Origin of the sequence: Actinacidiphila polyblastidii (assembly GCF_036353415.1) — a bacterium.
GTDB classification, from domain to species: Bacteria; Actinomycetota; Actinomycetes; order Streptomycetales; family Streptomycetaceae; genus Actinacidiphila; species Actinacidiphila polyblastidii.
This window is the reverse complement of the sequence record NZ_JAZEWV010000010.1, coordinates 57,193-170,488: the sequence shown is the minus strand read 5'-3', so window position 1 is coordinate 170,488 and position 113,296 is coordinate 57,193. Positions and strand designations below refer to the sequence as shown.

Annotated in this window: 102 protein-coding genes (2 of these 102 running past the window's edge); 45 read left to right on the top strand and 57 right to left on the bottom strand. The window is 73.5% G+C overall.

The annotated features are described in order from the left end of the window. On the bottom strand, positions 1-1,129 hold the 5' portion of the coding sequence (locus V2S66_RS15255; RefSeq protein ID WP_330795612.1) for an aromatic amino acid lyase. The gene continues 386 nt to the left of window position 1, outside the view; only the first 1,129 of its 1,515 coding nucleotides appear in the window; its start codon is at positions 1,127-1,129; its stop codon lies beyond the left edge, outside the window. 154 nt (positions 1,130-1,283) lie between these two features. Then, the gene (locus V2S66_RS15250; protein ID WP_413966401.1) at positions 1,284-2,252 is read right to left on the bottom strand and encodes an ABC transporter substrate-binding protein; all 969 of its coding nucleotides are present in this window, start codon (positions 2,250-2,252) and stop codon (positions 1,284-1,286) included. A 274-nt stretch (positions 2,253-2,526) separates the two neighbouring features. On the opposite strand from V2S66_RS15250, the gene V2S66_RS15245 reads away from it, so the two are divergent. From V2S66_RS15245 to V2S66_RS15230, 4 genes are read left to right on the top strand one after another with little or no spacing between them, the layout of a single operon-like run. Then, the gene (locus V2S66_RS15245; protein ID WP_330795607.1) at positions 2,527-5,112 is read left to right on the top strand and encodes a sensor histidine kinase; all 2,586 of its coding nucleotides are present in this window, start codon (positions 2,527-2,529) and stop codon (positions 5,110-5,112) included. Continuing rightward, on the top strand, positions 5,109-5,600 hold the full coding sequence (locus V2S66_RS15240; RefSeq protein ID WP_330795604.1) for a roadblock/LC7 domain-containing protein: 492 nt from the start codon (positions 5,109-5,111) through the stop codon (positions 5,598-5,600). The genes V2S66_RS15245 and V2S66_RS15240 overlap by 4 nt, the downstream gene beginning before the upstream one ends. Continuing rightward, the gene (locus V2S66_RS15235) at positions 5,597-6,007 is read left to right on the top strand and encodes a DUF742 domain-containing protein (RefSeq protein WP_330795602.1); all 411 of its coding nucleotides are present in this window, start codon (positions 5,597-5,599) and stop codon (positions 6,005-6,007) included. Before V2S66_RS15240 ends, V2S66_RS15235 begins: the two co-directional genes overlap by 4 nt. Before the next feature lie 50 nt (positions 6,008-6,057). Beyond that, complete coding sequence (locus V2S66_RS15230; RefSeq protein WP_330795770.1) at positions 6,058-6,585, top strand: GTP-binding protein; 528 nt, start codon at positions 6,058-6,060, stop codon at positions 6,583-6,585. A gap of 107 nt (positions 6,586-6,692) precedes the next feature. Here the strand turns inward: V2S66_RS15230 and V2S66_RS15225 are convergent, their stop codons facing one another. From V2S66_RS15225 to V2S66_RS15215, 3 genes are read right to left on the bottom strand one after another with little or no spacing between them, the layout of a single operon-like run. Beyond that, complete coding sequence (locus V2S66_RS15225) at positions 6,693-7,364, bottom strand: ABC transporter permease (RefSeq protein WP_330795600.1); 672 nt, start codon at positions 7,362-7,364, stop codon at positions 6,693-6,695. Next, positions 7,361-8,104, bottom strand: coding sequence for an ABC transporter permease (locus V2S66_RS15220; protein ID WP_330795598.1), 744 nt, complete (start codon positions 8,102-8,104; stop codon positions 7,361-7,363). The genes V2S66_RS15225 and V2S66_RS15220 overlap by 4 nt, the downstream gene beginning before the upstream one ends. Further along, the gene (locus tag V2S66_RS15215; RefSeq protein ID WP_330795596.1) at positions 8,101-9,264 is read right to left on the bottom strand and encodes an ABC transporter ATP-binding protein; all 1,164 of its coding nucleotides are present in this window, start codon (positions 9,262-9,264) and stop codon (positions 8,101-8,103) included. Before V2S66_RS15215 ends, V2S66_RS15220 begins: the two co-directional genes overlap by 4 nt. A 198-nt stretch (positions 9,265-9,462) precedes the next feature. On the opposite strand from V2S66_RS15215, the gene V2S66_RS15210 reads away from it, so the two are divergent. Next, positions 9,463-10,191: a type 1 glutamine amidotransferase gene (locus V2S66_RS15210; RefSeq protein WP_330795595.1), complete on the top strand. Its 729-nt coding sequence runs from the start codon at positions 9,463-9,465 to the stop codon at positions 10,189-10,191. 7 nt (positions 10,192-10,198) lie between these two features. Here V2S66_RS15210 and V2S66_RS15205 read toward each other — a convergent pair whose 3' ends face one another. From V2S66_RS15205 to V2S66_RS15195, 3 genes are all read right to left on the bottom strand, one after another. Beyond that, positions 10,199-10,846: an FMN-dependent NADH-azoreductase gene (locus V2S66_RS15205; protein WP_330795593.1), complete on the bottom strand. Its 648-nt coding sequence runs from the start codon at positions 10,844-10,846 to the stop codon at positions 10,199-10,201. 123 nt (positions 10,847-10,969) lie between these two features. Further along, positions 10,970-11,503 (bottom strand): MarR family winged helix-turn-helix transcriptional regulator, encoded by a 534-nt coding sequence (locus tag V2S66_RS15200; protein WP_330795591.1) that lies wholly within the window; start codon positions 11,501-11,503, stop codon positions 10,970-10,972. 41 nt (positions 11,504-11,544) lie between these two features. After that, positions 11,545-12,114 carry a PadR family transcriptional regulator gene (locus tag V2S66_RS15195; protein WP_330795590.1) on the bottom strand — a complete coding sequence of 190 codons (570 nt, stop codon included), beginning with the start codon at positions 12,112-12,114 and terminating at the stop codon, positions 11,545-11,547. Positions 12,115-12,361: 247 nt separating this feature from the next. On the opposite strand from V2S66_RS15195, the gene V2S66_RS15190 reads away from it, so the two are divergent. Beyond that, a complete protein-coding gene (locus V2S66_RS15190) occupies positions 12,362-13,474 on the top strand; it encodes a ricin-type beta-trefoil lectin domain protein (RefSeq protein ID WP_330795588.1) in 1,113 nt (370 codons plus the stop codon). Between the two features lie 231 nt (positions 13,475-13,705). Further along, positions 13,706-15,601, top strand: coding sequence for a M1 family aminopeptidase (locus tag V2S66_RS15185; protein WP_330795586.1), 1,896 nt, complete (start codon positions 13,706-13,708; stop codon positions 15,599-15,601). A 195-nt stretch (positions 15,602-15,796) separates the two neighbouring features. On the opposite strand, the gene V2S66_RS15180 is transcribed toward V2S66_RS15185, so the two are convergent. After that, on the bottom strand, positions 15,797-16,342 hold the full coding sequence (locus V2S66_RS15180; protein ID WP_330795584.1) for a hypothetical protein: 546 nt from the start codon (positions 16,340-16,342) through the stop codon (positions 15,797-15,799). Positions 16,343-16,545: 203 nt separating this feature from the next. Here V2S66_RS15180 and V2S66_RS15175 point away from each other — a divergent pair, with 203 nt between their 5' ends. Next, positions 16,546-17,001: a DUF6281 family protein gene (locus tag V2S66_RS15175; protein ID WP_330795582.1), complete on the top strand. Its 456-nt coding sequence runs from the start codon at positions 16,546-16,548 to the stop codon at positions 16,999-17,001. A 10-nt stretch (positions 17,002-17,011) separates the two neighbouring features. Here the strand turns inward: V2S66_RS15175 and V2S66_RS15170 are convergent, their stop codons facing one another. Further along, on the bottom strand, positions 17,012-18,160 hold the full coding sequence (locus V2S66_RS15170) for a Gfo/Idh/MocA family protein (protein WP_330795581.1): 1,149 nt from the start codon (positions 18,158-18,160) through the stop codon (positions 17,012-17,014). A gap of 289 nt (positions 18,161-18,449) precedes the next feature. Between V2S66_RS15170 and V2S66_RS15165 the strand changes: the two genes are divergently transcribed. Continuing rightward, complete coding sequence (locus V2S66_RS15165; RefSeq protein WP_330795579.1) at positions 18,450-19,457, top strand: helix-turn-helix transcriptional regulator; 1,008 nt, start codon at positions 18,450-18,452, stop codon at positions 19,455-19,457. A 143-nt stretch (positions 19,458-19,600) separates the two neighbouring features. After that, positions 19,601-19,954 (top strand): hypothetical protein, encoded by a 354-nt coding sequence (locus tag V2S66_RS15160; protein WP_330795577.1) that lies wholly within the window; start codon positions 19,601-19,603, stop codon positions 19,952-19,954. Between the two features lie 206 nt (positions 19,955-20,160). Here V2S66_RS15160 and V2S66_RS15155 read toward each other — a convergent pair whose 3' ends face one another. The 3 genes from V2S66_RS15155 to V2S66_RS15145 form a co-directional block, all read right to left on the bottom strand. Next, the gene (locus tag V2S66_RS15155; RefSeq protein WP_330795576.1) at positions 20,161-20,322 is read right to left on the bottom strand and encodes a hypothetical protein; all 162 of its coding nucleotides are present in this window, start codon (positions 20,320-20,322) and stop codon (positions 20,161-20,163) included. 487 nt (positions 20,323-20,809) lie between these two features. Then, positions 20,810-21,301, bottom strand: a complete 492-nt coding sequence (locus V2S66_RS15150) for a glutathione peroxidase (RefSeq protein WP_330795574.1) — start codon at positions 21,299-21,301, stop codon at positions 20,810-20,812. 68 nt (positions 21,302-21,369) lie between these two features. Continuing rightward, the gene (locus tag V2S66_RS15145) at positions 21,370-22,023 is read right to left on the bottom strand and encodes a pentapeptide repeat-containing protein (RefSeq protein WP_330795573.1); all 654 of its coding nucleotides are present in this window, start codon (positions 22,021-22,023) and stop codon (positions 21,370-21,372) included. Positions 22,024-22,187: 164 nt separating this feature from the next. On the opposite strand from V2S66_RS15145, the gene V2S66_RS15140 reads away from it, so the two are divergent. Both V2S66_RS15140 and V2S66_RS15135 read left to right on the top strand, forming a co-directional pair. Further along, positions 22,188-23,606 carry an FtsW/RodA/SpoVE family cell cycle protein gene (locus V2S66_RS15140; RefSeq protein ID WP_330795571.1) on the top strand — a complete coding sequence of 473 codons (1,419 nt, stop codon included), beginning with the start codon at positions 22,188-22,190 and terminating at the stop codon, positions 23,604-23,606. After that, positions 23,603-25,099 (top strand): penicillin-binding transpeptidase domain-containing protein, encoded by a 1,497-nt coding sequence (locus tag V2S66_RS15135; protein ID WP_330795569.1) that lies wholly within the window; start codon positions 23,603-23,605, stop codon positions 25,097-25,099. The genes V2S66_RS15140 and V2S66_RS15135 overlap by 4 nt, the downstream gene beginning before the upstream one ends. Here V2S66_RS15135 and V2S66_RS15130 read toward each other — a convergent pair. The 3 genes from V2S66_RS15130 to V2S66_RS15120 all read right to left on the bottom strand — a co-directional run bounded on the left by V2S66_RS15130 (position 25,077) and on the right by V2S66_RS15120 (position 28,506). After that, positions 25,077-25,922 carry a polysaccharide deacetylase family protein gene (locus V2S66_RS15130; RefSeq protein ID WP_330795567.1) on the bottom strand — a complete coding sequence of 282 codons (846 nt, stop codon included), beginning with the start codon at positions 25,920-25,922 and terminating at the stop codon, positions 25,077-25,079. The two genes, V2S66_RS15135 and V2S66_RS15130, sit on opposite strands and share 23 nt — an antisense overlap. A 253-nt stretch (positions 25,923-26,175) precedes the next feature. Then, positions 26,176-27,351 carry a CapA family protein gene (locus V2S66_RS15125; protein ID WP_330795565.1) on the bottom strand — a complete coding sequence of 392 codons (1,176 nt, stop codon included), beginning with the start codon at positions 27,349-27,351 and terminating at the stop codon, positions 26,176-26,178. Positions 27,352-27,393: 42 nt separating this feature from the next. After that, positions 27,394-28,506: a ferritin-like domain-containing protein gene (locus tag V2S66_RS15120; RefSeq protein WP_330795563.1), complete on the bottom strand. Its 1,113-nt coding sequence runs from the start codon at positions 28,504-28,506 to the stop codon at positions 27,394-27,396. Between the two features lie 94 nt (positions 28,507-28,600). Here V2S66_RS15120 and V2S66_RS15115 point away from each other — a divergent pair, with 94 nt between their 5' ends. After that, positions 28,601-29,494 carry an AurF N-oxygenase family protein gene (locus V2S66_RS15115; protein WP_330795562.1) on the top strand — a complete coding sequence of 298 codons (894 nt, stop codon included), beginning with the start codon at positions 28,601-28,603 and terminating at the stop codon, positions 29,492-29,494. Positions 29,495-29,533: 39 nt separating this feature from the next. Here V2S66_RS15115 and V2S66_RS15110 read toward each other — a convergent pair whose 3' ends face one another. Next, entirely contained in the window at positions 29,534-30,310 is a 777-nt protein-coding gene (locus V2S66_RS15110; RefSeq protein WP_330795560.1) for a TetR/AcrR family transcriptional regulator, read from the bottom strand. Positions 30,311-30,416: 106 nt separating this feature from the next. Between V2S66_RS15110 and V2S66_RS15105 the strand changes: the two genes are divergently transcribed. Together V2S66_RS15105 and V2S66_RS15100 are read left to right on the top strand one after the other, a co-directional pair. Continuing rightward, positions 30,417-30,668, top strand: a complete 252-nt coding sequence (locus V2S66_RS15105) for a hypothetical protein (protein WP_330795558.1) — start codon at positions 30,417-30,419, stop codon at positions 30,666-30,668. A gap of 113 nt (positions 30,669-30,781) precedes the next feature. Beyond that, positions 30,782-32,422 carry a chitinase gene (locus V2S66_RS15100; RefSeq protein WP_330795557.1) on the top strand — a complete coding sequence of 547 codons (1,641 nt, stop codon included), beginning with the start codon at positions 30,782-30,784 and terminating at the stop codon, positions 32,420-32,422. A 526-nt stretch (positions 32,423-32,948) separates the two neighbouring features. Here the strand turns inward: V2S66_RS15100 and V2S66_RS15095 are convergent. From V2S66_RS15095 to V2S66_RS15085, 3 genes are all read right to left on the bottom strand, one after another. After that, positions 32,949-33,680 carry a DUF7873 family protein gene (locus V2S66_RS15095; protein ID WP_330795555.1) on the bottom strand — a complete coding sequence of 244 codons (732 nt, stop codon included), beginning with the start codon at positions 33,678-33,680 and terminating at the stop codon, positions 32,949-32,951. A gap of 64 nt (positions 33,681-33,744) precedes the next feature. Next, positions 33,745-34,704, bottom strand: coding sequence for an RNA polymerase subunit sigma-70 (locus V2S66_RS15090; RefSeq protein ID WP_330795553.1), 960 nt, complete (start codon positions 34,702-34,704; stop codon positions 33,745-33,747). Between the two features lie 8 nt (positions 34,705-34,712). After that, a complete protein-coding gene (locus V2S66_RS15085; RefSeq protein ID WP_330795551.1) occupies positions 34,713-35,501 on the bottom strand; it encodes an SDR family NAD(P)-dependent oxidoreductase in 789 nt (262 codons plus the stop codon). A gap of 188 nt (positions 35,502-35,689) precedes the next feature. Here V2S66_RS15085 and V2S66_RS15080 point away from each other — a divergent pair, with 188 nt between their 5' ends. Beyond that, positions 35,690-36,886 carry a C40 family peptidase gene (locus tag V2S66_RS15080; RefSeq protein WP_330795549.1) on the top strand — a complete coding sequence of 399 codons (1,197 nt, stop codon included), beginning with the start codon at positions 35,690-35,692 and terminating at the stop codon, positions 36,884-36,886. A 78-nt stretch (positions 36,887-36,964) separates the two neighbouring features. Here V2S66_RS15080 and V2S66_RS15075 read toward each other — a convergent pair whose 3' ends face one another. The 4 genes from V2S66_RS15075 to V2S66_RS15060 are packed head-to-tail and all read right to left on the bottom strand — an operon-like array spanning position 36,965 to position 41,361. Next, on the bottom strand, positions 36,965-37,573 hold the full coding sequence (locus V2S66_RS15075; RefSeq protein WP_330795547.1) for a GTP-binding protein: 609 nt from the start codon (positions 37,571-37,573) through the stop codon (positions 36,965-36,967). Continuing rightward, entirely contained in the window at positions 37,554-37,994 is a 441-nt protein-coding gene (locus V2S66_RS15070) for a DUF742 domain-containing protein (RefSeq protein WP_330795546.1), read from the bottom strand. The genes V2S66_RS15075 and V2S66_RS15070 overlap by 20 nt, the downstream gene beginning before the upstream one ends. After that, positions 37,994-38,518, bottom strand: a complete 525-nt coding sequence (locus V2S66_RS15065) for a roadblock/LC7 domain-containing protein (protein ID WP_413966400.1) — start codon at positions 38,516-38,518, stop codon at positions 37,994-37,996. Before V2S66_RS15065 ends, V2S66_RS15070 begins: the two co-directional genes overlap by 1 nt. After that, positions 38,515-41,361: a sensor histidine kinase gene (locus V2S66_RS15060; protein WP_330795544.1), complete on the bottom strand. Its 2,847-nt coding sequence runs from the start codon at positions 41,359-41,361 to the stop codon at positions 38,515-38,517. The genes V2S66_RS15065 and V2S66_RS15060 overlap by 4 nt, the downstream gene beginning before the upstream one ends. A 310-nt stretch (positions 41,362-41,671) precedes the next feature. Between V2S66_RS15060 and V2S66_RS15055 the strand changes: the two genes are divergently transcribed. Beyond that, positions 41,672-42,448 (top strand): hypothetical protein, encoded by a 777-nt coding sequence (locus V2S66_RS15055; protein WP_330795542.1) that lies wholly within the window; start codon positions 41,672-41,674, stop codon positions 42,446-42,448. Positions 42,449-42,485: 37 nt separating this feature from the next. Here the strand turns inward: V2S66_RS15055 and V2S66_RS15050 are convergent, their stop codons facing one another. Continuing rightward, on the bottom strand, positions 42,486-42,977 hold the full coding sequence (locus V2S66_RS15050) for a MarR family winged helix-turn-helix transcriptional regulator (RefSeq protein WP_413966399.1): 492 nt from the start codon (positions 42,975-42,977) through the stop codon (positions 42,486-42,488). A gap of 211 nt (positions 42,978-43,188) precedes the next feature. On the opposite strand from V2S66_RS15050, the gene V2S66_RS15045 reads away from it, so the two are divergent. Then, positions 43,189-44,067, top strand: a complete 879-nt coding sequence (locus V2S66_RS15045) for a lysozyme (RefSeq protein WP_330795540.1) — start codon at positions 43,189-43,191, stop codon at positions 44,065-44,067. Between the two features lie 90 nt (positions 44,068-44,157). Here the strand turns inward: V2S66_RS15045 and lon are convergent, their stop codons facing one another. After that, positions 44,158-46,590 (bottom strand): endopeptidase La, encoded by a 2,433-nt coding sequence (gene lon, locus V2S66_RS15040; protein ID WP_330795539.1) that lies wholly within the window; start codon positions 46,588-46,590, stop codon positions 44,158-44,160. Positions 46,591-46,758: 168 nt separating this feature from the next. Here lon and V2S66_RS15035 point away from each other — a divergent pair, with 168 nt between their 5' ends. Further along, on the top strand, positions 46,759-47,553 hold the full coding sequence (locus V2S66_RS15035) for a GNAT family N-acetyltransferase (protein ID WP_330795765.1): 795 nt from the start codon (positions 46,759-46,761) through the stop codon (positions 47,551-47,553). 110 nt (positions 47,554-47,663) lie between these two features. On the opposite strand, the gene V2S66_RS15030 is transcribed toward V2S66_RS15035, so the two are convergent. Then, complete coding sequence (locus V2S66_RS15030) at positions 47,664-48,653, bottom strand: class I SAM-dependent methyltransferase (protein ID WP_330795537.1); 990 nt, start codon at positions 48,651-48,653, stop codon at positions 47,664-47,666. 163 nt (positions 48,654-48,816) lie between these two features. On the opposite strand from V2S66_RS15030, the gene V2S66_RS15025 reads away from it, so the two are divergent. The 4 genes from V2S66_RS15025 to V2S66_RS15010 all read left to right on the top strand — a co-directional run bounded on the left by V2S66_RS15025 (position 48,817) and on the right by V2S66_RS15010 (position 55,523). Beyond that, entirely contained in the window at positions 48,817-49,524 is a 708-nt protein-coding gene (locus V2S66_RS15025; RefSeq protein WP_330795535.1) for a spermidine synthase family protein, read from the top strand. 93 nt (positions 49,525-49,617) lie between these two features. Next, entirely contained in the window at positions 49,618-50,331 is a 714-nt protein-coding gene (locus V2S66_RS15020; protein WP_330795533.1) for a response regulator transcription factor, read from the top strand. Positions 50,332-50,400: 69 nt separating this feature from the next. Then, positions 50,401-51,474: a HAMP domain-containing sensor histidine kinase gene (locus V2S66_RS15015; RefSeq protein ID WP_330795531.1), complete on the top strand. Its 1,074-nt coding sequence runs from the start codon at positions 50,401-50,403 to the stop codon at positions 51,472-51,474. Between the two features lie 158 nt (positions 51,475-51,632). After that, entirely contained in the window at positions 51,633-55,523 is a 3,891-nt protein-coding gene (locus tag V2S66_RS15010) for a multifunctional oxoglutarate decarboxylase/oxoglutarate dehydrogenase thiamine pyrophosphate-binding subunit/dihydrolipoyllysine-residue succinyltransferase subunit (RefSeq protein WP_413966398.1), read from the top strand. A gap of 96 nt (positions 55,524-55,619) precedes the next feature. Here the strand turns inward: V2S66_RS15010 and fxsT are convergent, their stop codons facing one another. The 7 genes from fxsT to V2S66_RS14975 form a co-directional block, all read right to left on the bottom strand. After that, on the bottom strand, positions 55,620-58,652 hold the full coding sequence (gene fxsT, locus V2S66_RS15005; protein ID WP_330795530.1) for an FxSxx-COOH system tetratricopeptide repeat protein: 3,033 nt from the start codon (positions 58,650-58,652) through the stop codon (positions 55,620-55,622). Between the two features lie 177 nt (positions 58,653-58,829). Further along, complete coding sequence (locus V2S66_RS15000) at positions 58,830-60,374, bottom strand: aKG-HExxH-type peptide beta-hydroxylase (protein ID WP_330795528.1); 1,545 nt, start codon at positions 60,372-60,374, stop codon at positions 58,830-58,832. Next, positions 60,371-61,597, bottom strand: coding sequence for an FxsB family cyclophane-forming radical SAM/SPASM peptide maturase (locus tag V2S66_RS14995; protein ID WP_330795526.1), 1,227 nt, complete (start codon positions 61,595-61,597; stop codon positions 60,371-60,373). The genes V2S66_RS15000 and V2S66_RS14995 overlap by 4 nt, the downstream gene beginning before the upstream one ends. Positions 61,598-62,010: 413 nt before the next feature. Then, positions 62,011-62,220, bottom strand: a complete 210-nt coding sequence (gene fxsA, locus V2S66_RS14990; protein ID WP_330795525.1) for an FxSxx-COOH cyclophane-containing RiPP peptide — start codon at positions 62,218-62,220, stop codon at positions 62,011-62,013. Positions 62,221-62,250: 30 nt separating this feature from the next. Continuing rightward, positions 62,251-65,616, bottom strand: a complete 3,366-nt coding sequence (locus V2S66_RS14985; protein WP_330795523.1) for an SAV_2336 N-terminal domain-related protein — start codon at positions 65,614-65,616, stop codon at positions 62,251-62,253. A 7-nt stretch (positions 65,617-65,623) separates the two neighbouring features. Continuing rightward, entirely contained in the window at positions 65,624-66,565 is a 942-nt protein-coding gene (locus tag V2S66_RS14980; protein WP_413966403.1) for an AAA family ATPase, read from the bottom strand. Between the two features lie 117 nt (positions 66,566-66,682). After that, positions 66,683-68,857: a VMAP-C domain-containing protein gene (locus V2S66_RS14975; protein WP_330795521.1), complete on the bottom strand. Its 2,175-nt coding sequence runs from the start codon at positions 68,855-68,857 to the stop codon at positions 66,683-66,685. A gap of 248 nt (positions 68,858-69,105) precedes the next feature. Here V2S66_RS14975 and V2S66_RS14970 point away from each other — a divergent pair, with 248 nt between their 5' ends. From V2S66_RS14970 to V2S66_RS14960, 3 genes are all read left to right on the top strand, one after another. Further along, the gene (locus V2S66_RS14970; RefSeq protein WP_330795519.1) at positions 69,106-69,288 is read left to right on the top strand and encodes a DUF6104 family protein; all 183 of its coding nucleotides are present in this window, start codon (positions 69,106-69,108) and stop codon (positions 69,286-69,288) included. Positions 69,289-69,392: 104 nt separating this feature from the next. Next, on the top strand, positions 69,393-70,286 hold the full coding sequence (locus V2S66_RS14965) for a DUF4097 family beta strand repeat-containing protein (RefSeq protein ID WP_330795517.1): 894 nt from the start codon (positions 69,393-69,395) through the stop codon (positions 70,284-70,286). Position 70,287: 1 nt separating this feature from the next. Next, the gene (locus V2S66_RS14960; protein WP_330795515.1) at positions 70,288-71,307 is read left to right on the top strand and encodes a PadR family transcriptional regulator; all 1,020 of its coding nucleotides are present in this window, start codon (positions 70,288-70,290) and stop codon (positions 71,305-71,307) included. Positions 71,308-71,370: 63 nt separating this feature from the next. Here the strand turns inward: V2S66_RS14960 and V2S66_RS14955 are convergent, their stop codons facing one another. Together V2S66_RS14955 and sodN are read right to left on the bottom strand one after the other, a co-directional pair. Next, positions 71,371-72,333, bottom strand: coding sequence for a zinc-binding dehydrogenase (locus V2S66_RS14955; protein ID WP_330795513.1), 963 nt, complete (start codon positions 72,331-72,333; stop codon positions 71,371-71,373). A gap of 89 nt (positions 72,334-72,422) precedes the next feature. Next, on the bottom strand, positions 72,423-72,818 hold the full coding sequence (gene sodN, locus V2S66_RS14950) for a superoxide dismutase, Ni (RefSeq protein ID WP_329136320.1): 396 nt from the start codon (positions 72,816-72,818) through the stop codon (positions 72,423-72,425). A gap of 139 nt (positions 72,819-72,957) precedes the next feature. On the opposite strand from sodN, the gene sodX reads away from it, so the two are divergent. Continuing rightward, positions 72,958-73,395: a nickel-type superoxide dismutase maturation protease gene (gene sodX, locus V2S66_RS14945; RefSeq protein WP_330795509.1), complete on the top strand. Its 438-nt coding sequence runs from the start codon at positions 72,958-72,960 to the stop codon at positions 73,393-73,395. Here sodX and V2S66_RS14940 read toward each other — a convergent pair. Then, on the bottom strand, positions 73,290-73,928 hold the full coding sequence (locus V2S66_RS14940; protein ID WP_330795507.1) for a CGNR zinc finger domain-containing protein: 639 nt from the start codon (positions 73,926-73,928) through the stop codon (positions 73,290-73,292). The two genes, sodX and V2S66_RS14940, sit on opposite strands and share 106 nt — an antisense overlap. Positions 73,929-74,011: 83 nt before the next feature. Between V2S66_RS14940 and V2S66_RS14935 the strand changes: the two genes are divergently transcribed. Continuing rightward, a complete protein-coding gene (locus V2S66_RS14935) occupies positions 74,012-74,797 on the top strand; it encodes a class I SAM-dependent methyltransferase (RefSeq protein ID WP_330795505.1) in 786 nt (261 codons plus the stop codon). A 60-nt stretch (positions 74,798-74,857) separates the two neighbouring features. Here V2S66_RS14935 and V2S66_RS14930 read toward each other — a convergent pair whose 3' ends face one another. Genes V2S66_RS14930 through V2S66_RS14920 form a run of 3 tightly spaced genes read right to left on the bottom strand, consistent with a single transcriptional unit; the run spans position 74,858 to position 77,557 of the window. Further along, positions 74,858-75,625 (bottom strand): amino acid ABC transporter ATP-binding protein, encoded by a 768-nt coding sequence (locus tag V2S66_RS14930; protein ID WP_330795504.1) that lies wholly within the window; start codon positions 75,623-75,625, stop codon positions 74,858-74,860. A 3-nt stretch (positions 75,626-75,628) separates the two neighbouring features. After that, positions 75,629-76,567 (bottom strand): amino acid ABC transporter permease, encoded by a 939-nt coding sequence (locus tag V2S66_RS14925; RefSeq protein WP_330795501.1) that lies wholly within the window; start codon positions 76,565-76,567, stop codon positions 75,629-75,631. A 30-nt stretch (positions 76,568-76,597) separates the two neighbouring features. After that, the gene (locus V2S66_RS14920) at positions 76,598-77,557 is read right to left on the bottom strand and encodes an ABC transporter substrate-binding protein (protein ID WP_330795500.1); all 960 of its coding nucleotides are present in this window, start codon (positions 77,555-77,557) and stop codon (positions 76,598-76,600) included. A gap of 411 nt (positions 77,558-77,968) precedes the next feature. Here V2S66_RS14920 and V2S66_RS14915 point away from each other — a divergent pair, with 411 nt between their 5' ends. From V2S66_RS14915 to V2S66_RS14905, 3 genes are all read left to right on the top strand, one after another. Next, positions 77,969-79,255, top strand: a complete 1,287-nt coding sequence (locus V2S66_RS14915; RefSeq protein ID WP_330795498.1) for an NAD(P)-dependent malic enzyme — start codon at positions 77,969-77,971, stop codon at positions 79,253-79,255. Between the two features lie 175 nt (positions 79,256-79,430). Next, on the top strand, positions 79,431-79,862 hold the full coding sequence (locus V2S66_RS14910) for a YybH family protein (RefSeq protein WP_330795760.1): 432 nt from the start codon (positions 79,431-79,433) through the stop codon (positions 79,860-79,862). A gap of 160 nt (positions 79,863-80,022) precedes the next feature. Further along, entirely contained in the window at positions 80,023-82,047 is a 2,025-nt protein-coding gene (locus tag V2S66_RS14905) for an N-acetylmuramoyl-L-alanine amidase (RefSeq protein ID WP_330795497.1), read from the top strand. Positions 82,048-82,090: 43 nt separating this feature from the next. Here V2S66_RS14905 and V2S66_RS14900 read toward each other — a convergent pair whose 3' ends face one another. Continuing rightward, positions 82,091-83,008 (bottom strand): MurR/RpiR family transcriptional regulator, encoded by a 918-nt coding sequence (locus V2S66_RS14900; RefSeq protein WP_330795496.1) that lies wholly within the window; start codon positions 83,006-83,008, stop codon positions 82,091-82,093. A gap of 106 nt (positions 83,009-83,114) precedes the next feature. Here V2S66_RS14900 and V2S66_RS14895 point away from each other — a divergent pair, with 106 nt between their 5' ends. The 3 genes from V2S66_RS14895 (at position 83,115) to V2S66_RS14885 (ending at position 85,805) form a co-directional block, all read left to right on the top strand. After that, a complete protein-coding gene (locus V2S66_RS14895; RefSeq protein WP_330795495.1) occupies positions 83,115-84,059 on the top strand; it encodes a 1-aminocyclopropane-1-carboxylate deaminase/D-cysteine desulfhydrase in 945 nt (314 codons plus the stop codon). A 257-nt stretch (positions 84,060-84,316) separates the two neighbouring features. Next, positions 84,317-84,730 (top strand): ATP-binding protein, encoded by a 414-nt coding sequence (locus V2S66_RS14890; RefSeq protein ID WP_330795494.1) that lies wholly within the window; start codon positions 84,317-84,319, stop codon positions 84,728-84,730. A 187-nt stretch (positions 84,731-84,917) separates the two neighbouring features. After that, complete coding sequence (locus V2S66_RS14885) at positions 84,918-85,805, top strand: RNA polymerase sigma factor SigF (RefSeq protein WP_330795493.1); 888 nt, start codon at positions 84,918-84,920, stop codon at positions 85,803-85,805. Positions 85,806-85,826: 21 nt separating this feature from the next. Here the strand turns inward: V2S66_RS14885 and V2S66_RS14880 are convergent, their stop codons facing one another. After that, entirely contained in the window at positions 85,827-86,345 is a 519-nt protein-coding gene (locus V2S66_RS14880) for a hypothetical protein (RefSeq protein ID WP_330795492.1), read from the bottom strand. A 48-nt stretch (positions 86,346-86,393) separates the two neighbouring features. Between V2S66_RS14880 and V2S66_RS14875 the strand changes: the two genes are divergently transcribed. Beyond that, positions 86,394-87,362 carry a diacylglycerol/lipid kinase family protein gene (locus tag V2S66_RS14875; protein WP_330795491.1) on the top strand — a complete coding sequence of 323 codons (969 nt, stop codon included), beginning with the start codon at positions 86,394-86,396 and terminating at the stop codon, positions 87,360-87,362. A gap of 320 nt (positions 87,363-87,682) precedes the next feature. Further along, entirely contained in the window at positions 87,683-87,940 is a 258-nt protein-coding gene (locus tag V2S66_RS14870; RefSeq protein ID WP_037913060.1) for a WhiB family transcriptional regulator, read from the top strand. Positions 87,941-88,089: 149 nt separating this feature from the next. Here the strand turns inward: V2S66_RS14870 and V2S66_RS14865 are convergent, their stop codons facing one another. Both V2S66_RS14865 and V2S66_RS14860 read right to left on the bottom strand, forming a co-directional pair. After that, on the bottom strand, positions 88,090-89,538 hold the full coding sequence (locus V2S66_RS14865) for a sensor histidine kinase (RefSeq protein WP_330795758.1): 1,449 nt from the start codon (positions 89,536-89,538) through the stop codon (positions 88,090-88,092). Positions 89,539-89,849: 311 nt separating this feature from the next. Next, positions 89,850-90,926 (bottom strand): SIS domain-containing protein, encoded by a 1,077-nt coding sequence (locus V2S66_RS14860; RefSeq protein WP_330795476.1) that lies wholly within the window; start codon positions 90,924-90,926, stop codon positions 89,850-89,852. Between the two features lie 174 nt (positions 90,927-91,100). Between V2S66_RS14860 and nagB the strand changes: the two genes are divergently transcribed. Beyond that, entirely contained in the window at positions 91,101-91,886 is a 786-nt protein-coding gene (gene nagB, locus V2S66_RS14855; protein WP_330795474.1) for a glucosamine-6-phosphate deaminase, read from the top strand. Between the two features lie 140 nt (positions 91,887-92,026). Here the strand turns inward: nagB and mce are convergent, their stop codons facing one another. The 5 genes from mce to V2S66_RS14830 all read right to left on the bottom strand — a co-directional run bounded on the left by mce (position 92,027) and on the right by V2S66_RS14830 (position 97,406). Then, positions 92,027-92,515, bottom strand: coding sequence for a methylmalonyl-CoA epimerase (gene mce / locus V2S66_RS14850; RefSeq protein ID WP_330795473.1), 489 nt, complete (start codon positions 92,513-92,515; stop codon positions 92,027-92,029). 134 nt (positions 92,516-92,649) lie between these two features. Beyond that, entirely contained in the window at positions 92,650-94,161 is a 1,512-nt protein-coding gene (locus V2S66_RS14845; protein WP_330795471.1) for a glycoside hydrolase family 3 protein, read from the bottom strand. Then, positions 94,158-95,012, bottom strand: a complete 855-nt coding sequence (locus V2S66_RS14840; protein ID WP_330795469.1) for a carbohydrate ABC transporter permease — start codon at positions 95,010-95,012, stop codon at positions 94,158-94,160. The genes V2S66_RS14845 and V2S66_RS14840 overlap by 4 nt, the downstream gene beginning before the upstream one ends. Further along, on the bottom strand, positions 95,009-96,016 hold the full coding sequence (locus tag V2S66_RS14835; RefSeq protein WP_330795468.1) for a carbohydrate ABC transporter permease: 1,008 nt from the start codon (positions 96,014-96,016) through the stop codon (positions 95,009-95,011). The genes V2S66_RS14840 and V2S66_RS14835 overlap by 4 nt, the downstream gene beginning before the upstream one ends. A gap of 91 nt (positions 96,017-96,107) precedes the next feature. After that, positions 96,108-97,406 (bottom strand): extracellular solute-binding protein, encoded by a 1,299-nt coding sequence (locus tag V2S66_RS14830; protein ID WP_330795466.1) that lies wholly within the window; start codon positions 97,404-97,406, stop codon positions 96,108-96,110. 329 nt (positions 97,407-97,735) lie between these two features. Between V2S66_RS14830 and V2S66_RS14825 the strand changes: the two genes are divergently transcribed. From V2S66_RS14825 to mctP, 3 genes are all read left to right on the top strand, one after another. Continuing rightward, on the top strand, positions 97,736-98,503 hold the full coding sequence (locus V2S66_RS14825; RefSeq protein ID WP_330795755.1) for a GntR family transcriptional regulator: 768 nt from the start codon (positions 97,736-97,738) through the stop codon (positions 98,501-98,503). Positions 98,504-98,592: 89 nt separating this feature from the next. After that, complete coding sequence (locus tag V2S66_RS14820) at positions 98,593-98,871, top strand: DUF3311 domain-containing protein (RefSeq protein WP_330795464.1); 279 nt, start codon at positions 98,593-98,595, stop codon at positions 98,869-98,871. Next, entirely contained in the window at positions 98,868-100,520 is a 1,653-nt protein-coding gene (mctP, locus tag V2S66_RS14815) for a monocarboxylate uptake permease MctP (protein WP_330795462.1), read from the top strand. The genes V2S66_RS14820 and mctP overlap by 4 nt, the downstream gene beginning before the upstream one ends. Positions 100,521-100,791: 271 nt before the next feature. Here the strand turns inward: mctP and V2S66_RS14810 are convergent, their stop codons facing one another. Then, on the bottom strand, positions 100,792-101,784 hold the full coding sequence (locus V2S66_RS14810; protein WP_330795753.1) for a helix-turn-helix domain-containing protein: 993 nt from the start codon (positions 101,782-101,784) through the stop codon (positions 100,792-100,794). Positions 101,785-101,873: 89 nt separating this feature from the next. Between V2S66_RS14810 and V2S66_RS14805 the strand changes: the two genes are divergently transcribed. After that, positions 101,874-102,014 carry a hypothetical protein gene (locus V2S66_RS14805; RefSeq protein ID WP_330795460.1) on the top strand — a complete coding sequence of 47 codons (141 nt, stop codon included), beginning with the start codon at positions 101,874-101,876 and terminating at the stop codon, positions 102,012-102,014. 39 nt (positions 102,015-102,053) lie between these two features. Here the strand turns inward: V2S66_RS14805 and V2S66_RS14800 are convergent, their stop codons facing one another. After that, a complete protein-coding gene (locus V2S66_RS14800; protein WP_330795458.1) occupies positions 102,054-103,052 on the bottom strand; it encodes a LuxR C-terminal-related transcriptional regulator in 999 nt (332 codons plus the stop codon). 303 nt (positions 103,053-103,355) lie between these two features. Between V2S66_RS14800 and V2S66_RS14795 the strand changes: the two genes are divergently transcribed. From V2S66_RS14795 to V2S66_RS14780, 4 genes are all read left to right on the top strand, one after another. Further along, entirely contained in the window at positions 103,356-103,628 is a 273-nt protein-coding gene (locus V2S66_RS14795; protein WP_330795457.1) for a hypothetical protein, read from the top strand. Positions 103,629-103,635: 7 nt separating this feature from the next. After that, entirely contained in the window at positions 103,636-103,959 is a 324-nt protein-coding gene (locus tag V2S66_RS14790) for a hypothetical protein (protein ID WP_330795455.1), read from the top strand. Between the two features lie 606 nt (positions 103,960-104,565). Continuing rightward, positions 104,566-106,968 (top strand): ribonucleoside-diphosphate reductase subunit alpha, encoded by a 2,403-nt coding sequence (locus tag V2S66_RS14785; RefSeq protein WP_330795453.1) that lies wholly within the window; start codon positions 104,566-104,568, stop codon positions 106,966-106,968. Positions 106,969-106,994: 26 nt separating this feature from the next. Beyond that, positions 106,995-108,026 carry a ribonucleotide-diphosphate reductase subunit beta gene (locus V2S66_RS14780; protein ID WP_330795451.1) on the top strand — a complete coding sequence of 344 codons (1,032 nt, stop codon included), beginning with the start codon at positions 106,995-106,997 and terminating at the stop codon, positions 108,024-108,026. A gap of 28 nt (positions 108,027-108,054) precedes the next feature. Here the strand turns inward: V2S66_RS14780 and def are convergent, their stop codons facing one another. The 6 genes from def to V2S66_RS14750 all read right to left on the bottom strand — a co-directional run. Next, positions 108,055-108,678, bottom strand: a complete 624-nt coding sequence (def, locus tag V2S66_RS14775) for a peptide deformylase (protein WP_330795449.1) — start codon at positions 108,676-108,678, stop codon at positions 108,055-108,057. A gap of 116 nt (positions 108,679-108,794) precedes the next feature. Continuing rightward, complete coding sequence (locus V2S66_RS14770) at positions 108,795-109,805, bottom strand: tetratricopeptide repeat protein (protein ID WP_330795447.1); 1,011 nt, start codon at positions 109,803-109,805, stop codon at positions 108,795-108,797. A gap of 106 nt (positions 109,806-109,911) precedes the next feature. Further along, positions 109,912-111,216 (bottom strand): HD domain-containing phosphohydrolase, encoded by a 1,305-nt coding sequence (locus V2S66_RS14765; protein ID WP_330795445.1) that lies wholly within the window; start codon positions 111,214-111,216, stop codon positions 109,912-109,914. After that, positions 111,213-112,652, bottom strand: a complete 1,440-nt coding sequence (locus V2S66_RS14760; protein WP_413966397.1) for an HD-GYP domain-containing protein — start codon at positions 112,650-112,652, stop codon at positions 111,213-111,215. Before V2S66_RS14760 ends, V2S66_RS14765 begins: the two co-directional genes overlap by 4 nt. Before the next feature lie 172 nt (positions 112,653-112,824). Then, positions 112,825-113,133: a mycothiol system anti-sigma-R factor gene (rsrA, locus tag V2S66_RS14755; protein ID WP_330795444.1), complete on the bottom strand. Its 309-nt coding sequence runs from the start codon at positions 113,131-113,133 to the stop codon at positions 112,825-112,827. Beyond that, positions 113,130-113,296, bottom strand: partial view of a sigma-70 family RNA polymerase sigma factor gene (locus tag V2S66_RS14750; RefSeq protein ID WP_413966396.1) — the end only. The gene runs 499 nt beyond the window's last position; only the last 167 of its 666 coding nucleotides appear in the window; its start codon lies off the right edge, out of view — the gene reads right to left on this strand; it ends in the stop codon at positions 113,130-113,132. The genes rsrA and V2S66_RS14750 overlap by 4 nt, the downstream gene beginning before the upstream one ends.

Genomic DNA, 113,296 nt, shown 5'->3' with positions numbered 1-113,296 from the left:
CGCACGCGAGGAACGGCCGCAGGCCGGTCATCTCGGGGTCGCCGAGGTGGGTCAGCCGGGAGACCGACAGCTGGGCGGTCTGGAGCACCGCGAGCGACAGCTGGTCGAGGGCCAGGCCGAGCGGCGCGGCGAAGAAGCCGCCGTGGTGGAAGGCGGCCGGGCCGCCGTCCGGGCCGTCCTCGCTGATCAGCGGGTTCTCCGAGGCGCAGTTGACCTCGACGGAGAGAATCCGCCCGAGCACCGCGGCCGCCTCCATGGCGGGCCCGTGCACCTGGGGGAAGGCGCGGAAGCCGTACGGGTCCTGGATGCGGCGTCCGGGGGTGACCGGGATGTCGGGCGCACCGAGGAGCCGTCGCACCTCGGCGGCGGCCCGCCGGGCGCCGGGGTAGGGGCGCAGCGCGTGCACGGGCGCGGCGTACGCCTCCAGGGAGCCGGACACCCCGGCGAGCGAGAGCGCGGCGACGGCGTGGGTGGCCCGGAGCAGCACGTCGAGGTCGTGGCAGGCCAGCGCGGCCTGGCCGAGGGTGAGGGCGTTGCTGCTCATGAGGGAGAGCGCGTCGCCCTGGGTGAGGGTGATCGCGGCGGGTCCGGCGTCCGGCGGCTCGCCGGCGGGGCCCCCGGCCGATCCCGCGGGGTCGCGGAGCCAGGGCTGCTCGCCGATGAGGGCCAGTCCGGCCTGGGCGAGGGCGGTGAGGTCGCCGGTGCCGACCGCGCCGTGCTCGGGGACGGCCGGGTACAGGCCGAGCCGCAGCGCGGCGACGAGGGCGGTGACGACGGCCGGCTGGAGGCCGGAGCCGCCGGCGAGCACCTGGTTGGCGCGGACCGCGAGCATCGCCCGCACCTGGCGGGCGGGTATCGGCGCGCCGATGCCGCCGGCGTGGCTGCGCAGCAGCCGCAGGTCCTGGCCCGCCTGGTCGTCCTCGCTGACCAGCACCATGCGGTTGGCGCCGACGCCGGTGTGCCGGCCGTAGAGGCGGCCCGCGGCGGCGGCCTGCCGGGCGGCGTGCCAGGACCGCTCGGCGCGGCCGTACGCCTCGGGCAGCACGGTGGGCTCCGCCTCGTGGTCGGCTATGGCGGCGACCGCGTCGGCGTCGAGGCCGGTCCCGTCGAGGACGACGTAGGACCCCATTGCACCCCCAGGGCATGTGACGTGTGGCGAGCGGACCCTGCGGGGCGGGCCGGGAGGACGGGGTGGGCCGGACCGGGTCAGCCCGGATCGACGGCCGGCCCGGCCGGACCGGTCATACCGGTCCGGCCGGGCGGATCAGATCACGCCTGGCCGATCAGGCCAGGCCGACGGACTTCAGCCACGTGGTGGCCACGTCCAGCGGGTCCTTCTTGTCGCTCTGCACCTGCGCGTCCATGGCGAGCAGCGCCTCGGTGGTGAGCTTCGCGGACAGCGCGTTGAGCGCGTCCACGCCGTTCTGCGCCAGGCCGGTCTTGTAGACCAGCGGCACCACGTTCTCGAAGCCGAAGAGGTTCTTGGGGTCCTTCAGGACCACGAACTTCTCCTGGGCGATGGTCACGTCGGTGGTGAAGATGTCCGCGGCCTGCACGTTGTCGTTCTTCAGCGCGGCCTCGGTGAGCGGGCCGCCCGCGTCGAGCGCCTTGAAGGACTTCGGCGTCAGGCCGTACTGCGACTTCAGGCCGACCAGGCCCTGCTGCCGGGTCTGGAACTCCGGCGAGGCGCCGATGGAGACCTGCGAGCCGACCTTGGCGAGGTCGGCGATCGTGGAGTCCGCGGTGAGGTGGAACTTGGCCGCCGTGGTCGCGTTGACCGTCAGCGAGTCCTTGTCCTCGGCCGGGGAGTCGGTGAGCAGCGTCAGCTTGGGGTCGAGCTTGGCGGTGATCGCCGCGTCGGTCGCGGCGGCGGTGGTCGGTGCGGCCTTGGCGTCCAGGTAGGCCAGCAGCGCCCCGTTGTACTCGGGCAGTACGGTGATGGAGCCGTTCTTGAGCAGGCCGTAGGTGGTCTCACGGCTGCCGATGTTGGGCTTGTAGCTGACCTTGACCCCCTTCGCCTTGAGCGCCTCGCCGTAGATGTCGGCGAGCAGGATGCTCTCGGCGAAGTTGTTCGAGCCGACCACGACGGTGCTGCCGCTCGGCTTGGTGTTGTTGCTGCTGGCCAGCGGGTCCTTCTTGTCCGAGCCGCCGCAGCCCGCGACCAGGGGGGCGGCGGTGAGGGCGGCGACCGCGACCACGGCCAATCGCAGGTGCCTCGGTCTTGACCAGGTGCTCTTCTGTGGTGAAGTCACGGTTTCCGCTTCCGGGCTGGTGGTGCGCGTGGTGATCGGACGCCGAGCGACGCTGCTCGAAGGAGAGTTCTCCGCGTCGATCCAATCCAGCCTCTTCGGGATCAGTCAAGTGCGGTCTCCCGGAAGCCACACTGCCGTAACAGTTTCTTGATGATGTGATCCGCTTGCGGTTGGTGAAAAGGCGGTACTCTCCGGGCAGTTGCCGACATCGTTCGGACAACGGCGGGGGGTGTCCGGTCACTTCTTTTCTGTGGCACGTCACGAGGAGTCCTGGATGTCCGTGCACGAGGTCGACGCGCCCGCACGCCCGGAAGCGGTCGTACCGCTTCCGCACGGTGGCCGCGGCGTCACGGAGCGCGGCGGCGACGGCGATCTGCCGCCCCGCGGCTTCGCCGACCGCTGGCCTTTCCGCCGCAAGCTGAACGTTCTGGTCGGCGTCCCCCTCGTGGTGGTCGCGCTGCTGCTCGCCTACGTCATCTCCGGCCTGGTCGGCCAGGCCCGCGACGCGGCGTCCGCGGCGACGCTGGTGCGCGACAGCCGGCAGGTCGCCGAGCTGGTGGACCGGGTCGAGACCGAGCACCAGCAGGCGCTGCTGCTGTCGGTGCGCTACGAGTCGGCGACCGCCGGCACCGGCGCCAAGCGCCCGTCGCTGAGCGCCTACCGGCAGGCGCAGGCCGCGGTGGACGCACAGGTCGGCCGGGTGCGCACGACGTTCGGCGGCCGGCTGCCGGAGGCCGAGGCGCAGATCCTGCGGGAGCTCAACGGCCTGGGCAGCCTGCGGTCCACCATCGAGCAGAGCTACCTGCCGGCGGACAACATCGACCCGACGTACACCGCGATGGTCGACGGCCTGATCGACGGGCTCGGCCTGGACGACGGCAGCACCCTGTCGACGACCAGGACCGGCGCCCTGCTGGACTCGCTGCTGCGCGCGGAGGCCGCCCACAGCGCCTTCGAGACCAGCGTGTTCTCCGCGCAGACCGCGGACGCCAACGCGCTGATCGAGTTCAACAACGCGGTCGGCTACGAGCAGCTGTACGCCTACCAGGTCACCCGGTTCGGCCGGTTCGGCACCGACGCGCAGCGATCGGAGCTGGGCGGCATCGAGCGCGGCGCCGCCTGGAACGCGATCAGCATGCAGTACGCGGGCCTGCAGATCGACCCCAGCGCGCTGGAGACCACCGACCCGGGCCGGGTCACGGGGGCCCTGAGCCACGCGCTGGCCGCGTACCCGGGCTACCGGCAGCAGGCGCAGAACCGGCTGGCCATCACCGGTGACCTGATCGGCCAGATCGCCGGCCGGGCCAGGACCGCGTCGAGCGACGCGTGGTGGCGGGCCGCCTGGCTGCTCGGCGCCACGCTGCTGGCCTTCGCCCTGTGGCTCGCCTTCTCGGTGGCGGTACGCCGCTCGGTGGTGCGGCCGGTGCAGGCGCTGACCGGGGCTGCGGCCGAGGTCGCGGAGGTGGCCGGGCGGGAGCTGGCCCGGGTCGCCGACGACGACGCGGCCGACGTGGGCCCGCCGCGGCTGCGGGAGGTGCCGGTCACCGCGCGCGACGAGATCGGCGACCTGGCGGAGGCGTTCAACCGCGTGCAGGGCAGCGCGGCCGCGCTGCTGGAGCGGCAGGTGCTCAGCCGGCGCAACGTCGCGGAGATGTTCGGCAACGTCGGCCGCCGGGTCAGCAACCTCACGGCACGCCAACTCGCCCTGATCGACGCGGTGGAACGCGGCGAGACCGACCCCGAGCTGCTCGACCGGCTGTACCGGATCGACCACCTCGCGGTCCGCCTGCAGCGCAACGCCGACAGCCTGATGCTGCTGGCCGGCATCCGCGAGGCCGGTCTCGACGCGGGACCGACCGAACTGACCAACGTGGTGCGGGCCGCGCTCGGCCAGATCGAGGGCTACCAGCGGGTCTCCCTGCACGCCGTCGCCGACGTCACGCTGGCGCCGGACATCGTTGCCGACCTGACCCTGATGCTCGCCGAGCTGCTGGAGAACGCGGTGGCGTTCTCCCCCGCGCACAGCCACGTCGAGGTATCGGTGCGCGAGGGCGCGGACGGCGCGGCGATCGAGATAGCGGACCACGGGCTCGGGATGAGCGCGGAGCGGCTGGCCGAGGAGAACGCGCGGCTGGTGCGGCGCGAGCGGCTCGACCTGGTGCCGACGAAGGTGCTCGGCCTGTTCGTGGTGGGCAGCCTGGCGCGGCGCTGGGGCATCCACGTCACGCTGACCCGCACCCCGGGCGGCGGCGTCACCAGCCGGGTGGTCATCCCGCCGACGCTGCTGCTGCTGATGAGCCCCTTCGCCGAGGCTCCTCCGGTGACGCCGCCGACCGCGCCCAGCGCGCCGTCCGGCCCGGTGCCCGGCGAGCCGGCGCCGCCGGACCCGGCCACCCCGCTCCCCCGCCGCGCCCGCAGCGAGCCGGGCCGCCCGGCGGCCGCGGAGCACGCACGGCCCGCGCTGCCGGCCGCGGCCGCGCCGGTGCGTCCGGCGCTGCCGGCGGCTCCGGCCGCGGGCGTGGCCACCGAGGGCCGCCGGCCCGCCTGGGCGGTCCTGCCGGAGCAGCCCGACCGGACCGACCACGCCGACCGTGCCGACCAGGACACCGAGGCCGCCCGGCCGCTGCGCCGGCGGGTCCGCGGCGCCACCCTGCACACGACGCTCGGCGAGAACGCGCCCGGCTCCGCGCCGCAGCGCCCGCGGGTCACCGACGCCGAGGAAGTACGTTCCAGCCTGGACGAGTTCGAGGCCGCCATCGCCCGCGCCCACCGCGACACCGCGGCGGACACCGGCGGCGGCCGCCGCGGTACCGACTCTCACGATCAGAACAACGCGCTTCAGGAAGGAGCGGAACAGTGACGACGCCGACAGGTGGGTCGCCGGCCGGGCCGGTCGACAGGGTGGCCGGGAGCGAGGACCTGCGGAGCGCCGCAGCGGACTTCACCTGGCTGCTGAATCGTTTCGCTACTGAGACGGCGGGCGTCGTGGACGCCATCGCGGTCTCCTCCGACGGGCTGCTGATCGCCGTCTCCGAACTGCGCGACGCCGCGGACTCGGAGCGGCTCGCGGCCATCGTCTCGGGCATCACCAGCCTGGCGGCGGGCGCCGCGGGCAACTACGGCCTGGGCGGCCTCAACAAGGTGATCATCGACCTGGAGGAAGGGCACGTGCTGGTCTCCGCGATCGGGGCCGGCGCCGTCCTGGGCGTGGTGGCCTCCAAGGAGGCGAAGCTCGGCAACATCGCGTACGAGATGACCGTCTTCGCCAACCGGGCGGGCGCCGCGCTCAGCCCCCAGCTCGTGCTGGAGCTGAAGAACAGCGTCGGCGCGCCGTCGCCGACCTGGTGAGCGAGGGTGCGGAACCGCCGGTCGGCCGCGCCTCGGCCGTGCGGCCGTTCCTGGTCACCGCCGGCCGGGTCGCCGGCGCGGACCGGGACGTCGCGGGCGCGGGGCCGCCGATGCCGGTCGAGACCCAGGTCGTGGCGACCGCCGCGGGCCTGGCCGTGCTCGACCGGCTGCCGTTCGAACGGCACGACATCGTGGCCGCCTCCCGACAGCCGCAGTCGCTCGCCGAGATCGCGGCGAAGCTGCGGCTGCACCTCAACGTGGTCAGGGTGCTCGCCGAGGACCTCAGGTCCAGCGGGCACCTGTCGGTGTACGTGCCCCACGCCGACACCGCCCAGGACGTCTCCGTACTGCGAAGGGTTATCGATGGTCTCCGCACCATCCCCGACTCCCGGGGGAACACGCCGTGACGCAAACTGACCCCCTTCCCGAGCGCGTCGCGCCGCCGCTGCCGGTCAAGATGGTGATCGCGGGCGGCTTCGGGGTGGGCAAGACCACCACGGTCGGGGCCATCTCCGAGATCGAGCCGCTGACCACCGAGGCGGCGATCACCACCGTCGCCGCGGGTGTCGACGACCTCACGCACACCCCGCGCAAGACCACCACGACGGTGGCGATGGACTTCGGCTGCATCACCATCGACCCGACGCTGAAGCTCTACCTGTTCGGCACGCCCGGCCAGGAGCGGTTCGGGTTCATGTGGGACGACCTGGTGCAGGGCGCGCTCGGCGGGCTGGTGATCGTGGACACCCGCCGGCTCGACGACTGCTACGGCGCGGTGGACTACTTCGAGCACCGGCAGATCCCGTTCGCCGTCGCCGTCAACGCCTTCGACGGCCGGATCGAGCACGACCTGGACGAGGTCCGCTGGGCGCTGGACGTCACCGACGGCGTCCCGGTGATCGCCTTCGACGCACGCGAGCGCGGTTCGGTGCGGGACGCGCTGCTGGTCGTGCTGGAGCTGGCGCTGGCCCGCGCGGTGCGCTGAGCCCCGCAGCACCGCCCAGGACCGGGCCGGACCGTACGGCCGGGCCGTCTCGTACGGCCCGGCGGTACGGTCACCGCGGTGCGGTCACGGCCCTTGCGGCTGCGGCCCTAGCGGCTGCGGCGGACGCCCGGGGACACCACCAGGCGCTCCACCAGCCAGAACAGCGCGATGGTGACCAGCGCCAGGCCGGCGACGAGCGTCGCGCCGCCGACCACCTTGGTGTAGGTGTGCTGGGCCAGGCCGTCGATGATGTAGCGGCCGAGGCCGCCGACGCTGACGTACGCCGCGATGGTCGCGGTGGAGACCACCTGGATGGCCGCCGACCGCAGGCCGCTGAAGATCAGCGGCAGCGCGACCGGCAGCTCCACCTGGAAGAGGACGCTCATCGGGTGCATGCCCATGCCGCGGGCCGCGTCGACCGGCGCCGGGTCCACGCTCCTGATCGCCTCGAACGTGGTGACCAGGATCGGCGCGACGGCGAGCGCCACCAGCGGGATCATCGCGGGGGTGGTGCCGATCCGGTGCAGCCAGACCGTCATCAGCACCAGCAGGCCGAAGCTGGGCAGCGCGCGGGCCGCGGTGGAGAAGGCGGCGAGGATGTAGCCGCCGCGCCCGGTGTGGCCGGTGAACAGGCCGATGGGCAGCGCGATGGCGGCGGAGATGCCGAGCGCGATCAGGCACACCTGGATGTGCTCGAGCATGCGGTGCGGGATGCCGCCGGAACCGTGCCAGTTGGCGCCGTCGGAGAAGAAGTCGGTGACGAAGTGCAGGACGTTCATCGGACGGCGTCCTCCAGGGCGGCCGGGCCGGCGGACGCGGCCGCCCCCGCGCCGGGGTCGGGTTCCTGCGCCGCGGACCGGACCCGGCGGGCGCCCTTGCGGCCGCGCGGCGCCCACGGCGTGAGCAGCACCTGCACCAGCACGAGCAGCCCGTCCATCACGATGGCGAGCAGCGCAGTGGTGACGACGGACGTCACGATGAGCGGCGTGCGGTGGTAGAACAGGCCGTCGGCCAGCAGGTTGCCGAGGGCGCCCTGGTTGCCGATCAGCGTGCCGACGCTGACCAGGCTGATGCTGGAGACCACGGCCAGCCGCAGGCCCGCGATGATCGCCGGGACCGCGATGGGCAGCTCCACCTGGAGGAAGCGGCGCAGCGGGCCGAAGCCCATGGCGGTGGCCGCGGCGAGCGTCTCCTGCGGCACCGCGCGGGTGCCGTCCACGATGGCCGGCACCAGCAGCACCAGGCTGTAGACGGTCAGCGGGATCATCACCGTGGTCTCGGTGGCGCCGGTGTAGTCGATCAGGACGACGAAGAAGGCCAGCGACGGGATCGCGTACAGCACCGTGGTCACCCACAGCACCGGCGGGTAGAGCCACTTGAAGCGGGCGCACAGCTGGCCCAGCGGCAGCGCCACGACCAGCCCGAACAGCACCGGCAGCAGCGCCTCCTTCAGGTGGACGCCGATCAGCCCGGTGTAGGAGTGCTGGAGGTCGCTGGGGATGTCGAAGTACGCGCTCACGTGGCCGCCTTCGCCAGACCCGTGCCGCGCGCCGCTTGCTGCCGCTCGCGTTCGGCGTGGGCGCTGCGGATCGCCGCGCCGATGGTCTCCTGCGAGGTGACGCCGACCACCCGGCCGCTGCCGTCCACCGCGACCGCCCAGCCGGTGGGCGACAGGACCGCGCAGTCCAGCGCGTCCCGCAGCGACTCCCGGCCGAACTCGAAGGGGCGCCCGTACGGCTGGAGCGCGGCGCGGTCCAGGGCGGCGCCGCCGCCCGCGAGCGCCTTGCGGTCCGCCCAGCCGAGCGGCTTGCCGTCGGTGTCGGTGACCAGCAGGAAGGGCGTCGAGGCGGCCTCGGGGCGCTCGGCGACCTGGGCGGCGGTCGCGTCGACGGCGACCACCGGCGCGGTGGTCAGTTCGAGCCCCGCCGAGGTGAAGAAGGACAGCCGGCGGATGCCGCGGTCGGTGCCGAGGAAGTCCTCGACGAAGGCGTCCGCGGGGTGCGAGAGCAGCTCGTCCGGCGGTGCGAACTGGGCGAGCCTGCCGCCGGTGCGCAGCACCGCGACCATGTTGCCGATCTTGATCGCCTCGTCGATGTCGTGCGTGACGAAGACGATGGTCTTGCCCAGCTCGGCCTGGATGCGCAGCAGTTCGGCCTGGAGGCCCTTGCGCACGATCGGGTCGACGGCGGAGAACGGCTCGTCCATCAGCAGCACCGGCGGATCGGCGGCCAGCGCCCTCGCCACACCCACGCGCTGCTGCTGCCCGCCGGACAGCTGATACGGGTAGCGCCTGGCCAGGCCCGCGTCGAGGCCGACCCGCTCCATCAGCTCCATCGCGCGCTTGCGGGCCCTCGCCTTGTCCCAGCCGAGCATCCGCGGCACGGTCGCGACGTTGTCCACGATGGTGCGGTGCTGGAACAGGCCGGCGTTCTGGATCACGTAACCCATCGACCGGCGCAGGGTGTTGACCGGCTGCGCCTGGACGTCCTGCCCGTCGAGCAGGATCCTGCCCTCGCTGGGCTCCACCATCCGGTTGATCATCCGCAGGGTGGTGGTCTTTCCGCAGCCGGACGGTCCCACCAGCACGGTGATCGAACCGTCGGGGATGTCCAGCGACAACTGGTCGACCGCCACGGTGCCGTCGGGATACCGCTTGGTGACTGACTCTATCCGTATCAAGATCCTGGGTCCCCTTCGGGATGGGGCAAGTCGTGGAGGAGAGCCTATCCCGCGGCGACCGGCACGAGCCGGGTGGCCGAAACGCGGCGGGTCCGTGTTCACACAACCGCAATGTCGCCCCCGCGCCGGGCCCGTGCCGAGGGGCGGGGATCATGGGTCGACGGTGCGTACCGGCAGACGGCGATGGGTGGAGCAGCGATGACGACGACGGCCGCGGCGACGGCTCTGGTGGTGCAGAACACGCCGGGCGGCGGCCCCGGGCGCTGGGCGGGCTGGCTGCGCGAGGCCGGCCTCGCGCTCGACGTGGTGGCCGCGTACGAGGACCCGGCGGCGCTGCCGGAGCGCCTCACCCACCAGGCGCTGCTGGTGCTCGGCGGCGGCTACCTGCCCGACGAGGACGCCCGCGCGCCGTGGCTGGCGCGGACCCGCGACCTGACGCGGCAGGCGCTGGACGCGGGCGTGCCGGTGTTCGGGATATGCCTCGGCGGGCAGTTGCTCGCGCACGTCGCCGGCGGCGAGGTGCGCGGGCGTTACGGGCGGCCGGAGTTCGGCAGCACGCCGCTGCGGCTGCGCGCGGAGGCGGCGGACGATCCGCTGTTCGGCGGGCTGCCCGAGGCGCCGCGCGCGATGGAGAACCATGTCGACGCGATCGTCCGGCTGCCGCCGGGAGCGCGGTGGCTCGCGGAGTCCGAGCGCTGTCCGCACCAGGCGTTCCGGGTCGACGGCGCGCCCGCGTGGGGCGTGCAGTTCCATCCGGAGGCGGCGGCCGACCGCATTCAGCGGTGGGATGCCGAGCGGTTGGCGGGGTACGGCGAAGACCGCGCGGTCCTCCACCGCGCGGCCCTCGCGGACGAGGCCGCCTCCGTCCCCACGTGGCGGCGACTCGCCCACGCGTTCGCCCTGCAGGCGACCTCCCGGGCCGCCTGAGCGCGGGTCAGACGGCGGCCGGGGCGGGAGCCCACAGGGCGTCGATGGAGCGCTCGGCCGCGGCGAGGCTCTGCTCGGCGAGGGGGATCAGCTCGGCCATCGCCGGCACCGACTTCGCCAGCGTCAGCTCCGCGGTGATGAAGCGGGGTTCGAGGCCCACCATGGTGAGGCCGTGCGGCAGCCAGCCCTGCGCGTGGTCCCAGCCCTCGCGCGGGGTGCCCTCGCCGTAGCCGCCGCCGCGGGTGGCGATGACGACGAACTCGCGCCCGCCGAGCAGCCCGGCCCCGGCCTCGGGGTCGTAGGCGATGCCGGGGGCGATCAGGTGGTCGACCCAGGACTTGACGGAGCTGGGGGCGCCGAAGTTGTAGAGGGGCAGGCCGAGCAGCACCGCGTCGGCCTCCTTGATCTCGGCGACGAGCTGCTCGCTCAGCGCCCAGGACGCGGCCTGGGCCGGGGTGTGCTGGTCCGCCGGGAGCATGCGGGCGAGGCCGCCCTCGGCGTCGACGTGCGGCAGCGGCTCGCGCCCGAGGTCGCGGTACGTCACGGTGCCGCCGGGGTGCGCCGCAAGCCAGCGCTCGGCGGCCCGCGCGGTGAGCTTGCGGCTCACCGAGTTGTCCCCCTGGATGCTCGAGTCGATGTGCAGCAGCTGAGGCATCGTAAATCCTTCACAGATAGCTTGTGCTCCGTCAATCATTTATAGCACGGCATTCGTGAAGGGGACACAAAGAAGCCCGCCCCCAGGTCAGGGGGCGGGCGGCGCCACGCGGCGACAGCAGGACTACGGTGCGTGCACCGGGGGCGGGGACCCGTAGGAGTCCTCGACGCACGGCTCGGCGGCCGCCGCCGCGCACGCCTCGACGGGGTCGGGCTCGCCGCAGGGCGTGCTGGAGGCCAGCTGCAGCAGCCGGAAGAGCGCCTCGCGCTGCTCCGGGTCGAGGGCGCCCAGCACCTCGTCCTCCGCCGCGGCGAGCGCCGCCTCCGCGCGGGCGAGCTTCTCCGCGCCGCTCGCGGTCAGTTCGACGAGGTGCCGCCTGCGGTCCTGCGGGGAGCGGCGGCGCTCGATCAGGGCGTCGGCCTCCAGCTCGTTGAGCAGTCCGACGACGTTCGTGCCGTCCATCATGAGGGTGCCGGCCAGCGCCTGCTGCGTGCTGCCGCCGGACCCGCGGAGCACGGTGAGCGCGACGAGGTGGCGCGGCCGCAGCCCGAGCGGTGCGAGCACGCTCTCGGCGTGCATGCGCATCCGCCGCGCGAGGTGGTCGAGGAGCGCGCCCGAACGGTGCACCGGCTGCTCGATGACGGGAGGCGTCTCCATGAAGGCAGAGTTTACGCCGATACGAACAAAGCGTCGCAGGCTCAGCCTTCGGCGCCGTCCCCTTCGGCCCCGCCGAAGTCCTCGCTCGCCATCGGATCGGTCTCCCGCGCCCAGCGGGCCCACTCGGCGAGCGCGTCGTTGACGCGGACGGCCGCCTCGAGGGCGATCCGCTGGGCGCGGGCGCGGGGGGCGGCGCCCCCCTCGCCGCGGTCCTTGGCGCCGGCGTAGGACCGCAGGGACCGCGCCGACTGCTCGAACCGCGCCTGCTCCTCGCGCAGCCGGCGGGCCAGGTCCTCGGGCTCCATCAGCCAGAAGAAGAAGGAGCGCAGCAGCGGCTCCATGCGGAAGCTGTGGTCGACCTCGTCCTCGGCGAGCCAGCGGCGCACCTCGACCAGGCCGGCGTCGGTGATGCGGTAGGCGGTGCGGCGGCGCGGCCCGTGGCTGTCGACCTCGATGAGGCCGGCGGTGGCCAGCCGGGACAGCTCGGAGTAGATCTGCGGGTGCTGCGCGGGCCACACCGAGTGCAGGCCCTCCTGGAAGCGGCGGGCCAGGTCGTAGCCGCTGGCCGGGCCTTCTGCCAGCAGGCCGAGCAGGGCATGGCGCAGCGACATCGGCACGCTCCTCTGCGGCGGCGTTCGGGAGCTGTCCATGGTGTCACACCGTGGGCCACGGAAATTCTTGACATGTCGAGATGTACATGTGCCATGTGCACATATACGGCCGTACAGGGTCCGACCCGAGGGGGCTACTGGGACCGGAGGAGCCGGTGGGATTGACAGGTAACTGTCAGGAGGGTTTCCTGTCAGTCCCCCACACCGCCGCTTCGGAAGAGGTGAGCACATGTTGTTCCGTACACGCTTGCGCCTAGGTCTGACCGCTCTGGGAGTCGCCGTCGCCACGATCGCCGCGGCCGCGACGGCCGGCGCGTCGAACTCGGCGGCCGCGCCCGCCGTGGTCGCCGCGGCCGGGCCGACGGCGGCCCAGCTGCTGGCCAAGACCTCGTCGTGCGGCGCCGCGTCGAACGGCAAGTACGCCACCGACGACGGCGGCGCGGCCACCGTGTCGATCTGCAAGAACGGTTCCGCCTACTTCTGGACGTCCGACATGGACATCGACTGCGACGGCGTCACCACCTCGCACTGCAGCCCCTCCACCGATCCCTGGTACCAGGCGCAGACCTCCTTCAACACCTCCACCGGCGCGTACTTCACCTCGGACGTGACCCGCTACTTCGTCATCCCGCTGCCCAGCAGCCGCTTCGACTACCGGTCCGCCGGCATCTCCCCCGGCAGCGTCGCCGCCGTCGTCTACAACGGCAGGGTCGCCTACGCGGTCTTCGCCGACGAGGGCCCCGACGACATCATCGGCGAGGGCTCGTACGCCCTGGCCACCGCGCTCGGCATCGACCCCGACCCCGACACCGGCGGCACCGAAGGACCGGTGACCTTCGTCGTCTTCCCCGGCAAGGTGCCGAACCCGGTCGAGAACAACACGACCATCGACGCGGTCGGCTCGGCCGCGGCGACCACCTGGGTCGGCGCCTCCGGCACCACCGGCGGCACCACCGGAGGCACCACCCCGCCGCCGGCCGGCGGCGGGCAGATCGTCGGCTACGGCGGCAAGTGCGTGGACGTGGCCGGCGCGAGCAGCACCAACGGCGCCGCCGTCCAGCTCTACGGCTGCAACGGCACCACCGCGCAGACCTGGAGCGCCGGCTCCGACGGGACGCTGCGCGCGCTCGGCAAGTGCATGGACGTGACCTCCGCCGGCACCGCCAACGGCGCGAAGGTCCAGCTGTACGACTGCAACGGCACCGCGGCGCAGCACTGGACGCACACCGGCGCCGCCCTGGTCAACGCCGGCTCCGGCAAGTGCCTGGACGCCACCGGTCCCAGCTCGGCGGACGGCACCCGGCTGCAGATCTGGTCCTGCACCGGAGCGGCCAACCAGTCCTGGACGCTGGCCTCCTGACGCGGGGACCGGGCACCTGACGCGGCCCCGGACACGCGGCGGCCCCCACCCCCGGGGGCCACCGCACCGCTCGTCGGACCCCCGCGGCCGCGGCGGCGTAGGGATTTCCCTATGCGTGGACTGTGAGGGTTTCCCGGCGGCGGCCGGTGGCGGACACTGCGGAGGTCTGTCCGCACTCCCCCCACCGCGTGCGGCACCAGCTGCCGCCGCGTGCCTCCACGAGAGGATCCGATGAGACGCAGACTGCTCTCCCTGATCGCGGCGACCGGTACCGCCGGCCTCGCCGTGACCGCCGCCGTCGCGGGCGCCGCACACGCCGCCCCGCCCGCGACGACGGCAGCGGCGCACGCCGCGGCCGCCTGCACGCCCGCACAGATCGTGGGCAACGGCGGTTTCGAGAACGGCACCACGCCCTGGACCAGTTCCAGCGGGGTGATCACCACCGGCGGCGGCCAGAGCGCCCACACCGGTTCGCGGTTCGCCTGGCTGAACGGCTACGGGTCGACCCACACCGACACCCTGTCGCAGTCGGTCGCCGTGCCCGCCGGGTGCAGCACCGCCACGCTCACCGTGTGGCTGCACGTCGACACCGCGGAGACCACCACCTCCACGGCGTACGACAAGCTCACCGCGAAGCTCGGCGCCACCACGCTCGCCACCTACAGCAACCTCGACGCCGGCTCGGGGTACGTCCAGCGCACCTACGACGTCTCGGCGTTCGTCGGGCAGACGGCGACGCTCGCCTTCACCGGCACCGAGGACTCCGGGCTGCAGACCAGCTTCGTGATCGACGACGTGGCGCTGAACACCTCGGGCGACGGCGGCCCGACGACGCCGCCGACCACCCCGCCCACCACGCCGCCCGCGGACTCCACCAGGACCCCGGCGTCGCCCGCGTACACCGTGAACCTGACCAGCGACGCCACCGGCGCGACCTGGAACGGCCACGAGAGCGTGACCTTCACCAACGCCTCCGCGTCCCCGCTGAACGACGTCTACCTGCGGCTGTGGGACAACTACCACGGCTCCTGCCCGACGACGCCGATCACCGTCACCGCCGTCACCGGCGGCACCGCCTCCGCGCTGTCGGTCGGCTGCACGGCGATGGACGTGACGCTGCCCGCGCCGCTGCAGCAGGGCCAGAGCGGCACGATCGGCTTCGACCTGAAGATCGCGGTGCCCAGCGGCGCCGACCGGTTCGGCCGGGACGGCGCCTTCTCCTTCATCGGCAACGCGCTGCCGGTGCTGGCGATCCGCGACGCCGCCGGCTGGCACCTGGACCCGTACACCAACAACGGCGAGGCCTTCTACTCGCTGGCCGCGGACTTCCGGGTGACCCTCGACCACCCGACGAGCCTGCTGGTGCCGGCGACCGGCACCTCGGTGGACACCCCGGGCGCCTCGGGCCGGACCGTCACCACCGCGACCGCCACCAAGGTGCGCGACTTCGCCTGGGCGGCGGGCGCCTTCAGCAAGGTCTCCGGCACCTCGCCGGGCGGCGTGAAGGTCAACGTCTACGCGGTGAGCGGGATATCCACCTCCAGCGCCCAGTCCATGCTGAGCACCTCGGAGTCCGCGGTGGACGCGCACGGGCAGCGCTTCGGCGCCTACCCGTACGGCGAGGTCGACGCCGTGCTCGACAACAACTTCTGGTTCGGCGGCATGGAGTACCCCGGCTTCGTGCTGGACCTGGTGGACAGCAACGCGCTCACCCACGAGCTGGCCCACCAGTGGTGGTACGGCATCGTCGGCGACGACGAGTACAACAACCCCTGGCTGGACGAGGCGTTCGCCGACTACTCGACCGACCTGGCCGAGGGCAAGACCGGCACCGGCTGCTGGAACAGCGTGTCCTGGGCGTCCTCGGCCGAGAAGATCACCAACTCGATGGCCTACTGGGACGCGCACTCCTCGCGCTACTCCACCGTGGTCTACGGCTACGGCAAGTGCGCGCTGCACGACCTGCGGCGGCTCATCGGTGACAGCGCGATGACCACGCTGCTGCGCGGCTACGCGCAGGGCCACTGGTACGGGGTCTCCACGACCGCGGAGTTCAAGGCGGCCGCGCAGGCGGCCACCAGCACCGACCTGACGTCCTTCTGGACCCAGCACCGGATCGACGGCTGACCCGGGCCTGTCGGGTGGATCCGCGCGGCGACGCGACGCCGCGGAGATCCACTTCGGACAGGCAGGCGTGGTGGCGGGCCGCGGGTCCGCACGCGAGACAGGCCCTGGCCGCACCGGCGGATACCGGTGCGGCCAGGGCCTGTCGGGTGGTGCGGGTCGGGCCGAGCGGGGCGGGACCGCGTCCCCGCGGGGGTGTCAGTGGCCGAACAGGTGGCGGGCGTGCCGGCGGTGGGTCGTCCCACTGCCGTTCTCGCCGCCGTCGTCGACCGTGGCGCCGCTCTCCGCGGTCGCCATGTCCCGCTCGTGGTCGTGGTCCCGGTCGGCCACCAGGTCCCCTTCGTGGGTGGCCGCGACGTCCCGTTCGCGGTCGGCGGCCAGTTCGCCCCTGCCCGCGGCCGCGTCGTCCTCGTCAGCGGCCACGTGCTCGGCGTGGATGCGGTCGAGCCGGGCCGCCAGCTCGTCGCGCTCCCGGGCGGTGGCGTCCGCGTCCCGCCGGGCGGTCCGCAGCTTGCGGCCGCGGCGGCGCTGCATCGCCGTCCCGGCCAGGGTCATCAGCACGCTCAGGCAGAAGATCAGGGCGAGCGCGAGGCCCGCACAGAAGATCTCCACCCCGTTCATGGTCGCGATGTGGTGCCCGAGCACGGTCACGTCGTGCTCGGCCCCGCCTCCGAAATTGTCGGATATGACGAGCCCGACGAACGCGGCGGTGCAGACCAGGAGCAGCAGTCCCAGGATCAGCATGGCGTTCACCTCCGATAGTGCGCTGCTGTGTGCTCGGCTACCCCCGGTACGCACCGGCACGCACCCGGTCTCGCCGGGCCCGCCGCGCCCGCCGCGGGTCCGGAACCGGAAACCGGGCGGCGCCGTCCAACCGCCGGCCGGGAAGGACCGCGGGAAAGCGCGGCGCCGAACGGGCGACGGGGTACGGGGAACGGGGAGGGCGTATGAGGTCACCACGAAGGGCACGGCCGGGGCCGCGGGCGGGGCGAACCGCCGTACGCCGGGGGGGCGTCGGCCTCGCCGCGCTGCTCGCGCTGACGGCGCCGCTCGCCGGCTGCACGTCGTCGGGGTCCGCGGGCGGCGGCGACGCGGACTGCGCGTGGGTGCTCTCCTATGACGCGCACACCTACGTCCCGCTGCCGGGCCAGGGCGCCCCGCGGCACTGGCGGCACTCGGGCGCGCGGCTCGGCACCGGCGCGCTGCCCGGCTGCGACGAGGGCCGCGGCAAGGACCCGGACCAGCAGGTCGCCGTCTACCGGCTGGCCGGGGTGGACCCGGGCCAGGCGGTCATCACGCAGGACGACGAGATCGGCGTCCGCGACCCGCGCCAGGTGCCCGACGCCCTGCGGCCCGCCGCGCCCGCCGGCGCCACGGCCGCGGCCGGCGCCCCGGCCGGGTAGCGCCCCGCCGTCAGCTCAGCCGCAGTGCGGCCTCACGGACCGCGGCGGCGTCACGGCGGACCTCGGCGAGGCCCGGCAGCGGCGGGCCGCCCGCGGTCAGCTGGGCGGCCCAGGCGAGCAGTTGGCGGCGGAACCCGGTGTGGCCGGGCTCGGCGGTGCGCGTCTCGCGGGCGCCGAGCCCGGTCGCCGGGTCCCAGCTGTCGACGTGCAGCGTCGCGCTCTCGTCCCTGGCGTAGGGGGAGGGCAGGGTGAGGGTGGCCACCGAGTCCTCCGCGGTGAACTCCAGCACCTCGCGGTAGCGGCGGTGTCCCGGCAGCCGCTGGTGGGCGACGTCGACGGCCAGCCGCCGGGACGGCCGCCAGCGGCATCCGACCGAGTCGCCGTCCGCCCACTGCTCGGCGTGCAGCAGCCGGCCCTCCAGCGCGAGCCCGCTGCCCGCGAGCACCGCGTGCACCAGGTTGACCTGGTGGATCAGCGAGCCGCCGAGCCCGCGGGCGTACGCCTCCCGCTGCACCGCGTCCGCCCGCGGGCCGAGCGCCCTGGCCAGCGCGGCCTCGGCGGGCGGCGGTTGCGGCCCGAACGGCGGCGGGTCGTACGGCAGCAGGTGCGCGACCTGGTGCGGCGCGTTGGGGTCGTGGATGTCGACGGTGAGCCGGCGGCCGCGCGCCAGCCGGGCCCGGCAGTGCGCGACGAAGAGCGCGACGACCGGGTCGTGGCGCTTCATGTACCCGGCGGCGACCGGGACCGCGGCCGCCCGCTCGGCCGCGATCAGCTCGTCGATCTCGGCGGGGTCGAGCGAGACGGGCTTCTCGCACAGCACCGGGAGCCCGCGCGCCAGGCACTCGCCGACCACCGCGCGGTGCGTCCACCAGGGCGTGCAGACCAGCGCGGCACGCGCCCCCGCCCGTACCGCCTCGTCCAGGTCCGCGGCGTGCACGGCGTCGGGGAAACCCGCGGCGCGGACCGCGGCCGACCGCACCGGGTCGCCCTCGACCACGGCGGCGAGCCGGACCGCACCCGGCAGGTCGCGGATCTCGCGCAGGTGCGCGGCGTGCGCGACCTTGCCGGCGCCCACCAGTACCACCGGCAGCGGCCCGCCGCCCGGCGCGGGACGGGCGTGCGCCGGGGGCGCGCCGGCCGGCTCGTGCGACGTCGTCATGCGCTGCTCCCCTCCCGGCTCTGGCTTCTCCAGCCCTCATGATCGATTATGGACCAGGGAGAGCGGGCACGAATGGGGAGTCCCGTACCGAGAAACCAAGATGAACGCCACGGCACATTGGCACCTTCGGGACGGATGCGCCCTGAAGGGACTCGCCCGGCATTGAAGAAGCGCAGGCGCCGACTCGACTGCTGGCATGTGCCAGAACCGTTGCTAAAGTCGTTTCCGGCGCGGTCGTGAGACCGCACACGGACCCGGGTCCGCGACGCGGTGACGAAAGGGGGAAGCCGTGGCCAGTGTTGCTCGCAGCGGTGGGGCGGATGCGGCGGATGCCGGGCTCGCGCTCTACCAGGCGCTGCGCGCCAGCGGATCGACCGCGCCGGAGAAGGCCGTGGCAGGACTGGGCCTGACCGAGTCGGAGGCCGCGGCCGGCTGGGCGGAGCTGGAGGAACTGGGGCTGATACGGCCGGGCCGGGTGCCCGAGGAGATCGTGCCGGTGGAGCCGGACACCGCGCTGATCGGGCTGCTCGCCCGGCAGCGGGAGGCGCTGCGGGTCCAGCGCGAGGAGCTGGCGACGATCGTCGAGGCGGCCGAGTCGCTGATGGACCGCTACCGCCCCGCGGTGCTGCGCGAGACCGCGGAGATCGAGGTCGAACTCATCACCCGGGACGACCGCCGCCGGCAGTTCGTGCAGGATTTCGACGCGACGGTCACCGAGTCCATCGGCTCCATGCATCCGGGTCCGCTGCCGCCGAGTGAAATTCTCTCGGGCGCCCTGGAAGAGGACAAGAGACTCATCGGCCGTGGAATTCGCGTGCGCTCCATTTACAGCCAGAGCATTAATTCCGCACCGCGTCAGCGTAAATACCTCTCGGATCTCTCGACCATCGGCGTGGAAGTCCGGCTGGCCACCCACGTGCCGTTCGATCTGCTGATCGCCGACTCGCACAGCGCACTGGTTCTGGCCAATCCCGAGGACCCGGCGGGACCCGCCGTGGTGGTCCGCGGGCCGGCGCTGGTCCGCTCCTACGTGGCGCTGTACGAGGACTGCTGGCTGCGCTCGGTGCCGTACTCCGCCAAGGCCGCCGGGAGCTTCGACACCGACGGCGAGTTGACCGAACAGCATCGCACGACGATGCGACTTCTGGCCAACGGGCTGACAGATGAGCGAATCGCGCGCAAACTAGGGGTCTCACTGCGCACTGTGAGTCGCCTGGTGTCTGAGATCATGCGATACCTCCAGGCGGACAGTCGCTTCCAGGCGGGCGTTCTCGCCTCCGCACACGGGCTGATTTGACGTTCGCATTTACGCCATGGCGCGTACGCGCAGTACCGGAGCCTGGCGTTCTACTGTCTGATTTTGCCACCATTGGCGGAGTTACGTGTGGCTGCATACCCTCGCGAGCGCACTACCCCTTCTCAGTCCCACTAAGGATTTCGATGTCGCGTATCCGGCACACGACGCACGTGTCCGCTGTCGCCGCGCTGGTTCTGATCCTGTCATCAGCAGCCGGAGCGACCGCAGCCATCGCGGACGACGACCCGTCCGCATCCCCCGCCGCCTCTGCCACCACCGCGGTCGCCGACGACGCGATAGCGCCGGCCGTATGGTTCCCGGCCACCACGCCGCACGCGACCCCCTCGGTCTGGTTCCCGACCGCCGCCGCAACCGAAGGCTCTCCGGGGGTGTGGTTCCCGGGCATTGCGACCGCCTCGCCGGCCGTCTGGTTCCCGAGCGCCGCTTACACGCCGACCGACGTCCCGACCGCGGGCTCGCCGGAGATCTCCGCGTGACTCGGGGGACGTGAAGCGAACTCCTATTCCGCTCTTCCGCTGTACGGCCCGTGATGATTCGCGGGCCGTACAGCGTTTTTGTGGGGGGAACTCGTGGGTGAGTCGCACAGCGGAAGTGAGCGGGCAGGCAGGCCCGGTGAGTTGGGGCCCGGTGAGGTGGGGCCGAGCCGAGTGGGGGGAGTGGGGACGGAGGGGGTGCGGGCCGGTCAGGCGCCGCAGTGGCCGACGGCGAGTCGGTCCTGGGAGCCCCGGCTGACCGCCATGGCCCGCCGGAGCAGTGCGTCGATCTCCGTCGCCGCGTCGTCGGCGGCCGGGTGTACGGCCAGCCAGCCGAGGTGGCGGCGGAGGAAAGCTGCGAGGGCCGGCACCGTCCGTAGGGGGAGACGGACGGTGCGGCCCTCGACTATCAGATCGGCCCAGGAGGCGAGAGTGCCTCGAATAGCGGCGCGCGCTTCGACAGCCGGCCCGTTCAGGGGGATGCCGGGCCGGTCGATGCCGGTCACTCGGTCGCCGGAGTCCGGCGCCGGTACGAGCGCAACCTCCAACTCGCCGTATACCCGGGGAAGCAAGGCGAGTTGCCGATCCAACCGCTCCTGGCAAGGAACGCACAGGGCAGGGTCCGTGTCGACACAGAGGTGTCCGCTACGGAACTCGATCTCCTGCACTGCCGCTGTCCCTTCCTCGCTTGGTGCGGTAATGAGAGCTTCGCAGCGGCGGGTGACCCCGACAATGTCCACCGACCGGCCGGTACCTGCCATGGCGCATTCGCGCATCTAGTGGGGGCCGTCCGGCTCGCTCCCGGGAACGAACCGCAGGTCACAGGGGGTCACCGGGGTCACATATGCCCCGTGTCGGTCAGTTCGGGAGGCGGGCCTCGATCGCCGAGGTGACCTCGTCGGACTCCGGCAGGACGCGCGGGCGGAACCGGCCGGCGACCGTGCCCTCGGCGTCGACCAGGAACTTCTCGAAGTTCCAGGTGATGTCCCCGGCCTCCCCCTCGGCGTCGGGGGCCTGGGTCAGCTCGGCGTAGAGCGGGTGCCGGTCCGGGCCGTTGACGTCGACCTTCTCGACCATCGGGAAGGTGACGCCGTAGGTGGTGGAGCAGAAGGTCTGGATCTCCTCGGCGCTGCCGGGCTCCTGGCCGCCGAACTGGTTGCAGGGCACGCCCAGCACTGTGAAGCCGCGGTCGGCGTAGCGCTGCTGGAGCCGCTCCAGCCCCTCGTACTGCGGGGTGAGGCCGCACCGGGAGGCGACGTTCACCACGAGCACGGCCTTGCCGCGGTGGTCGGCCAGCGAGGTGGCCTTGCCGTCGAGGGTGGTCAGCGGGATGTCGTAGAGGGTGCTCACAAGGCTCTCCTGGAGGGCGCGGCGAAAGGGGCGGGGACGGGACGGGAAAGGGGGGTGCGGGCTGGCGCTCAGCCGTCCTGGACGAGGATGCCGAGGGTCGCCGCCAGGTGCGGGGCGAGGTCGAGCAGCTGGGTGGGGCTGACGACGGCGCCGCGCAGGCTGTCGTACCCGTCGGCGAGGTCGATGGCCACCGCGCCGCGCAGGTCGGTCTTCTTCAGCGCCGCGCGGCCGAACCTGGCCCGCTCCAGCCGGCTGCCCGGGAAGGCCACCCGGTCCAGCGCGGCCTCCCCGAAGTCGACGTCGCGCAGCACGCAGTCCTCGAAGACCACCTCGTGCAGCGCGGCCGTGCGCAGGTTCACCGAGTCGAGCTTGCAGCGGCGGAAGACCACCCGGCGCAGGATCGCGCCGAACGCCTCGACGCCGGCCAGCGAGCAGCCGATCAGCGCCGAGTCCAGCCAGTCGGTGTCGGCGAGCGAGACGCCGGTCAGCCGGGTGCCCGACGCCCACACGTCGTTGAACCGGGCGCGGCGCAGCCCCGTCCCGGAGAAGACGCAGTCGGTGACCGCGGACTCCAGGAAGCGCGAGCCGCCGGCCGCGTCGTCCTCGAAGGCCAGCCGGTCGAAGTGGACCGTGTCGTAGTCCCCTTCGACGGCCAGCGGGCCGCTGTGCGGCCGCAGCAGACCGGCGTACGGCAGGTCGGCGAGTTCGTCCGGAGTGGTCACACAGTCAGCCTACGTCGGGCCTGTGACACGCGTCCCCGGCCCCCGGCCCGGCCGCCGCAGCGGGCGCCGCGGCGCCGTGCGGCGCGTCCACCAGAGGCACGGAGCGCCCTCGGAAACCCGTCCTTCACGGACATAACGGCCTTGCGTTGCTAGCGTTGCGGCCCATGACGGCACCGTCGGCGACCGCCCCGCCCGCACCTCCCCCGGCCCCGGCGGCCGAGCGGCCCGCCCGGCGCGGCGTCGAGCTGTCGCTGATCGTCGCCGCCGTGCTGATCTCGATGGCCGGCTACGCGCAGGTGGGCCTCGCCAAGGACGGCGCGGTCCCGCCCGGCACCGTCGGGTACGGCGCCGGGCTCGCCGGGCTCGCGCTGATCGCGCACGTGGCGGTGCGCGCCCGCGCCGCGTACGCCGACCCGCTGCTGCTGCCGATCGCGGTGCTGCTCAACGGGATCGGCCTGGTGCTGATCTACCGGCTCGACCTCGAACCCTCCCTCGGCGCGCGGGCGGCGCCCGCGCAGCTGGTCTGGTCGGCGACCGGCGTGGCGCTGTTCACCGTGGTGGTGCTGGCGCTGCGCGACCACCGGGTGCTGGCCAGGTACGCGTATCTGAGCGTGACCGCGGCGCTCGCGCTGCTGGTGGTGCCGATCTTCTTCCCGGCGGTGAACGGCGCCAGGATCTGGGTGCGGTTGGCCGGCCTGTCCCTCCAGCCGGGCGAGTTCGCCAAGGTGCTGCTCGCGGTCTTCTTCGCCGGCTACCTGTCGGCGAACCGCGCCGCGCTGGCCTACGCGGGCCGCCGGGTGCCGTGGCTGCGCCGGCTCCAGCTGCCGACCGGCCGGGTGCTCGGCCCGGTGCTGGCGATCTGGCTGGCCAGCGTCGGCGTGCTGGTGCTGGAGCGCGACCTGGGCACCTCGCTGCTGTTCTTCTGCCTGTTCGTGGTGATGCTGTACGTGGCGACCGGGCGCACCGGCTGGATCGCGGTGGGGCTGCTGCTGGCGGCCGCGGGCGCGATGGCCGCGGGGTCGCTGGAGCCGCACGTGCACACCCGGGTCGAGGACTGGCTGCACCCCTTCGGCACCATCGACGCCGGGCTCGGCCCCAACCAGCTGGCGCAGTCGCTGTTCTCCTTCGCCGGCGGCGGCGTGCTCGGCGCCGGCCTCGGCCAGGGCTACTCGTACACCATCGGCTTCGCCGCCAAGTCGGACTTCGTGCTGGCCACCGCGGGCGAGGAGCTGGGCCTGGCCGGGCTGTGCGTGCTGCTGCTGCTCTACGCGCTGCTGGTGGACCGGGGGTTCAGGGCGGGACTGGCGCTGCGGGACCCGTTCGGCCGGCTGCTGGTGACCGGGCTCGCGTCGATCCTGGCGCTCCAGGTGTTCGTGATCACCGGCGGGGTGATGGACCTGATCCCGCTGACCGGTATGGCGATGCCGTTCCTCGCGCAGGGCGGCTCCTCGGTGGTCGCCAACTGGATCATCGTGGCGGTGCTGATCAGGGCGAGCGACCGGGCCCGCCGCCCGGAGCCCGACCCGGCGCCGCCGGAGCCGCCCGAGCCCAGCGAGCAGCCGTCAGAGAGCAGGACCGTGTGAACCGCTGCATCCGGCACTCCGCCGCCTTCTGCTTCCTGCTGCTGCTCGCGCTGCTCGTCAACGCCTTCCGCGTCCAGGTGGTCAGAGCGGGCGCGTTCGACGCCGATCCGGCCAACCGGCGGATCGCGGTGGCCCGCTTCCACGACCCGCGCGGCGACATCCTCGTCGGCGAGCGGCGCGTCACCGGATCGCACGCCACCGGCGGCCAGTTGCGGTTCGAACGCACCTACGCCGACGGCCCGCTGTACGCGCCGGTGACCGGCTTGTCCTCGCAGACCTACGGCACCACGCTGCTGGAGGGCACCGAGGACGCGGTGCTGGCGGGCAGCGACCCGAAGCTCGCCTCCAAGCCGCTGTGGAACGAGCTGACCCGGGCCCGGCAGCGCGGCGGCGACGTCCACACCACCGTCGACGCGGGGGCGCAGCGGGCCGCGTTCGACGGGCTGGACGGGCGCAGGGGCGCGGTGGCGGCGCTCGACCCGGCGACCGGCCGGATTCTGGCGCTGGTCAGCTCGCCGTCGTACGACCCCGGGATGCTCTCGGGCGCCGGGCCGTCCGCCGGGCAGGCGTGGACCGCGCTGACCTCGGCGGCCGACCAGCCGATGCTGGACCGGGCGATCCGGCAGACCTACCCGCCGGGTTCGACGTTCAAGGTGGTGACCGCGGCGGCCGCGCTGGAGGCCGGCCGGGTCACGGACCTGCACGCGCGCACCGACTCCCCCGACCCGTACACCCTGCCGGGCACCACGGTGGGGCTGAGCAACGAGTCGCGCGGCTGCGCCGACGCGAGCGTCTACGACGCCTTCCGGATCTCCTGCAACACCGTCTTCGCCAAGCTCGGCGCGGACCTCGGCTCGGACGCGGTGGTGGCGCAGGCGGAGCGGTTCGGCTTCAACGACAGCCGGCTGCGGGTCCCGCCGCGGGTGGCGACCAGCTCCATCGACACCGGGATGAGCCGGGACCGCACCGCGCTGTCGTCGATCGGCCAGTACGACACCACCGCGACGCCGCTGCAGATGGCGATGGTCGCCGCGGCGGTCGGCGACGGCGGCCGGCTGATGACGCCGTACCTGGTCGACCGGGTCACCAACCACAGCGGGGTGACCGTCTCGACCACCCGGCCCAAGGCGCTGCGGCAGGCGGTGAGCGCGCGCACCGCGCGGCAGTTGCAGCAGCTGATGGAGGCGGTGGTGACCCGCGGCACCGGCGGCAACGCGGCGATCCCCGGGGTGGCGGTGGGCGGCAAGACCGGCACCGCACAGCACGGCGCCGCCAACAAGGGCACGCCGTACGCCTGGTTCATCAGCTACGCCCGCCGGCCGGGCGCCGCGCACGCGGCGGTCGCGGTGGCGGTGGTGGTGGAGGACGCGGAGGCCGACCGCGCGGACATCTCCGGCGGCGGCAACGCGGCGCCGATCGCCCGGTCGGTGATGGAGGCGGTGCTCGGGTCGCCGGCGCCGGCGGCGGCCTTCAGTCCACCTTCGGGAAACTGAACGCGTAGCCCTGCTGCCTGAGCCACGTCAGCGACTCGCCCAGGGCCTTGACGGTCTGCGTGCGGTTGCCGCCGCCGTCGTGGAAGAGGATCGTCGGGCCGTTGTGGATCTCGTCCTTGAGGGTGCCCAGGATGACGGGCACACCGGGCCGGTCGAAGTCCTTGGTGTCGATGTTCCAGCCGAGCGGGCGCATGCCGTGCTGCGCGGCCAGGGCGCGGCTCGGCGGGGTGAAGGCGCCGCCGGGCGCGCGGTAGTAGTAGACGCGGGCGCCGCCGGAGGCCTGCTCGATCATCGACAGCGCGTCCATGATCTCGGACTTCTGGTAGGCGAACGGCTTGTGGTCCATCGTCGTGTCGTGGTGCACGGTGTGGTCGCACAGCCGGTGGCCCTGCGCGACGACCTGCTTCACCAGGTCGGGGTGGGCCCTGGCCTGCGGGCCGATCATGCAGAAGGTGGCGTGCACGTGGTGCTGCCTGAGCACCTGGAGGACCTTCGGGGTCCACACCGGGTCGGGGCCGTCGTCGATGGTGATGTTGACCGCCGGGCCCGCCGCCTCGGTGGCGTGCTGGATCGAGTCCGGCACCGGGGCCACGGTCGGGGCGGTCGGGCGTATCGGCGGGTGCGATCCGGTGGTCGTGGCGCCGGCGCCGCTCGCGGGCCGGCCGCTGACGGCCGGCGCGCCGGCCCCGGACCTCCCGCCGGAGCCCGGCGCCAGCAGCGCCGAGGCGACCGACGCGATGACCACCACCAGCGCGGCCAGGCTCACCGCCACCCACTGAGGTGCCGCCTTGACCCGTGCGAGGGTGCCCCGCTGTTCCGTCATGTGTGTCCCCGCCTGACTGTGTCGTCGCTCGCGCTTGTCGCGCGGCCCGCCCGCGGACCCGCGCGGACCCCGCAGATCGGTCGGCTCATCTGATCTGCGCACGAAGAGATGCGACGGCCCAGGATACGGTTCCGTGTCCGGTGCCGAGACGGCCGGCTGTTGCAGAATCAGGACGTCGGGACGCGTCGGAGCACGTCGGGGCACGGGGGCGGATGTGCGGGGGCGGCGGGCCCGGGTTCGGACGCGGGGGCGGTCAGGGAGCCGCCGACAGGCCGGTGCAGGTGCGGAGTTGGGCGAGCCGGTCGGTGATGCGGCGGCCGGCGGCGCCCGTCTGCGGCTCGGCGACGCCCGAGGAGTCGACGAGGGCGGGTGTGAACCGGGCCCCTGCGACGCGGCCGTGGCGGACGGTGAGCGTGGTCACGCCGGTCTCGTCGGAGTGCGGGTAGGGCGAGGACCCGTACCAGAGGAAGTTGCCGAAGCCGTAGCCGACGAAGGTCGGGCCGAGCATGCCGGAGCCGAGCATCACGTGCGCGTGGGTGCCGACGACCGCGGTGGCGCCGGCCGCGGACAGCTCGGCGGCCAGTGACTTCTGCTCGGCGCCGGGGCAGCTCTGGCCCTCGGTGCCCCAGTGCAGGTAGACCACGACGACGTCGGCCCGCGCCTTGGCGCTCCTGACCGCGGCCAGCAGCCGCGGCCGGTCGAGGGCCGAGGCTATGCCGGGTCTGCCGGGCCCGGCGCGCCAGTTCTCGTTGGTGATGTCGTCGACCTGGCTGGCCGCGACGACTGCGAGCCGGACGCCGTTGGCGGTGGTGCGGTACGGCGCGTACGCCTCGGTGTCGTCGGCGCCGATGCCGATCACCGGGATCGGCGAGGCGTGCTTGGCGGCGAGGCTGTCGGCCAGGCCCTGGGCGCCGTAGTCGACGGAGTGGTTGTTCGCCATGGTGACCGCGTCGACGCCGGAGCCCTGGAGCGCGCCGAGCGCCCGCGGCGTCGTACGGAAGTGGTAGATCTTCGGCTGCGGGGCGCCGCGGTCGGTGATCGCGGACTCCAGGTTGACCATCGCGAAGTCGGCGGCGGACAGCGCGCCGGACATCGGGCCGAGCGCGGGGTCGGCGGTGAGCCGGGCGGCGGTGCGCTCGGTGAAGTGCACGTCGCCCGCGAAGGCGAGGGTGATGGTGCCGGGCGGCTCCGCGCGGCGGGTGGCGGACGGCGCCGCGCCGGACGCGGCGGAGGAGGCGGAGGCGGACGGGACCGGGCCGGCCGTCCGGCCGGCGGCCGCGTCGGCGGGGCTGCCGCCGCGGCCGGGCAGCAGCAGGAACGCGGCCAGCGCGGCGGCGAGCACACCGGCCCCGGCGACCGCGGTGTTCCTGCGGCGGCGGCGCTGCCTGGCGCGACGGGCCGCACGCCGCGATCCCGCTCCCTCGTTCATCGGACAAGCGTACGATGCACCCCTTGCGCGCGCCCGGGGCGGTCAGCCGGACGTGGCCGCGCCCTCCGCGACGGCCTGCTCGACCTCGGCGACGCGGGCCTGCTCCTCCTGCGCGAAGCGCTCCGCGTCCAGCCGCAGGGCGACCTCCTCGTCCTCGGCCATCAGCAGGTCGAGGTTGGAGTCGCCGAGGTCGAAGACCCCCATGTCCAGGTACGCCTTCTGCAGCCGCGGCCCCCACAGGCCGATGTCCTTCACGCACGGCACGATCCGGCTGAACAGCAGCTTCCTGAACAGGTGCAGGAACTCCGACTTCTCGGTCAGCTCGGCGGCCTCCGCGGTCGGGATGCCGAAGTTCTCCAGCACCTCGACGCCGCGCAGCCGGTCCCGCATCAGGTAGCAGCCCTCGATCACGAACTCCTCGCGCTCGCGCAGTTCGGCGTCGGACAGCTGCTGGTAGTGGTCGCGCAGCGCCATCCGCCCGAAGGCCACGTGCCGGGCCTCGTCCTGCATGACGTAGGCGAGGATCTGCCGCGGCAGCGGCTTGGTGGTGGTGTCGCGGATCATGCCGAAGGCGGCCAGCGCCAGGCCCTCGATGAGCACCTGCATGCCGAGGTAGGGCATGTCCCAGCGGGAGTCGCGCAGGGTGTCGCCGAGCAGCGCCTGCAGGTTGTCGTTGACCGGGTAGAGCATGCCGATCTTGTCCCGCAGGAAGCGGCCGTAGATCTCGGCGTGCCGGGCCTCGTCCATGGTCTGGGTGGCGGAGTAGAACTTCGCGTCCAGGTCGGGCGCGGACTCCACGATCCGGGCCGCGCACACCATCGCGCCCTGCTCGCCGTGCAGGAACTGGCTGAACTGCCAGGAGGTGTAGTGCTGTCGCAGCAGTCCGCGGTCGCGCTCGCTCATGGCGTCCCAGTACCGGGTGCCGTAGAGCGACATCGCCTCGTCCGGGGTGCCGAGCGGGTCGTACGGGTCGACCTCCAGGTCCCAGTCGATCCTGCGGACCGCGTCCCACTGCTTGTCCTTGCCCTTCTGGTAGAGGGCGAGCAGGCGGTCCCGGCCGTCGTCGTACTCCCAGGAGAATCGGGCCGAGCCCTGCGCGGGGACCTGCCAACTCCACTCGGCCGGCTGCTGCGTGTAGAGATCCTGCGACGACATCGGGCGGCTCCCGGGGTCTTGACGAGCTTGTTGACACAGAGTCTCATAAGGCGGGTACCCGTGGTAACCCCCTTGCGCCGGAGGCATTTTCGGTATGGACGCCGCACTGATCGACCGCGAGAGGACCGCGGAACGGCTGCTCGCCGCCTCCGCGAAACACTCCTTCGACCCGGACACCGAGCTGGACTGGGAGGCGCCCTTCGAGGAGGGCAAGTGGTTCTGGCCGCCTGAGCTGGTGTCCCTCTACGACACCCCGCTGTGGCACCGGATGCCGCTGGAGCAGCAGATCGAGCTGAGCCGGCACGAGGTCGCCTCGCTCTGCTCGATCGGGGTGTGGTTCGAGACGATCCTGATGCAGCTGCTGCTGCGGCACACCTACGACCAGGAGCCGACCTCGGCGCACGTGGCGTACGCGCTGACCGAGATCGCCGACGAGTGCCGGCACTCCAAGATGTTCGCCCGCGCGGTGACCAAGATGGGCACGCCGACCTACCGGCCGTCCCGGCTCGACCACACGCTGGGCCGGGCGATGAAGACCGTGTCCACCACGCCGGGCTCGTTCACCGGCACGCTGCTCGCCGAGGAGATCCTCGACTGGATGCAGCGGCTGACCTTCCCCGACGAGCGGGTGCAGCCGTTCATCGCCGGCGTGGCCCGCATCCACGTCGTCGAGGAGTCCCGGCACATCCGCTACGCCCGCGAGGAGCTGCGCCGGCAGATGCGGACCGCGCCGCGCTGGGAGATCGCGCTCACCCGCCTCTCGGGCGGCCAGGCGGCCCGCGTCATCGCCCGCGCGCTGATCAGCCCGCAGGTCTACGCCTCGGTGGGGCTCGACCCGGCCGAGGCGGTCGCCGCCGCCCGCAACAGCCCGCACCGGCGCGAGGTGCTGCGGCAGTCGGCCAAGCGGCTGATGGACTTCTTCGACGAGGTCGGCATGTTCCACGGACCCGCCGAGCGGCTGTGGCGGGCGTCGGGCCTGCTGGGATAGGGCCGCGCCGGGAGCGGGGCGCGGGATCGGGCCGCGGGGTCAGCCGCCGGGGCGGTCCGCGCCGTCGCCGGGCGGGTCCGCGCCGTCGCCGGGCGGCTTCGCGAGGTGGGCGACCAGCGGCGCCAGCGGGGCGAGCCGGCGGACCAGCACGCCGGCCGGGCTGTCCGGGGTCTCCTCGGCGAGCGCAGGAGCCGCGGCGTCCGCGGTCTCCTGGTCCCGGGCGGCGGTGACCAGCAGCAGCGCGGTGAACTGGTCGACCAGCCAGTCCCGTACGTCCGCCCGCGGCGGGCGCTTGCCCTCGTCCAGCCAGATCAGCGACACCGCCTCGACCGAGGCGATCCACGCCCTGACCATGGTGGCCAGCCGGGGGCCCGGCCTGGCCACCCCCAGATGGTGCAGCACCTGCTGGACCGCGCGGCGCCGCACGCCGTCCACGACCGCCCCGGTGCGGCCGTCGCCGGCGACGCCGCCGCCGCGCATCAGGGCGGCGTAGGCGGCGTCGTGCTCGTCGACGTAGTCCAGGTAGCGGTCGAGCACGTCGGCCAGCCGCCGGGTCGGCGCGCCCTGCGGCGCGACCGCGAAGCGCCCGATCAGCTCCTGGGCGGCGCCCTGGATCGCGGCCTCGTACAACTGCTGCTTGCCGCCGGGGAAGTAGCGGTACACCAGCGGCCGGGAGACCCCGGCGGCCGCCGCCACGTCGTCCACCGAGACGTCCTCCGGGCGACGGTGCCCGAAGAGGTCGACCGCGGCCGTGAGGAGCTGGGTGCGGCGTGCCTCGACGCTCATCCGCCGGTACGCCGGAGCCTCGCTGCTCATGTCCGCAGGGTAGCCGGTCGCCGGGCCCGCCGATCTCTTCCTGCTTGTCCGAAGCCTGCCGCCGCCCGGTCGCGCGCGCCGCGCGGGCGCGTGACAGGGTGGGGGCGTGCGACATGAGGAGACGGAGTTCGTCGGCGGGCCGCTGGACGGCCGGGTGCTGGAGGTCATGGTCGGGATGACCGGCCAGCCGCCGCGCGCGTACAGCGTGCCGGTGCCCGGCGCCGCGGGCGAGCCGGGCGTGACGTACGTCTACCACCGGCAGCCGGGCACTTCCCGGCGCACCCGCTGGGTGTTCGTCTACGACCCCGAGGGCAAGCGGCCGCCGGGCCCCCGGTGGCCGTGGAGCAAACGCCCCTGAAACCACCCGAGTCGCCACGGGAACTGGTCCGGACCATTGACACGATTGGTCTGGACCTGTTTGCTGCGCGGTGACATGCTCATGCGCCCTCTGGACAGAAGGAGCATCCCCCCATGCTCACCGCACCGAGACCCGCTCCGCGCAGGAGATCCCTGGTCGCCGCCTCCGCCGCGCTCGCCGGAGCCGTGGCCGTCGGCGGCCTCGTCGCCCTCGCGCCGACCGCCAACGCGGGCGAGTTCCTGACCAACGGCGGCTTCGAGACCGGCAGCCTGTCCGGCTGGACCTGCGACGCGGGCAGCTCGGCCGTCACCGGCCAGGCCCACAGCGGGACTTACGCCCTCCAGGCCACCCCGGGCGCGAGCTCGACAGGCCAGTGCAAGCAGACCGTCAGCGTCGCGGCGAACACCACGTACACGCTCACCGCGCAGGTCAAGGGCTCGTACGTCTACCTCGGCGTGGACGGCGGCACCAGCACCTGGACGCCCGCCACCAGCGGCGGTTACGCCCAGCTCAGCGTCTCCTTCACCACCGGCGCGAGCCAGACCAGCGCCGCGGTGTACGTGCACGGCTGGTACGGGCAGCCCGCGTACGACGCCGACGACATCTCGCTCCAGGGCCCCGGCGGCGGGACCACCACCCCGCCGACCACGCCGCCCACCACCCCGCCGACGACGCCCCCGACGACGCCGCCCACCACGCCCCCGACCACCCCGCCGACCTCACCGCCCCCCGGCGGCGGGCTGCCCACCCACGCGCTGGTCGGCTACCTGCACGAGACCTTCGCCAACGGCTCCGGCTACACCCGGCTGGCCGACGTGCCGAGCAGCTGGGACATCATCGACCTGGCCTTCGGCGAGACCAGCTCGCCGACCTCCGGCAGCATCCACTTCAACCGCTGCTCGGTCAGCGAGTGCCCCTCGGTGGAGTCCGACGCGGACTTCAAGGCCGCGATCAAGGCCAAGCAGGCCGCGGGCAAGAAGGTCCTGCTGTCCATCGGCGGCGCCAACGGCGAGGTGCAGCTGACCACGGCGGCGGCCCGCGACGCCTTCGTCTCCTCGGTCAGCGGGATCATCGACCAGTGGGGCCTGAACGGCGTCGACATCGACTTCGAGGGCCACTCGCTCTCCCTCAACACCGGCGACACCGACTTCAAGAACCCGACCACCCCGGTCGTCGTCAACCTCATCTCGGCGCTGAAGTCGCTCAAGGCGAAGTACGGCAGCGGCTTCGTGCTGACGATGGCGCCCGAGACCTTCTTCGTGCAGATGGGCTACCAGTTCTACGGCTCCGGGCCGTTCGGCGGCCAGGACCCGCGGTGCGGCGCGTACCTGCCGGTGATCTACGCGCTCCGCAACGACCTGACGATGCTGCACGTCCAGGACTACAACTCCGGGCCGATCATGGGCCTGGACAACCAGTACCACACCATGGGCGGCGCGGACTTCCACATCGCGATGACCGACATGCTGCTCACCGGGTTCCCGGTGGCCGGCAACACCGCGAACATGTTCCCCGCGCTCGCCCCCTCCCAGGTCGGCATCGGCCTGCCGGCCGACGTCAACGCGGGCAACGGCTACACCGCGCCGGCCGCGGTCGACCAGGCGCTCGACTGCCTCACCAAGAGGACCAACTGCGGCGGCTACGCCCCCCACGGCAGCTGGCCCGCCCTGCGCGGCCTGATGACCTGGTCGATCAACTGGGACAAGTTCTCGAACTGGGAGTTCGCGAACAACTTCCACAGCTACTTCGGCTGACGCCCGGGTAGCACCCGCGAACGCGTACGGCCTGGTCCCCGAGGGCGGTGGCCGGGCCGTACGCTTGCGCGGCTCCGCGCCCGCCCGCCGCGGCTGAACCTTCCCGGTCACCGCGCGAGCCGCGGGCCGGAGCGTGACGGAGCCCGGGAGCATGTCCAGCTCCCGGGCTCCAGCTTGCCACCCATTTGCGCACACCGACGGCGTTTAAGAGTCGCGGGTCACGTTGAGATCGACGTGTTCTGCCTTTGAACTACAGCGCCACGAGAGAGGCGCCGGGGGGACTTGAACCCCCATCCGTCGATGTTCGCCCACGCTCGGTCGATCCGGTGTTCGGCGGCGAATACTGAGACTGGAGCGAGAATCTGAGTTTCACGGGGCCGCCTCTGCCAGGCTTGGGCCACCCCCGCACGCGGTGCGGGGAGAGGGATTCGAACCCCCAACTGACACCCCTTCATCAGCTTCGACATCAGTTTCAGCTTGCGCTCATCGCGCACCCTCCGCTCGCGACGGAGGGCGTATGCGGGGGCTACCGGAAGAGATAGCCGAACACCGCGTCGCCGACCCGCTGGTCGGTGACCTCGGTGCTGTTCGCCTCCTCGCGGGCGAACTTGACGGCCTGCTGGAGCTTCTCGACGCGGTCGAGCAGCTCGTTGACCCGCCGGGCGGGCAGCGCGCCGGAGAACTTCACCGTGGTCCAGTAACCGACCGGCACGTCCTCGTAGTACACCTCGACCTGCGCCGGGTGCTTCTCCGTGGCCTCGGCCTTCACGTGGTTGCGTGGAACCTTCTTCGTGCGGATGGTCCGCACCGGGTCCGTCTTCCACGAGTCCGTCGAGGGGTCCAGATTCCACGACTCGGAGGCGTCGAGCACCGGCAGCTTGCGCACGAAGGTGTGCAGGTCGGTGAGTTGCTTCTCCAGGAACAGCAGGTACGGGACCGGCACCTGCGGCAGCAGCACCGTACCGTCGACCACCACGTCCGCGACCGCGGACCGGTTCGCCCAGTCCTTCGTCGCGGTCACGTCGAAGAGCCGCGTCAGCGTCCCTGCCGTCGTGCGCAGAGCGTCCTCGGCCTTGATCTGCACCCGCGTGGCCTCGGGCGGGAGCTGCTCGCCCTCCTCGTCCTTGGGCTGGTAGGTCCGGGAGATGCCGGCCAGCAGGGCGGGCTTCTGCACGTCCTGGTGAGCCTGGGTGAGCTCCTGGAGGGCCTTGGACTTGACGCCCTTTTCGACGGCGATGATCTGATTCAGCTTCGGCACACGGCGAAACCTAACAGCCCCGCGTCGCACGCACATCCGATAAACGCCTTCCCCTCCCTTCGGCTCAGAGGGTCGGCGGCAGGCCGAAGGCGGGGAAGAGCTCCGGGCCGAAGGTGGTGATCTCGGCGATCCGACCACCCGCGATCCGCAGCACGTCGAACTTGAAGGCGCGGTGCACCTGGTCGCCCGGCGCGCGCAGATAGCTCGCCGCGGTCGGCATCCGGTTGGCCCGGGTCGGGACCAGCCGCCAGTTCCCGGCCAGTTCGGGCCCGAAGGCGCGTGCCATCAGCGCGGCCAGCTCGTCGACGCCCTGGAAGCACCTCGGGTGCGGCGGCATCGTCACCCGGATGTCCTTGGCCGAGATGGCGAGCGCCGCGGCCGTGTTCCCGCTCTCGTGCGCCGCGATGAACGCGTCCAGCAACTCCCGCTCGACCGCGCTGGTCTCCCCCGCGCTCCAGTCCGCACGCCGCTGCGGCAACCGCTCGCGCATGCTCGTACGGGCCCGCTGCAGCGCGCTGTTGGCCGCCGCGACCGACGTGCCCAGCATGTCCGCGCACTCCGCGGCCGGCCGGCCCAGCACGTCCCGGGCCACGAAGACCGCCCGCTGCCTGGCCGGCAGCACCTGGAGGGCGGCCAGGAAGGCCAGTTCGATGGTCTCGCGGTCCACCGCCACCGCGTCCGGCTCCTCGCCGGCCGGGGCGATCTCGTCGAGCCGGCCGTCGGGGTACGGCTGCAGCCAGGGCACCTCGGCGAAGGAGGACGGCTCGGTCAGCCGCCGGGACAGCCGCCGCAGCTGGTCCAGGCAGACGTTGGTGGCGATCTTGTACAGCCAGGCCCGCGGCTGCTCGCCCTGGAAGGAGTCCTGCGCCTTCCAGGCGCGCAGCAGCGTCTCCTGCACCGCGTCCTCGGCCTCGTCGTACGAGGCGAGCATCCGGTAGCAGTGCACGTGCAGTTCGCGGCGGTACGGAACGCACCGTGCGGCGAAGTCCTGGTCCGTGTGCGGGACCTCGGTCGCGGGGGTCATGCCCCTGCCTACCGCAGAACCAGGCCCGCCGTCACGTTCAGCACCGTCCCGGTGAGGCCGGCCGCGCGGTCGGAGGCGAGGAACGCCGCGGTCGCCGCCACGTCCGCGACCCGCGGGGTACGGCCCAGCACCGACATCGCGGCGATCCCGGCGAGCGCGGCCTCCGGCTCCGGCGCGTTCGCGCCCGCCACCCGCGCGAGCTTCTCCCGGGTGAGCGTCCCGGCGACGCCCGCGGTCCACATCCCGCACACCCGCACGCCCTGCCGGCCGGTCTCGGCGGCCAGGTAGCGCATGAAGGTCTCCACCGCGGCGTCGGCCGGCCCGGTGCTGCCCATGCCGGGCATGGCGCCGTGCGCGGAACCGGAGTTGAGGTGCAGGATCACACCGGAACCCTGCGCGGCCATCCGGCGGGCGGCCGCGCGGGCGGTGAGGAAAGCGCTGCGCAGGCCGTTGTCGACCGCGCGCAGCAGGTCGTCGGCGGTCATCGCGAGCAGCGGGACGCCCTGGACGTCGCCGCGGGTGGTCAGGTTGAAGGAGACGTCGACCCGCCCGGTCTCGGCGACCACCCGCGCCAGGTGGTCCTCGACCGCCTGCTCGTCCAGCGCGTCCAGCACCGCCGCGTCCGCTCGGCCGCCGGCCGCGGTGATCGCCGCGGCCGCCTCCCGCAGCGGTCCCTCGGTGCGGCCCGCCAGGTACACCCGGGCGCCCTCCCGGGCGAACTCGGCGCCCACCGCGGCTCCGAGGCTGCCGCCCCCGCCGTAGACCACTGCCGTCTTTCCGTCGAGCATCGCGTCCATGTCCGCCTCCGAGCGGTTCCGCGGCGCCCCGTGCGCCGCTGTTCACCGGGTAGAACGGGGTGGGCCGGAAAAACTCATCGGTTCTGGAGGGACGACTGAATTTCACCCCGGTGGGGGTGTCGAAGATATGACGAAGCGTGACATCATCGCGACGGCCGAGGTGTTACCCATGGGTACGGAGGTACGGGATGTCGAGGGCCGACAGGCGGGCGCGGCGCAACGACCGGCAGGACCGCGGGGTGCGGGTCCGCCCCGCCGCGATGTGCGCCGGTGTCCTGTGCGCGGGCACCCTGCTGCTCGCGGCCCTCGCGCCGCAGGCCGCCGCCACGCCCTACGACCCGCCGTCGCAGCCCGCGGTCCCGCTGACCACGCTGCTGTCCCGGCTGCAGAACCTCTACCTGCAGACGGAGTCGGCCACCGAGTCGTACAACCAGGCCCGGCAGATCGCCGACACTCAGCGCGCCCAGGCCGCGGCCGTCGACGGGCAGCTCGCCGACCAGCGGGTCGCGGTCGCCGCGAGCCGCGACCAGGTCGCGGTGCTCGCCAACCGGATGTACCAGCAGGGCGGCGTCTCGCCCTACCTCGCGCTGCTCTCCGGCCGGACCCCGCAGGACTTCTTCGGGCAGCGGCACGTGCTGGACCGGGCGGCCGCCCACCAGAAGCAGGTGCTCGCGGGGCTGACCGCGGGCGAGGCCCGGCTGGCCGCCCTCAACACCCGGGCGCAGCAGGCCCTGGACCGGGCGCAGCGCGCCGAGACCGTGCAGGCGGCGAGGAGGACCCAGGTCGAGAACGGCCTACGGCAGGTCGAGGAGACCCTCGCCGGGCTGACCGGCGTCCAGGTCCAGGAGCTCCAGACGCTGGAGCAGCAGGGCGAGGACAAGTCCCAGCAGGACTTCATGGACGCCAAGCCGCTCGGCGACGACCCGGCGCTGCGCGCCCCCTCCGCGCTCGGCGACCGCGCGCTGGACTTCGCCTTCCGGCAGCTCGGCAAGCCCTACGTGTGGGGTGCCCAGGGCCCGGACGCCTTCGACTGCTCGGGCCTGACCTCGCAGGCGTGGGCGCACGCCGGCACCGTCATCCCGCGCACCAGCCAGGAGCAGTGGGCGCAGCTGCCCCGCGTCCCGCTCGCCCTGCTCCGCCCCGGCGACCTGGTGGTCTACTTCGCGCAGGCCACCCACGTCGCCCTCTACATCGGCGACGGCCTGGTCATCCAGGCGCCCCGCCCCGGCTCGTTCGTGAAGGTGTCCCCGATCGCCGCGAACCCGGTCCTCGGCGCGGTCCGCCCCGACATGGGCGCCCAGCCCCTCCCCCACTACACCCCGCGCCCCGTCCCGAAGTCCGCCGAGCAGCCCACCCCCCTGACCCCGCCGGCCACCCCCGAGTAGGGGCCGCCCCGGACGGGACCGGACCGGCACCGACCACCCCCACCGGCCGGAACCACCGCACACCGCCCCGGCGGAGCCTCAGAGCGGCTGCTCGTTCATCGCGTGCGCGACCAGCGCCAGCAGCGCCTCGATCACGGAGTACCGCTTGCGCGCGTCGATGATCAGCACCGGGATGTGCGCCGGGACCGCCAGCGCCTCGCGGACGTCGTCCGAGGTGTACGCGGCGGTGCCCTCGAACTGGTTGACCGCGACGGTGTACGGCAGCCCGGTGCCCTCGAAGTAGTCGAGCGCGGGGAAGCAGTCCGCGAGCCTGCGGGTGTCGGCGAGCACCACCGCGCCTATCGCGCCGCGCACCAGGTCGTCCCACATGAACCAGAACCTCTGCTGGCCCGGCGTGCCGAACACGTAGAGCACCAGGTCGCGTTCCAGGGTGATGCGGCCGAAGTCCATGGCGACCGTGGTGGTCGTCTTGTCCGGGGTGGCAGCGAGGTCGTCGAGCGCCTCGCTGGCCTGCGTCATGACCGCTTCCGTGGTCAGCGGGGAGATCTCGGACACGGCGCCGACGAAGGTCGTCTTGCCCACGCCGAAGCCGCCCGCGACCACGATCTTCGTGGAGACCGGCGCGCGGTCGCGGTCGGTCTGCCAGTCCTGCAGGCCTTCCTGCTGTTCAAAGCCCGCGAAGTCCACTGAGCACCCTTTCGAGCAGCGCGCGGTCGGGGCAGCCGGGCCCGTGCCCGGTGCCGTACACGCGGATTCTTCCCTGGTCGGCCAAGTCGCTGATCAGGACCCGGACGACTCCGAGCGGTATCCGCAGCAGCGCGGAGACCTCGGCCACCGACCGTGTTCCACGGCACAGTTCGACGATCGCGCGCAACTCCGGCATGACCCGCTCGGCCCACCCGCCCCCGCCTGCGGCGCGGACCGGCGGTTCGTCCGGACGCTCGATCGTAGCCACGAATGTCTCGACCGGCAGCATGTGCCCGGTTCGGGTTCGTCCGCCGGTCAGAGCGTACGGCCGGACCCTGGAGGTCCTGGCGTCGGCCCCGCGGTCCGCGGCGGGTGCCGCGGCAGGGCCGGCGCCGGCGGGCGCGTACGGCAGTCGGACCATCAGCCGGCGGTCTCCATGGCCTGCCGCAGCTCGCCGCGCAGCGCCGGGGTGAGGACGTGGCCGGCCCGGCCGACGAAGAGCGCCATGTGGTAGGCGACCACGCTGATATCGGAGTCCGCCGAGGTGTGCACGCCGAGCAGCGAGCCGTCGCTGATCGACATCACCACCAGCATCCCGCCGTCCATCGCGACGGTGGTCTGCCGCACCCGGCCGCCGTCCATCAGCCGGGCCGCGCCGACGGTCAGCGAGGCCAGCCCGGAGACGACCGCGGCCAGGTCCATCCGCGTCTCGACCGGACGCGCGGCGCCGCCGTCCGGTCCTGACGCGGGCAGGGACGGCGGCCCCGCTGCCGAACTGAGCAGCAGCAGGCCGTCGGAGGACACGACGGCGACGGACCGCGCGCCGGGCACCTCCTCGACGAAGTTCTCCAGCAGCCACCGGAGGTCGCGGGCCCCGTGGCTCATGTCCGCGGCGGGATCGGGGGTGGTGCCCGTGCCGGGCGTGCAGGTGTGGACCGCGCTCATGGGCGGGTCGCCTCCTCGGTTTCTACGGTGACGGTTTCGCCCGTGGCCCCGGGCCCGGGGGTGTGGCGAACGCGGAACGGGCCCGTCCCGCCGGAGATCTCGCGTTCCGCGTCGCGGCGGCCCGCGTCCAGCCCGCGCTGGAGGCCGCCGAGCGTGCGGCGCAGCGCCTCGGCGTCCACCGGCCCGGCACGCCGCCGCTCCTGCGGCCGCCCGGCCCGCCCCCCGGCCTCCCCCGGCACCGGCCCGCCCCCACGCGGCACCCGCCGCGGCAGCCCAGCCGGCCCAGGACCGGGCCCCGCCTCGGGTACGGACCCGGGCACGAGCCCCGCCGCGGGCGTCGGTACGGGCCTGGAGACCAGCCGCGGCCCGGACACGGAACCCGGACCGGGGTCCGGTGACGGCCCGGGATCGAAGACGGGTGCGGGCCCGAGCGCGGAGAACGGTGCGGGCACGGGACCGGACACCGGATCGGGCACGAGCCCCGCCGCGGGCGTCGGTACGGACCCGGGCGCGAGCCCGGACCCGGGCACGAGCCCCGCCGCGGGCGCCGGTACGGGCCTGGAGACCAGCCGCGGCCCGGACACGGAACCCGGACGGGGGTCCGCGCCGGAGACCGGTGCGGACCCCGGATCGGGCCCGGGGGCCGGTACCGGAGCGGGTCCGGAGACGGACATGTGTCCGGTGACCGCCGCGGGCCAGGACACGGGCCCGGACACCGGCGCGGGCCCGAACACGGGCAGAGGCCCGGACACCGGCGCGGGCCCGGCGGGCGGGTGGCCGGACGCTGCGGGAGCGAACGGCTCGGGACGGCCCACCGGCTGGTGGTCCGCGGGCCGTTCGGCGGCAACGGCAGAGGTCGAGGCGGTCGGCGAAGCCGACACCGCGGGGGGCCGGCCGGCGCGAGGGGCGGGGAAACCCGCCAGGGGACCCGCCGGGGCGCCGCCGGCGAAGGCCGAGTCGCCGGCGGCCGGCCCGAACGCCTCCTCGGGCCCGACCGAGGCGACCAGCAGCCGCGGCAGCACGACCACCGCGGTGGTGCCGCCGTCCGGACGCGGCCGCAACTGCACCCGCACGGCGTGCCGGTGGGCCAGCCGGGCCACCACGTACAGCCCCATCCCCGACACGGCGCTCGGCGGCGCCGGATCGGCGTCCGCGAGCAGCTCGTTGAACGCGTCGAGGCGTCCCGCCGGCACCCCGACCCCGGTGTCCTCGACCGACAGGATCACCTCGCCGTTCTCCAGCAGCCAGCCCGAGACCTGGACCCCGGCGGTCGGGTCGGAGAAGGCCGCGGCGTTGTCGAGGAGTTCGGCCAGCAGGTGGGCGACGTCGTCGGCGGCCCGGCCGGCCACCCGCGCCTCGGGCATCTCGCCGACCCCGATCCGCGCGTACTCCTCGATCTCGGAGACCGCCGCGCGCGCCACGTCCACCAGCGGCACCGGCCGGGCCGTCGCGCCGTGGCTGTGCTCGGTGCCGGTGAGCACCAGCAGGTTCTCGCTGTTGCGGCGCATCCGGGTGGCCAGGTGGTCGAGCCGGAAGAGGGTGTCCAGCCGGTCCGGGTCCTGCTCGTGCACCTCCAGGCCCTCGATCAGGGCGAGTTGGCGTTCGACCAGGCCGAGGGTGCGCAGTGAGAGGTTGACGTAGGTGATCTGCTGGGCGTTGCGTGCGGCGGCCGCGCCGAGCCGGCGGGCGATGTCGTCGCGGCTGCGCTGGAGTTCGTCCCTGGTGCGCAGCAGGCCCTCGCGCTCGGCGGCCAGCGCGGTGCCGACGCCTGCCGCCGCGGTGCGCTCCGCGGTGACCTCGTGGACGCGGCCGCGCAGCGCCTGCGCCTCGTGGGTCAGCGCGTTGACGCGGCGGGCGACCGCCGCGAACTCGTCGGCGCCGACCACCCGCGCGCCCTGCCCGCTCTCCGGGTCGGCGCGCGACCAGCGGTGCAGCGCGGCCAGCGGCCGGGTGACGCTGCGGAACAGGTTGACCAGGATGCCGACGACCAGCAGCAGGCACAGGGCGGCGAGCGCGGCGCGCAGTTCGAGCACGGTGACCCGGTGGTCGCGGTCGGCGGCGGCGTCCTGCGCCTCGTCGGTGGCCGCGGACGCCTCGACGCTGCGCATCAGCGCGATCCGGGCGGTCAGCGCGTTCTGCACCGCGGCGGCTGCGAGCGCCCGGTCGGCGTGGTCGAGCGCGGGTCCGTCCAGCAGCCGGGTCAGGTCGCGGTCGGCCGCGGCGGTGTCGGCGCCGGTCACGGTCTGGTCGTACCGGGCGCGCAGCGGCGCGGCGGCGACGGCGTCGAAGTCGGCGAGCGCGGCCTGCTCCTGGAGGCGGGCGACGCGGGCGGCGGCGACCAGGGCCTGCTGCCCGCCGCCCGCGGTGAGGGCGGCGACGAGGTCGCCGCGCTGCACGGCGGCGGCGTCGGCGGCGCGGCCGAGGGGCGCGGTGGACGGTCCGGCGAGCCGGTCGAGCGCGTCGATCAGCGGCTGGTAGGCGGCGGCGACCCGCTGCGGGCCGCCGGCGCCGGAGAGCGCCCGATGGCGTACGGCGTCCAGGCCGCGCAGGGCGCCGCGCACGTCGGCGGGCGCGCCGGGCAGCACGTCGGCGACCTGCCGGTCGGTGCGGGCCCGGTCGGCGGCGGACAGCCCGGAGCCCGCGGCGCCGCCGGGGACGGCGGCGCGGACGGTGAGGCCGTCCCGCTCGTCGGCGAGGGTGTGGGCGAGCACGGTGGCGCGCGCGGCCAGGCGCGCCGCCGACGCCTTGTCCTGGGCGGCCGACAGATCGCCCGCGGCCAGGGCCACGCCGGGAGCGGCGGCGGCCAGCACGGTGGCCGCGCAGATCAGCAGCGCGCCGAACATGCGCTGTCTGACCCGGCGTTCGCGGCGGGGCGCACGGCGTTCACGCAAAGGACGGCTCGCAATCGCGTCTCGGGCGGGCCGGGGAGGGATGCCTCCCCGGGAATGTGCAGAGTTCGTTCCGACCCTGGCAGCCCCCTCGGCGGCGGAGCCAGACGTCCCCCGCTCGGACACTCGAACGAGTGAATCCTTCACGTGTCTTCAGCGACAATTCCGGCGTCCCCGCGGGCGGTCGGCGCGCGTCCGGCGGTCGCGGCGGGGTCGTCGCGAGGTGGGTGCGGGGCCGGCGGCGGGGGCCGGGCAGACTGGGCACATGCGGATCGAGACGGCGAGCGAACCGGGACGGCCGGACGTGCCCAACGAGGACTTCGTGGGCGTGGCCCTGCCGGCGGCGGGGGCGGGCGGCTGCCTGGTGGTGCTGGACGGTGTGACGCCGCCGCCGGACGGCCGGACCGGGTGCGTGCACTCGGTTCCCTGGTTCACCGCGCGGCTGGGTGGGGCGCTGCTGGAGTCGGCCGTCGCACGCCGGGACCTGGCGCTCGGGGAGTGCCTGGGGGTGGCGATCGCCCGCACCGCGGACGCCCACCGGACCGTCTGTGATCTTTCTCACCCGATGACGCCGCAGGCCACAGTGGTCGCGGCGCGCTGGGACGCGGACGCGCTCGACCACCTCGTGCTGTCCGACTCGGTGCTGCTGCTGGACCCCGCGGACGGCGGCGGGGTGCGCGCGGTGCTCGACGACCGGATCGACCGGCTGCGCGCCCAGGGCGTGCGGGTGGCGCCGCTGCGCAACCGCGAGGGCGGCTTCTTCACCGCCGCGGCCGACCCCGCGGTCACCGCGCGCGCGGTGACCGGCAGCACCCCGCGCGGGTCGGTACGGGCGCTGGCCGCGCTGACCGACGGCGCCGCGCGCGCGGTGGAGGTGTTCGGCGCGGACGACTGGGCCGGGACGTTCGGGCTGCTGCGCAAGGCGGGTCCGGAGGCGCTGATCGCCCGGGTGCGCGCCCTGGAGGACGCCGACCCGCAGGGCGCCGCGGTCCCGCGCGGCAAGCCGTACGACGACGCGACGGCCCTGCTCGTCGAGTTCTGACGCGACCTCTGACGCGACCGTCCGCCGGGCGGCCGCGTCAGAGGTCGTTGAGCTTGTGCAGCAGCCGGGAGAGTTCGGCGATCTCCTCGTGGTCCCACGCGCCGAGCTGCGCGAGGTAGCGCTCGCGGCGGGCCGAGCGCACCCGGGAGAAGCGGGCGCGGCCCTCGTCGCTGAGCCGCATCAGGTAGGCGCGGCCGTCCGCCGGGTCCTGCTCGCGGGTGACGAGGCCGAGCAGCTCCAGCGCCCGCAGCTGCCGGCTCATGGTGGCCTTGCCGACGCCGAAGTAGGCGGCGAGGTCGGTGGCCCGCTCGGGCTCGGCCTCGGCGAGCCGGACCAGCAGGCCGTACGCGCCGGGTTCCAACTCGGGGTGGACCGCCCTGGCGAGGTCGCCGGAGACCGCGCGGGCCCGCCGGAAGAGCACGGTCAGCTCCCGCTCCAGGGTGTCCGCCGGGCCCGCGGCGGCCTCACCGGGGCGACCTGCCGCCGGACCGGAACGAGCGTCCGGCGCCGCTCCGTTGCCTTCCGCCACTCTGTCCCCGCTTTCAACGCCTGAAAGTTTTCTTCACCCACGGTGGTTTCCGCAGCACGTCAAGTATTTCGCAGGCGTAGACCAAAGGCGTTTCCAGGGGCTCTTTCCCCGTGTGTGGCACGACCGTACCTTCACTCCTGTCATGGCCATTCCATCCCACCGCAGGCCATGTGCAGGACCACCGCCGAACCACCCCCACCTGGAGGCACGCATGTCCCACGGAGGCTTCTCCGTCGTGCACGGCACCCACGGCTCGGCCCGGACCAGGCTCGCCGTGCTGGCCGGATTCCTTCTCACCCTGTGCGCCCTCGTCGTGGCCGCGCCCGGCACCGCGAGCGCCGCGGCCCCCACGCCGAGCCAGGGCCGGCTGACCCACCCCGAACTGGACTGGATGGGCTCCACCGTCAGGTCCCACGAGGGCTCCGGCTCCTCCGCCGGCTCGACCGCCGTGACGCCGATGGCGGCCCAGACGCCCGGCATGGACGTCTCCGGTTACCAGGGCAACGTCGCCTGGTCCACCGCCTGGGCCAACGGCGCGAAGTTCGTGTACGTCAAGGCCACCGAGAGCACCACGTACACCAACCCGTACTTCGCCCAGCAGTACAACGGGTCCTACAACGTGGGCATGATCCGCGGCTCCTACCACTTCGCCACCCCCGACACCTCCGGCGGCGCCACCCAGGCCGACTACTTCATCGCGCACGGCGGCGGCTGGTCGGCCGACGGCAAGACGCTGCCGGGCGCGCTCGACATCGAGTACAACCCCTACGGCGCCACCTGCTACGGGCTGAGCCAGGCGAGCATGGTCAGCTGGATCCACGCCTTCGCCAACGAGTACCACAGCCGCGAGGGCGTGTACCCGGTCATCTACTCGACCTACGACTGGTGGTCGACCTGCACCGGCAACAACAGCGGCTTCGCCGCCACCAGCCCGTTCTGGATCGCCAAGTACACCTCCACCGCGGGCACCCTGCCGGCCGGCTACGGCTACTACACCTTCTGGCAGCACGCGGACTCCGGGGTCTTCCCCGGCGACCAGGACTACTTCAACGGCGACACCAGCCGCCTCCAGGCCCTCGCGCTGGGCTGACCGCGCGGCGCGAGCCGCCGCGGGACGCGCCGAGGGGCGCGGGGAACCGTCCGGTTCCCCGCGCCCCTCGCGCCTCGCCCCACGCACCGCCTACGCGGCGACCGGCATCCGGCCCGCCGGGCTCTCGGCCGGCTCCAGCGCCAGCTTCAGCACCTGGCGCACGTCGCTGACCGGGTGGACCTCCAGCGCCTCCAGGATCTCGGCCGGGACGTCGTCCAGGTCGGGCTCGTTGCGCTTCGGGATGATCACCGTGGTGACCCCGGCCCGGTGCGCCGCCAGCAGCTTCTGCTTGACGCCGCCGATCGGCAGCACCCGGCCGGTCAGCGACACCTCACCGGTCATCGCCACGTCGGTGCGCACCCGCTGCCCGGACAGCAGCGACGCCAGCGCGGTCGTCATCGTCACGCCCGCGCTCGGCCCGTCCTTGGGGACGGCGCCGGCCGGCACGTGCAGGTGCACGCCGCGGTCCTTCAGATCGCCGACCGGCAGCTCCAGTTCGGCGCCGTGCGAGCGCAGGAAGGAGAGCGCGATCTGCGCCGACTCCTTCATCACGTCGCCCAGCTGGCCGGTCAGCTGCAGGCCCGAGCCGCCGGTCTCCGGATCGGCCAGCGACGCCTCGATGTAGAGGACGTCGCCGCCCGCGCCGGTGACCGCCAGGCCGGTGGCCACGCCGGGCACCGCGGTCCGCCGCTCCTCCGGGTCCTGCGCGGCCTCGGGTACGTGGTGCGGCCGCCCGATCAGCGCCCGCAGGTCGTCCGCGCCGACGGTGAACGGCAGTTCCTGGTCGCCCAGTTCGTGCCGCGCCGCGATCTTGCGCAGGATCCGGGCGATGGTCCGCTCCAGGGTGCGCACGCCCGCCTCACGGGTGTACTCGCCGGCGAGCCTGCGGAACGCGTCCTCCTCCAGCGTCACCTCGTCCCCGTCGAGCCCCGCGCGCTCCAGCTGCCGGGGCAGCAGGTGGTCGCGGGCGATGACGACCTTCTCGTCCTCGGTGTAGCCGTCCAGCCTGACCAGCTCCATCCGGTCCAGCAGCGGCTCGGGGATCGCCTCCAGGACGTTGGCGGTGGCCAGGAAGACCACGTCGGACAGGTCGAGTTCGACTTCCAGGTAGTGGTCGCGGAAGGTGTGGTTCTGCGCCGGGTCGAGGACTTCGAGCAGCGCGGCCGCCGGGTCGCCCCGGTAGTCGGAGCCGACCTTGTCGATCTCGTCGAGCAGCACCACCGGGTTCATCGACCCGGCCTCCTTGATCGCCCGCACGATCCGGCCGGGCAGCGCGCCCACGTACGTCCTGCGGTGGCCGCGGATCTCCGCCTCGTCCCGTACGCCGCCGAGCGCCACCCGGACGAACTCGCGGCCCATCGCGCGGGCCACCGACTCGCCCAGCGAGGTCTTGCCGACGCCGGGCGGGCCGACCAGCGCGAGCACCGCGCCGCCGCGGCGGCCGCCGACCACGCCGAGACCGCGCTCGGCGCGGCGCTTGCGGACCGCCAGGTACTCGGTGATGCGCTCCTTGACGTCCTCCAGCCCGGAGTGGTCGGCGTCCAGCACCGCGCGGGCGCCGGCCACGTCGTAGGTGTCCTCGGTGGTGGTGTTCCACGGCAGTTCGAGGACGGTGTCCAGCCAGGTGCGGATCCACGAGCCCTCGGGGGAGGCGTCGGAGGAGCGCTCCAGCTTCTCGACCTCCTTCAGTGCGGCCTCGCGGACCGCCTCCGGCAGGTCGGCGGCCTCGACGCGGGCCCGGTAGTCGTCCGTCTCGTTGTCCGGGTCGCCGTTCAGCTCGGCCAGTTCCTTGCGGACCGCCTCCAGCTGCTGGCGCAGCAGGAACTCGCGCTGCTGCTTCTCCATGCCCTCCTGGACGTCCTTGCGGATGGTCTCGGCGACGTCCTGCTCGGCCAGGTGGTCGCGCAGCCGCTGGATGGCCAGCCGCAGCCGGGCCACCGGGTCGGCGGTCTCCAGCAGCTCGATGCGCTGCTCGGCGGTGAGGAACGGGGAATAACCGGAGTTGTCCGCGAGCTGACCGACGTCGTCGATCTGCTGCACCCGGTCCACCACCTGCCAGGCGCCGCGCTTGCGGAGCCAGCTGGTGGCCAGGGCCTTGTACTCCTTCATCAGCTCGGCGACGGCGCCGGGCGACTCGGCGGGCGCGGGCTCCTCGACCAGCGTGGCCTCGACCCACAGCGCCGCGCCGGGGCCGGTGGTGCCGGCGCCGATGCGCACGCGGGCGCGGCCGCGGATGACCGCGCCGGGGTCGCCGTCGGACAGCCGGCCCACCTGCTCGACGGTGCCGAGTGTGCCGACCGCGGCGTACGCGCCGTCCACCCGCGGCACCAGCAGCACCCGGGGCTTGCCCGCCCCCGACCCGCTGCCGGCGCCGCCGGAAGCGGCGCTCTGCGCGGCCTCGACGGCGGCGCGCACCTCGGGGTCGGTGAGGTCGAGCGGGACGACCATGCCGGGCAGGACGACCTCCTCGTCCAGGGGCAGGACGGGGAGGGTGAGGTTGGAACTCTTCGGCTCAGACGCCATGATCGCTCCCTAAGCAAGCAAGTTGAGTACGACCCACTCAACCTCTGCCCCCGCCCCGGTGTTCCCGACCCCCTGTTCGCCCTCAGCGATCGCCCGGGACCGCCCGGGACCGCGGCGGCGAAAAGGGCAGGCGGCCGGGCGGCGGCCGGCGCTAGCTTGGGGCCGGTGATCGGGAACGAAGCGACATTGCTCGGCGCGTACGACGCGCAGCTGCGGGGAGCGCCGGCTGTCCTGCCGGCCGGGGTGACGGCGGAACGGGACGGGCCGCTCACCCGGCTCGTCGGGCAGTTCCGCGGCTTCGTGAGCGCGCCTGCGGACCTCGGCGTCCCCGAGGGGCCGGAGCTCGACGCTCTCATCGTGCGCCAGCGCGACTACTTCGCCGCCCGCGGCGAGGGCGTGGAGTGGAAGATCCGCGGCCACGACCGGCCCGCCGGCCTGCCCGGCGCCCTGCGCGCCGCCGGCTTCGTGCCCGAGGACCGGGAGACCGTCATGATCGGGCGCACCGAGCGGATGACCGGCGACGCGCCGGAACCGGCCGGGGTCACCCTGCGCCGCACCGAGCGGCCCGAGGACTTCCGGGCGATCGGCGCGCTGCTCACCGAGGTGTGGGACCTGGACCTGACCTTCCTCGGCGCCGATCTGCTCAGCCGGGTCGCCGCGGCGCCCGAGGAGATCGCGGTGTTCCTCGCGGAGGCGGACGGGCGGCCGGTCTCCGCGGCGTGGCTCGTGTTCCGTCCCGGGACGGAGTTCGCCGGGCTGTGGGGCGGGTCCACGCTCGCGGCGTACCGCGGCCGCGGCATCTACCGGGCGCTGGTCGGCGTCCGCGCGCGGCTCGCCGCCGCACGCGGGGTGCGGTACCTCCAGGTCGACGCGTCCGACGCGAGCGCGCCGGTGCTCGCCCGGATGGGCTTCCAGGCGGTCACGACCACCACCCCCTACGTGTGGTCGCCTCCCACCCCCTGACAGCCGCCGTCCCCCCGCGCACTCCCCCCACACCCCGGGCCGCGCCCGGACCGCCCCGCGCCCTGCCAGGGGCGCGGGGAACGGCGCGAGCGACCACCCACCGGCCGGCGTCAGCCGGCAGCGCGGAGGTAGGCGGAGGTGGCGACCGTGCCGAGGAGGCTGAAGCGGGTGTCGGCGCGCGCGAGGTGGGCGTCCGCGGCGGCCTGGACGCCGGTCCAGGCGGGGTCGCCGTAGTCGTCGAGGACGACGATGCCGCCGGGCGCGGTGATCTCCTCGGCCCAGGCGAGATCCGCCGCCACGCCCTCCGCGGAGTGATCGCCGTCGACGATCACGACGCCGTACGCGCGGTCCGCGACGGCCGCGCGGACGGCCGGGTCGCCGGACAGCCCCTGCTGGACCCGCGCCTGCTCCCCCGCGACCCCGCCCAGCGCGAGGTTCGCGCGGACCACGTCGAGCCGCACGGGCGTCCCGGTCGGCTCGGAGCCCGGCTTCGTGCCGGGCTGCAACTGGCTGCCCGCCAGCGGGTCGACGATGGTCAGCCGCGGTTCGAGGCCCGCGCGGTGCAGCATCCGCATCAGCACCGCGGAGAACATGCCGTGCAGCGTGCCGATCTCCAGCACCTCGGCGGTGGGCGGGTCCAGCAGCGGCACGGTGGCGAGCTTGCCGCACACGTTCGACGAGGCGCCGGCCAGCCGGCCGACGCCGAGCGCCTCGACGGCCACGACGTTGCGGAAGGCGGCCACCACGTTGCGGCGGGCGTACGGGGACTGCCCGGTGACCTCGCCGATCTGCGCGACCAGCCGGTCGAACTGCTCCTTGGTGAACGTGCGGTTCCCCGCCCTGCCGCTGCGCTCGAAGAGCAGCTCGAACGGCAGTTGCCGGCCGCGCAGCTCGGCGACCTCCTTGCGCAGCGACCCCAGCTCCCTGCGCAGCGCCTCGACGTCCTTGCGCAGCGACTCGCGCGCCTCCCGCTCGCCGCGCGCGGCCTTGTCGATGTCCTTGCGCAGTCTGCCGACCGGCCGCTGCACCCGCTGGTCGACCAGGGACGTCGCGGGCCGCAGCAGCTTGCGCGCCACGGGGTTCCTGAGAAGGGATGACATGCGCGGAACCTACGCCCGGTCCGGGCCGCCCGGACCATCTGCGGGAACAGAGCGGGTGAAGTCCTGGCGTCCCGGCCGTGAACCGCGGGCGGACCCCGGGCCGGCGTGTCACCGCGGGTGACCCCGGTCCGTGGGCCGCCGCCCGCTCCGCCACAATGGGCGGATGCCGCCCGTGCCCTCGCCGCCGCCAGGCCCCGCGCCCTCGCCCGTCGTACTGGACCGGCGGGACGGCCCGTACGGCGAGGTGGTGCTGCGGCGGCACGGCGACCAGTACGAGATCATCGCCAACGGCGTCTTCCTGATGGACACCTCCGACGGCCGCTCCGAGCGGCTGCTCGTCGACGAGGCGCTGGCCGCGCTGGACGCGTACGCTCCCGGCCGCGCCGGACTGCGGGTGCTGATCGGCGGCCTGGGCGTCGGCTTCTCGCTGGCGCGCGCCGCCGAGGAGCCGCGCTGGGGCGAGATCGCGGTGGTCGAACGGGAGGACGCGGTCGTCGGGTGGCACCGCGAGGGGCCGCTGGCGGCCTACTCCCGGCACGCGCTGGACGACCCCCGGGTGCGGGTGGTGCGGGAGGATCTGGTCTCCTGGGTGCGTGCGAGCGGGCCCCGGTACGACGCGTTGTGCCTGGACATCGACAACGGGCCCGACTGGACAGTGACCGAGAACAACGGCAGTCTCTACAGCCCCAGCGGCCTCGCCGCCTGCCGGGAGCGGCTCGAACCGGGCGGTGTGCTCGCCGTGTGGTCCGCGCAGCCCTCGGCCGAGTTCGAGACGGCGCTGAGGGACGCGGGGTTCACCGGGGTGCGCACGACGCGCGTCCCGGTCGCGCGCGGTGTGCCGGACGTGGTCCACATCGGGCTCAGGCCCTGATGCACGTTGGCGTCACGGCGTGAAGGCGTCATAGTCAGGGCGGCGGCCCGGCCCGTACGCTGCCGGTAATTGTGACGACCTTGTGGGGCGGAAGTGGACAGCACGCAGACGGCCGGTGCGCAGCGCCGGGTGCTGGTGGTCGAGGACGACCAGACGATAGTGCAGGCGATCGCGGCCCGCCTGCAGGCCGAGGGGTTCCAGGTCAGGACGGCGGGTGACGGCCCCTCCGCGGTGGACGCCGCCCACTCCTGGCAGCCCGACCTGCTGGTCCTCGACGTGATGCTGCCCGGGTACGACGGGCTCGAGGTGTGCCGCCGGGTGCAGGCGGACCGGCCGGTGTCGGTGCTGATGCTCACCGCGCGCGACGACGAGACCGACATGCTGGTGGGACTCGGCGTCGGCGCCGACGACTACATGACCAAGCCGTTCTCGATGCGCGAGCTGGCCGCCCGGGTGCACGTGCTGCTGCGCCGGGTGGAGCGGGCCGCTGCGGCCGCGCACAGCCCGCGCGGCGCCAGCATCCAGCTCGGCGACCTGGAGATCGACCACACCCAGCGCCGGGTCCGGGTCGGCGGCTCCGACGTGCACCTGACCCCGACCGAGTTCGAGCTGCTGGTGTGCCTGGCCCAGCAGCCGCGCGCGGTGCTCTCCCGCGAGCAGCTGCTGGCCGAGGTGTGGGACTGGGCCGACGCCTCGGGCACCCGCACCGTCGACAGCCATGTGAAGGCGCTGCGCCGCAAGATCGGCGCCGAGCGCATCCGCACCGTGCACGGCGTCGGCTACGCGCTGGAGACGCCGGCGCTGTGACCCGCGGCGTGCGCCGCTCACGCAGCGGGGGGCAGACACCCCGCAGGTGCGGCTGCGAGGATGCCCGCCATGACGAAATGGTGGCGCCGGGTGTGGGACGCGCTGCGCCCCTGGGACCCGTTCCGGTCGATCAAGGCCGCGATGCAGGGGCTGGTGCTGCTCTCCGTCGGAATCACCACCCTGCTGGTCATCGTGGCCATCCACTCGGCCACCGAGATCCGGGTGATCACCATCTTCTCGATCATCGCCTGCCTGCTGGTCACGCAGATCATGGCGACCGGGCTGACCGCCCCGATCCGTGAGATGACGGCGGTCGCGCGGGCGATGGCGGCGGGCGACTACAGCCGCCGGGTGGGCCGGATGCGCCGGGACGAGGTCGGCGAGCTGGCCGAGACCTTCAACCGGATGGCCGCCGACCTCGCCGCCTCCGACCGGCACAGGAAAGAGCTGGTGGCGAATGTCTCACACGAGCTGAAGACGCCGATCGCGGCGCTGCGCGCGGTGCTGGAGAACGTCGTCGACGGAGTGTCCGCGGCCGACCCGGAGACCATGCGGCTGGCCCTCCAGCAGACCGAGCGGCTGGGCAAGCTCGTCAGCCAGCTGCTCGACCTGTCCCGGCTGGACAGCGGCGCGGTGCGGCTGGACGCCAAGCGGTTCGAGGTGTGGCCGTACCTGTCGGCGGTGCTGAAGACCGCGAGCCTGGGCATGGAGAGCTCCAAGGCGACCGGGTCGCGCTCCCGCTCGCGCGCCGACGTGCACCTGCACCTGGACGTCTCCCCGCCGGAGCTGACCGCCTACGCCGACGGCGAGCGGCTGCACCAGGTGGTCGCCAACCTCGTGGACAACGCCGTCAAGCACAGCCCGCCGGGCGGCCGGGTCACCGTACGGGCCCGCGGCGGCGCCTTCCCCGGCAGCCTGGACCTGGACGTGCGGGACGAGGGCCCCGGCATAGCCGAGGCGGACCGGGTACGGGTCTTCGAGCGCTTCCACCGCGGCTCCCACCCGGGCCGCGACGGCGGTACGGGCCTGGGGCTGGCCATCGCGCGGTGGGCGGTGGACCTGCACGGCGGCCGGATCGAGGTGGCCGAGTCGCCGCGCGGCTGCCGCATCCACGTCACTCTTCCGGGGAGGGCGCAACCCTGAAGAGGGACCCCATTCCCGCCAAACAGCGCCCTGAAACCGCTTTCGCGGTGTGACGTGCGCGACGAGGGGGCCCCGGGCCTGCGGGAAGGGGTCGGGTAGGCGTAGCCTGTATTCCCGCTGTCCACCATCTTGTGAAGCGGAAGAGGGCGGTTACCGCCGTGTCGCCACAGTCCCCCAATAGCTCCAGTGTCTCGACGGACCACGACGCCCAGGGCGCTGGCCCTGCAGCGGGTTTCGGCCCGAACGAGTGGCTCGTCGACGAGATCTACCAGCAGTACCTCCAGGACCCGAACTCGGTCGACCGAGCCTGGTGGGACTTCTTCGCCGACTACAAGCCGGACGGCTCCGCCGCCCCGGCCGCCCCCGCCGGCCAGGGCGGAGCCTCCGGCGCCGCCAAGCGCGCGACGCAGGGCGCGAGCGAGACGCCCGCCGCGCAGCCGCTGGCCGCGGCTCCCGCCGCGCCCACGCCCGCGCCGCAGCCGGCCGCCCCCGCCCCGGCGGCCCAGGCGCCTGCCGCCCCGGCACCGGCTGCCGACGCCGCCCCGGCGGCGCCGACCCCGCCGCCCGCCGCCCAGGCCCCGGCCGCGCCGGCCGCCCCCGCCGCTGCCGCGCCCGCCGCGGTGAACGGCGCCGCAGCCCCCGCGAAGGCCGCCCCGGCGGCCCAGGCCCAGGCCGCGCCGGCCGCCACCGAGTACGTGACGCTGCGCGGCCCGGCCGCCGCGGTGGCCAAGAACATGAACGCCTCGCTGGAGCTGCCCACCGCCACCTCGGTGCGGGCGATCCCGGTGAAGCTGCTGTTCGACAACCGCATCGTCATCAACAACCACCTCAAGCGCGCCCGCGGCGGCAAGGTCTCCTTCACGCACCTCATCGGCTACGCCATGGTGCAGGCGCTGAAGGCCATGCCGACGATGAACCACTCCTTCGCGCTGAAGGACGGCAAGCCGACGCTGGTCAAGCCCGACCACGTCAACCTCGGCCTGGCCATCGACCTGGTGAAGCCCAACGGCGACCGCCAGCTGGTCGTCGCGGCCATCAAGAAGGCCGAGACGCTGAACTTCTTCGAGTTCTGGCAGGCCTACGAGGACATCGTGCGCCGCGCCCGCAACGGCAAGCTGACGATGGACGACTTCAGCGGCGTCACCGCGTCGCTGACCAACCCCGGCGGCCTGGGCACCGTGCACTCGGTGCCGCGGCTGATGCCCGGCCAGTCGATGATCCTCGGCGTCGGCTCGATGGACTACCCGGCCGAGTTCCAGGGCACCTCGCAGGACACCCTGAACAAGCTGGGCATCTCCAAGGTCATGACGCTGACCAGCACCTACGACCACCGGGTGATCCAGGGCGCCGCCTCCGGCGAGTTCCTGCGGATCATGAACCAGCTGCTGCTCGGCGAGAACGACTTCTTCGACGACATCTTCGCCGCGCTGCGCATCCCGTACGAGCCGGTCCGCTGGCGCACCGACATCGACACCGCGCACGACGACGACGTCACCAAGGCCGCGCGGGTCTTCGAGCTGATCCACTCCTACCGGGTCCGCGGCCACGTGATGGCCGACACCGACCCGCTGGAGTACCGCCAGCGCAAGCACCCCGACCTGGACGTGCTCGAACACGGGCTGACCCTGTGGGACCTGGAGCGCGAGTTCGCCGTCGGCGGCTTCGCCGGCAAGTCCCTGATGAAGCTGCGCGACATCCTCGGCGTGCTGCGCGACTCGTACTGCCGGACCGTCGGCGTGGAGTTCATGCACATCCAGGACCCCAAGCAGCGCAAGTGGATCCAGGACCGCATCGAGCGCCCGCACGCCAAGCCCGAGCGCGAGGAGCAGCTGCGCATCCTGCGCCGGCTGAACGCCGCCGAGGCGTTCGAGACCTTCCTGCAGACGAAGTACGTCGGCCAGAAGCGGTTCTCGCTGGAGGGCGGCGAGTCCGTCATCCCGCTGCTGGACGCGGTGCTGGACGCGGCCGCCGAGTCCCGGCTGGACGAGGTCATCGTCGGCATGGCCCACCGCGGCCGGCTGAACGTGCTGGCGAACATCGTCGGCAAGTCCTACGCGCAGATCTTCCGCGAGTTCGAGGGCAACCTCGACCCGAAGTCGATGCACGGCTCCGGCGACGTGAAGTACCACCTGGGCGCCGAGGGCACCTTCACCGGCCTGGACGGCGAGCAGATCAGCGTCTCGCTGGCCGCGAACCCCTCGCACCTGGAGACCGTCGACCCGGTCATCGAGGGCATCGCCCGCGCCAAGCAGGACGTGATCAACAAGGCCGGCACCGACTTCACGGTGCTGCCCGTCGCACTGCACGGCGACGCGGCCTTCGCCGGCCAGGGCGTGGTGGCCGAGACGCTCAACATGTCGCAGCTGCGCGGCTACCGCACCGGCGGCACCGTGCACGTGGTGATCAACAACCAGGTCGGCTTCACCGCCGCCCCGGAGTCGGCGCGCTCCTCGATGTACAGCACCGACGTGGCCCGGATGATCGAGGCGCCGATCTTCCACGTCAACGGCGACGACCCGGAGGCCGTGGTCCGCGTGGCGCGGCTCGCCTTCGAGTTCCGGCAGGCGTTCAACAAGGACGTCGTGATCGACCTGATCTGCTACCGCCGCCGCGGCCACAACGAGTCGGACAACCCGGCCTTCACCCAGCCGCTGATGTACGACCTGATCGACAAGAAGCGGTCGGTGCGCAAGCTCTACACCGAGTCGCTGATCGGCCGTGGCGACATCACCCTGGAGGAGGCCGAGCAGGCCCTGCAGGACTACCAGGGCCAGCTGGAGAAGGTGTTCACCGAGGTCCGCGAGGCGGTCGCGGCGCCGGCCGAGGAGCCGAGCCAGGACAACCAGCCGCAGTTCCCGGTCGCCGTGCCGACCGCGGTGAGCAGCGAGGTCGTCAAGCGGATCGCCGCCTCGCAGGTCAACATCCCCGAGCACGTCACGGTGCACCCGCGGCTGCTGCCGCAGCTGCAGCGCCGCGCGGCGATGGTCGAGGACGGCACCATCGACTGGGGCATGGGCGAGACCCTCGCCATCGGTTCGCTGCTGCTGGAGGGCACCCCGGTCCGGCTCGCCGGACAGGACTCCCGACGCGGCACCTTCGGCCAGCGGCACGCGGTGCTCATCGACCGGGTCACCGGCGAGGACTACACCCCGCTGCTCTACCTGTCCGAGGACCAGGCCCGCTACAACGTCTACGACTCGCTGCTCAGCGAGTACGCGGCGATGGGCTTCGAGTACGGCTACTCGCTGGCCCGGCCGGAGTCGCTGGTGATGTGGGAGGCCCAGTTCGGCGACTTCGCCAACGGCGCCTCCTCGATCATCGACGAGTACATCTCGGCTGCCGAGCAGAAGTGGGGCCAGACCTCCGGCGTCACGCTGCTGCTGCCGCACGGCTACGAGGGCCAGGGCCCGGACCACTCCTCGGCCCGGATCGAGCGCTACCTCCAGCTGTGCGCGCAGAACAACATGACGGTGGCGTTCCCGACCACCCCGGCGAACTACTTCCACCTGCTGCGCTGGCAGGTGCACAACCCGCACCACAAGCCGCTGATCGTCTTCACCCCGAAGTCGATGCTCCGGCTGAAGGCCGCGGCCTCCAAGGCCGAGGACTTCACCACCGGACAGTTCCAGCCGGTCATCGGCGACACGGCGGTGCAGCCGGACGCGGTCCGCAAGGTCGTCTTCTGCACCGGCAAGGTCTACTACGACCTGATCGCCGAGCGGGACAAGCGCGGCGCGCAGGACGTGGCGATCCTGCGCATCGAGCGGCTGTACCCGCTGCCGGGCGCCGAGATCCAGGCGGCGCTGGCCCCGTACACCAAGGCGCAGAAGTTCGTCTGGGCCCAGGAGGAGCCGGCCAACCAGGGCGCGTGGCCGTTCATCGCGCTCAACCTGATCGACCACCTCGACCTGGTGCTCGGCGCCGCCCCGGACAACGCGGACCGGCTCCGCCGGGTGTCCCGCCCGGCCTCGTCCTCCCCCGCGGTGGGCTCCGCCAAGCGCCACCAGGCGCAGCAGGAGCAGCTGGTCAGCGAGGTCTTCGAGGTCTGACCGCCCGCCGCGCCCCGCGGCACGTGACAGCGACCGGCAGCCCGGGGCCCGTACCGCGAGGTACGGGCCCCGGGCTGCCGTGTGGTGGGAGGGGTCTCAGGTCGTGAACGGCTCGAAGTCCCAGTACGGGCGGTTCCGGGAGCGGGCCGAGACGGTGTGCGGGTGCTGCGGACCGAGGGTCGCGGCCAGCGCCGCGAGGGCCTCCTCCTCGATCTTGTCGGCCTCCTGCCGCTTGCGCAGGTTCCGCAGGTCGGTGGCGAGGGCGATCCGGCAGGACAGGGTGAGCGGGTGGTGCCGGCCCAGCTCGGCGGCGGCCGCGTCAGCGGTGGCCCGGCTCAGCTCGGCGGCGTTCTCCGGGTCGCCGGCGAAGTTCCGGGCGGCCGCCGCGTTCAGCGCGCAGGCCAGCGACCAGGGGTGGTCGGGGCCGAGCGCGGTCGTCATCGCGATGAGCGCGGCCTCCACCTGGAGCTGCGACTGCTGGCGTTCGCCCGCGGCCCGCAGCAGCAGCCCGTGGTTGGCGAGCGCGCCCGCCGTGTACGGGTGGGCCTCCCCGAACTGGCCGCGGTAGTGGTGCAGGGCGAACTCACCGAGGTCGCGCGCCCGGTCGAGGTCGCCGTGCTCGCGCTCGAAGGTGGACAGCGTGACCGCGACACGGACGGTCAGCGGGTCGGTGTCGCCGAGCAGCCGCTGGCAGCGCTCCAGCAGCCGGCCCATCACCAGTGCGGCCCGCGGCCGGTCGCCGCCGCGGTGGTAGCACAGGCCGAGATTGTGCTCGGAGCGCAGCGTCTGGGGGTTGTCGGCGCCCATCACGGTGCGGTGGATCTCGCTGTTGCGCTCCTGGACCGAGGTCGCCTCGTCGTAGCGGCCGACCAGGCGCAGGTCGAGCGCGAAGTGGTTCTCCGAGCTGAGCGTCCAGTTGTTCCGGTCCCGGAACGCCTCGCGCCGCGACTCCATCGTCTGCTGGTCCAGCGCCAGCGCGTCGTTGTAGCGGCCCAGCAGGCGCAGTGCGATCGCCCGGTTGTTCTGGGAGTTCAGGGTGCGGAAGTCGTTCTCCCCCACCAGCCGGGCGTAGGCGTCGCGAGTGGACGTCGCCAGCTCCAGCGCCTCCTCGTAGCGGCCGAGGGCGCGCAGGTCGGCGGAGAGGCTGCCGGCCACCCGGATGGAGAGCAGGTCGTCGGGGCCGCGTTCGGCGCGGAGCCGCTCGTAGACGCTGCGGTCCAGCTCCTCGGTGGCGGTGTAGTCGCCGGTGGCCCGCATCAGGTTGGCCTGGTGGTGGGCGAGGTCGGAGTGGCGGGGGTCGCCGGGTTCCAGCACCTCGGCCCAGCGGCTCGCGGTGGCCGCGGCGATCCGCAGGCCGGTGCGGTACTCGCCGGACAGGTAGAGGTAGTTGAGGCAGTTGAGCACCATCAGCTGGATCTCGGGGTTGGTGCTCTCCAGCGCGCCGGACGCCTCCAGGTGCGGGACGATCTCGGCGTAGCGCGGCCACAGCCGGGTGTCGGTGGGGCGGCCGGGGTCGGCGGCGGCCAGCAGCTTGCGGACCACCCGGGAGTACGTGCTGTGCTCCTCGGCGGGCATGTCCGCGCGGACCGCCTGGTAGACCAGCCGGTGCATCTGGACGACCTCGGTGGAGCCGGGTGTCTCCTCGGAGATGATCTCCTGCGGGTCGGACTGGATGACCGACCACTGGGTGAGCTTGCTGATCGCCGCGTTCCACAGCAGCGGGTCGTCGAGCAGCAGGGTCAGCTGTTCCGGCACGTCGCGGATCGGCAGGTCGCGCAGCAGCCGCACCGGGATCGGGCCGGGCGCGAAGAACACGCACAGCCGCAGCAGGTCGACGGCCTCCGGCTTGTCCTCGCGCAGCCGGTTCAGCAGTATCGAGAAGGCGGTGTAGTAGGTCATCTGGAAGTCGGCGGCGACCTTCAGGCCCGGCTCGACGTCCGCGCCGCGCTGGAGCAGCTCGATGTAGTCGTCGATCGGCATGGTCGAGTCGTTGAGCGCTCCGGCGTTCTGGTCCAGGGCCAGCGCGAGGTCGCCGAGGGCGTCGGCGAGCTTGTCCGCGTCGTCGTCGTCGAGCCGGGGGGCGCGGCGGCGGATGAAGGCCACCGACTCCTCGCGGTCGTAGACCCGCACCTCGATCAGGGAGCTGTTGTGCTCGCCCCAGTCGCGGTTCTGGGAGGTGATCAGCACGTGGCCGGGTCCGGTGGGCACCAGGTCGTGGACGTCCTCGGGCTGGTCGGCGCCGTCGAGCACGACCAGCCAGCGGAAGTACGGCTCGCCGCGGCGCAGCGCGTCGCGCACCGCGCGCAGCCGCTCGCCGTACTCGCGGCCGGTGACCAGGCCGAGGGCGGGGGCGAGTCCGGCCAGCTTCTCGCGCAGCGTGCCGCGCTCGCTGGCGCGCACCCACCACACCGCGTCGTACTCCGGGCCGAACCGGTAGACGTACTCGGTGGCGATGTGGGTCTTGCCGACGCCGGACAGGCCGTGCAGGGTGGCCACGCCCGCGCCGGGCTCGGCCTGCAGGAGCTGCTGGTGCAGTTCGCCGAGGAGCTGTTCGCGGCCGGTGAAGCGGGTGTTGCGGCGCGGTACGCCGCCCCACACGGCGGGCTGCTCCAGCGGGAAGCGGGGGCCGCCGGTGCCGCCGAGGGTGTCGGACCCGGCGCCGGTACGGCCGGCGGCGGTGCCCGCGGCGCCGGGCGCGGTGCCGAGCCGGGACAGCAGGCGGCGCTCGGCTTCGGCGGCGCCCAGGCCCCACAGGTCGGCGGCGCCCATGGAGGCGACCGCGGAGGGCAGTGCGGCGGGCGTCACGGACACCGCGGCGAACCGCTCGGCGTTGGCCGGCACGACGGTCCGCAGCGCCGCGTTCCACTCCTCGTGGCTGCGGTTGCCCAGCCGGAAGTACCACTCGCTGAGCACCACCAGGACGCGGCCCTCGGAGAGCAGCAGGTCGCTGTAGCCCTGCTCGATGGTGTCACCGGGGTTGAGGTCCCAGCGCTGCAGGGACACCTGGTGGCCCTGGCGTTCCAGCCGGTGCCCGATCCATGCCGCCCAGGCGCGGTTGTACCCCGCGAAGCTGATGGTCACGGGCCCCCGCCCGGATGCCGCCGCCGCGGTGTTCCGCCCTCCGGCCATTCGACCGACTCCCTCGCCTGACAACGCCTATCGGTACTGACGCACCCTCACAGGTGACTGCGCCCGAAACTACACTGGTTGATCCCCCGCTGACGCACGGTCACACGTTTCGCCGGGTGGTTTCCGCCTGCTCACAGCAGTCCGCGGCCGGTTCCCCGCGGCGCCCGGCGCGGACCCTCACCGTCCGTTTCCCTTGTGCCACAGGGCCCGGGCCGTCTCCACGTAGGCGGTCGCGCGGGCCAGGTGACCGGCCGGCGGACGCTGCTCGGCCAGCCGGGCGTGGTGCGCGGCCATCGCGTCGACCAGCACCCGGCCGTGCGCGGTGAGCCGGCTGGAGCCGCGCATCTGCGGCAGCGCGGCCGCGACCTGCTGGCGGCAGCGGCAGTGGTCGGCCCACGCGCTGTCGCGGACCGCCGGGTCCGCGGTGGCCAGCGCCACCGCGAGGTGGAAGTCGGCCAGCGCCAGATGGGCGTACGCGCCCTGGAACAGCCCGTCGAACGGCCGCGGGTCGCGCCGCCAGGGCGCCCAGTACGCGGCCTGGTCGCCCGCGGTGTGCAGCGGCGTCAGCCCGGACAGGGCCAGCAGCTTGGCGTGCTGGAGTTCGTGGACGAGGGTCGCGGCGAGCTCCAGGCCGTTGCGCGGCGTGGTGGTCAGCAGCGCGCCGAAGGCGTCGCGCTTGGTGGCGCTGCACTGCGCGGTCGGCGAGCCGCCGAGCGGCACGAACGCGTCGAGCAGCAGGTCGGCCTCGCGGGCCCGGCTGCCGTCGCCGAGCCGCAGCCACGGCTGGGCGTCCTGCCAGGCGGTGCGCCACAGGGCGTGGGCGCCCGCGTCGAGGCCGTCGAGGGCGGCCAGCGCGTACGGGCCCGCGTGCGCCTCGTCGTCGCGGTACGGGTCGGCGTCGTCGAGCAGCACCGGGGTGCTTCCGGCGGCGCGCAGCGCCCGCACCGGCCGCCAGCCCGCGGCGGCGGACCGCCACACGCCGTCCGGCCCGCGGCGGATCTCCACGGTGCGCGAGGCGGGCGGGCGCAGCACCCGCAGGGCGGCCTCGGCGCGGGCGTAGCGGGCGTCCCGGTCGCCGCGGACGGTGCCGGCCGCGGCGGCGCCTGCGGGGGCGCCGGCGGTGGCGTCCGCCAGCGGGGTGCGGCCGTACGCGGTGAAGCGCGCGTCGAGGTGCAGCAGCAGCCGGCCGCCGTCGCCGGTCACCCGTATCCGGTGGCCGGCCGGGCCGGCCGGCCCCTGGGAGCCCGCGGGGGGCACGTACCGGCCGAGGGTCGGCAGCGTCACGACGCCGCCGGTGCGCACCGGCACCGCGGCCTCGAAGCGCGTTCCGGCGCGGGCGGCCGCGGCCGCGGCGATGGCGCCGAGGTAGGGCAGGTCGGCGGCGGCCTGCCCGGCCTGCCCCGGCCGGACGAGCGCCCGCAGGCAGTGCTCGGCCCAGGCGCCGACGAGCGAGTACTGCACCACCCGGCGGGCGGCGTCCCGGTCCGCGCGCTCGGCGTCCTCCAGCAGCCGCCAGTCCGCCAGCACCCGCTCGGCGGCGCCCTCCGGCAGCGAGCCGGGCGGCGCGCCGCGCACCGCGTCGAGCAGCGCCCGCAGCGTCAGCAGCCGCCGGTCGCGCTGGTGCGCGACGAGCAGGGCGAGCGCGGCGGGGGCGGCGCCGGTACGGCCGAGCGACGGCAGCAGGCGGTCCAGCGGGTCGGAGGCGGTGGCAGTCGGATTCACCGGTGGTTCTCCCGGGGAACGTCGGCGCGGCCCGCGGTGGCGGTGGCCGTCGCGGTGGCGGCTGCCGCGGCCAGGCGGGCGCCGATGTGGCGGATGAGGTGGGCGAGGTCGGCGCAGTACACCGACGGATGGCCGAAACCGGCCGGTGCGCGGTAGCGGTGCGCGTAGTGGCCGCCGCCGCACACCCCGACCAGCGGGCAGGCCCGGCAGGTCGCGGCGAGCGCGGCCAGGCCGCCCTGCCGGGCGGCGATCCCGGGGTGCGCGAGGACGTCGTCGAAGCTGTCGTGGAACACGTCGAGGCCGGTCGCGGCGGCGCCCTCGTAGGCGGACTTCAGCGAGTCGACCTGCTCGATGGAGCCGTCGGTCTCCACCACCACCGCGGTGAACGGCTGCAGTCCCAGCCGCTCGGTCGCGGCCGGCACGCCCAGCAGCAGCGCCACGCACTCCTCGAACAGCCGGATCCGGGTGTCCCGGCGGGCCGCGTCCCACCAGCGGTCGAAGACCGCGGTCAGCCAGCGGCCGTACGGCGCCGGGTCGTCGGCCGGCGCGGGCAGTCCGGGCGGCGGCGCCGACCAGTTGCCGTGCGGCAGCAGCAGGTCGATCGCGGGCGGCCGCAGCGCCAGCAGCGAGTCGTACACCTCGACGGGGTCGTGCCGCGGGTCCACCACGCACAGCACGCCCGCGTACAGCTCCGGCGCGGTGTCGGCGAGCACCCGGAGCCCGGCGGACGCGGCCGGCCACGAGGGGCGGCCCGCGTGGTCCACCCGCTCCCGGTTGTGCGCCGCCGCCCCGCCGTCCAGGCTCACCCCGACCCTGACGCCCGCCTCGCGCAGCGTCGCCACCGCCTCGCGGTCGAGCAGCGTGGCGTTGGTCTGGACGCTCGCGTGCAGGGTGCAGCCGTCCGGCAGTTCGGCGCGCACCGCCGCCACCTGCGCGGCCAGCCGTTGCGCCCCGGCGAGCAGCGGCTCGCCGCCGTGCAGCACCACCGCGACCTCCGGCAGCCGGTGCGCGGCGGCGTGCTCCGCGATGCGCCGCGCGGTGCGCCGCACGACCGCGCCGGCCGGCGTCCGCGGCCGCTCCCGCCAGGTGTGGTCAGGGCCGGCGTACAGGTAGCAGTACGTGCAGGCGAGGTTGCAGCGGCTGTGCGTCTTGAGGACGAACTGCCGGATCGGACTGGGGCGTACGGCAGCGCCGCCACCCGTGTGTGCGCGCGCCAGCTGCACCCCGTCCCCCTCCGCGTCGTGCGGGCCGGCCCGCAGGCGGGCCGCCCGTCGGCTCCCGCGGTTGTTCCCGCCCGGTCACCGCGGGCAAACCCGGCGGCGCCGGATTGGCCGGTTATGGCGTGCTTACCCGACGTTCTGGAAGAAAGCGGGGCCTGCGGCCAGGCCCTTCGCCCGCCCCCGGAGACCACGCGGAGGTCCCGAGGAACGAGGGACCGAGCATGGTCGACGGTCGACACCGGTCACCAGGGCCCGGAGGCGAGGCGACGGCACAGGGCGGCGAGCCGAAGGGCCCGCCGGTGTCGAGAAGGAGACCACGCGGAGGTCCCGAGGAACGAGGGACCGAGCATGGTCGACGGTCGACACCGGTCACCAGGGCCCGGAGGCGAGCCGACGGCACCGGGGCCCGCCCGCGTTCACATGGAGTTGTCGAAGCCCCAGAGCGCTTCGCTGCCCGGGGCGGCGACGCGGGCGCGGAGGTCGGCGATGAGGGCCGCGAGCACCGGGTGGCTGACGGTGCGCAGGGTTTCCAGGTCCATCGCCTGGAGGTCCGGGTCCGGCGGGTCCGCGGCCGGGTCGGCGGCCGGGTCCTCGTGCTCGGACGCGCCGTGGGGGTGCTGTTCCATCACATGCCTCCGCTCTCGTGGTCCTGGTGGTCAGCCGCGTTCGGACAGGGCGGCCAGGCGTTCCGCGGAGCCCTCGGCGTCCTCGGCGTCCGGGCCGTCGGGCGGGAGCTTCCGCCACTCGGCCAGGGCCGCCCGGTACGCGCCCGCGGCCGCCCGGGGGCGGCGCGCGGACTCGTAGACGACGCCCCGCCAATGATGCGCCAGGGCCGACAGCCGCACCATGGGCACCGATTCCGCCATCTCGCGGGCCGCCGCGTCGGCGAACTCCGCGGCCCTGCGGTAGGCGTCGGCGGCCTGGTCGAGCCATTCCGGCCGGCGGGCGTGGGCGTGGCCGTAGCGGTGGGACTCGCCCAGCTCGTACCAGATCCTGGCGAGCCGGGCCGGGTCCTCGGTGGGCGGCACCGCGAGGCCGAGGACGTGCTCGGCCTCGCGCAGGTCGACGAGGTCCAGCTCGGCGCGGTAGCGCAGGACGAGGGCGCGGCCGAGCATCAGCAGCCGTTCGGGCAGCAGCGGGTCGCTCTCGGGGGTCTCCATGCGGCACTCGCGCAGGACCCGGACGGCGGCGTTGACGAAGGTCTCGCCGCCGGGGAGCGCGGCGCGCTCCAGCAGCGACTGGCCCCATTCGGCGACCATGTCGGGGTACTCGCTGCGGTCGCGCTGGGTGAGCCGGCACGCTTCGGCGAACCGGCCGGCCGCCGCCTCGAGTTCGCCGGGGCGGCCGCCCTCGGTGTGGCGGGCCACCCGGATGCGGCCGGCCCGCAGGAGTATCGCGGCGCGCAGCAGCCGGTCCCTGACCTCGCCGAGGGCCCGGTCCACCAGCTCCTGCGCCTCGGCGAGCCGCCCGCCGGCCCGCAGCAGCGAGTCCACCAGGGACAGCGTCGCGGCGATCCGCTGCTCCGGCGGGGCGGACTCGCCCTGGAGCGCGTGCAGGCCCTGGCCGAAGGAGGACGCGGCCTGCTGCGCGTACACGTGCTCCTGCTCGCGGCCGCGGGCCGCCTCGGCGAGCCGCAGCAGCGCCCGGCCGTGGGCCAGCGGCAGCCCGGAGGGGCGCGGGTGGGCGGCCGGCCAGGAGTCGGCGAACGCCTCCAGCATGCCGACGGTCTCCTGGAGCAGCCCGGCGTCGCCGCTGAGCTGCCATTCGTCCTCGAGCACCCGGACCCGCTCCAGGGTGGCGTCGAGCACGGCGGAGGGTTCGAGGCCGGGGGCGGCGCACACCGCGGTGAACTCCCGGTCGGCGCGCCGCAGCAGCTCCAGCGCGGCGCGCGTGTCACCGGCCTGCGCCCGGTCCTCGGCGGCGGCCTGGTAGACCCGGGCGCGGACCGCGCGGGCGGACACCGAGCCGGGGTGCGCGGCGGCGGTCTCGGCGGCCTCCTGCGCCTCGCGGAGCAGTTCGGCGCTGCCGCGCAGCCGCCACAGGGTGATGAGCTGCTGGGCGAGTTCGGTCCACAGTTCGGCGTCGAGGCCGTGCACCCGCTCCTGGGCGGCCGCTCTGCGGAGCATCTGCACGGCGTCCAGCAGGTTCTGGACCATGCCCTCGTCGGCGAAGCGGGCGGCGAGGTCGCGGGCCTGCCGGACCACGTGGGACGGCTGCGCGGCGACGCCGACGGTCCTGCTGCCGTCCGGCGGCAGCGGCATGAAGCGCTCCAGGACCCGCGCGGCGACTTCGGCGAAGGGCTGCGGCGACTCGGTGACGACGCCGCCCGGCGCGTCGTCGCGGGCGCCCTCGCGCAGTCCTGAGGCGCGGGCCGCCTCCTGGACCGCGGTGCGCACCGCCGCGTCGGAGATGCGGTCGCCCGGGCCCTCGGTGAGCTGGGTGATCGCCAGCGCGGGGAAGTTGGGCCCGCTCTTGCCGAACCGCTGCTCCACGTACTCCGAGCAGTGCTTGAGCACCAGCAGCGCCTCGTCGCGGCCGAGCGAGCCGAGCAGCACGTCGCGCACGCCGTCGGCGAAGCGGTACCAGCGGTGGTCGTCCTTGTGGCCGTCCTGGGCGCGCACCACCAGCCCGCTGAGCAGCACTTCGGCGAGTTCCGCGGGCCCGGAGTCGGGCAGCATGGTGCGCTGGACGAGTTGCATGACCGGCAGGAAGAGCGGCGCGGCGGCGAGGTGGACGGCGAGCTGGGCGGCGGCGGGCGAGGCGGCGGAGCGGAACCGGCCGACCAGGGCGGGCACCGGCACGGTGGTGTGCCGCGGCGCGGTCGGCGTCGCGGGCTGGTCGGCGCGCACCCAGCCGACGGCGGCGGGCGCCTGGCCGGCGCCGGAGCCGGCCAGCAGCCGCGCCCAGGCGCCGAGCGCCTGCGCGGTGGGCGGCATCACGGGCACCGGCAGCGCGTCGGGTTCCGCGGCGTAGCCCGCGGCGCCTTCGGCGAAGCGCAGCGGCGCGGCGTGCACCAGTCCCTCGGGGCGGCGCAGCACCCCGTAGGAGACGGGCAGCCGGGTGCGGTTCCACAGCCGGGCGGGCAGCGGCTGGAGCACCGCGACGGGGCCGTGCCGGGCCAGCCGGTACAGCAGCCGGTGGGCGCGGCCGCTGCGCCACAGCGGGCCGACGCAGTCGCTGACCAGTACGGTGACGCGGCCGCCGGAGGGGTCGTTGAGCTGCTCGGCTGAGCGCAGCCCGGCCCGGTCGGGGTCGAACCGGCCGCTGACCGCCAGCTCGCCGGTGGGCGTGTCGTGCAGGTAGTGCACCTGCACCTCGCGGAAGGCGCCGAGGCGTTCGAAGACACCGGCGAGTTCGCGCAGCATCCGCTCCCACACGAACATCGACGAGGAGGCGTCCATCAGCAGCTGCATCGACGCGTCGGCCCGGCTGTCGGGGCGGAAGACGGGGAGCAGCAACCCGCCGGCGCGCGCGGTCCTTTCGGCGGTCGCGGCCTCGTCGAGGTCCGCCCTGCGGGGCCGTCCCGGGCTCCGGAAGCGCTGCAGTGGCCGCAGTGCGGACTGCAGTTCGAGCAGGCCGGGCAGCGCGGCCGCCTCCGGCACGGCGACCCCGAGGGCGACCGCGCCGGTCAGCGAGCGGCCGCCGCCGGCGCCCGCGGCGCCCGGGTAGAGGCTGACGGTGCGCTCCGGCGGCGGCGGCGTGGCGGGCGGCACCAGGCGGGCGCCGGCGCCGTCCGTGTCGCCCTTGCCCGGCCGCAGGTAGCCGGGGCCGGGCGGCGCCGGGTCGGTGCCGCCCGCGGCGCCGCCGGTCTGTGCGGCGGCGCCGGCGGGGGCGGTCGGCCGCGACCAGCGGGCCAGCCACAGGGCGTCGGCGAGTTCGTCCGGGGCGGGGTCGAGACCGGCGCGGCTCAGCGCGCCGACGACCTCGGCGAGTCCGTCGGCGCTCCGCGCCGGCCCGCCGGGGCTCTCGGGCCCCCGGGTGGTCGGCTGTGGGTCGGGGGACGCTCCGGACTGCTCGGCCATGGCCGCCTCACCTGGGCCGGTCGAGCCGCTGGATGAGCATGTCGGCCAGCCGGGAGCGGGTGGGCGGGGCGGCGTGGTGGGTGAGGTAGAGGGCGTTCAACAGCTGGTCGGTGGCGAGCAGTTCGCTGCGGGAGCGCTCGAGGAACCGCTGGACGAGGTCGTCGCCGATGGTGGCGGCCTCCTCGCCGAGGTGGGCGCGCACCACGGTGGACAGCCGCTCGTGGTCGGGGCGGCCCAGCTCCAGGTGGATGCAGCGGCGCAGCAGCGGCGCGGGGAAGTCGCGTTCGCCGTTGCTGGTGAGGACGACGAACGGGAAGGCGCGGCAGCGGATGCGGCCCTCGCGCAGCGCGACCCGGCTGCCGTCGTCGGTCATCACGTCGACCTGGGGCTCGCGTTCGGCGAGCCGTTCCAGTTCGGGGATGCCGAACTCGCCCTCCTCCATCACGTTCAGCAGGTCGTTCGGCAGGTCGATGTCGCTCTTGTCCAGCTCGTCGATGAGCAGCACCCGGGGCCGGGCGGTGGGCAGCAGCGCGGTGCCGAGCGGCCCGAGCCTGATGTAGCTGCCGATGCCGCCGGGCGGCGCGGTGCCGGAGTTGGCGGCGATCTGGGTGTCCTGCAGCCGGGCGATCGCGTCGTACCGGTACAGGCCGTCCTGCAGGGCGCTGCGGCTGACGATCGGCCAGTGCAGCACCCGGCCGAGGCCGAGTTCGTACGCGACGGCGTGCGCCAGGGTGCTCTTGCCGGTGCCGGGGCTGCCGGTGACGAGCAGCGGACGACGCAGGTACAGCGCCGCGTTGACCATCTCCAGCTCCTCGGGGCTGGGACGGTGCAGTTCTGCCATGTGCCGGTAGGCGCCGAGCCTGCGCGCCGAGGAGCTGTCGGGGCCGGGGCCCTGCTCGACCAGCGGCGCGCCGTCGAAGTCCCGCCACGGCGGCGGTTCCGGCAGCATGTCGATGCCGGTGTGCGGTTCTCCGGTGCCTCGGTAGATGAGCCATTCGCCGGCCCGCTCGGCGTCGGTCACGTCACTCACCTCGATGCCCCTCTCGGTTGTGATCCGTCCGGCCTGTCATGGAGTCTCCAGCAGCTCGTCTGTTCCGGGTAGGGGCCTGGTCGGGTCGTCGTACAGCAGGGTCAGGCCGCTGGACCAGAACGTCTCCGGCATGCCCGCGGCCACCTTGGCGCGCAGCGCGACCAGTTCGCGCGGGAGCCCGGAGGCGGTACGGGCGGCGCGCACCGCCCGGGCGGTGCCGCGGTGGAAGTCCGCGCAGAGCGCGTCGCGGTCCAGCGGGTCGCGGCGCCACAGGGCGATCGCGTAGCCGCTGCGGACCAGCGCGTGCAGCACCTCGGGGGCGTCGTCGCCGCTGCGGCACAGCACCGGCAGCGTCTGCGGCGGGCGCAGCCGCAGGTCGGCGTCGTCGGGCAGCGGGCCGGCCGTCGACTCGTCGCAGTCCAGCACCACGGCGGCGGGCGCCGAGCGGTGCAGGGCGCGCCAGCGGGTGTGCCGCTCCTCGGCGAGCGCCGGGTCCTCGTCGACCGGCGGGTCGGTGCGGCGCACCACGATCGGTCGCTCGGCGCCCAGCGCGGCGCCGCCGGGCACCAGCCGCCAGGCGTCGGCGGCGAAGCCCACCAGGGCTCCGGGCAGGGCGAGTTGCAGGGTCGCGGTGTAACCGGGCTCGTCGCAGCGGCGGAACGCCTCGGCCAGCGGCTCGGCCAGCCGCACCGGCAGCTCGGCGAAGGCGGTGCCGCGGAAGTCCTCGGCCACGCAGTCCACTTCGCCGCCGGGCGGCACCACGCAGACCCGCCAGTCGTAGCGGCCGGGCTCCCAGCCGCGCGGGATGATCTCCAGCAGCGCCTCGGTCCTGGCCGCGGTGGCGGCGAGGTGCGGCGGCAGCACCGGCGGGACCAGTTCGCGGGCGCGCAGCCGGGACCGCCGCTCGGTGAGCAGGGTGGTGCGGAAGAGCCGGGTCAGCCGGACGTCGGCGGCGGCGGTCTCCTGGGCCCACTGGGCGAGCCGGCGCTCCACCGCCTCGTCCACGGCGGCGACCCGGGGGGCGGTGGCGGCCTGCACCGCGTACCGCAGGACCGACTCCAGCTCGGCGGTGCCGCGCCGCAGGTCGTAGAGCAGGCCGAGGCCGTCGCGCCAGGTGCGGGGGGCGACCGGCAGGCCGTGCACCGGGGCGCCGCGCACCTCGGTGACGATGTCCTGGACGCCGCGCGCGCCGACCGGCGGCGGCAGTTGGGCGAGCAGTCCGAGCAGCCGGGTGCGCTGGCCGGGGGTGAGCGCGCGGCCGGCCGCGGCGCCGATCTCGCTGTGCGCGTCGGTCCAGGTGGTGTCGCGGCCGTGCACCGAGTCGTGCTGGTCGGCGTGGTAGAGGTCGTGGGCGGTCATCACCCGCTCGTACAGGTCGTCCTCCGGGCCGTTGCCCGACGGCAGCCGGCGCAGCTGCTGGATGCCGACGGCGAGGCCGCCGTCGTGCCCCTTGCGGCGGGCCTTGACCACGCCGATGACCTCGCCGCGCACCAGGTCGACGACGGGGCCGCCGGACAGGCCGTGCGGCATCTCGTCCTCGTTGCCCAGCCGCAGTAAGCCGCCGCTGCCGGCGACCAGTTGCCCGCTGATCGTGCAGCGGCCGGTGTACGAGACGTTCTCGCCGTCCAGCGGCACCCAGCCGAAGAAGGCGACCTGGTTGGTGGTGTAGCCCTTGGCGGTGCGCTCGGTCAGCCAGACGCAGGGGTGGTCCACCGCGTCGATCAGCCGGATCAGCGCGAGGTCGGGCGCGGGCCAGGAGCCGCCGGGCACCGGGGCGGCGGGCTCCGACCACTCCACGACGCCGCTGAGCGTCTTCTCGCCGTACCCGATGCTGACGCGGTGGCCGGTCCCCCCCGCGCCGGTCCCCTCCGCGCCCGGCGCCGCGAGGTGGGCGCCGGGGCGGGTCGGGGTGTGGGGCGGGGCGGGCGGGTGCGCGGCCGCGGCGAGCCGCGCCGGGGACGGGACGCGCACCGGCGGGGCGGACGGGGCGGGCTGCTCCGAGCCGCCGGAGCCGCGCGCGGCCGAGGCCGGGCGGGCGCCTTCGAGGGCGACGTGCGCGCAGGTCAGGACCCAGTTGGGGGCGATGAAGAAGCCGCTGCCGAGCAGCCGGCCGCCGTCCTGCGCGGAGTGGATCCGCACGGTGGCGGCGCTGACCAGGGGGACCAGCACCTCGCTTGCGTCGGCGCGATCGTCGGGCCCGTCGCCGGGCATCACCGCGCGCCCCCGTGGACCGTGGTCGAGTCCGCGAGCGCTCCCGCAGCAGCCGTCCGCACGCCTTCAGTCCCCCCCTGGCCAGGTCCACCCGAAGGCTAGCCTCCCGCGCGCCGGCCGCGCGAGGCCCTTCGGGAGAACGTCGCAGGCACTGCCTATCCTTGCCGTGTACGTCCCGTCTCGTCCCGGCGTTTCATCGCTGTTCCTGCCCGTCCGCCACCCGCCCCACCCCTGTTCCGGAGCAGATCTTGTACTTCACCGACCGCGGCATCGAGGAACTGGCCGACCGGCGCGGCGAGGAGGAGGTCACCATCGAGTGGCTCTCCGACCGGCTGCGCGAGTTCGTCGACCTCAATCCGGAGTTCGAGATTCCGGTCGAGCGGCTCGCCACCTGGCTGGCCCGCCTGGACGACGACGAGGACGAGGAGTAGCCGCGCCCCCCGGCCCCCCTTGACTTCCGCCCCACGCGATATATCGTGTCTTTCGAAGACGCGATATGTTGCGTTGCGGCAGCGTACCCGAGGAGGGGCACCCCATGAGCGGCAGGTCGGAACGGACCGTGACGGAACCGGAGAAGTTCGTCTTCGACGAGCAGGTGGACACGCTCTCCGTCCGGATCGTCAACGGAGCGGTCAACGTCGTCGGGATCGAGGACGGCCCGGCCCGGGTGGAGGTCAGCGAGATCGCCGGGCCGCCGCTGAAGGTGCAGCTGAGCGGGTCCTCGCTCACCGTCACCTACGAGGACCTGCCGTGGAAGGGCCTGCTGAAGTGGCTGGACCGCAAGGGCTGGCAGCGGCACGCGGTGATCTCGCTGGCGGTCCCGGCACACACCGCGGTCGAGGTCGGCGTGGTGGGCGCCAGCGCGGTGGTGTCGGGCGTGTCCGGCGCCACCACCGTCAAGGGCGTGAACGGCGACACCACCCTGGTGGGCCTGACCGGCCCGGTGCGGGCCAGCACGGTGGCGGGCAGCGTCGAGGCCCAGTCCGTCTCGGGCGACCTGGTCTTCAGCACCGTCTCCGGTGACCTGACCGTCGTCGAGGGCAGCGGCTCGCACGTCAAGGCCGACTCGGTGAGCGGCAGCATGGTCCTGGACCTGGACCCGTCCGCGGGCGCCGACGTCCGGCTGACCACCGTCTCCGGCGAGATCGCGATCCGCATCCCCGAGCCGGGCGACGCCGAGGTGGACGCCAACACCACCAGCGGCAGCGTCTCCTGCGCCTTCGACGAGCTGCACGTCACCGGCCAGTGGGGCGCCAAGCGGATCACCGGCCGGATCGGCTCCGGCAGCGCCCGGCTGCGGGCCACCACCGTCTCCGGCGCCTTGGCGGTGCTGCGCCGGCCACCCCTGGACGACGCGCCGGCGGCGGAGCCGAGCACCGCGTCGGGGACCGCGTCAGGGGACACCGCCTCACTCCGGAAGGACGTCTGACATGCCTCCCGTCTTCGCGCACGGCCGGCTCCGGCTCTACCTGCTCAAGCTGCTCGACGAGTCGCCGCGGCACGGCTACGAGGTGATCCGGCTGCTGGAGGAGCGCTTCCAGGGCCTGTACGCGCCCTCCGCCGGCACCGTCTACCCGCGCCTGGCCAAGCTGGAGAAGGAGGGCCTGGTCACGCACTCCACCGAGGGCGGCCGCAAGGTGTACGCACTGACCGATCAGGGCCGGGCCGAACTGGCCGCGCGAGCCGACGAGATCGCCGGCCTGGAGAGCGAGATCCGCGAGTCCGTCTCCTCGCTGGCCGCGGAGATCCGCGAGGACGTCCGCGGCGCCGCCGGCGACCTGCGGGCGCAGGTGCGCGCCGCCGCCCAGCAGGCCAGGACCGACCCGGGTGGCGGGCACGAGGACGGTCGGCACCAGTGGAAGGAGCAGGCCCGCCGCGCCAAGGAGGAGAGCCGCAGGGCCAAGGAGGAGGCGAGCGACGCACGCCGCCAGGCCAGGGCGGCGCGCGAGGCGATGGACAGCGCGCGGGACGAGGTGCAGCGGATCGCCCGGCAGGTGCAGGACCAGGTGCAGACGCACGCCAGGGGCGGCGACTGGCAGGCCGGCCTGCGCGAGGGGCTGGCCGAACTCACCCGGGAGCTGGGGCAGTTCGGCGTCAACACGAGCGGCGGCCGGATGGACGCGCCCACCACCTCCTGGGGCGGCCCGGCAGGCGCGCCGCCGTACCCGGTCAAGGACGAGCCGCCGGCGGGCGCGGGTCCGGCCGGCGACGCGGCCGAGGACGGGACCGGGGACGCCGACGCCGCGGACGACGACGCCGACGCGCCGTCGACCGGTGATCCGTTCCGCGACCTGGAGCGCCTGCTCGACCGCTTCCGCGACGAGGTGCGGGACGCCGCGCGCGACGCGGGCGTGGACCTGCGGCAGGTGCGCGAGGCGCGCCGGCACCTGAAGGAGGCGGCGGCCCGCATCACCGCGGCGCTGCACGGCCGCGGGACGCCGCAGCCGTAGCGCGCCGGGGCCGGGCGCCCGCCGGAGGGTGGGCGCCCCGGCCGCCCCGGCGGACCCGCGGCCTCAGACGGTCAGCACGATCTTCCCGAACACCTCGCCCGCCGCGAGGTGTTCGAACCCCTCGCGGGCGCGGTCCAGCGGCAGCACCGAGTCGATGACCGGGCGGACCCCGGTGACGGCGCAGAAGTCCAGCAGCCCGGCCAGCTCCTCCTTGGTGCCCATGGTGGAGCCCACCACGTTCAGCTCCAGGAAGAAGATCCGGTTCAGCTCGGCGGCGCGGGGGCTGGGCCCGCTGGTCGCGCCGGAGATCACCAGGGTCCCGCCGGGCCGCAGCGACTTGACGGAGTGCGACCAGGTGGCCGCGCCGACCGTCTCGACCACCGCGTCCACCCGGTGCGGCAGCCGGGCGCCCGGCTCGAACACGCCGTGCGCGCCCAGCTCCAGCGCCCGCTTGCGCTTGGCCTCGTCGCGGCTCGTCGCGTAGACCCGCAGGCCGGCGGCCTTGGCCAGCACGATCGCGGCGGTCGCGACGCCGCCGCCCGCGCCCTGCACGAGGACCGAGTTGCCGGGCTGCACCCCGGCCTTGGTGAAGAGCATGCGGTAGGCCGTCAGCCAGGCGGTCGGCAGGCAGGCCGCCTCCTCGAAGGTCAGCTCCTTCGGCTTGGGCAGCACGTTCCACGCGGGCACGGTGACCTGCTCGGCGAAGGTGCCCTGGTAGCGCTCGGTGAGGATGGACCGCGGCTCGCGCGGCCCGACGCCGTGGCCGCACAGGCCGATCACCGGATAGACCACGACCTCGTTGCCGTCGGCGTCGATCCCGGCGGCGTCGCAGCCGAGGATCATCGGCAGGCTCTCCTCGCCGAGGCCCACCCCGCGCAGCGACCACAGGTCGTGGTGGTTCAGCGAGGCGGCCCGCACGGTGACGGTGGTCCACCCGTCGCGGGCCCGCGGCGCCGGCCGCTCACCCGACTCCAGTGCGGTCAGCGGCTGTTCGGCATCGGTGCGCGCGGCGTAGACAGCAAACATGGGCCGACCCTACGGCCCCTACCCGCGGGTAGGGAACCGCCCCGCGGTGTGACGCGTGCCGCGGGGCGGGTCTCGGGGAGCGATGCGGCTCAGGCCTGCTTGGTCTCCCAGAAGATCTTGTCGATCTGGGCGATCAGGTCCAGGGCCTTCTGACCCGTGGCCGGGTCGTTGGAGGCCTTGGCGGCGCTGAGTGCCTTCAGCGTGTCGTTCACCAGCTGGTGGAGCTGGGGGTACTTCTCGAAGTGCGGCGGCTTGAAGTAGTCGCTCCACAGCACCGAGACGTGGTGCTTGGCGAGCTCGGCCCGCTGCTCCTTGATCAGCACCGCCCGAGTGCGGAAGTCCGCGTCCTCGTTGGCCTGGTACTTCTCCTGGACCGCCTTGACGGACTCGGCCTCGATACGGGCCTGGGCCGGGTCGTACACGCCGCAGGGCAGGTCGCAGTGGGCGCTTACCTTCACCTTGGGCGCGAACAGGCGAGTGAACATGGCTGTCCTTCCTCGTGATCGTCTTTCTGGTGGGACATTACTCCCTGGAGGAGACGATTTCTCGGGTGCCCCAGGTGGCTTAGGTCAAAAGTCTGGTGTCACTCTGGGGGCGGTGGAGAATCGAGCCAGGAGGCACAGGATGCGGGAGCAGGAGACCGGCAGGCCGTCATGGCAGCTGGTCGAGGTCACCGGTCCGTCGATGGCGCCCACGCTGCTGCACGGGGACTGGCTGCTGATCCAGAAGGTCAGCGACGGCTCGGAGCAGGTGCGTGAGGGGGACGTGGTGGTGCTGCGGCATCCGCTGCAGCAGGACCTGCTGATCGTCAAGCGCGCGGTGGAGCGGCGCGAGGGCGGCTGGTGGGTGCTGGGGGACAACACCTTCGTGGAGAACGACAGCCGGGAGTTCGGCACGGTGCCGGACGAGCTGTTCCTGGCCAAGGCCCGGGGCCGGTTCCGGCCGGCCCGCGGGCTTCAGCGCTCGCTGGCGGGCGCCGCCTCGTGGGCGTCCTGGGCGGCGTCCTGTGTCAGGCCGCTGCGCGCGGACCGGTCGCTCTCCAGGCGCTTGCGCGCCCGGTAGGCCGCCACGTTCGCACGGGTGGCACAGCGGTCGGAGCAGTACCGGCGCGACCGGTTTGTCGATGTGTCGACGTACGCGTTGCGGCAGGGGCCCGCCTCGCAGATGCCGAGCCGGTCGGCGCCCAGCGTGGTGAGCTGGAAGGCCAGGCCCATGCACGCGGTGGCCGAGTAGCCGGCGCTCGCGTTGGCCGCCTGGTCGGCCAGGTGCATGTGCCAGTCGGGGCGGCCCGCCTCGTCCAGGTAGTCGTGGCCGGAGATCTGCGGGCTCACCGGGAACTCCAGCATCAGGGCGTTGAGCAGGTCCACCGCCCTGACCTGGTCGCCCTCGTGGGCGGCCTCGAAGACGCCGCGCAGCCGCACCCGCACCGCCCGCAGCCGCGCCACGTCCGCATCCACCGCCCGCGCGGCGGCCTGCGTCCCGGAGCCGAAGAGCGCCCGCACCGCCTCGATCGAGGTCAGCGCGTCGGTGCCGCGCAGCGGCTCCTCGCTGTTGACGAGGCGCACGGCGTAATCCGAGTAATGAGCCAGTTCCACTTGTGGTCCTTACTGAGAGCGGTCTAGTCTCGGTAACAGCCGAACAAGCTTTCAGGGTATTACGAAACCGAGGAGGGCGGCGCATGTCCGCGACGACACCGGGCACCACCGCGGCCGCGCACCACGGCGCGGACTGGCGCGCCTGGCAGCAGAGCTGGGATCGCCAGCAGGAGTGGTACATGCCCGACCGGGAGGAACGCTTTCGGGTGATGCTGGACATGGTCGAGGCGACGGTCGGCGCCGAGCCCAGGGTGCTGGACCTGGCGTGCGGTACCGGAAGTATCACCGACCGGCTGCTGCGGAGGCTCCCGCGGGCGCACAGCACCGGGGTGGACCTCGATCCGGCGCTGCTGGCCATCGCCCGCGGCACCTTCGGCGGCGACCCGCGGGTCGCCCTGGTCACCGCCGACCTCAAGGACCCCGACTGGCCCGCGCGCCTGCCGCGGGGCCGCTACGACGCGGTGCTGACCGCCACCGCACTGCACTGGCTGCACAGCGACGACCTCCGGGTGCTGTACGGGCAGCTGGCCGGCCTGGTCAGGCCGGGCGGGGTGTTCCTCAACGCCGATCACATGCCCGACCCGGCCACCCCCCGGATCAACGCGGCGGACCGGGCCCAGCGGCACGCAAGGATGGACGAGGCGCGCGAGCGCGGCGCGCTCGGCTGGACCGAGTGGTGGCGGCTGGCCGCCGCCGACCCGGCGCTCGCCGAGCCCACCGCCGAGCGGTTCCGGATCTACGGCGAGCACGCCGACGGCGACACGCCGCCCGCGAGCTGGCACGCCGCGACGCTCCTGGACGCCGGCTTCGGCGAGGCCCGCACCGTCTGGTCCTCGCCGTCCGACGCGATGGTCCTCGCGCTGCGCTGACTCCCGCGCCCGCCCCGCCCCGCACTTGTGCTGTGCGGGGCGGGGCGGGCGCACGCGCCGCTACAGCACCTTGGACAGGAACGCCTTCGTCCGGTCGTGCTGCGGGCTGCCGAGCACGTCGCGCGGGTGCCCGGACTCGACCACGACGCCGTCGTCCATGAAGACCAGCGCGTCGCCGACCTCGCGGGCGAAGCCCATCTCATGGGTCACGACGATCATGGTCATGCCATCCTCGGCGAGCCCGCGCATCACGTCGAGGACGTCGCCGACCAGCTCGGGGTCGAGCGCCGAGGTCGGCTCGTCGAAGAGCATCAGCTTGGGCTCCATGGCCAGCGCCCTGGCGATGGCCACCCGCTGCTGCTGGCCGCCGGAGAGCTGGCTGGGGTAGTTGCCGCCCTTGTCGCCGAGGCCCACCCGGTCGAGCAGCGCCTTCGCCCGCTCCCTGGCCACCGCCTTGGACTCCCGCTTGACCTGGACCGGCCCCTCCATGACGTTCTCGATCGCCGTCATGTGCGGGAAGAGGTTGAAGCGCTGGAAGACCATCCCGATGTCGCGCCGCTTGGCGGCCACCTCGCGGTCCCGCAGCTCGTACAGCCGGTCGCCGTGCTCCCGGTAGCCCACCAGCTCGCCGTCGACCGACAGCCGGCCGGCGTTGATCTGCTCCAGGTGGTTGATGCAGCGCAGGAAGGTGGACTTGCCCGAACCGGACGGGCCGATCAGGCAGAACACCTCCCGCGGCGCGACCTCCAGGTCCACGCCCTTGAGGATGTGCGCGGCCCCGAAGGACTTGTGGACGGCCTCCGCCTTCACCATCGGCTGGGTACTCATCGCTCAGGCCACCTTCGGTCGGCGCACGGTGGACAGGTTCGCCTTGATCCTCTGCCACGGCGTCAGCGGCAGGCTGCGCAGCGACCCGCGGGCGTACCGCCGCTCCAGGTAGAACTGGCCGACGCTGAACACGCTGGTCAGCGCCAGGTACCAGATCGAGGCGACGAAGAGCAGCTCCATGATCGCGGTGGTGTCGCTGCCGATGTTGGAGGTCGAGCGCAGCAACTCGGTGTACTGCACCACCGAGACCAGCGAGGAGGTCTTCAGCATGTTGATGAACTCGTTGCCGGTCGGCGGGATGATCACGCGCATCGCCTGCGGCAGAACGATTCTGCGCATGGTCCGCGCGCCGGTCATGCCGAGCGCGTGGGCCGCCTCGGTCTGGCCCTCGTCGACCGACTGGATGCCGGCCCGCACGATCTCCGCCATGTACGCGCCCTCGTTGAGGCCCAGACCCAGCAGGGCGGCCACGAAGGGCGTCATGACGGCGACCGTGTCGTTCTTGTACAGCGGCATCAGGTTGATCACCGGGAAGATCAACGAGAGGTTGAACCACATCAGCAGCTGCACGTACACCGGGGTGCCGCGGAAGAACCAGATGTACAGCCAGGAGACCGCCCCGGTCACCGGGTTCTTCGACAGCCGCATGACGGCGAAGAGCACCCCGAGCACCAGGCCGAGCGCCATCGAGCAGACCGAGATCACGACGGTGTGCCACGCGCCGTCGACCACCGTCCGGTCGAAGAGCTTGTCGCCGACCGTCGCCCACAGGATGTTGCCCTGCGAGAAGGCGTAGCCGAGCCACCCCAGCACCGCCACGACGACCACGGCGCTGACCCAGCGCCCGTAGTGCCGTACCGGGATGGCCCGGATGGCCTCGTACGGAGTCCCGGTCGCGACGCGGGCGTCGGCGACGGGCTCCTTCTCCAGCTTGTCAGTCACGCGGACCGTCCTTCACCACTCGCAGTGCGGTCAGGAGCCGCCGTTGACCGTGACCGTCTTGATCGCACCGCTGGAGGCGTTCCACTTCTGCAGCACCTGGGCGTAGCTGCCGTCGGCGACGATCGCGTCCATGGCGGTCTTGAGGACGTCGCGCAGCTGCGCATTGCCCTTGTCGAGCGCGATGCCGAACGGGCCGGCGTCGGCCGGGGAGCCGGCCACCTCGAAGTCGTTGCCGTTGCCGGACTTCTGGGCGATGTAGGCGGCCACCGGGGTGTCGTTGAGGTCGGCGACCGCGCCGCCGGCCTTGACCCGGGTCTGCGCCTCGGCGTCGGTGTCGAACGGCTGGATGGTCAGGCCCTTGGACCCGCAGGCCGTCTTCTGGGTCTTGAAGGCGGTCTCGTAGATCGTGCCGCGCTGCACCGCGACGGACTGCCCGCACAGGTCGGCGAGGGCCGTGACGTGGTGCGGGTTGCCCTTCTTCACCAGCAGCGAGGACCCGGACATGTAGTAGTCGACGAAGTCGACGCCCTTGCCGGCCTTCTTGCCCTTGTCGTCCAGTCCCTGCTGGCGGTCCTTGGTGTCGCTCATAGCGGACATGACGACGTCCGCGCGGCCCGAGTACAGCGACGTGATGAGGCCGTCGAACTGGCCGTTGGTGAACTTGAACCTCACACCGAGCTGCTTGGACAGCGCGGCGGCGATGTCCGGGTCGATGCCGACGATCTGACCGTTCTCGGTCTGCTCCATCGGGGCATACGAAGCATCGGTCCCGACGTTGATGACACCGGAGTCCTGGAACTTCTTCGGCAGCTTCGCGAACAGGGGGGCCTGCGACGTGCTGGAAGAGGGGGAGCTGCCGGCGTCGGAGCCGCTGTCCTTCTTCGTCTGGTCACCGCACCCGGTGAGGACCAGGGTGCCGGCGACCGCGAGGGCGGCGACCGCGGTGAGACGGGTGAGGGCAACAGAGCGCCCGTTGGTACCTGCGGTCATGCTTCCGTCCTCCTGCGAGGGTGTGGGTGAGCCATCCGGCGCGGCATGGCACTCGCCTTCGAATACCGCCACGCTGTGTGATCTGTGCATCTTGCCATCCGGACAGCACCAGGCAGGGTGCTGGTTGTGTCAAAATCGGATAACGGGCGATCCCCAGGCACCCACCGGGCCGGAACACCAAGGCCGGACCGCGGTGGGGCCGTGCCCTCCACTCCCCACTCGTCAGCGGAAACCACTTTCCGGCAGCACGAGTGGCCACCCCCCATCCCGGGGCCCACGGCGCGCGTGCGGCGCGCCTGGCGTCCGGCTGCCGCCGTGCCCACTCTCACCGGCGGCCCGGCCGCCGAGCCCGCCTCCTCCCCCCGCGCGGGAGGAGTACTCTCCCTCAACATTCCGACAAAGGGGTCAAACGTGGCAACGGAGATCGTCAATCCGCTGAGCGACACCGGCGACACGGACAGTACGGACGGCACCGGCGGCGGAAGCACCGCACGCCGTGGCAGCACGGGAAGCACCGGCGGCGCGGACCATATCGGCGGGGACCTCCCCCTCGATCCGGTCTTCGCGCTGCACCGCGGCGGCAAGATGGAGGTCGTCTCGACCGTCCCGGTGCGCGACGCCGCCGACCTCTCGCTCGCCTACACGCCCGGCGTGGCCGAGGTCTGCACCGCGATCGCGGAGCAGCCCGACCTGGTCCACGACTACACCTGGAAGTCGCAGGTCGTCGCGGTGGTCACCGACGGCACCGCGGTGCTCGGCCTGGGCGACATCGGCCCGGAGGCGTCGCTGCCGGTGATGGAGGGCAAGGCGATCCTCTTCAAGCAGTTCGGCGGGGTCGACGCGGTCCCCCTCGCGCTGGCCTGTACGGACGTGGACGAGATCGTGGAGACCGTGGTGCGGCTCGCGCCGTCCTTCGGTGGAGTGAATCTGGAGGACATCTCCGCGCCGCGCTGCTTCGAGATCGAGCAGCGGCTCAAGGAGCGCCTCGACATCCCCGTCTTCCACGACGACCAGCACGGCACCGCGGTGGTCACGCTGGCGGCGCTGCAGGGCGCCGCCCGGCTCACCGGCCGCGAGCTGGGGTCGCTGCGGGCGGTCATCTCCGGCGCCGGCGCGGCGGGCGTGGCGATCGCCAGGATCCTGGTCGAGGCGGGCATCGGCGATGTCGCGGTCGCCGACCGCAAGGGCGTGGTGCACGCCGGCCGCGAGGACCTCAACCCGGTCAAGCGGGAGCTGGCGTCGTATACGAACCGGGCCGGTCTGACCGGCACCCTGGAGCAGGCGATGGCCGGCGCGGACGTCTTCGTCGGCGTCTCCGGCGGGACCGTCCGCGAGGCCGCGGTCGCCACCATGGCGGCCGGCTGCTTCGTGTTCGCCATGGCCAACCCGACGCCGGAGATCCACCCCGAGGTCGCGCACCGGTACGCGGCGGTGGTCGCGACCGGCCGCAGCGACTTCCCGAACCAGATCAACAACGTGCTGGCCTTCCCGGGCATCTTCGCCGGGGCGTTGCAGGTCCGCGCGTCCGCCATCACCGAGGGCATGAAGCTCGCCGCCGCGGACGCCCTCGCCGCGGTGGTCGCCGACGAGCTGTCGGCCGACCGGGTCATCCCCTCGCCGTTCGACCCCCGGGTCGCCCCCGCGGTCACCGCCGCGGTGGCCGCCGCCGCCCGCGCGGAGGGCGTCGCCCGCCGCTGACCGCGGCGGCCCGCTCCGCCGCCCGCCACCCGCCCGGTGCGCGCCGTTCCCCGGCGCGCACCGGGCGCGGTGCGATGTGACCGGTCTCACGGGGCAGATGGCCACTCCATGACGGATTCCACCAGTCTCAGTACACGACATGCGCCCCCTCTTCCCCGCCGAGCAGGAGACGACCATGGAGACCGCAGCCGCAGCGGAACGATTCGTCAGGGTCTGGGAGTCGGGCTGGGCCAGGCACGACGTCGACGCGATCCTCGCCCTCTACACCGAGGACTGCGTCCACCGCTCGATGCCGTTCCGGCCGCCGCACGTCGGCCGGGCCGCGCTCGCCACCTACCTGCGCTGGTCGTTCGCCGACGAACTGCCGCTGACCGTGCGGTTCAGCGCGCCGCTGGTGGGTCCCGGTGCGACGGCGGTCGCCGAATTCCACGTCACCGCCGAGGAGTCGGGGCCGCAGGGCCCGCGCTCCAGCACCGTCGCGGGGTGCGTCTTCGTACGCTTCACCGCCGACGGCCTGGCCGCCGAGACCCGCGACTACTGGCACACCGCGCCGACCCGCGAGCCCGCCTCGGCGCACCCGTTCCTGCTCCCCGCCTCCTCCGGCTGACAACGGCTTTGGCAAAAAGTTCCACGATTTACGCCACGGAGGTTGCTTACTGCCAGCCGCACTCGACAGGCTGCGCCCAGCAGTTCCCGCACGGCGCGTACGCGCGCACGCCCGCACGCGCCCCGTACGCCCCTGCCACCACGCAACGCGAGGAGCCTGGATGCACCACCCCCTCAGACACCGCAGAACACCGGCGCTGGCCGCGGCGTTCACCCTGCTGGCCGGACTGTCGGTCGGCGCCGGCACGGTCGTCGCGCACGCCGCCGTGCCGCCGGAGCCCGCCGCGCCCGCCGCCACCCGCCAGGCGGAGTTCACCGCCGCGGCCCACGAGTTCGGCGTGCCGCTGCCGGTGCTCGAAGCGGTGTCGTACTACGAGACCCGGTGGGAGGCGCACGCCGGGCAGGAGAACGCCGAGGCCGGCTACGGCCCGATGAACCTCACCGACCTGACCACCGCGGAGCTGGACGCCGACGGGCTGACCACCCAGTCCACCCGGTACGCCCCGCTGCTCACCGCGCCCGCCGAGCACACCGCGCCGGCCGCCGCGCAGCTGCTGGGCGTCGACGCCGCCGCCGTGCGCGGCGACGAGGCGCAGAACATCCGCGGCGGCGCCGCGCTGCTCGCCTCCTACGCCAAGGGCTACGGCCACGGCCGGCTGCCGCACTCCACCGACGGCTGGTACGCGGCCGCGGCCCGCTACAGCCAGTCCACCGAGAACAAGGTCGCGCAGGCCTTCGCCGACGGCGTGTGGGACACCCTGCGCACCGGCGCCTCCCGCACCACGCAGGACGGCCAGCAGATCACCCTGGCGCCCACCGCGCGGCTGCACCCCGACCGCGCCGACGTCCGCAAGCTCGGCCTGAAGGACGTCACCCCGCCCAGGAGCAGCGCCAAGCCCGAGTGCCCCAAGTCGCTGGACTGCGACATGATCCCGGGCGCGTACACCCTGCTCGACCCGTCGAACCTCGCCGACTACGGCAGCCACGACCTCGCGGACCGCCCGAACGGCAGCCTCGACATCCGCTACATCACGCTGCACACCACCGACGAGACGTACGACGGCACCCTCGACCTCTTCAACGACCCGACCTACGCGGCGGGCGCGCACTACGTCGTGCGCTCCGAGGACGGCCACGTCACCCAGATGATCCCGACCAAGGACATCGCGTGGGACAGCGCCAACCGCTCCTTCTACCAGCACTCCATCGGCATCGAGCAGGAGGCGTGGGCCACCCACGGCGGCGCCTGGTTCAGCGAGGACCTCTACCGCTCGACGGCTCAGCTGGTGAAGTACCTCGCGGCGAAGTACGACATCCCGCTGGACCGCGCGCACATCCTCGGCCACGACAACGTGCCGGGCAGCAGCGAGAGCGGCGTCGCCACCCAGCACTGGGACCCCGGACCCGGCTGGGACTGGGAGCACTTCTTCGACCTGCTCGGCGCCCCGATCAGGGCCACCGCGCCCCAGGGCAGCGACGTCGTGGCGATCAGGCCCGGGTACGCCCGCAACCCGCAGACCACCACCTACTGCGACGACGTGCAGGGCTACAAGCGGTTCCCCGGCCCGTACCGCAGCTTCGACTGCCCGGTGACGTCCGCGGACGCGCCGGCGAACTTCGTGCCGCTGTACACCGCGCCGAGCACCTCGGCCCCGCTGGTCGCCGACCCGTACCTGCACCCGACGGGCGCGGGTACCGACGCGATGAACGACTGGGGCGACAAGGCGCCGGCCGGTGAGGAGTACGTGGTCGCGGACCGGCAGCCCGGCTGGACGGCGATCTGGTGGGGCGGCCGGGAGGCGTGGCTGCAGGACTCCCCGCAGCACCCGACGACCGTGCCGGTCACCGCGGCGCGGATCGTCCCCAAGGCCGGGAAGGCCTCCGTCCCCGTCTACACCACGGCCTACCCGGAGGCGTCCGTCTACCCGGCGGACTTCGTGGCCTTCGAGGGCGGCACCCCGCGCGCCCAGCTCGCCCGCGCCAAGTACACCGTCGCGGCCGGGCAGTCGTACGTGGCGGGCGGTCCCGCGGTGAACACCGACTCGTACTTCGCCATCTACTACGACGGCTCCGCGCCCTACGACCAGCACGACTTCGTCGGGCAGACCAAGGTGTACGAGATCGTCTACAACCACCGGATGGCGTTCGTGAACGCCGCCGACGTGGACGTGGTCCCGGCCGGCTGAACCAGCCGAGAGCCCGGGCCCGGGGGGCGACCGGAGGGGCGGCTCAGCCCTTCCGGTCGACCTCCAGCGCCTCGTGGGTGGCCCGCAGCGCACGGCTCGACGTGTCGAAGGTGCGCTGCGCCACGCACACGAACAGGCAGTCCACCACGACCAGCTGGCTGATCCGGCTGGCCATCGCCCCCGGCCGGAACGTCGTCTCCCGGCCCGCCGACACCAGCACGAAGTCGGCGAGCCGGGCGGCGGTCGACATCGGGTGGTTGGTGATCACCACGGTGGTGGCGCCCTGCGCGGCCGCCCTGCGCAGCGGCGCGAGCACGTCCCTGCTCTCCCCCGAGTGCGACACCGCGAGGAACACGTCGCCCTCGCCGAGCAGCACCGCGCTGGTCAGCGCCGACTGCGAGTCGCCGTGCGCGTGGCAGGGCCGGCCGATCCTGGCGAGCTTCTGCTGCAGGTCCTGGGCGACCAGGCCGGAGGCCCCGACCCCGGCGATGTGCAGCTGCCCTCCCCCGCACACCGCCAGGACCGCGCCTGTCAGCTGACCGGCGTCGAGCTGCGTGGCGGTCTCCAGCACGGCCTGCGACTCGGTGTGCACCAGCTTGGCGATCACCTCCTCGGCGGAGTCGTCCGAGGTGATGCCGGAGGTCAGGGTGGAGCGGGGCGCCTGCCGGGCGGCGGAGGCGGCGAGCGCGAGCCGCAGCTCCGGATAGCCGGCGAAGCCCAGTGCGCGGGCGGTGCGCACGATGGACGACTCGCTGGTGCCGGCCAGCACGCTCAGCTCCGAGATGGTGCTGCGGGCCACCTGCGCCGGGTCCTCCACGATCAGCGACGCGATGCGCGCCGCGGCCGGGGTGAGCGAGGGCAGCAGTCCGCGCACGGTCGCGGTGAGCGCGTCGCCCGCGTCACTGGCCGCAGTGGCGTTCCCCGGACCGGACCCCGCGGGCCGCACGACGTTTTCCTGCACGGGGAAAGGATGCACCGGAAACCGCCCTCATGGGAGCGGGCGGAGGCAATCCGCCCCGCGCGCCCGTCCGGCGGCGGGTGTCACACCCACGGGTGACAATGGGCGGGTGACCGCCGCTCCCCTCCCGCCGCTGCCGCGGCCGCTGCCGCCGTCGGCGCTGACCGCGGTGGACGACGAGCGGCTGGAGCGGCACGGGGTGCGGCTGCTGCTGAAGCGGGACGACCTGCTCCACCCCGACCTGGTCGGCAACAAGTACCGCAAGCTGCGGCTGAATCTGGCCGCGGCCCGCGAACAGGGCCACGGCACCCTGCTGACCTTCGGCGGCGCCTACTCCCACCACCTGCGGGCCACCGCGGCCGCGGGGCGGCTGCACGGCTTCGCGACCGTCGGCGTGGTCCGCGGCCACGAACTCGCCGGCCGGCCGCTGAACCCGCTGCTGGCCGCGGCCGCCGCCGACGGCATGCGGCTGCGCTTCGTCGACCGCGCGGCCTACCGCCGCAAGGCCGAGCCGGCGTGGCTGGCCGCGCTGCTCGCCGAGGCCGGCCCGGCGTACGTCCTGCCCGAGGGCGGCTCCAACGCGGCGGCCGTGCACGGCTGCACCGGCCTGGGGCGGGAACTGGCCGGGCACGCGGACGTCGCGGTGGTCGCCTGCGGCACCGGCGGCACGCTGGCGGGGCTGGCCGCCGGCTTCCCCGGCGAGGCGGTGGGCGTCTCGGTGCTGCGCGGCGGGTTCCTCGCCGCCGAGGTGCTCCGGCTGCAGCACGCGGCGTTCGGCGGGCGCCGCGGACACTGGCGCGTCGAGGACCGCTTCCACCAGGGCGGCTACGCCCGCACCACGCCCGCGCTCGACCTCTTCGCCGCGGACTTCACCGCCCGCCACGGCGTGGCCCTCGAACGCCTCTACGTCGCCAAGGCGCTGCACGCGGCGTTCGCGCTGACCGCGCAGGGCGCCTTCCCGCGCGGCTCGCGGCTCGCCGTGGTGGTCACCGGCGCCCCGCCGCGGGACGGGCTTACGCCCGTCACACCGTCCCCCCGTAACCTTGACCCATGACCGCGCCGCCCGCGAGCCCGCCGCCGACCGCCCGCCCGGCGGTGCCCGGGAGCCGGCGGCAGCGGCAACCGGGCGCATTCGCATGCGAATTGAGACCTGGAATCCCCCCCACCGTGCGTGCCCGTGCGCTTACCATGGGTGACAGGTGCGGGTGGCGTCCGTGCTCCGTCCGGGCGACACCGGGGGACGGATCGCGATAGCGTCACTGCGAACCACGTGAACCAGAGCAATCACCGTGTGCCACCTTGGAGGTGTGGGTGTCCCAGATCGCAGGCGAGCCCGGGTCGAAGGACTTCGTCGAGGTCCGGCTGCCCGCGGCAGGCGCGTATCTGTCGGTGCTGCGGACGGCCACGGCCGGACTCGCGGCCCGGCTGGACTTCACCCTCGACGAGATCGAGGATCTGCGCATCGCCGTCGACGAGGCGTGCGCGATCCTGCTGCAGCAGGCCGTCCCCGGTTCCGTACTGAGCTGTGTGTTCAAGCTGGTCGGCGACTCCCTGTGGGTCACCGTGTCCGCACCGACCACCGACGGGCGGGCCCCCGAGCGCGACACCTTCGCGTGGACGGTGCTGTCCGCGCTGGCGGGCGAGGTGGACTCCACGGTCGCCGAGGACCGGACGGTCAGCATCAGCCTGCACAAGAAGCGCGGCGCCGTTCCCGGGCTGTCGTGAGGCCGTCGTCGTGAGGCCAGCAGACAACCCCGGCACGCCCGCGGAGCACGAGGTGCCCGCGGCGCGCGGTCGTGCCACCGTCCCCGCCCAGCAGCCCCCGGACCCCGAGGGGCCGGGCACCGATGGGGGGCGGCACCCGGCGCCACCGCATCCCGGGCCAGGGACGCGTACGGACCGTAGGGAAGCGATGGACGCGGCGGAGCAGGCGGACCCGATGGATCAGCACGAGCACGTCAAGAGCGCCGAGCAGGTCACCGGCGCCGAGCACGGCAGACAGGCCGGTCACGCGGATCAGCCGGGGCACGCGGAGCCGCACGACCCGCACGACCGGTCGGGCGCCCGCGCGCTCTTCGTCGAGCTGCACAAGCTGCCGGAGGGCTCCCCGGAGCGCGCCGAGCTGCGCAACCAGCTGGTCCGGATGCATCTGCCGCTGGTGGAGCACCTGGCCAGGAGGTTCCGCAACCGCGGCGAGCCGCTGGACGACCTCACCCAGGTCGCCACCATCGGGCTGATCAAGTCCGTGGACAGGTTCGACGTCGACCGCGGCGTGGAGTTCTCCACCTACGCGACCCCGACGGTGGTCGGCGAGATCAAGCGGCACTTCCGGGACAAGGGCTGGGCGGTACGGGTGCCGCGCCGCCTCCAGGAGCTGCGGCTGTCGCTCACCACGGCGACCGGCGAACTGTCCCAGCGGCACGGCCGGGCGCCGACCGTGCACGAGCTGGCCGAGCACCTGAAGATCTCCGAGGAGGAGGTCCTGGAGGGGCTGGAGTCGGCGAACGCCTACAGCACGCTGTCGCTGGACGTGCCGGACACCGACGACGAGTCGCCGGCGGTGGCGGACACGCTCGGCTCGGAGGACGAGGCGCTGGAGGGCGTGGAGTACCGCGAGTCCCTCAAGCCGCTGCTGGAGCAGCTGCCGCCACGGGAGAAGACGATCCTGCTCCTGAGGTTCTTCGGCAACATGACGCAGTCGCAGATCGCCCAGGAGGTCGGCATCTCCCAGATGCACGTCTCCCGGCTGCTCGCCCGCACGCTGGCCCAGCTCCGGGACAAGCTGCTGATCGAGGAGTGAGGCGCGCGGTCCGCGACGCCGTCAGGCGGTCCTGCGGATGCCGAGCGCGTCGGTGGTGGCCGGGTGGACCAGCAGGAACAGGCCGGCCAGCGCCAGCGCGCCGAGCACCGCGCCGCCGGCGACGACCCCGCCGTCGCTCTTGAGCATCGTCCAGGCGATCGGCAGGCAGAGCAGCTGCATGATCAGCGCGGGCCCGCGGCTCCAGCTGCGGGCCTTGCGCAGCCCGTACGCCGCGCCCAGCGGCAGCGCGGCGAGCAGCAGCACCAGGAGGCCGGCGAGCACCGCCCTGTCGCCGCCGGTGAAGAACATCGTGACGCCCCAGGCGGCGACCGCCAGCCCCTCCAGGCCGGCGACGGCCGCGGCGAGCGTCAGCCGCAGCGGCGGCCGGCCCGCGGGCACGGCGGCAGGCCCGGCGACCTGGCCGGAGCCGGGCTCGGCCACGGGCGCGGCGGCCGGCTCGGCGAGGGGCGCGGGCTTCCGTGCGGCGGCCCTGGCGGGCTTCCGCGCGGCGGCGGGGCGGCGTTTCGGGGTCTGGCTCACACCGTTCAGCGTAGCCCCGGGTGAAATCGCCTGGGTACGCTGTCGACCATGCGTGCTCTTCTCGTGGTCAACCCCGCCGCCACCACCACCAGCGCACGGGTTCGGGACGTGATCAGCACCGCGCTGTCCAGCGACCTGAAGCTGGAGGTCGCCACCACCGAGTACCGCGGGCACGCCCGGGACCTGGCCCGGCGGGCCGCCGAGGGCGGCCAGACCGAGCTGGTGGTCTCGCTGGGCGGCGACGGCACGGTCAACGAGATCGTGAACGGCCTGCTGCACCACGGCCCCGACCCGGACGCGCTGCCCCGCCTCGCGGTGGTGCCCGGCGGCTCCACCAACGTCTTCGCGCGGGCGCTCGGGCTGCCCAACGACGCCGTGGAGGCGACCGGCGCCCTGCTGGACGCGCTGCGTGAGGACTCCTCGCGCACCGTGGGCCTCGGGCTGGCGAGCGGCACCCCGGGCACCGAGGACGAGGGCGTGCCGGCCCGCTGGTTCACCTTCTGCGCGGGGCTGGGATTCGACGCCGGAGTCGTCGGACGGGTCGAACAGCAGCGGGAGTTGGGCAAACGGTCGACGCACGCGCTGTATCTGCGCCAGGTGGCCCGGCAGTTCCTCGGCGACCCGCACCGCAGGCACGGCACGATCACCCTGGAGCAGCCGGAGCAGGAGCCGGTGGCGGGGCTGATGACCGCGATAGTCTGCAACACCTCTCCCTGGACCTATCTGGGGAACCGGCCGGTCTACGCGTCTCCCGAGGCGTCCTTCGACACCGCGCTCGACCTGCTCGGGGTCACCAGGATGTCCACCGTGTCAGGCACGCGTTACGCGGCGCAATTGCTTCGTTCCACCCCGGAAAGGGGCCCGCGGGGCAAGCACACGGTGTCACTGCACGATCTCACCGACTTCACCTTGCAATCGCAGGCGCCGCTCCCCTTCCAGGTGGACGGTGACCACCTGGGACTGCGTACGAGCGCGACCTTCACAGGCGTACGCCGGGCACTGCGTGTGATTGTGTAAGTCGAAGAGCCTAAAGTCCTTTTACTCGAACGTTTAGACTGGGCTGCACCCGATGGATGTAGGGCTGTGATCGAGGCGACACCGAGGATTCCAAAAAAAAACTCCTGAAGGGGTTGTATCTCCAGCCGAGGTTTGCGAACCTCTAACTGGCGATCGGGACGGGCCGGACTGACGGCCCCCGTGAGAGCCCGAATCCTCCACTCACACCAGCGGGACCGCACCAGCGAAGGCTGGGTGGCGTCCCGTTCCCTGTGAGGGGATTCGTGAAAGCGTTCACATTCACAAGCAATGTGCTTGTCACACGAGGAGTTGGAGCAGCCATGGACTGGCGTCACCGCGCCGTTTGCCGCGAGGAAGACCCCGAGCTCTTCTTCCCCATCGGCAACACCGGTCCTGCGCTGCTGCAGATCGAGGAAGCCAAGGCCGTCTGCCGCCGCTGCCCCGTCATGGACCAGTGCCTGCAGTGGGCACTGGAGAGCGGCCAGGACGCCGGTGTCTGGGGTGGCCTCAGCGAGGACGAGCGTCGTGCGATGAAGCGCCGCGCCGCCCGCAACCGGGCCCGCAACGCCAGCGCCTGACCCACAGCTTCCAGCCGAGCCGCAGCGCGCAGCACCTGTCTCGAACGCGCAGCACGCAGCATCGCGAAGAGCCCCGTACCAATGGCGGTACGGGGCTTCAGCGTGTCCCGGCGGCTGCGCGTGACAGGTGCCGGACGGGCGCCGGACGGCTAGGCGTCGAGCGGGAGTTCGAGCGTCACCCGGGTTCCGCCCGAGGGGGCCGGCAGCATGTCGAAGGCGCCGGAGAGTTCGCCGACCACCAGGGTGCGGACGATCTGCAGGCCCAGGTTGCCGGCCTTCTGCGCGTCGAACCCCGGCGGCAGGCCGCGCCCGTCGTCCTGCACCGCGACGGTGAGCAGCTCGCGGCCGCGGGTCACGGTCACGTCGACGGTGCCCGACTCGGCCGGGCCGAAGCCGTGTTCGAGCGCGTTCTGCACCAGCTCGGTGAGGACCATGGACAGCGGTGTGGCCATCTCCGCGGTGAGGATGCCGAACCGCCCGGTGCGCCGGGTGGTGACCCGGCCGGGTGAGATCTCCGCCACCATCGCCAGCACCCGGTCGGCGATCTCGTCGAACTCGACCCGCTCGTCCAGGGTCTGGGAGAGCGTCTCGTGCACGATGGCGATCGACCCGACCCGGCGGACCGCCTCCTCCAGCGCCTCCCGGGCGCTCTCGGAGTCCATCCGGCGGGCCTGCAGCCGCAGCAGCGCGGCCACCGTCTGCAGGTTGTTCTTCACCCGGTGGTGGATCTCCCGGATGGTCGCGTCCTTGGTGATCAGCTCCCGCTCGCGGCGGCGCAGTTCGGTCACGTCGCGCAGCAGCACCAGCGAGCCGGTGTGCACGCCCTTGGGCTTGAGCGGGATGGCGCGCAGCTGGATGACGCCGTCGCCGCCCTCGACCTCGAACTCCCGCGGCGCCCAGCCGCTGGCCAGCTTGACCAGGGCCTCGTCCACCGGGCCGCGCTCCGGGGCGAGTTCGGCGGTGGCCTTGCCGAGGTGGTGGCCGACCAGGTCGGCGGCCTGCCCCAGACGGTGGTACGCCGACAGCGCGTTGGGGCTGGCGTACTGCACCAGTCCTTCGGCGTCCAGCCGGATCAGCCCGTCGCCGGCGCGCGGCGAGGCGTCCATGTCGACCTGCTCCGCCGGGAACGGGAACGACCCCGCGGCGATCATCTGCGCCAGGTCCGAGGCGCTCTGCAGGTACGTGAGTTCGAGCCGGCTGGGGGTGCGCACGGTCAGCAGGTTGGTGTTGCGGGCGATCACGCCGAGCACCCGGCCGTCGCGGCGCACCGGGATGGACTCGACCCGCACCGGCACCTCCTCGCGCCACTCCGGGTCGCCCTCGCGCACGATCCGGCCCTCGTCCAGCGCCGCGTCCAGCAGCGGCCGGCGGCCGCGCGGGACCAGGTGGCCGACCATGTCGTCCTGGTACGAGGTGGGGCCGGTGTTCGGCCGCATCTGCGCCACCGAGACGTACCGGGCGCCGTCCCGCGTCGGCACCCAGAGCACCAGGTCGGCGAAGGACAGGTCGGAGAGCAGTTGCCACTCCGAGACGAGCAGATGGAGCCATTCGAGGTCGGACTCGTCGAGGTCCGTGTGCTCGCGTACGAGGTCGTTCATGGAGGGCACGCCTGCGAGCGTACCCCGCGCCGCGCGGCCGCCGGGACAGCGAATTGACCGCTCGCACGTATGGACACGGGGCAATGGTCTAGTCCACAATGGCGGGTGCTGGATCTCCGCTCTCCCCGCACAGGAGGGCGGACGAGGTGAGGCGTTCTCTGCCCTGACTACGCCGGAGCCTCCACTGGTCGGCCCTATCGGGCCCGCGGGGCACCGCACACCCCGCAGGTCACGGCGCCGACGGCAGCTCCGGGCTGCGGTGCTGGAGAGGTTGAGGGTCCTCTCCCGGCACCGCGGCCCGTAGTTCTTTCCTAACGGGTCTCGGTGATCTTGGCCAGCGCCCTGGGCGCGTCGGGGTCCTGGCCGCGGGCGATGGTGACCTCGTAGGCGAGCTTCTGCAGCGGGAGGATCTCCAGCATCGGCTGGAGCGACTCGGGGAGGCGGCCGGTGGGCAGTGCGAAGCCGTGGGACGCGGCGTCGACCTGCGGCTGGGGGCCGATCACCACGAGGTCCGCGCCCCGGCCGCGGAGCCGGTCGAGGACCGGCTGCAGGGCCCGGCCGCCGAGGCCCTCGGTGACGATCGCGATCACCGGGGAGATGTTGTCGACCATGGCCAGCGGGCCGTGCAGCAGGTCGGCCCCCGAGTAGGCGAGCGCCGGGATGTAGCTGGTCTCCATCATCTTCAGCGCGGCCTCCTTCGCGGTCGGGTAGCCGTAGCCGCGCGAGGTGAGCACCATGCGCTCGGCGAAGCGGTAGCGCCCGGCGAGGTCGCGCACCTCGTCGCCGCGGGCGAGCACCTCCGCGGCGAGGTCGGGGAGCACGGCGGCCGCGGAGCCGTCGTCGTCCTTCAGGCCCATCACGAACAGGTAGAGCGCGAGCAGCTCCGCGGTGTACGTCTTCGTCGCGGGGAGCGCCTTCTCGGGGCCCGCCAGCAGGTCGATGTGGAACTCGGAGATCTCCGCGAGCGGCGAGTCCGCGTTGTTGGTCACCGCCAGGGTGATCGCGCCGGCCTCGCGGGCCGCCCGGGTGGAGGCGCCGAGGTCGGGGGAGCCGCCGGACTGGCTGACGGTGATCACCAGCACGTCCTGGAGCTGCGGCTTGGCGCCGTAGGCGGTGGTGGTGGACATCGAGGTGAGGCCGCAGGGCAGTCCCAGCTCGACCTCGATGAGGTACTTGGCGTAGAGCGCCGCGTGGTCGGAGGTGCCGCGGGCGCTCAGCAGCACGAAGCGGGGGCGCCGGGCCGCGATGCGGCGCGCGGTCCGCCTGATCCTGGGTCCGCCGTCGGCGAGCAGGCGGCGCAGCACCTCGGGCTGCTCGGCCATCTCGCCGTGCATGATCCAGCCGGGCTCGCCCCGGCGCGGAGCCTCGGACGCCGCCGTGTCCGACATCTCCACCGCCTCCATCCGGCCACCGACCCCCACCAGTCGACCACAGGACCCGGCCCCCCGCACGACAGGGCGGAGCGGGGTCGGGACGGATGCGGCGAGGCCCTCCTGCGCGGCTGCCCGCTCTGCTAGATTGGTCTATACCACACTCCCCCTCTCCAGATCGGCAGGCCCAGCGTGGAAGTCGTCATCGTCCCGGACGCCGCCGCAGGCGGCGAACTCATCGCGGAGGCCATGGCCGCCCTGCTGCGCCGCAAGCCCGACGCCCTGCTCGGCGTCGCCACCGGCTCCACCCCGCTGCCGATCTACCAGGCGCTCGCCGCCCGGGTGCGCTCCGGCGCGGTGGACGCGTCCCGGGCCAGGGTCTGCCAGCTGGACGAGTACGTGGGACTGCCCGCGGGACACCCCGAGTCCTACCGCTCGGTGGTGCTGCGGGAGGTGGTGGAGCCGCTGGGCCTGTCGGCCGGCTCCTTCATGGGCCCCGACGGCTCCGCCGACGACGTGCAGGGCGCCTGCGAGGCGTACGACGCCGCGCTGTCCGACGCCGGCGGGGTGGACCTCCAGCTGCTCGGCATAGGCACCGACGGCCACATCGGCTTCAACGAGCCGTGCTCCTCGCTCGCCTCCCGCACCCGGATCAAGACGCTGACCGACCAGACCCGGGTGGACAACGCCCGCTTCTTCGGCGGCGACATCGCGCAGGTGCCGCACCACGTGATCACCCAGGGCATCGGCACCATCCTGGAGGCCAGGCACCTGGTGCTGCTGGCCACCGGCGAGGGCAAGGCGGAGGCCGTCGCGCAGACCGTCGAGGGCCCGGTGGCGGCCGTGGTGCCGGCCTCCGCGCTGCAACTGCACCCGCACGCCACGGTGGTGGTCGACGAGGGCGCCGCCTCCAAGCTCAAGCTCGCGCCGTACTTCCGGGCCACCTACGCGGCCAAGCCCGCCTGGCAGGGCCTGTAGTCCGGCCGCAGGACGCCGCGCGGCGGCGGCGCCTACCTCGCCTGGCTGCTCGACGACGCCCCGGAAGCGACCGTGAAGCACGTGCTGGGGCTGCTGCCCCCGCCGGTACGGGTGCTGTACCGGCGGGTCTTCCAGCCGCGCTACGCGCGCACCGCGCGCTGGTCGGCCGCCTGATCGGGGTCGGCCCGAAGGGTCGCCGCGCCGCCCGCTCCGGTCGCGGTGACCAGCTCGGTGAGCACCCCGTGGCAGTCCTTGGGGTGCAGGAAGTTGATCCGCGAACCCCGCGAGCCGGGCCGGGGCTCGGGGTAGACCGACCGTACGCCGTGCTCCCCCGCGGCCGCGGTCGCCGCCTCGACGTCGGCGGTGCCGAAGGCGATGTGGTGCACGCCCTCGCCGTTCCTCGCCAGCCAGCCGGCCACCGGCCCGCCCTCGCCGAGGGGTTCGAGCAGCTGGATCCACGACGCGCCGCCGTCGTCCGTGCCGCCCACCCGCAGCATCGCCTCCCGTACGCCCATCTCCTGGCTGCTCTCGATGCTCGCGACGGTGAAACCGTAGGTGCGGCAGTAGAACTCCGCCGTGGCGTCCAGGTCGAAGCAGGCGATGCCGATGTGGTCGATTCTGGTGAGCATGGCGGCCTCTCGTCGGTCGGTCTCCTGCGCACGATCGTGTATCGCCGCCCCGCCGCAGACCAGCGGCGGGGCGGCGATATGTCAGGTGCGGGGCACGACCGGCCGGGTGGCGGCCGGGAGCCGCGGGCGGCGGCTCACGCCTCCCGGCCGGCGATCGCCTCGGCGGCCGCCTCGCCGCAGACCCGGGCCGCGCCGTGGGTGGCGATGTGCAGCGCACCGATCGGCGCGGCCTGCGGCACCCCCATCTCGACCACGATCGTCGACGGCCTGGCGGCCACCAGCGCGGCCAGCGCCTCGGCCATCCAGGCGTGCCGGTGCACGTCGCGGACCACCGCGACCACCGGGCGCTCGCCGGCCGCGGCCAGCAGCCCGGCCACCTCGGCCGAGCGGTAGGTGCCGGTCTCGGTGCCCGGCAGCAGCCGCGCCAGCTCGGCCGCCACGCCCCACGGCGTGACGTTGCCGACCGCCAGGTTCGCCGCCGGGGTGAAGGAGGCCACGTACGGCGCCCGGGTGAGCGGCGTGAACGCGTCGGTCCTGGTGATGCGCAGCGCCCGGCGGGCGGCTTCCAGCCCGACGTCGGAGCCGGGCGCGATCCCCTCCGCCGCGCCCCGCTGCTCCACCGTCCAGGCGGCGAGCCGCCGCACCCGGGCCGCCGCGTCCGCGAGGCGCTCGGCCGGCAGCGAGCCGTCCCGTACCGCCCCGACGATGGCGTCGCGCAGCGACAGCACGGTCTGCTCGTCGCACAGCCCGCCGCCCACGCAGATCGCGTCGGCGCCCGCGGCCAGCGCCATCACGGTGCCGCGCTCGATGCCGTAGGTGGCCGCGATCGCCTGCATCTCGATGCCGTCGGTGATGATCAGCCCGTCGTAGCCGAGGCCACCCTGCGCGATCGGCGCCCGCAGCAGCCCGGTGAGGATGGTGCGGCTGAGCGTCGCGGGCAGCTCGGGGTCGAGCGCGGGCACCAGGATGTGCGCGCTCATCACGACCTTGGTGTCCGCCGCGAGCGAGGCGCGGAACGGCACCAGTTCGCGGGCGTGCAGCGTCTCCAGGTCCACGTCGATCCGCGGCAGCGCGTGGTGCGAGTCGACCGCGGTGTCGCCGTGGCCGGGGAAGTGCTTGACGCAGGCGGCCACGCCGGCCGACTGGAGGCCCTCCACGTAGGCGGCGGTGTTGCGCGCCACCAGCTCCGGGTCGGCGCCGAAGGAGCGCACGCCGATGACCGGGTTGCCGGGGTCGGAGTTGACGTCGCCGGAGGGCGCCCAGTCGAGGTTGACGCCGCACTCGGCGAGCCGGCGGCCCAGCTCGGCGGCGACCGCGCGGGTCAGCTTGACGTCGTCGACCGCGCCGAGGGCGAGGTTGCCGGGGAAGGAGGAGCCGCCGTGCACTTCGAGGCGGGTGACGTCGCCGCCCTCCTCGTCCGCGGCGATCAGCACGTCGGGCCGGACCGCGCGCAGTTGGGCGGTGAGCCGGGCGACCTGCTCGGCGGACTCGATGTTCCGCGAGAACAGGGCGACCGCGCCCAGCCCCTCGGCGAGGCGCAGCAGCACCCAGTCGGGCGCGGTGAGGCCCTCGAAGCCGGGCTGGAGGACGGTGAGCGCGTCGCGGGTCAGGGTGTCCGCGGGGGTGTCGATGGAAATGACGGTCATCCCTTCACCGCGCCGGCGGTCAGACCGGCGGCAACCTTGCGCTGGACCAGCAGGAAGAAGAACACCACGGGCAGTGCGATGAGGATCGAGCCGGCCATCAGCGCCCCGTAGTCGGTGCCGCGCTGGCCGGTGAACTTCAGCAGCCAGATGCTCAGGGTGTACTTGTCGTTGTCCTGCAGCAGGACGTACGCGAACAGGTACTCGTTCCAGGCGGTCATCAGCGCGTAGATGGCGGCGGCGACCAGGCCGGGGGCGAGCAGCGGCAGCACCACGCGGCGGAAGGCGGCCATCTGGCTGCAGCCGTCGACCATCGCCGACTCCTCCAGCTCCCGGGGGATGTTGATGATGAAGCCGCGCAGCATCCACACCGAGAACGGCAGCGTGGAGGCCGCGTAGACGGCGATCACACCCCAGTACTCGTTGAGTCCGCCCAGGTCGTTGAGCTGGATGTAGATCGGCACCAGCATCGAGGTGGCCGGGATCATCTGCACCAGCAGCAGCGCGATCATCAGCCCGCGGCGGCCCCAGAACCGGAACCGGCCGATGGCGTACGCGGCGAGCAGGCCGATGCCGATCGCTATCACCACGCTGAACAGCGAGATGATCACGCTGCTCTTGACGTTGTCCCAGAAGTTGGGCATGTCGATCGCCCGCTTGAACTGGTCGAACGTCACCGAGCTGGGGTACAGCTTCTGGTGGTAGCTGAGGATCTCCTGGGACGGCCGCAGCGCGGTGATGATCATCCAGTAGACCGGGAAGCCCATGATCACGAAGGTGATCAGGCCGAGGACGTTCCAGCCGGCGCGGCTCTTCTTCTTGCTGCGGTACGTGACCTTGGCTGCGGTGCTCACTCGACCTCTCCGATCTTCAGCAGCTGGCGCAGGTAGTAGATGGAGAAGCAGGACAGCAGCAGCACGGTGATGATGGAGATCGCGGCGCTGCGGCTGAAGGAGTTGACGGTGAACGCCTGGACGTAGGCGTAGAGGCCGAGCAGCTGGTAGTCCTGCTCGGGCAGGTTGTTGCGCATCAGCAGGATCTGGCCGAGGACGCCGAAGTCCCAGATCACCGAGAGCGTCGTGGTCATCACGAACACCGGCTTGATCACCGGGAAGGTGACGAAGCGGAAGATGCCGATGCCGCGGGCGCCGTCGATCCTGGCGGCCTCCTCCAGCTCCTTGGGGACCTGGGTCAGCGCGGAGTAGAGGCTGATCGCGATGAACGGGATGGCGCCCCAGATCACCAGGATCGCGATGATGGTCAGACCCGAGGTGGGGTTGAGGAACCAGTTGTGCCCGGTGTAGTCGACCCCGGGCAGCCGGGTCAGCAACTGGTCGACCAGGCCGTAGTCCGAGTCGAACATGAACTTGAAGATCGAGCTGGACACCAGCAGCGGCATCGCCCAGACCGTGATCATCACGCTGGTCATCATGAGCCGCACCCAGTCGGACACCCGCTGCATCAGCAGCGCGACCAGCAGTCCGAGCACCATGGTGAAGAAGACGCAGCCGGCCACGAAGAGGAAGGTGCGCAGCACCACGTGCCAGAACTCGCTGTCGGTCAGCACCGAGGTGTACTGGTCGAATCCGACCCACGGCGGCGAGGTGTGCAGCCACAGGTTGCCGCGGCGCTCGTCCTGGAAGGACAGCACCACAGTGTCGACCAGCGGGTAGCCCAGCACGCCGGCCATGATCACCAGGGCGGGCGTGATCAGCAGGTAGGGCAGCGATCTGCTCTGCCGGGTGCGGCGGCCGGTACGGCCGCGGCCCGGGACGGCGGACCGGTGCGCGGCCGGAGGCGGGGCGAGCGGACGTCCCCCGGTCACCGGCTCGGTGGCATGCGTGTCGGCGGCACTCATCTGCGCTGACCTTTCTTGGGTGTCATGCCGGGATACCGGGGCGGGCGGCCCGCAGCTGCGGACCGCCCTCCCCCGATGACCAACGCCCGGTTCAGGAGGCGTTGTTGATCAGCGAGTTGATCTTGTCGTCGGCCGCCTTGGTGGCGTCGGCGACGGACTTGCCCTTGAGGATGTCGAGCAGCATCGTCTTGAGGATGCCCTGCTTCTCGATCGAGGCCCAGCCCGGTGCGATGGGCGTGAACCAGGCGTCCGGCACCGCGTTGGCCGCGGCGGCGGTGGCCGGGTTGGCCTTCATCGGCTCCAGCTGCGTGGTGTTGTTCGGCAGCGTCGCCTTGGTGACGAGGGTGGCCTCGTTCTTCTCGTCGGTGTAGTCGGCGATGAACTCCTTGGCCAGGTCCTGCACCTTGGACTTGCTGACCACCGCGAGGTCGGAGCCGCCGATGAAGGAGGGCAGCGCCTTGCCGTTCGGGCCGGGCATGGTCGCCGTCTTGATGGCGTCCTTGAGCTTGGCGTTGCCGGTCGGCGGCGTGATGACCGAGCCGGCCTCCCAGCCGTTGCCGTAGATCAGGCCGGCCTTGCCGTGCGCCATCACGTTGGCGTGGTCGGTCTCGTCCTTGGTCTGGTCGCCGTGGTTGTACTTCTTGACCAGGTCGATGAAGTGCTGGATGCCCTGCTGCGCCTGCGGGGTCTCCAGGCTGGCGGTCCACTTGGAACCGTCGGTGGTGGCGATCGCGCCGCCGTACGCCTTGACGTACGACATCGCGGCGTACCAGTACTGGCCGGGCAGGTACAGCGGCGAGTAGGTCTTGTCGCTGCCCTTCTTCGCCTCGACCTTGTCCAGGGCCGCGGTCAGCGCGTCCTCGGTGGTCGGCAGCTGGTCCGAGCCGGTCGCGGCCTTGAAGTCGTCCGCGTTGTAGATCGCGACACGGGCACCGGCGTAGTAGGGCACGCAGTAGAGCTTGCCCTGGTAGGTGCAGGTGTCCTCAAGGCCCTTGATCCAGGTCGCCGAGTTGGCGAACTGCTTCTTGTCGACCTCGGCCAGGGCGCCGTTGAGGATGTACGTCATCGTCTCGGTGTTGCCCAGCTCGACCACGTCGGGAGCGCTGGAACCGGCGAGCGAGGCGTCCAGCTTCTGGACCTTGTCGCTCCACTGCTGGTACTGGATCTTCAGGTTGACCTTCGGGTACTTCGCCTTGAACTCGGCGGTCGTGTTCTTCACCAGCTCCGGCCAGGCCGTCTGCGACTCCGCCATCAGCCAGACCGTCACCGTGCCGGTGCGGTCGGCCGGGGTCTGCGCCGCCTTGTCGTCCTTCTTGTCCGACCCGCCACAGGCCGCCACACCAGCAATCATGGTCGCGACGCCGATCGCCGCGATGAGCTTGCGCTTCACGCCACCCTCCTCAGGATGCCCGAAACTCCCCCCACCGCCCGAAATGCCGGCTGATGCGAGACACGCTGCCGCCGCGTCCTGCTCGTGGGTCTGGGATTGGTCTTTCTTTCTGGTCAAATGGTTTAGACCAGTAACGGGAGCTTGGCCTAGACCTTTAGGGGTGTCAAGGGTGTATAAGAACACCCGTCGGCTCTGTTATCGGACCGACACCTGGGGGGGACCAGCCACCCACCGCCTCCCTCCGCCGGCCCAGGCCGTGCCACCATGTGAGCCGCTATTAACGGAGGAAGCCGGTGACGGCAGCGCGACAGCAGTCGGGAGTCAACGTCATGGAGAGCGACGCGGGAACGGCGGAGACCACCGGAACCGGCACCGCGGGCCGCACCGCCCGCGTGCCCAAGTACTACCGGCTCAAGAGGCATCTGCTGGACATCACGCAGACGATGCCGCCGGGCACCCCGGTGCCGCCCGAACGCACCCTCGCCACCGAGTTCGACACCTCCCGCACCACGGTCCGCCAGGCCCTTCAGGAGCTGGTGGTGGAGGGGCGGCTGGAGCGCATCCAGGGCAAGGGCACCTTCGTGGCCAAGCCCAAGGTGTCCCAGGCGCTGCAACTGACCTCCTACACCGAGGACATGCGGGCGCAGGGCCTGGAACCCACCTCGCAGCTGCTGGACATCGGCTACATCACCGCGGACGACCGGCTCGCCGAGCTGCTCGACATGAAGGCCGGCGGCCGGGTGCTGCGGATCGAGCGGCTGCGGCTGGCCAACAGCGAGCCGATGGCGATCGAGACCACCCACCTGTCCGCCAAGCGCTTCCCCGCGCTGCGCCGCAGCCTGGCCAAGTACACCTCGCTGTACACCGCGCTGGCCGAGGTCTACGACGTGCGGCTGGCCGAGGCCGAGGAGACCATCGAGACCTCGCTGGCCACCCCGCGCGAAGCCGGGCTGCTCGGCACCGACGTGGGCCTGCCGATGCTGATGCTCTCCCGGCACTCCATCGACACCACGGGCGAGCCGGTGGAGTGGGTGCGGTCGGTCTACCGCGGCGACCGCTACAAGTTCGTCGCACGCCTCAGCCGCCCCACGGACTGACAACCGCACGGGTAGTGACGCCCGTCCGCTCCGTCCCCTAGATTCGCTGGGCACCGAAAAAGGTCGCCCAAGGGGACGGAGCAGCACGAATGCCGGAAGAGACACCGCCGGAGGCCACCGCGCCGACGCCGCCCGCCACACCCGTCGTCACCCTTCCGCGGGTGCTGGCCGGGCTCTGCCTGATCATCCCGTTCGTGGCCCTGCTGTGGGTCGACTCCTACGCGCGGCTGACCCCGCGCCTGATCGGCATCCCGTTCTTCTACTGGTACCAGCTCGCCTGGGTGCCGGTGGCCGCGGCGCTGACCTACGGCGCGTACCTGCTGGTCAAGCTGGACGAGCGCGGCCGCGCGGGAGGTGACCCGCGATGAAGAACGACGTCAACGGCGTGTCCCTGGCCGTCTTCCTGGTCTTCTTCCTCGGCGTCACCGTGCTCGGCTTCCTCGCCGCCCGCTGGAGGCGCGCCGACAACGCCCTGCACCTGGACGAATGGGGCCTGGGCGGACGCAGCTTCGGCACCTGGGTCACCTGGTTCCTGCTCGGCGGCGACCTCTACACCGCGTACACCTTCGTCGCGGTGCCCGCGGCGATCTACGGCGCCGGCGCGGCCGGATTCTTCGCGGTGCCGTACACGATCATCGCCTACCCGCTGGTCTTCCTCTTCCTGCCGCGGCTGTGGTCGGTCTCGCACAAGCACGGCTACGTGACCTCCTCGGACTTCATCCGCGGACGCTACGGCTCGCGGGCGCTGTCGGTGGCGATCGCGCTCACCGGCATCCTCGCCACCATGCCGTACATCGCGCTCCAACTGGTCGGCATCCAGGCGGTGCTGGACGTGATGGGCATCGGCGGCGGATCGTCCACGAACTGGTTCGTCAAGGACCTGCCGCTGCTGATCGCCTTCGGCGTGCTGGCCGCGTACACGTACTCCTCCGGGCTGCGGGCGCCGGCGCTGATCGCCTTCGTCAAGGACGCGCTGATCTACATCGTCATCGCGGTGGCGATCATCTACATCCCGTACAGGCTGGGCGGGTTCGACGACATCTTCAACCACGCGCAGTCGGCGTACGCGGCGACCAACCCGGCCACCGGCAAGCCCCGCGGCTCGCTGGTGACCGCCCCGCAGGCGCAGTGGGCCTACGCGACGCTGGCGCTCGGCTCGGCGATGGCGCTCTTCCTCTACCCGCACTCGGTCACCGCGGTGCTCTCCAGCCGCAGCCGCAACGTGATCCGCCGCAACACCACGATCCTGCCGCTGTACTCGCTGATGCTGGGCCTGCTGGCGATGCTCGGCTTCATGGCCGTCGCGGACGGCGTCGGCAAGGGCATCAAGGGGTACAACGCGCAGCTGGCGATCCCGCAGCTGTTCGAGAACCTCTTCCCGTCGTGGTTCGCCGGCGTGGCCTTCGCGGCGATCGGCATCGGGGCGCTGGTGCCGGCGGCGATCATGTCCATCGCGGCGGCGAACCTCTTCACCCGCAACATCTACAAGGACCTGATCAGGCCGCAGGCCACGCCCGCGGAGGAGACCAAGGTCTCCAAGCTCGCGTCCCTGGTGGTCAAGGTCGGCGCGCTGGTCTTCGTGCTCACCATGGACAAGACCGTGGCGATCAACTTCCAGCTGCTGGGCGGCATCTGGATCCTTCAGACGGTGCCGACCATCGTCGGCGGCCTGTTCACCCGCTGGTTCCACCGCTGGGCGCTGCTGGCCGGCTGGGCGGCCGGCATGGGCTACGGCACGTGGAAGGCGTACCAGCAGACCAGTCCGACGCAGGCGCACTTCGGCGGCAACTCGGACATGATCCCGTGGATCGGCGAGAAGGGGTACATCGGGCTCACTGCCTTCGTCCTCAACCTCGTGGTGGCGGTCGGGCTCACGCTCCTGCTCAACGCGCTCAAGGCGCCCTCGGGCGCCGACGAGACGGTCCGCGCGGACTATGTCGCCGAGGCCGCCGAGCCGGTCGGCGCTGGCGCGCCCGGCACCGAGCCGGGCCTCCCCCCGGTCCCCGCCCCCGCCTAGCCCCCTCCGGGGGCGGGCCATTCCCCGGGCCGCGCCGTTCCCCGCGCCCCACCCGGGGCGCGGGGAACGGCGCGGGCAACCACCCACCGGCCGGTGGCCCGGTCCGCGACGGCACCGGCCCCACCGGGCCGGTGACGACCCGCGGGCGGTTCGCAGCTGGCCGCGCCGTTCCCCCGGCCCCGCAAGGACCCGGGCGCTGCGCCCCCTCAGGGGCGCGGGCAACCGGCAACCGGCCGGTGGGCCGGTGGCGACGGGCAGCCGTCGCGGCGGCTCAGAGACGGCCGGGCGTCCCGGGCGCCACGGAAACCCGGGCGGGAGCCCGGAAGGTGCGGCGGTAGGCGTGGGGCGTCGTGCCGGTCCAGCGGCCGAAGTGATGGCGGAGGGTCGCCGCGTTGCCGAACCCCGCGCGGAGCGCGACCGCGTCGACCGTGTCGTCGGTCCCCTCCAGCAACTCCCGCGCCAGCAGCACCCGCTGCCCCAGCAGCCAGCGGTACGGCGTCGTCCCGGTCTCCTGCTGGAAGCGCCGCGCGAAGGTCCGCGGCGACATGTGCGCCCGAGCGGCCAGCTCCTCGACGGTGACCTCGCGGTCCAGGTGGCGCTCCAGCCACGCGAGGACACCCGTCACGGTGTCACTGGTCGCGCGCGGCAGCGGCCGCGCCACGTACTGCGCCTGGCCGCCCTCGCGGTGCGGCGGCACCACCATCCGCCGGGCGATGCCGTTGGCGACCGCGCTGCCCTGCTCCTTGCGGACCAGGTGCAGGCACGCGTCGATGCCGGCTGCCGTACCGGCCGAGGTGATCACGCCGGAGTCGTCGACGTAGAGCACGTCGGGTGCGACCAGGGCCCGCGGGTAGCGGGCGGAGAGCGTCTCGGTGTGCCGCCAGTGCGCCGCGCACCGGCGGCCGTCGAGCAGCCCGGCCGCGCCCAGCACGAACACCCCCGAGCACACGCTCAGCACCGTCGCGCCCCGCTCGACCGCCCGGCGCAGCGCGGCGAGCAGCGCGGGCGGGAAGTCCCGCCCGACGTACGAGTCGCCGGCCGGCACGGCGATCAGGTCCGCCTCCTCCAGCCGGTCCAGGTCCTCGCCGACGGCCAGGCTGAACCCGGCGTGGGTGCTCAGCGTGGGCCCCTCGGCCGAGACGACCGCGAAGTCGTAGTACGGCAGCCCCTCGTCCCGGCGGTCCAGGCCGAAGACCTCGCACACGACGCCCAGTTCGAAGGGGTGGACGCCGTCCAGGAGCACGGTCGCGACGTTCTTCAGCATGGCTCCGAGGATGCCACGTGGCAGGATGTCGCGGTAGTACGTCAGTCCTGCCACTGTTCTGCGGTAAGCCGCGCGAGCACGATTGACCCATGACACTCCTTCTCGACATCGCCGCCCTGTCCGCCCTGGCCCTGGCCCTGGCCTTCGTCCCGCTGAACGGCGCGCTGCACGACGCGCGCGTCTCCCGCCAGATCCGGGCGGCGGAGGAGGGCCGGCGGCTGCCCCACTGACCGCCCGCCCGCCCCGGCCGGTCCGGGGCGGGCGGGCGGTCAGAGCCAGCCGCGCTGCGCCGCTTTGAGGCCCGCCTCGAAGCGGCTCGTCGCGTTCAGCCGCTCCATCAGCCCGGACATCTGCCGCCGTACCGTGCGCAGCGAGACGCCGAGCCGCTTGCCGGCGGCCTCGTCGGTCAGCCCGGACGCCAGGAGCTTCAGCAACTGCCGCTCCACCGGGCTGAGTCCGCCGATCCCCTCCGCGCCCGCCTCGGGCCTGCGGTCGGCCCCCAGCGGGACGGCCGCGTCCCAGGTCTGCTCGAAGAGCGCGACCAGCGACGCCACGATGCCCGGCGAGCGCGTGCACAGCGCGCCCGCGCGGGTGTTCTCCGGATCGATCGGCACGATCGCGACCCGCCGGTCGAAGACCACCATGCGCGGCGGCGGCATCGGCATGGTGCGCACCTGCCCGCCGGACTCCGTCAGCCAGCGCGCGTAGGCGAGCGTCGGCGGGTCGTTGCGGGCGCTGTCCTGGTAGACGGACATGATCCGCACCCCGCGCCCGAGCGCCTCCCGGTCCAGCGGCCGCGAGGCGTCCAGCGCCCCCTGCGACTGGGCGCCGCCGGGGTTGATGCCCAGGCACTCCGACTCCAGCCCGCGCGCCAGCTCCTCCAGGCGGGTCTGGATGGCGTCCAGGCCGACGAGCCGCTCCGCCTGGTCGCTGCGGCTGTCCTCGCGCCGGTCGGCGAACTCCGCGACGGCCCGCGCCACCGCCTCCTTGCTCCTGAGCACCTCCTGCTGACGCCGCGCCAGGTCTGCCTCCTGCCGGCGCAGCAGCAGTTCGAGCCCCACCTCGGGGCTGACCGGCCGCAGCGTGCCGGGCGCGTCCCGCGAGACCTGGAGCAGTTCGATGTCGACCAGCCGGTCAAGGCAGGACCGGACCTCCGTCTGCGGCAGTGCCAGTTCGGCGCTCAACTCCGCGACGGACAGCCGCGGTTCCCGCAGCAACGCGCGATACACCGACTCCACGGCAGGGGCGAGCCCCAGCGCTTCCAACATGCAACCCCCCCGGGTTCCCATCGGCCCGGCAGCGCCGCGCCGCTCGTGCATCCTATCCGCCGTCCCGTTCGCTGCAATGCCCACGCACCATGCACGCACCCCGCCATTGCGGCCGGGACCGACGGCCCCGGGGTGGCACCTCGGTGCCAGCCACCTTGGTGCCACCCGTAAACCCTTCTCTCCCCCCACCGCCCCGGACAGGATGGTCGTCATCGGGGCAACGGAATGGCCACCCGCTCAATCGCTCCGCCGATCGCAGCAATTGACATCCCAGCCATTCTTCCGTCCTTCCGGGGGTTTTCCATGTCCGCGTTCCGCAACCGCGACCGCCGCCTCGTCCCGTCGCGCCGCGCCGCCGCCTGCTCCGCCGTTCTCGGCGTCCTGCTCACCGCGACCGGGCTCACCGCGGCGGCCCACGCCACGGCCCCGGCGGCCCGGCCGGACACCGCCGTAGCCGGGAACATCAGCTGGGACTCGGCTCCGGCCGACCCGGCGCCCACCGCCACGCCCGACCCGACGCCCTCGTCCGACCCGGGCAACATCAGCTGGGACGCCGTCCCGGCGGACGCCGTCTGAGCCGGCCGTGTCCATCGTCCGGGTGCTGATCCGCAGCACCGCTCCCCCAGGGGCGCCGGCCCGGCCCGCGGCGGCCGGCGCGGGCCGTGACCGCCGCGCCCTGGCGGAGTTGGTGCAGGACCTGCTGTGGGCGCACGCGGCGCCCCCCGACGAGGTGGACCACATTCGCGTCCGCCCCTTCCCGACCGGTCCGCAGCCCACCACCGAGGCCGCCGTGTTCGTGCGGGCCGATTCCGACGCGGTCGCCCAGGAGCGGGTGCGCGGATTGCTCCGCAGGACCGTGGAACCGCTCGGCAGACTCGGCCTTCACGCCGAAGTCCCCTTTCACTGAGACGGCGCCCTTTCCTTTCCTGGTCCTTCCGGTTCCGTACGGAGAGAACTCCGCTCCGCCCGTCCCCGCCGCGCTTTCCGTACGCCGCTCCGGCATGACCGTGCGAGGAATTCCGCATCCGCCGGCTGCTTTTCCCCGCTCTCCTTTCACGAAAAAAGAGCCGCCCGGTCCGCGCTCCCGCCCCGCGAGCCGCTCCGCCGGCCGCACCCGGCGACGCGGCGCTCCTCGGACGGGCTCCCGGCGCTCCGCCGGGGCCCGTCCACGCCTCCGCGCGGCGCGCCGCAACGGGCCGACCGGACTGGCGCCGACACAACATCTGGGGCTGCGTGGAATGCGCGCCACTAGATGTATGCTCAACTCCGCTGCCCGCAGGGGAAGCCGGTGGAAGTCCGGCGCTGCCCCGCAACGGTGAGCGGTGGCGCGTCCGCGCGTCCCGCACAGCCCGATCGCCTGCCGGCACCGCGCCCGCCACCCGCGGGCGCGTCTGTCCGGGCCTCGCGGATTGGGCCTGCGGACGTGGTGCGGCCTGCCCGTGTGCCGGGTCGCCGCGCCCTGCCCGCTGTCTCCTCCCCGCGCGGCCGCGCCGCCCAGGGAGAGAGAGCCACCGTGACCATCGCACCCGCCGCACCGCCGGTCCCCGCGGACGTCCAGCAACCGGCGGAGGGCGAAGCGTCCGTCCTGCTGCGGCAGTTGGTGGCGCTGACCGCCGACCTGCCGGACGTCGACCCGGGCCGGGTCGCCGCGGCCGCGCTGCGCGGCCGCAGCGCCGCCGCGGACGGGGACGAGCTGCGGGCGCTGGCCACCGACGCCGCGGCCGGGCTGATCTCGGAGGACCCCGCGTACTCGCGGCTCGCCGCACGGCTGCTGACCCGCACGGTCGCCGAGGAGGCCGCCGGGCAGGGCGCCACCTCCTTCTCCGCGTCGGTTGCGGTCGGCCACCGCGAGGGCCTGATCGCCGACCGCACCGCGGCGTTCGTCACGCTGCACGCGGCCCGGCTGGACGCGCTGGTCGAGGAGGCGCTGGCGGACGGCGCGGACGACCGGTTCGGCTACTTCGGCCTGCGCACCCTGCACAGCCGCTACCTGCTGCGGCACCCGATCACCCGTCAGGTGGTGGAGACCCCGCAGCACTTCATGCTGCGGGTGGCGGCCGGCCTGGCCGAAGACGACACGACGCGGGCGCTGGACGAGGTGGCGTCGCTGTACCGGCTGATGAACCGGCTGGAGTACCTGCCGAGTTCGCCGACGCTCTTCAACTCGGGCACCCGGCACCCGCAGATGTCCTCCTGCTACCTGCTGGACTCGCCGCTGGACGAGCTCGACTCGATCTACGACCGCTACCAGCAGATCGCCCGGCTCTCCAAGCACGCCGGCGGCATCGGCCTGTCCTACTCCCGCATCCGCTCGCGCGGTTCGCTGATCCGCGGCACCAACGGGCACTCCAACGGCATCGTGCCGTTCCTGAAGACGCTCGACGCCTCGGTCGCCGCGGTCAACCAGGGCGGCCGCCGCAAGGGCGCCGCCGCCGTCTACCTGGAGACCTGGCACAGCGACATCGAGGAGTTCCTCGAACTGCGCGACAACACCGGCGAGGACGCCCGCCGCACCCACAACCTCAACCTCGCGCACTGGGTCCCCGACGAGTTCATGCGCCGCGTCGAGGCCGACGAGCCCTGGTCGCTGTTCTCGCCCGCCGACGTGCCAGACCTGGCCGACCTGTGGGGCGCGGAGTTCGACGCCGCCTACCACCGCGCCGAGGCCGCCGGGCTCGCCCTGCGCACCGTGCCGGCCCGGGACCTGTACGGCCGGATGATGCGCACCCTGGCGCAGACCGGTCAGGGCTGGATGACCTTCAAGGACGCCGCCAACCGCACCGCGAACCAGACCGCGACGCCCGGCCACACCGTGCACTCCTCCAACCTGTGCACGGAGATCCTGGAGGTCACCGACGACTCCGAGACCGCCGTGTGCAACCTCGGCTCGGTCAACCTCGGCGCCTTCGTCACCCCGGACGGCGAGGACGTGATCGACTGGCGGCGGCTGGACGAGACGGTGCACACCGCGGTCACCTTCCTCGACCGCGTGGTGGACATCAACTTCTACCCGACCGAGCAGGCGGGCCGGTCCAACGCCCGCTGGCGCCCGGTGGGCCTGGGCGTGATGGGCCTGCAGGACGTGTTCTTCAAGCTGCGGCTGCCGTTCGACTCCGCGCGGGCCCGCGCACTGTCCACCCGGATCGCCGAGCGCGTCATGCTCGCCGCGTACGAGGCGTCCTGCGACCTCGCGGAGCGCAGCGGCCCGCTGCCCGCCTGGGAGCAGACCAGGACCGCGGCCGGCGTGCTGCACCCCGACCACTACGACGCGGCGCTGACCTGGCCGGAGCGCTGGACGGCGCTGCGCGGCCGGATCGCCGCGGGCGGCCTGCGCAACGCGCTGCTCCTGGCCATCGCGCCGACCGCGACCATCGCCTCGATCGCCGGCGCGTACGAGTGCATCGAGCCGCAGGTCTCCAACCTCTTCAAGCGCGAGACGCTCTCCGGTGAGTTCCTCCAGGTCAACCCCTACCTGGTGGCCGAGCTGAAGCAGCTCGGCGGGTGGGACGCGCGGTCCCGCGAGGCGCTGCGCGAGGCGAACGGCTCGGTGCAGGGCTTCGACTGGCTCCCGGCGGAGGTGCGGGAGCTGTACCGCACCGCGTGGGAGATCCCGCAGCGCGCCCTGATCGACCTGGCCGCGGCCCGTACGCCCTTCCTGGACCAGAGCCAGTCGCTGAACCTGTTCCTGGAGACGCCGACCATCGGCAAGCTCAGCTCGATGTACGCCTACGCGTGGAAGCAGGGCCTGAAGACCACGTACTACCTGCGGTCGCGGCCGGCCACCCGGATCGCCCGCGCCGCCCAGGGGCAGGCCCGCGACGCCGCGCCGGTCGCCCTCCCCGCCCAGCAGGGCGCCGACGCCGACGCGATCGCCTGCTCCCTTGAGAACCCCGAGTCCTGCGAGGCATGCCAGTGACGAACGCCCCCGCCACCTCAAGCCCCATGTCCGGCCCCACCGCCGGCGCCGGCCACGTCAAGAACCTGCTCGACCCCGGCTTCGAGCTGACCCTGCGCCCGATGCGCTACCCGGACTTCTACGAGCGCTACCGCGACGCGATCAAGAACACCTGGACCGTCGAGGAGGTCGACCTCCACTCCGACGTCACCGACCTGGCCCGGCTCACCCCGGCCGAGCAGCACCTGATCGGCCGCCTGGTGGCGTTCTTCGCCACCGGCGACTCGATCGTCGCCAACAACCTGGTGCTCACCCTCTACAAGCACATCAACTCCCCGGAGGCGCGGCTGTACCTGAGCCGCCAGCTCTTCGAGGAGGCCGTGCACGTGCAGTTCTACCTGACGCTGCTCGACACCTACCTGCCCGACCACGACGACCGGGCCGCCGCGTTCGCCGCGGTGGAGAACATCCCGTCGATCCGCGAGAAGGCGCAGTTCTGCTTCCGCTGGATGGACGCCGTCGAGTCCGTCGACCGGCTGGAGACCGCGGCCGACCGGCGGCGCTTCCTGCTCAACCTGATCTGCTTCGCCGCCTGCATCGAGGGCCTGTTCTTCTACGGCGCCTTCGCCTACGTGTACTGGTTCCGCTCCCGCGGGCTGCTGCACGGCCTGGCCACCGGCACCAACTGGGTGTTCCGCGACGAGACGATGCACATGAGCTTCGCCTTCGACGTGGTCGACACCGTCCGCAAGGAGGAGCCGGGGCTCTTCGACGCGGAGCTGCGCGAGCAGGTCACCGACATGCTGCGGGAGGCCGTCGAGGCGGAGCTGCAGTTCGGCAGGGACCTGTGCGGCGACGGGCTGCCGGGGATGAACACCGGGTCGATGCGCGAGTACCTGCAGTGCGTCGCCGACCAGCGGCTGGTGCGGCTCGGGTTCCCGCCGGTCTTCGGCTCGCAGAACCCGTTCTCCTTCATGGAGTTGCAGGGCGTGCAGGAGCTGACCAACTTCTTCGAGCGCAGGCCGTCGGCCTACCAGGTCGCCGTCGAGGGCACGGTCGCCCTCGACGAGGACTTCTGACCGCTCGCGCGGACCGTCCCGGGCGTCGTCAGACGTTCGGGACGGTCTCGAACTTCGGGGTGGTCTCGGCCATCTGCCGCATCACGTCCTTGCGCTCCCGCTTGGACAGCCGGTCGATGTAGAGCCGCCCGTACAGGTGGTCGGTCTCGTGCTGGAGGCAGCGCGCGAAGTAGCCGGTGCCGTGCACCCGGATCGGGTTGCCCTGCGCGTCCTGGCCGCGGACCACGGCGTAGTCCGGGCGGGCCAGCTCCATGTAGGCGCCGGGCACCGACAGGCAGCCCTCGTTGGAGTCGTCCAGCCGCCGCCGGTCCGCCGGCAGTTCCTCCAGCACCGGGTTGCAGACCACGCCGACGTGCCGGTTGTCCTCGTCGTCCGGGCAGTCGTACACGAAGACCTTCAGGTCCACGCCGATCTGGTTGGCGGCCAGGCCCACGCCCTCGGCGGCGCGCTGCGAGGCGAACATGTCGTCGACCAGCGCCGCCAGCTCGTCGTCGAACGCGGTGACGTCCTTGCACTCCCGGTGCAGCACCGGGTTGCCGACCACGGTGATCGGGCGCGCGGTCCCGCGCTCGCGGTGCGCCGCCTCCCGCGCCACGGCGTCCGTGACGTCGTCGTGGAATTCCTGGTCGTGCTCAGTCTGCTGCTGGGACATCTGCGCCGTACGCCTTCCGGGAACCATGGGTGATCCTTCCCAGGGTAAAGGGCAGCGCAAGTGCGCGGCCCCCGCCGGGAGGCTCCCGTCCGGACGGGCGGGCCGGCGCGGGAGCGTCAGCAGACCTCTTCGAGGTCCCGCCAGTCGCGGGTGTCCGGGCTGTCGGCGACCCAGCCCTCCAGCAGGCCGCGGACCAGCCCGTCGGGCGCGGCGATGCCGCACTCCCGCTCGGGCGTCCAGCGCACCCCTTCGCTGCCCCGGCTCAGATGGCTGAGATGGCCGGGATGGCCCGGCTCACCGTGGTCGTGCGGGTCACGGGTGACGACGGAGCCGTCGTCGGTGGGCATCCGGCTCTCCGAGCAGGTGCGGCAGAGCAGCCGGACCGAGGAGGACCAGTCCTCCGCGGCGTAGCCGGCCTCGGCGGCCAGCCGCTCCAGCGCGTCGCGGTCGGCCTCGGTCGCGGCCTCCAGCAGCACCAGCCAGGTCGGCACCGGCGAGGGGGCCCACAGCTCGATCTCGTCGAAGACCGGGTAGACCGCGCCGCCGGAGCCCTCGGTGGCGCGCTCGCCGTGCGGAACGCCGTCGTGCAGGACCACCTCGCCCCAGCGCCGCCCGGAGGACGGCAGCGGGATGGAGAGCACCTCGATCCGGGCCGGGTCCAGCCTGCGGCCCCACACCACCTCGGCCTCGCCCTCGGGGGACAGCCGTACCGCGGCGCTGCCCAGCGGCAGCCGGGCCGACTCCTCGCCGGACGCCGGGTCCGCGGCGGCGCCGCCGGTGGGCATCCGCAGGCCGTACGCCTGCCAGGAGCGGCGGGCCAGCGGCCAGTCCTGCAGGGCGGTGGCGGCGATGCCCAGGTTCCACCAGTCGGGTGCGCCGACCGGGCGGTCGAGCAGCGCGACCGCGCGCAGCCCGGCGATCCTGGCCTGCGCCCAGTCGTGGCGGAACTTGTGCAGCAGCGCGAGGTTGTACCAGGACTCCGAGAGCCACGGCTCCAGGTCGGCGGCGCGGGTGAGCAGGGCGCCGGCGTCCTCGTACCGGCCGTCGTCGATCAGCGAGAACGCGCGGTCGGTGGCCTGCCGCCACGTGGGCGACGGCCGGTGCCGCACTCTGCCGAAGATCCTCACCGTCTTTTCCCGCCTCCCCCCGTACCATCCCCGTACGACACCAACCTTGCACACTTCGGCCGTTGTCTCAGCCCGACCGTTGCGGACCGCCCGAGGTGCGCGGCCGTCACCCAAGCTCCTTGCCATCCCCACGGGCATCCAACCATGCCCAGGTGGGACGGTGCGCGAGAACCCTCGTCAGGGCGTCCACCACCTGGGGATCGTAGGTGTGGTCGGTGTCCAGGCGCATCCGTTCGACTGCGGCAAGCCGCCGCTGCGGGGCGGCGTTCTCACCCGTGAGGTCCTCGAAGTCGTTGACGGCGCGCACGATACGGCCGGCGAGCGGCTGGTCGCGGTACGGCCTGGCCTGCACCTCCACGATCAGCGCCACCTCGGCGGGCGCGCCGGTGCGGCGGACCACCTCGCCGCCCCGCACGGCGATGGCCTCCCGCCGGCCGGCGTCCAGCGGCTCGGTGGCGCCCCGCGGCACCGGATCGACGAGGGAGAGCTGCCCGATGTCGTGCATCAGCGCGGCGTACTCGAGCAGCATCAGCCGGCGCGCGGGCAGGCCCAGCTCACGGCCGACCGCGGTGGCCAGTTCGCCGACCCGGCGGGCATGGCCCACCGGGGTGTAGCCGGCCACCTCGGTGGCGCGGGCCAGGGCTGTCACGGTCTGCCGGTACGTCGCCCGGACGGCCGCATGCCCGCGCAGGCCCAGCTGCGTCAGCAGCAGCGGCAGCGCGACCACCGGCACCGCCCACAGCCCGGCGCTGCCCACCGCGAGCGCCAGCACGACACCGCCCGCGCACACCGCGGACCCCATCCCGGCCAGCCCCCGCAGCTCGTCCCCGACCCCGGCGGCGAACGGCCGGGGCCCGAGCGCCGCGGCGACCGCCGCGTCGCACAGGCCGACCAGCGCGAGCACGCCCACCGACACCGCGGCGAGCGCGGCGCCCGTCAACCGGGTCTCGCCGTGCAGCGGTTGGCAGCACAGCGCGGCGAATCCGACGCCCGCCCCGCGCCGCACGGCGGGCCCCCACCGCGCCTCGCCGCGGGCGGCGGGCCTGGCGTGCCGCCGGTGCGCGGGCGCGGGTACGGGTACGGGCGGCGGCGCGGGTACGGCCACGGGTACGGCCGGCAGGTGCGGGCGCAGCAGGGTGCCGAGGGCCGCCCCCGCGCAGGCGACGGCCACCGCCTGCGGGACGCCGGCGCCGCCGGGGCCGAGCAGCGCGTAGCCGAGCGCGCCCGCGGTGGCGAGCGGAGCGCCCTCGCGGTCCGCGCCGGGGGGGACCCGCAGCGCCTCGCCGAGCACCACCACCCCGCAGAACACGCCGGCCGCGGCCGGGTCGCGCACCCCGCCGCAGACCGTCCACCCGACGGCGACGGTCACCCACACCACGCCCGCGACCCGCACCACCGCGGTCCCGTTCATCCCAGCAGCCATACGGCCTCGCCCAGAACCGTCGCCCCGGCCCCAGCCCCGATCCCGGCCCCCGCCCCCTCCCGGTCCGGCCCGGCGTCCGGCGCCGTGCGCGCCGCGCCGGACGCGGCTGCCGCCGCCGGAGGCCCGGCCGGCGTCCCCTCGCCGTCCGCCGCCGGGCCCCCCGGCCCCGGCAGGTCGTCCGCCAGCGCGCGGACGAACGCGTCGACCATCACCGGGTCGAAGTGGGTGCCCGCGCAGCGGACCAGCTCCTCCACCGCGGCGGCGACCGGCCGGGCCGGGCGGTAGCAGCGGGTGGTGGTCATCGCGTCGAAGGCGTCCGCGACCGCCACCACCCGGGCGACCTCCGGAATCCGGTCGCCGGACAGGCCGTGCGGGTAGCCGGAGCCGTCCAGCCGCTCGTGGTGGTGCAGGATCGCCTCGCGGGCCTCGCCGAGGAAGGCCAGGCCGCGGGTCATGTCGTGGCCGTGCTCCGGGTGGAGCTGGACGGCCGCACGCTCCTGCGCGGTCAGCGGGCCGTTCTTGCGCAGGACGCGGGTCGGCACGCCGAGCTTGCCGATGTCGTGCAGCAGCCCGGCCAGCCGCAGTGCGTCCACCCGGGGCTCCGGCATGCCCAGCTCCCTGGCGATCATCGCGGAGGCCCGGCCGACGCGTTCGCTGTGGCCGCGGGTATAGGGGTCCTTCAGGTCGACGGCGTGCACCAGCGCCCGGACCGCCGCCCGCTGCGCGGCCCGTGCGCGGCGCGCCCGCGCGAAGAACCAGCAGGCCACGTACATCGGCAGCGGCACCAGCACCGCGGCGAAGACGCCGTACCCGCGCAGCCACAGCAGCGCCGTCGTCAGCGCGACCACGCCGTAGGTGAGGTAGGGGGCGAGGGCGGCGAGCAGCGGCGCGCCCCAGGCGGCGGCGGGGCGGTGGTGCTCGGCGGTGACCAGCACGGCCCCGGTCAGCGTGGTGGCGATGACGCAGAAGCACAGCGCCGCGCACGCGGCGGGCAGCAGCCCGTACGGCAGTCCGGACGTCCGCATCTCGCCGGGCGCGCCGACGGCCCTCCCGCACAGCGCCGCGGCCCACGCCGCGACCGCCAGGTGGGCGGCGCGCCAGCAGCGGCGCACCCACGGCACCGGACGGCCGGCCAGCGAGCCGGGCACCGCCACCAGGGCGGCCGCCGCGGGCGGCAGCAGCAGCGACCCGGCGAGCAGCACCGGCAGGAACGGCCCGACCGCCGACGGCGGATGCCGGCCGGTGATCCGCGCGGGCAGCACTCCCGGCTCGCACAGCGCGTAGAGCAGCGCGAGCACGCCGAGGGTGGCCCAGGGAGTGCCGGGGCGCAGCGCGGGCGCCGCGCACAGGACGCCGGCCGCGCACACCGCCGCGACGGTGACGCGCGCGGCCGGCGGCAGCGGGCGGCGGGACACGGCTGGCACGGCGACGGCCTCCCCTCGGGCCCGCTCGGGCCCATGGAAAACGCGACGGGCGCGGCCCTTGTCCGCACCGAGCCCCGTCAGAGACTCAGGAGGATAGGGCCGCGCCCGTCACGGTATGTGCCGTTCTGCCGCTGCTCACCCGAGTGGGTGACGTGCCGCTTGCGCGGCGCGGTCAGGCGGTCGGCGCCTCGGTGGGGGTGAGCGGGTCCTGCTCCACGACCACCTCGCCGGCGCGGATCAGCTCGATCCGCATCATCACCTTCGACCGGAGGTCGGTCGGCACGTCGTCGGACCCGCAGCACCGCTTGACGAGCTTCTTCACCGCCTGCTCGAGACCGTACTTCTCCAGGCAGGGGTGGCACTCGTCGAAGTGCTGCCTGAACTTCACGCAGGCGTCGTCGGACATCTCCTCGTCGAGGTACTCGTAGAGGTGGTCGAGCACCTCCGAGCAGTCCGTCTCATGTGCGTTTCCGCAGCTCATGAATCCGCACCCTTCTCGTCCGCCACGCCCGCCGGGACCAGCCCGCGCTCCCGGGCGTAGTCCTCCAGCAGCTCGCGCAGCTGGCGGCGACCACGGTGCAGCCGGGACATCACCGTGCCGATGGGTGTACCCATGATGTCCGCGATCTCCTTGTAGGCAAAGC

Bases quoted from the DNA above. Each gene is read 5' to 3' on its own strand.
- V2S66_RS15230 (WP_330795770.1), top strand. From the start codon at position 6,058: ATGGTGATCGCGGGCGGCTTCGGGGTGGGCAAGACCACCACGGTCGGG.
- V2S66_RS15025 (WP_330795535.1), top strand. From the start codon at position 48,817: ATGCCGCCCGTGCCCTCGCCGCCGCCAGGCCCCGCGCCCTCGCCCGTC.
- V2S66_RS14805 (WP_330795460.1), top strand. From the start codon at position 101,874: ATGACACTCCTTCTCGACATCGCCGCCCTGTCCGCCCTGGCCCTGGCC.
- sodX (WP_330795509.1), top strand. From the start codon at position 72,958: ATGCGGGAGCAGGAGACCGGCAGGCCGTCATGGCAGCTGGTCGAGGTC.
- V2S66_RS15205 (WP_330795593.1), bottom strand. From the start codon at position 10,846: ATGCCTCAGCTGCTGCACATCGACTCGAGCATCCAGGGGGACAACTCG.
- V2S66_RS15225 (WP_330795600.1), bottom strand. From the start codon at position 7,364: ATGAACGTCCTGCACTTCGTCACCGACTTCTTCTCCGACGGCGCCAAC.
- V2S66_RS14780 (WP_330795451.1), top strand. From the start codon at position 106,995: ATGTCCGGCCCCACCGCCGGCGCCGGCCACGTCAAGAACCTGCTCGAC.
- V2S66_RS15015 (WP_330795531.1), top strand. From the start codon at position 50,401: ATGACGAAATGGTGGCGCCGGGTGTGGGACGCGCTGCGCCCCTGGGAC.
- V2S66_RS15195 (WP_330795590.1), bottom strand. From the start codon at position 12,114: ATGTCGCTGCGCCATGCCCTGCTCGGCCTGCTGGCAGAAGGCCCGGCC.
- V2S66_RS15140 (WP_330795571.1), top strand. From the start codon at position 22,188: ATGACGGCACCGTCGGCGACCGCCCCGCCCGCACCTCCCCCGGCCCCG.
- V2S66_RS15245 (WP_330795607.1), top strand. From the start codon at position 2,527: ATGTCCGTGCACGAGGTCGACGCGCCCGCACGCCCGGAAGCGGTCGTA.
- V2S66_RS14910 (WP_330795760.1), top strand. From the start codon at position 79,431: ATGGAGACCGCAGCCGCAGCGGAACGATTCGTCAGGGTCTGGGAGTCG.
- V2S66_RS15180 (WP_330795584.1), bottom strand. From the start codon at position 16,342: ATGCTGATCCTGGGACTGCTGCTCCTGGTCTGCACCGCCGCGTTCGTC.
- V2S66_RS15060 (WP_330795544.1), bottom strand. From the start codon at position 41,361: ATGTTCGGCGCGCTGCTGATCTGCGCGGCCACCGTGCTGGCCGCCGCC.
- V2S66_RS15110 (WP_330795560.1), bottom strand. From the start codon at position 30,310: ATGAGCAGCGAGGCTCCGGCGTACCGGCGGATGAGCGTCGAGGCACGC.
- V2S66_RS14905 (WP_330795497.1), top strand. From the start codon at position 80,023: ATGCACCACCCCCTCAGACACCGCAGAACACCGGCGCTGGCCGCGGCG.
- rsrA (WP_330795444.1), bottom strand. From the start codon at position 113,133: ATGAGCTGCGGAAACGCACATGAGACGGACTGCTCGGAGGTGCTCGAC.
- V2S66_RS15070 (WP_330795546.1), bottom strand. From the start codon at position 37,994: ATGGTCCGACTGCCGTACGCGCCCGCCGGCGCCGGCCCTGCCGCGGCA.
- V2S66_RS15045 (WP_330795540.1), top strand. From the start codon at position 43,189: ATGTCCCACGGAGGCTTCTCCGTCGTGCACGGCACCCACGGCTCGGCC.
- V2S66_RS14825 (WP_330795755.1), top strand. From the start codon at position 97,736: ATGGAGAGCGACGCGGGAACGGCGGAGACCACCGGAACCGGCACCGCG.
- V2S66_RS14765 (WP_330795445.1), bottom strand. From the start codon at position 111,216: ATGAACGGGACCGCGGTGGTGCGGGTCGCGGGCGTGGTGTGGGTGACC.
- V2S66_RS14810 (WP_330795753.1), bottom strand. From the start codon at position 101,784: ATGCTGAAGAACGTCGCGACCGTGCTCCTGGACGGCGTCCACCCCTTC.
- V2S66_RS14870 (WP_037913060.1), top strand. From the start codon at position 87,683: ATGGACTGGCGTCACCGCGCCGTTTGCCGCGAGGAAGACCCCGAGCTC.
- V2S66_RS15030 (WP_330795537.1), bottom strand. From the start codon at position 48,653: ATGTCATCCCTTCTCAGGAACCCCGTGGCGCGCAAGCTGCTGCGGCCC.
- V2S66_RS15080 (WP_330795549.1), top strand. From the start codon at position 35,690: ATGTCGAGGGCCGACAGGCGGGCGCGGCGCAACGACCGGCAGGACCGC.
- V2S66_RS14835 (WP_330795468.1), bottom strand. From the start codon at position 96,016: ATGAGTGCCGCCGACACGCATGCCACCGAGCCGGTGACCGGGGGACGT.
- mctP (WP_330795462.1), top strand. From the start codon at position 98,868: ATGAAGAACGACGTCAACGGCGTGTCCCTGGCCGTCTTCCTGGTCTTC.
- V2S66_RS14865 (WP_330795758.1), bottom strand. From the start codon at position 89,538: ATGAACGACCTCGTACGCGAGCACACGGACCTCGACGAGTCCGACCTC.
- V2S66_RS14795 (WP_330795457.1), top strand. From the start codon at position 103,356: ATGTCCGCGTTCCGCAACCGCGACCGCCGCCTCGTCCCGTCGCGCCGC.
- def (WP_330795449.1), bottom strand. From the start codon at position 108,678: ATGTCCCAGCAGCAGACTGAGCACGACCAGGAATTCCACGACGACGTC.
- V2S66_RS15055 (WP_330795542.1), top strand. From the start codon at position 41,672: ATGCGGATCGAGACGGCGAGCGAACCGGGACGGCCGGACGTGCCCAAC.
- fxsA (WP_330795525.1), bottom strand. From the start codon at position 62,220: ATGGAACAGCACCCCCACGGCGCGTCCGAGCACGAGGACCCGGCCGCC.
- V2S66_RS15210 (WP_330795595.1), top strand. From the start codon at position 9,463: ATGACGACGACGGCCGCGGCGACGGCTCTGGTGGTGCAGAACACGCCG.
- V2S66_RS15115 (WP_330795562.1), top strand. From the start codon at position 28,601: ATGGACGCCGCACTGATCGACCGCGAGAGGACCGCGGAACGGCTGCTC.
- V2S66_RS14800 (WP_330795458.1), bottom strand. From the start codon at position 103,052: ATGTTGGAAGCGCTGGGGCTCGCCCCTGCCGTGGAGTCGGTGTATCGC.
- V2S66_RS14975 (WP_330795521.1), bottom strand. From the start codon at position 68,857: ATGCCCGGCGACGGGCCCGACGATCGCGCCGACGCAAGCGAGGTGCTG.
- V2S66_RS14980 (WP_413966403.1), bottom strand. From the start codon at position 66,565: ATGCTGCCGGAACCGCCGCCGTGGCGGGACTTCGACGGCGCGCCGCTG.
- V2S66_RS14920 (WP_330795500.1), bottom strand. From the start codon at position 77,557: ATGACCGCAGGTACCAACGGGCGCTCTGTTGCCCTCACCCGTCTCACC.
- V2S66_RS15130 (WP_330795567.1), bottom strand. From the start codon at position 25,922: ATGACGGAACAGCGGGGCACCCTCGCACGGGTCAAGGCGGCACCTCAG.
- V2S66_RS15125 (WP_330795565.1), bottom strand. From the start codon at position 27,351: ATGAACGAGGGAGCGGGATCGCGGCGTGCGGCCCGTCGCGCCAGGCAG.
- V2S66_RS14820 (WP_330795464.1), top strand. From the start codon at position 98,593: ATGCCGGAAGAGACACCGCCGGAGGCCACCGCGCCGACGCCGCCCGCC.
- V2S66_RS15175 (WP_330795582.1), top strand. From the start codon at position 16,546: ATGAGGTCACCACGAAGGGCACGGCCGGGGCCGCGGGCGGGGCGAACC.
- V2S66_RS14965 (WP_330795517.1), top strand. From the start codon at position 69,393: ATGAGCGGCAGGTCGGAACGGACCGTGACGGAACCGGAGAAGTTCGTC.
- V2S66_RS14885 (WP_330795493.1), top strand. From the start codon at position 84,918: ATGGACGCGGCGGAGCAGGCGGACCCGATGGATCAGCACGAGCACGTC.
- V2S66_RS15085 (WP_330795551.1), bottom strand. From the start codon at position 35,501: ATGGACGCGATGCTCGACGGAAAGACGGCAGTGGTCTACGGCGGGGGC.
- V2S66_RS14985 (WP_330795523.1), bottom strand. From the start codon at position 65,616: ATGGCCGAGCAGTCCGGAGCGTCCCCCGACCCACAGCCGACCACCCGG.
- V2S66_RS15160 (WP_330795577.1), top strand. From the start codon at position 19,601: ATGTCGCGTATCCGGCACACGACGCACGTGTCCGCTGTCGCCGCGCTG.
- V2S66_RS14930 (WP_330795504.1), bottom strand. From the start codon at position 75,625: ATGAGTACCCAGCCGATGGTGAAGGCGGAGGCCGTCCACAAGTCCTTC.
- V2S66_RS15200 (WP_330795591.1), bottom strand. From the start codon at position 11,503: ATGGAGACGCCTCCCGTCATCGAGCAGCCGGTGCACCGTTCGGGCGCG.
- V2S66_RS14960 (WP_330795515.1), top strand. From the start codon at position 70,288: ATGCCTCCCGTCTTCGCGCACGGCCGGCTCCGGCTCTACCTGCTCAAG.
- V2S66_RS15120 (WP_330795563.1), bottom strand. From the start codon at position 28,506: ATGTCGTCGCAGGATCTCTACACGCAGCAGCCGGCCGAGTGGAGTTGG.
- V2S66_RS14935 (WP_330795505.1), top strand. From the start codon at position 74,012: ATGTCCGCGACGACACCGGGCACCACCGCGGCCGCGCACCACGGCGCG.
- V2S66_RS15170 (WP_330795581.1), bottom strand. From the start codon at position 18,160: ATGACGACGTCGCACGAGCCGGCCGGCGCGCCCCCGGCGCACGCCCGT.
- V2S66_RS14875 (WP_330795491.1), top strand. From the start codon at position 86,394: ATGCGTGCTCTTCTCGTGGTCAACCCCGCCGCCACCACCACCAGCGCA.
- V2S66_RS15100 (WP_330795557.1), top strand. From the start codon at position 30,782: ATGCTCACCGCACCGAGACCCGCTCCGCGCAGGAGATCCCTGGTCGCC.
- fxsT (WP_330795530.1), bottom strand. From the start codon at position 58,652: ATGGCCGGAGGGCGGAACACCGCGGCGGCGGCATCCGGGCGGGGGCCC.
- mce (WP_330795473.1), bottom strand. From the start codon at position 92,515: ATGCTCACCAGAATCGACCACATCGGCATCGCCTGCTTCGACCTGGAC.
- sodN (WP_329136320.1), bottom strand. From the start codon at position 72,818: ATGTTCACTCGCCTGTTCGCGCCCAAGGTGAAGGTAAGCGCCCACTGC.
- V2S66_RS15065 (WP_413966400.1), bottom strand. From the start codon at position 38,518: ATGAGCGCGGTCCACACCTGCACGCCCGGCACGGGCACCACCCCCGAT.
- V2S66_RS14845 (WP_330795471.1), bottom strand. From the start codon at position 94,161: ATGACCGTCATTTCCATCGACACCCCCGCGGACACCCTGACCCGCGAC.
- V2S66_RS15090 (WP_330795553.1), bottom strand. From the start codon at position 34,704: ATGACCCCCGCGACCGAGGTCCCGCACACGGACCAGGACTTCGCCGCA.
- V2S66_RS15185 (WP_330795586.1), top strand. From the start codon at position 13,706: ATGAGACGCAGACTGCTCTCCCTGATCGCGGCGACCGGTACCGCCGGC.
- V2S66_RS14860 (WP_330795476.1), bottom strand. From the start codon at position 90,926: ATGTCGGACACGGCGGCGTCCGAGGCTCCGCGCCGGGGCGAGCCCGGC.
- V2S66_RS14955 (WP_330795513.1), bottom strand. From the start codon at position 72,333: ATGTTTGCTGTCTACGCCGCGCGCACCGATGCCGAACAGCCGCTGACC.
- lon (WP_330795539.1), bottom strand. From the start codon at position 46,590: ATGGCGTCTGAGCCGAAGAGTTCCAACCTCACCCTCCCCGTCCTGCCC.